Source organism: Acinetobacter gyllenbergii, from assembly GCF_001682515.1.
Taxonomy (GTDB): Bacteria; Pseudomonadota; Gammaproteobacteria; order Pseudomonadales; family Moraxellaceae; genus Acinetobacter; species Acinetobacter gyllenbergii.
In genome coordinates this window covers 690,321-805,663 of record NZ_KV575261.1, presented here as the reverse complement: position 1 = coordinate 805,663, position 115,343 = coordinate 690,321, and the positions used below count along the sequence as shown (strand labels likewise).

116 protein-coding genes, 2 tRNA genes and 1 pseudogene (2 of these 119 cut by a window edge) are annotated in these 115,343 nt (G+C 40.7%); 53 read left to right on the top strand and 66 right to left on the bottom strand.

The genetic code is table 11. The features are described 5' to 3' along the window. Positions 1-711, top strand: the 3' portion of a protein-coding gene (purL, locus tag NG55_RS04035; RefSeq protein WP_065342395.1) for a phosphoribosylformylglycinamidine synthase. It extends 3,120 nt beyond the left edge of the window; 711 of the gene's 3,831 nt are visible here — the last part of the coding sequence; its start codon lies beyond the left edge, outside the window; the stop codon is at positions 709-711. A gap of 75 nt (positions 712-786) precedes the next feature. Next, entirely contained in the window at positions 787-1,992 is a 1,206-nt protein-coding gene (locus NG55_RS04030; RefSeq protein WP_023270316.1) for a multidrug effflux MFS transporter, read from the top strand. 64 nt (positions 1,993-2,056) lie between these two features. Here the strand turns inward: NG55_RS04030 and NG55_RS04025 are convergent, their stop codons facing one another. Beyond that, the gene (locus tag NG55_RS04025; protein ID WP_016540888.1) at positions 2,057-2,605 is read right to left on the bottom strand and encodes a hypothetical protein; all 549 of its coding nucleotides are present in this window, start codon (positions 2,603-2,605) and stop codon (positions 2,057-2,059) included. Between the two features lie 377 nt (positions 2,606-2,982). Here NG55_RS04025 and NG55_RS21090 point away from each other — a divergent pair, with 377 nt between their 5' ends. Further along, a complete protein-coding gene (locus NG55_RS21090; RefSeq protein ID WP_065342394.1) occupies positions 2,983-3,543 on the top strand; it encodes an SMI1/KNR4 family protein in 561 nt (186 codons plus the stop codon). 52 nt (positions 3,544-3,595) lie between these two features. Next, positions 3,596-4,015 carry an NUDIX hydrolase gene (locus tag NG55_RS04015; protein ID WP_065342393.1) on the top strand — a complete coding sequence of 140 codons (420 nt, stop codon included), beginning with the start codon at positions 3,596-3,598 and terminating at the stop codon, positions 4,013-4,015. Here NG55_RS04015 and NG55_RS04010 read toward each other — a convergent pair. Next, on the bottom strand, positions 4,010-4,603 hold the full coding sequence (locus tag NG55_RS04010) for a DUF3885 domain-containing protein (protein WP_065342392.1): 594 nt from the start codon (positions 4,601-4,603) through the stop codon (positions 4,010-4,012). The two genes, NG55_RS04015 and NG55_RS04010, sit on opposite strands and share 6 nt — an antisense overlap. A gap of 160 nt (positions 4,604-4,763) precedes the next feature. Between NG55_RS04010 and NG55_RS21350 the strand changes: the two genes are divergently transcribed. Both NG55_RS21350 and NG55_RS04005 read left to right on the top strand, forming a co-directional pair. Further along, positions 4,764-4,895, top strand: coding sequence for a KGW motif small protein (locus tag NG55_RS21350; RefSeq protein WP_262757820.1), 132 nt, complete (start codon positions 4,764-4,766; stop codon positions 4,893-4,895). A gap of 62 nt (positions 4,896-4,957) precedes the next feature. Continuing rightward, entirely contained in the window at positions 4,958-5,272 is a 315-nt protein-coding gene (locus NG55_RS04005) for a YqfO family protein (protein ID WP_065342391.1), read from the top strand. 3 nt (positions 5,273-5,275) lie between these two features. Here the strand turns inward: NG55_RS04005 and NG55_RS04000 are convergent, their stop codons facing one another. Then, positions 5,276-6,421: a glycerate kinase gene (locus tag NG55_RS04000; protein WP_065342390.1), complete on the bottom strand. Its 1,146-nt coding sequence runs from the start codon at positions 6,419-6,421 to the stop codon at positions 5,276-5,278. Between the two features lie 134 nt (positions 6,422-6,555). After that, entirely contained in the window at positions 6,556-7,356 is an 801-nt protein-coding gene (locus NG55_RS03995) for an enoyl-CoA hydratase-related protein (protein WP_016540896.1), read from the bottom strand. 107 nt (positions 7,357-7,463) lie between these two features. Here NG55_RS03995 and NG55_RS03990 point away from each other — a divergent pair, with 107 nt between their 5' ends. Continuing rightward, positions 7,464-8,036, top strand: a complete 573-nt coding sequence (locus tag NG55_RS03990) for a nicotinate-nicotinamide nucleotide adenylyltransferase (protein WP_171257934.1) — start codon at positions 7,464-7,466, stop codon at positions 8,034-8,036. A 13-nt stretch (positions 8,037-8,049) separates the two neighbouring features. Here NG55_RS03990 and NG55_RS03985 read toward each other — a convergent pair whose 3' ends face one another. The 8 genes from NG55_RS03985 to dapD form a co-directional block, all read right to left on the bottom strand. Next, positions 8,050-8,412 carry a glyoxalase superfamily protein gene (locus tag NG55_RS03985; RefSeq protein WP_065342388.1) on the bottom strand — a complete coding sequence of 121 codons (363 nt, stop codon included), beginning with the start codon at positions 8,410-8,412 and terminating at the stop codon, positions 8,050-8,052. Positions 8,413-8,423: 11 nt separating this feature from the next. Continuing rightward, positions 8,424-8,993 carry a CAP domain-containing protein gene (locus tag NG55_RS03980; RefSeq protein WP_065342387.1) on the bottom strand — a complete coding sequence of 190 codons (570 nt, stop codon included), beginning with the start codon at positions 8,991-8,993 and terminating at the stop codon, positions 8,424-8,426. A 121-nt stretch (positions 8,994-9,114) separates the two neighbouring features. Then, complete coding sequence (locus tag NG55_RS03975) at positions 9,115-9,576, bottom strand: peroxiredoxin (RefSeq protein ID WP_016540900.1); 462 nt, start codon at positions 9,574-9,576, stop codon at positions 9,115-9,117. Positions 9,577-9,595: 19 nt separating this feature from the next. After that, positions 9,596-10,282 carry a Dph6-related ATP pyrophosphatase gene (locus tag NG55_RS03970; protein WP_065342386.1) on the bottom strand — a complete coding sequence of 229 codons (687 nt, stop codon included), beginning with the start codon at positions 10,280-10,282 and terminating at the stop codon, positions 9,596-9,598. A gap of 94 nt (positions 10,283-10,376) precedes the next feature. Next, positions 10,377-10,802, bottom strand: coding sequence for a hypothetical protein (locus NG55_RS03965; RefSeq protein ID WP_016540902.1), 426 nt, complete (start codon positions 10,800-10,802; stop codon positions 10,377-10,379). 31 nt (positions 10,803-10,833) lie between these two features. Beyond that, entirely contained in the window at positions 10,834-11,502 is a 669-nt protein-coding gene (queC, locus tag NG55_RS03960; protein ID WP_212749791.1) for a 7-cyano-7-deazaguanine synthase QueC, read from the bottom strand. A gap of 74 nt (positions 11,503-11,576) precedes the next feature. Next, a complete protein-coding gene (queE, locus tag NG55_RS03955; RefSeq protein WP_065342385.1) occupies positions 11,577-12,287 on the bottom strand; it encodes a 7-carboxy-7-deazaguanine synthase QueE in 711 nt (236 codons plus the stop codon). A 119-nt stretch (positions 12,288-12,406) separates the two neighbouring features. After that, positions 12,407-13,228, bottom strand: coding sequence for a 2,3,4,5-tetrahydropyridine-2,6-dicarboxylate N-succinyltransferase (gene dapD, locus NG55_RS03950; RefSeq protein WP_005195842.1), 822 nt, complete (start codon positions 13,226-13,228; stop codon positions 12,407-12,409). 413 nt (positions 13,229-13,641) lie between these two features. Here dapD and carO point away from each other — a divergent pair, with 413 nt between their 5' ends. Continuing rightward, on the top strand, positions 13,642-14,391 hold the full coding sequence (gene carO / locus NG55_RS03945) for an ornithine uptake porin CarO (protein WP_016540904.1): 750 nt from the start codon (positions 13,642-13,644) through the stop codon (positions 14,389-14,391). Positions 14,392-14,494: 103 nt separating this feature from the next. Here the strand turns inward: carO and NG55_RS03940 are convergent, their stop codons facing one another. From NG55_RS03940 to NG55_RS03915, 6 genes are all read right to left on the bottom strand, one after another. Beyond that, positions 14,495-15,418, bottom strand: coding sequence for a CysB family HTH-type transcriptional regulator (locus tag NG55_RS03940; RefSeq protein ID WP_016540905.1), 924 nt, complete (start codon positions 15,416-15,418; stop codon positions 14,495-14,497). Between the two features lie 53 nt (positions 15,419-15,471). Further along, positions 15,472-16,542, bottom strand: a complete 1,071-nt coding sequence (locus tag NG55_RS03935; RefSeq protein ID WP_005189934.1) for a sulfate/molybdate ABC transporter ATP-binding protein — start codon at positions 16,540-16,542, stop codon at positions 15,472-15,474. An 11-nt stretch (positions 16,543-16,553) separates the two neighbouring features. Beyond that, entirely contained in the window at positions 16,554-17,438 is an 885-nt protein-coding gene (gene cysW, locus NG55_RS03930; protein WP_016540907.1) for a sulfate ABC transporter permease subunit CysW, read from the bottom strand. After that, complete coding sequence (gene cysT, locus NG55_RS03925) at positions 17,435-18,268, bottom strand: sulfate ABC transporter permease subunit CysT (RefSeq protein ID WP_005274145.1); 834 nt, start codon at positions 18,266-18,268, stop codon at positions 17,435-17,437. The genes cysW and cysT overlap by 4 nt, the downstream gene beginning before the upstream one ends. Before the next feature lie 77 nt (positions 18,269-18,345). Further along, positions 18,346-18,948 carry an RBBP9/YdeN family alpha/beta hydrolase gene (locus NG55_RS03920; protein ID WP_065342384.1) on the bottom strand — a complete coding sequence of 201 codons (603 nt, stop codon included), beginning with the start codon at positions 18,946-18,948 and terminating at the stop codon, positions 18,346-18,348. Between the two features lie 31 nt (positions 18,949-18,979). Next, positions 18,980-19,987, bottom strand: a complete 1,008-nt coding sequence (locus NG55_RS03915) for a sulfate ABC transporter substrate-binding protein (protein WP_016540910.1) — start codon at positions 19,985-19,987, stop codon at positions 18,980-18,982. Positions 19,988-20,233: 246 nt separating this feature from the next. Between NG55_RS03915 and pabC the strand changes: the two genes are divergently transcribed. Genes pabC through NG55_RS03895 form a run of 4 tightly spaced genes read left to right on the top strand, consistent with a single transcriptional unit; the run spans position 20,234 to position 23,015 of the window. Then, positions 20,234-21,046, top strand: coding sequence for an aminodeoxychorismate lyase (pabC, locus tag NG55_RS03910; RefSeq protein WP_065342704.1), 813 nt, complete (start codon positions 20,234-20,236; stop codon positions 21,044-21,046). Position 21,047: 1 nt separating this feature from the next. Continuing rightward, positions 21,048-22,127 carry an endolytic transglycosylase MltG gene (gene mltG, locus NG55_RS03905; RefSeq protein ID WP_065342383.1) on the top strand — a complete coding sequence of 360 codons (1,080 nt, stop codon included), beginning with the start codon at positions 21,048-21,050 and terminating at the stop codon, positions 22,125-22,127. Continuing rightward, positions 22,127-22,726 (top strand): dTMP kinase, encoded by a 600-nt coding sequence (gene tmk, locus NG55_RS03900; protein ID WP_023270298.1) that lies wholly within the window; start codon positions 22,127-22,129, stop codon positions 22,724-22,726. Before mltG ends, tmk begins: the two co-directional genes overlap by 1 nt. A 10-nt stretch (positions 22,727-22,736) precedes the next feature. Next, on the top strand, positions 22,737-23,015 hold the full coding sequence (locus NG55_RS03895; RefSeq protein ID WP_004878522.1) for a DUF7660 family protein: 279 nt from the start codon (positions 22,737-22,739) through the stop codon (positions 23,013-23,015). Between the two features lie 48 nt (positions 23,016-23,063). Here the strand turns inward: NG55_RS03895 and nadB are convergent, their stop codons facing one another. Further along, positions 23,064-24,701, bottom strand: a complete 1,638-nt coding sequence (gene nadB, locus NG55_RS03890) for an L-aspartate oxidase (protein ID WP_171257933.1) — start codon at positions 24,699-24,701, stop codon at positions 23,064-23,066. A 372-nt stretch (positions 24,702-25,073) separates the two neighbouring features. Between nadB and NG55_RS03885 the strand changes: the two genes are divergently transcribed. The 4 genes from NG55_RS03885 to NG55_RS03865 all read left to right on the top strand — a co-directional run bounded on the left by NG55_RS03885 (position 25,074) and on the right by NG55_RS03865 (position 28,402). Further along, complete coding sequence (locus NG55_RS03885; RefSeq protein ID WP_016540915.1) at positions 25,074-26,450, top strand: Do family serine endopeptidase; 1,377 nt, start codon at positions 25,074-25,076, stop codon at positions 26,448-26,450. 130 nt (positions 26,451-26,580) lie between these two features. After that, complete coding sequence (locus NG55_RS03880) at positions 26,581-27,033, top strand: acyl-CoA thioesterase (protein WP_016540916.1); 453 nt, start codon at positions 26,581-26,583, stop codon at positions 27,031-27,033. A 37-nt stretch (positions 27,034-27,070) separates the two neighbouring features. Continuing rightward, positions 27,071-27,601, top strand: a complete 531-nt coding sequence (locus NG55_RS03875) for a GNAT family N-acetyltransferase (RefSeq protein ID WP_065342381.1) — start codon at positions 27,071-27,073, stop codon at positions 27,599-27,601. 360 nt (positions 27,602-27,961) lie between these two features. Then, positions 27,962-28,402 (top strand): hypothetical protein, encoded by a 441-nt coding sequence (locus NG55_RS03865; RefSeq protein ID WP_065342379.1) that lies wholly within the window; start codon positions 27,962-27,964, stop codon positions 28,400-28,402. A gap of 1 nt (position 28,403) precedes the next feature. Here NG55_RS03865 and NG55_RS21205 read toward each other — a convergent pair. Further along, positions 28,404-28,472: pseudogene (locus tag NG55_RS21205) on the bottom strand (SOS response-associated peptidase); the annotation flags it as partial. 164 nt (positions 28,473-28,636) lie between these two features. On the opposite strand from NG55_RS21205, the gene lepA reads away from it, so the two are divergent. The 9 genes from lepA (at position 28,637) to miaE (ending at position 35,871) form a co-directional block, all read left to right on the top strand. After that, positions 28,637-30,454 (top strand): translation elongation factor 4, encoded by a 1,818-nt coding sequence (gene lepA / locus NG55_RS03860; RefSeq protein ID WP_005189899.1) that lies wholly within the window; start codon positions 28,637-28,639, stop codon positions 30,452-30,454. Positions 30,455-30,527: 73 nt separating this feature from the next. After that, complete coding sequence (gene lepB, locus NG55_RS03855) at positions 30,528-31,391, top strand: signal peptidase I (protein ID WP_016540919.1); 864 nt, start codon at positions 30,528-30,530, stop codon at positions 31,389-31,391. A 24-nt stretch (positions 31,392-31,415) separates the two neighbouring features. Then, positions 31,416-31,793 carry a DUF4845 domain-containing protein gene (locus NG55_RS03850; protein ID WP_016540920.1) on the top strand — a complete coding sequence of 126 codons (378 nt, stop codon included), beginning with the start codon at positions 31,416-31,418 and terminating at the stop codon, positions 31,791-31,793. Next, positions 31,762-32,457, top strand: coding sequence for a ribonuclease III (rnc, locus tag NG55_RS03845; RefSeq protein ID WP_016540921.1), 696 nt, complete (start codon positions 31,762-31,764; stop codon positions 32,455-32,457). The genes NG55_RS03850 and rnc overlap by 32 nt, the downstream gene beginning before the upstream one ends. A 4-nt stretch (positions 32,458-32,461) precedes the next feature. Continuing rightward, the gene (gene era, locus NG55_RS03840; RefSeq protein WP_065342378.1) at positions 32,462-33,487 is read left to right on the top strand and encodes a GTPase Era; all 1,026 of its coding nucleotides are present in this window, start codon (positions 32,462-32,464) and stop codon (positions 33,485-33,487) included. 26 nt (positions 33,488-33,513) lie between these two features. Next, positions 33,514-33,711: an NF038104 family lipoprotein gene (locus NG55_RS03835; RefSeq protein WP_032812483.1), complete on the top strand. Its 198-nt coding sequence runs from the start codon at positions 33,514-33,516 to the stop codon at positions 33,709-33,711. A 9-nt stretch (positions 33,712-33,720) separates the two neighbouring features. Further along, positions 33,721-34,428 carry a DNA repair protein RecO gene (recO, locus tag NG55_RS03830; RefSeq protein WP_016540924.1) on the top strand — a complete coding sequence of 236 codons (708 nt, stop codon included), beginning with the start codon at positions 33,721-33,723 and terminating at the stop codon, positions 34,426-34,428. A gap of 53 nt (positions 34,429-34,481) precedes the next feature. Continuing rightward, positions 34,482-35,210, top strand: a complete 729-nt coding sequence (gene pdxJ, locus NG55_RS03825) for a pyridoxine 5'-phosphate synthase (RefSeq protein WP_016540925.1) — start codon at positions 34,482-34,484, stop codon at positions 35,208-35,210. Positions 35,211-35,214: 4 nt separating this feature from the next. Next, on the top strand, positions 35,215-35,871 hold the full coding sequence (gene miaE, locus NG55_RS03820) for a MiaE family protein (protein ID WP_065342377.1): 657 nt from the start codon (positions 35,215-35,217) through the stop codon (positions 35,869-35,871). Positions 35,872-35,987: 116 nt separating this feature from the next. Here miaE and NG55_RS03815 read toward each other — a convergent pair. The 10 genes from NG55_RS03815 to gloB form a co-directional block, all read right to left on the bottom strand. Continuing rightward, positions 35,988-36,063, bottom strand: a tRNA-Asn gene (locus NG55_RS03815). Positions 36,064-36,072: 9 nt separating this feature from the next. Further along, positions 36,073-36,148 (bottom strand) — tRNA-Asn (locus NG55_RS03810). A gap of 142 nt (positions 36,149-36,290) precedes the next feature. After that, complete coding sequence (locus NG55_RS03805; RefSeq protein ID WP_065342376.1) at positions 36,291-37,517, bottom strand: multifunctional CCA addition/repair protein; 1,227 nt, start codon at positions 37,515-37,517, stop codon at positions 36,291-36,293. Between the two features lie 96 nt (positions 37,518-37,613). Further along, positions 37,614-39,884, bottom strand: coding sequence for an NADP-dependent malic enzyme (locus NG55_RS03800; RefSeq protein ID WP_016540928.1), 2,271 nt, complete (start codon positions 39,882-39,884; stop codon positions 37,614-37,616). 191 nt (positions 39,885-40,075) lie between these two features. Next, positions 40,076-42,952 (bottom strand): bifunctional diguanylate cyclase/phosphodiesterase, encoded by a 2,877-nt coding sequence (locus NG55_RS03795; protein WP_065342375.1) that lies wholly within the window; start codon positions 42,950-42,952, stop codon positions 40,076-40,078. Between the two features lie 114 nt (positions 42,953-43,066). After that, positions 43,067-43,786: a 16S rRNA (uracil(1498)-N(3))-methyltransferase gene (locus NG55_RS03790; protein ID WP_065342374.1), complete on the bottom strand. Its 720-nt coding sequence runs from the start codon at positions 43,784-43,786 to the stop codon at positions 43,067-43,069. 22 nt (positions 43,787-43,808) lie between these two features. After that, positions 43,809-44,645, bottom strand: coding sequence for a methylenetetrahydrofolate reductase [NAD(P)H] (gene metF / locus NG55_RS03785; protein ID WP_016540931.1), 837 nt, complete (start codon positions 44,643-44,645; stop codon positions 43,809-43,811). A 73-nt stretch (positions 44,646-44,718) separates the two neighbouring features. Next, positions 44,719-46,101, bottom strand: coding sequence for an adenosylhomocysteinase (gene ahcY / locus NG55_RS03780; RefSeq protein ID WP_016540932.1), 1,383 nt, complete (start codon positions 46,099-46,101; stop codon positions 44,719-44,721). Between the two features lie 298 nt (positions 46,102-46,399). After that, on the bottom strand, positions 46,400-46,606 hold the full coding sequence (locus NG55_RS03775) for a hypothetical protein (protein ID WP_004654498.1): 207 nt from the start codon (positions 46,604-46,606) through the stop codon (positions 46,400-46,402). Positions 46,607-46,904: 298 nt separating this feature from the next. Continuing rightward, complete coding sequence (gene gloB, locus NG55_RS03770; RefSeq protein WP_065342373.1) at positions 46,905-47,636, bottom strand: hydroxyacylglutathione hydrolase; 732 nt, start codon at positions 47,634-47,636, stop codon at positions 46,905-46,907. A 369-nt stretch (positions 47,637-48,005) separates the two neighbouring features. Here gloB and NG55_RS03765 point away from each other — a divergent pair, with 369 nt between their 5' ends. Then, positions 48,006-48,992: a hypothetical protein gene (locus NG55_RS03765; protein ID WP_065342372.1), complete on the top strand. Its 987-nt coding sequence runs from the start codon at positions 48,006-48,008 to the stop codon at positions 48,990-48,992. Further along, positions 48,986-49,852 (top strand): arginase family protein, encoded by an 867-nt coding sequence (locus NG55_RS03760; RefSeq protein ID WP_023270289.1) that lies wholly within the window; start codon positions 48,986-48,988, stop codon positions 49,850-49,852. The genes NG55_RS03765 and NG55_RS03760 overlap by 7 nt, the downstream gene beginning before the upstream one ends. Positions 49,853-49,858: 6 nt before the next feature. On the opposite strand, the gene NG55_RS03755 is transcribed toward NG55_RS03760, so the two are convergent. From NG55_RS03755 to NG55_RS03710, 10 genes are all read right to left on the bottom strand, one after another. Next, on the bottom strand, positions 49,859-50,488 hold the full coding sequence (locus NG55_RS03755) for a LysE family translocator (protein WP_016540936.1): 630 nt from the start codon (positions 50,486-50,488) through the stop codon (positions 49,859-49,861). Positions 50,489-50,621: 133 nt separating this feature from the next. After that, on the bottom strand, positions 50,622-51,317 hold the full coding sequence (locus NG55_RS03750) for a methionine ABC transporter permease (protein ID WP_004654491.1): 696 nt from the start codon (positions 51,315-51,317) through the stop codon (positions 50,622-50,624). Beyond that, complete coding sequence (locus NG55_RS03745) at positions 51,314-52,342, bottom strand: methionine ABC transporter ATP-binding protein (RefSeq protein ID WP_016540937.1); 1,029 nt, start codon at positions 52,340-52,342, stop codon at positions 51,314-51,316. The genes NG55_RS03750 and NG55_RS03745 overlap by 4 nt, the downstream gene beginning before the upstream one ends. 72 nt (positions 52,343-52,414) lie before the next feature. Further along, the gene (locus NG55_RS03740; RefSeq protein ID WP_016540938.1) at positions 52,415-53,290 is read right to left on the bottom strand and encodes a MetQ/NlpA family ABC transporter substrate-binding protein; all 876 of its coding nucleotides are present in this window, start codon (positions 53,288-53,290) and stop codon (positions 52,415-52,417) included. A 611-nt stretch (positions 53,291-53,901) separates the two neighbouring features. Then, on the bottom strand, positions 53,902-55,188 hold the full coding sequence (purD, locus tag NG55_RS03735; protein ID WP_016540939.1) for a phosphoribosylamine--glycine ligase: 1,287 nt from the start codon (positions 55,186-55,188) through the stop codon (positions 53,902-53,904). Positions 55,189-55,367: 179 nt separating this feature from the next. Then, a complete protein-coding gene (gene purH / locus NG55_RS03730; RefSeq protein ID WP_016540940.1) occupies positions 55,368-56,942 on the bottom strand; it encodes a bifunctional phosphoribosylaminoimidazolecarboxamide formyltransferase/IMP cyclohydrolase in 1,575 nt (524 codons plus the stop codon). Positions 56,943-57,024: 82 nt separating this feature from the next. Further along, positions 57,025-57,294: a DNA-binding transcriptional regulator Fis gene (gene fis, locus NG55_RS03725; protein ID WP_001086304.1), complete on the bottom strand. Its 270-nt coding sequence runs from the start codon at positions 57,292-57,294 to the stop codon at positions 57,025-57,027. 374 nt (positions 57,295-57,668) lie between these two features. Then, positions 57,669-58,529 carry a DUF3426 domain-containing protein gene (locus NG55_RS03720; RefSeq protein WP_023270286.1) on the bottom strand — a complete coding sequence of 287 codons (861 nt, stop codon included), beginning with the start codon at positions 58,527-58,529 and terminating at the stop codon, positions 57,669-57,671. A gap of 14 nt (positions 58,530-58,543) precedes the next feature. Continuing rightward, positions 58,544-59,449 (bottom strand): 50S ribosomal protein L11 methyltransferase, encoded by a 906-nt coding sequence (prmA, locus tag NG55_RS03715; protein ID WP_016540942.1) that lies wholly within the window; start codon positions 59,447-59,449, stop codon positions 58,544-58,546. Positions 59,450-59,632: 183 nt separating this feature from the next. Continuing rightward, complete coding sequence (locus NG55_RS03710) at positions 59,633-60,025, bottom strand: hypothetical protein (RefSeq protein WP_016540943.1); 393 nt, start codon at positions 60,023-60,025, stop codon at positions 59,633-59,635. 252 nt (positions 60,026-60,277) lie between these two features. Between NG55_RS03710 and mnmG the strand changes: the two genes are divergently transcribed. The 3 genes from mnmG to NG55_RS03695 all read left to right on the top strand — a co-directional run bounded on the left by mnmG (position 60,278) and on the right by NG55_RS03695 (position 63,119). Continuing rightward, the gene (gene mnmG / locus NG55_RS03705; protein WP_016164204.1) at positions 60,278-62,158 is read left to right on the top strand and encodes a tRNA uridine-5-carboxymethylaminomethyl(34) synthesis enzyme MnmG; all 1,881 of its coding nucleotides are present in this window, start codon (positions 60,278-60,280) and stop codon (positions 62,156-62,158) included. Between the two features lie 110 nt (positions 62,159-62,268). After that, complete coding sequence (locus NG55_RS03700; protein WP_065342371.1) at positions 62,269-62,601, top strand: DMT family transporter; 333 nt, start codon at positions 62,269-62,271, stop codon at positions 62,599-62,601. A 176-nt stretch (positions 62,602-62,777) separates the two neighbouring features. Next, a complete protein-coding gene (locus tag NG55_RS03695) occupies positions 62,778-63,119 on the top strand; it encodes a DUF5713 family protein (protein WP_065342370.1) in 342 nt (113 codons plus the stop codon). Between the two features lie 74 nt (positions 63,120-63,193). On the opposite strand, the gene NG55_RS03690 is transcribed toward NG55_RS03695, so the two are convergent. From NG55_RS03690 to NG55_RS03680, 3 genes are all read right to left on the bottom strand, one after another. Beyond that, positions 63,194-63,817, bottom strand: a complete 624-nt coding sequence (locus NG55_RS03690) for a sterol desaturase family protein (protein WP_065342369.1) — start codon at positions 63,815-63,817, stop codon at positions 63,194-63,196. 96 nt (positions 63,818-63,913) lie between these two features. Next, a complete protein-coding gene (locus NG55_RS03685) occupies positions 63,914-64,915 on the bottom strand; it encodes an AraC family transcriptional regulator (RefSeq protein WP_065342368.1) in 1,002 nt (333 codons plus the stop codon). Between the two features lie 121 nt (positions 64,916-65,036). Next, entirely contained in the window at positions 65,037-65,924 is an 888-nt protein-coding gene (locus tag NG55_RS03680) for a DUF4198 domain-containing protein (protein WP_065342367.1), read from the bottom strand. A 315-nt stretch (positions 65,925-66,239) separates the two neighbouring features. Here NG55_RS03680 and NG55_RS03675 point away from each other — a divergent pair, with 315 nt between their 5' ends. The 3 genes from NG55_RS03675 to NG55_RS03665 are packed head-to-tail and all read left to right on the top strand — an operon-like array spanning position 66,240 to position 69,914. Further along, a complete protein-coding gene (locus tag NG55_RS03675) occupies positions 66,240-67,811 on the top strand; it encodes a DUF2271 domain-containing protein (protein WP_065342366.1) in 1,572 nt (523 codons plus the stop codon). A gap of 33 nt (positions 67,812-67,844) precedes the next feature. Further along, positions 67,845-68,435: a PepSY-associated TM helix domain-containing protein gene (locus tag NG55_RS03670; protein WP_065342365.1), complete on the top strand. Its 591-nt coding sequence runs from the start codon at positions 67,845-67,847 to the stop codon at positions 68,433-68,435. A gap of 9 nt (positions 68,436-68,444) precedes the next feature. Continuing rightward, positions 68,445-69,914, top strand: coding sequence for a sulfite reductase subunit alpha (locus tag NG55_RS03665; protein WP_065342364.1), 1,470 nt, complete (start codon positions 68,445-68,447; stop codon positions 69,912-69,914). Here NG55_RS03665 and NG55_RS03660 read toward each other — a convergent pair. Both NG55_RS03660 and NG55_RS03655 read right to left on the bottom strand, forming a co-directional pair. Continuing rightward, positions 69,911-70,132 carry a DUF6500 family protein gene (locus NG55_RS03660; RefSeq protein ID WP_065342363.1) on the bottom strand — a complete coding sequence of 74 codons (222 nt, stop codon included), beginning with the start codon at positions 70,130-70,132 and terminating at the stop codon, positions 69,911-69,913. The genes NG55_RS03665 and NG55_RS03660 overlap by 4 nt on opposite strands. A gap of 155 nt (positions 70,133-70,287) precedes the next feature. After that, positions 70,288-72,360, bottom strand: coding sequence for a TonB-dependent receptor plug domain-containing protein (locus tag NG55_RS03655; protein ID WP_065342362.1), 2,073 nt, complete (start codon positions 72,358-72,360; stop codon positions 70,288-70,290). Positions 72,361-72,645: 285 nt separating this feature from the next. Here NG55_RS03655 and NG55_RS03650 point away from each other — a divergent pair, with 285 nt between their 5' ends. The 4 genes from NG55_RS03650 to NG55_RS03635 all read left to right on the top strand — a co-directional run bounded on the left by NG55_RS03650 (position 72,646) and on the right by NG55_RS03635 (position 78,120). Continuing rightward, complete coding sequence (locus NG55_RS03650; protein ID WP_065342361.1) at positions 72,646-74,850, top strand: TonB-dependent receptor; 2,205 nt, start codon at positions 72,646-72,648, stop codon at positions 74,848-74,850. A 317-nt stretch (positions 74,851-75,167) separates the two neighbouring features. Further along, complete coding sequence (locus NG55_RS03645) at positions 75,168-75,353, top strand: hypothetical protein (RefSeq protein WP_016540951.1); 186 nt, start codon at positions 75,168-75,170, stop codon at positions 75,351-75,353. 326 nt (positions 75,354-75,679) lie between these two features. After that, positions 75,680-76,999 carry an NCS2 family permease gene (locus tag NG55_RS03640; RefSeq protein WP_016540952.1) on the top strand — a complete coding sequence of 440 codons (1,320 nt, stop codon included), beginning with the start codon at positions 75,680-75,682 and terminating at the stop codon, positions 76,997-76,999. Between the two features lie 122 nt (positions 77,000-77,121). Then, positions 77,122-78,120, top strand: a complete 999-nt coding sequence (locus tag NG55_RS03635) for an adenosine deaminase (RefSeq protein ID WP_065342360.1) — start codon at positions 77,122-77,124, stop codon at positions 78,118-78,120. Between the two features lie 41 nt (positions 78,121-78,161). Here the strand turns inward: NG55_RS03635 and NG55_RS03630 are convergent, their stop codons facing one another. After that, positions 78,162-78,716 (bottom strand): cytochrome b, encoded by a 555-nt coding sequence (locus tag NG55_RS03630; RefSeq protein ID WP_065342359.1) that lies wholly within the window; start codon positions 78,714-78,716, stop codon positions 78,162-78,164. A 224-nt stretch (positions 78,717-78,940) separates the two neighbouring features. On the opposite strand from NG55_RS03630, the gene NG55_RS03625 reads away from it, so the two are divergent. Next, positions 78,941-79,324, top strand: coding sequence for a hypothetical protein (locus NG55_RS03625; protein ID WP_016540955.1), 384 nt, complete (start codon positions 78,941-78,943; stop codon positions 79,322-79,324). 38 nt (positions 79,325-79,362) lie between these two features. Further along, positions 79,363-79,929: a ribonuclease HII gene (gene rnhB / locus NG55_RS03620; RefSeq protein WP_065342358.1), complete on the top strand. Its 567-nt coding sequence runs from the start codon at positions 79,363-79,365 to the stop codon at positions 79,927-79,929. 56 nt (positions 79,930-79,985) lie between these two features. Here the strand turns inward: rnhB and csrA are convergent, their stop codons facing one another. The 3 genes from csrA to alaS all read right to left on the bottom strand — a co-directional run bounded on the left by csrA (position 79,986) and on the right by alaS (position 84,524). Then, on the bottom strand, positions 79,986-80,249 hold the full coding sequence (csrA, locus tag NG55_RS03615) for a carbon storage regulator CsrA (RefSeq protein ID WP_004654447.1): 264 nt from the start codon (positions 80,247-80,249) through the stop codon (positions 79,986-79,988). Positions 80,250-80,486: 237 nt separating this feature from the next. Further along, positions 80,487-81,767, bottom strand: a complete 1,281-nt coding sequence (locus tag NG55_RS03610; protein WP_065342357.1) for an aspartate kinase — start codon at positions 81,765-81,767, stop codon at positions 80,487-80,489. 66 nt (positions 81,768-81,833) lie between these two features. Further along, positions 81,834-84,524 carry an alanine--tRNA ligase gene (gene alaS, locus NG55_RS03605; RefSeq protein ID WP_171257916.1) on the bottom strand — a complete coding sequence of 897 codons (2,691 nt, stop codon included), beginning with the start codon at positions 84,522-84,524 and terminating at the stop codon, positions 81,834-81,836. A 257-nt stretch (positions 84,525-84,781) separates the two neighbouring features. Between alaS and NG55_RS03600 the strand changes: the two genes are divergently transcribed. From NG55_RS03600 to NG55_RS03575, 6 genes are all read left to right on the top strand, one after another. Next, positions 84,782-85,807: a type I glyceraldehyde-3-phosphate dehydrogenase gene (locus tag NG55_RS03600; protein ID WP_065342355.1), complete on the top strand. Its 1,026-nt coding sequence runs from the start codon at positions 84,782-84,784 to the stop codon at positions 85,805-85,807. Positions 85,808-85,846: 39 nt separating this feature from the next. Beyond that, positions 85,847-86,161, top strand: coding sequence for a hypothetical protein (locus tag NG55_RS03595; protein WP_065342354.1), 315 nt, complete (start codon positions 85,847-85,849; stop codon positions 86,159-86,161). Between the two features lie 90 nt (positions 86,162-86,251). After that, positions 86,252-87,316 carry a hypothetical protein gene (locus NG55_RS03590; RefSeq protein ID WP_065342353.1) on the top strand — a complete coding sequence of 355 codons (1,065 nt, stop codon included), beginning with the start codon at positions 86,252-86,254 and terminating at the stop codon, positions 87,314-87,316. A 204-nt stretch (positions 87,317-87,520) separates the two neighbouring features. Beyond that, positions 87,521-88,687: an ATP phosphoribosyltransferase regulatory subunit gene (locus NG55_RS03585; RefSeq protein ID WP_065342352.1), complete on the top strand. Its 1,167-nt coding sequence runs from the start codon at positions 87,521-87,523 to the stop codon at positions 88,685-88,687. 59 nt (positions 88,688-88,746) lie between these two features. Then, positions 88,747-90,066 carry an adenylosuccinate synthase gene (locus NG55_RS03580; protein WP_016540963.1) on the top strand — a complete coding sequence of 440 codons (1,320 nt, stop codon included), beginning with the start codon at positions 88,747-88,749 and terminating at the stop codon, positions 90,064-90,066. Positions 90,067-90,139: 73 nt separating this feature from the next. Further along, positions 90,140-90,451, top strand: coding sequence for a putative quinol monooxygenase (locus NG55_RS03575; RefSeq protein ID WP_065342351.1), 312 nt, complete (start codon positions 90,140-90,142; stop codon positions 90,449-90,451). A gap of 325 nt (positions 90,452-90,776) precedes the next feature. On the opposite strand, the gene NG55_RS21085 is transcribed toward NG55_RS03575, so the two are convergent. Further along, positions 90,777-91,787, bottom strand: coding sequence for a helix-turn-helix transcriptional regulator (locus NG55_RS21085; RefSeq protein ID WP_016540965.1), 1,011 nt, complete (start codon positions 91,785-91,787; stop codon positions 90,777-90,779). Positions 91,788-91,998: 211 nt separating this feature from the next. Here NG55_RS21085 and NG55_RS03565 point away from each other — a divergent pair, with 211 nt between their 5' ends. From NG55_RS03565 to NG55_RS03550, 4 genes are all read left to right on the top strand, one after another. Continuing rightward, complete coding sequence (locus tag NG55_RS03565) at positions 91,999-93,549, top strand: circularly permuted type 2 ATP-grasp protein (protein ID WP_065342350.1); 1,551 nt, start codon at positions 91,999-92,001, stop codon at positions 93,547-93,549. A 67-nt stretch (positions 93,550-93,616) separates the two neighbouring features. Beyond that, positions 93,617-94,219: an alpha-E domain-containing protein gene (locus tag NG55_RS03560; RefSeq protein WP_065342349.1), complete on the top strand. Its 603-nt coding sequence runs from the start codon at positions 93,617-93,619 to the stop codon at positions 94,217-94,219. Continuing rightward, complete coding sequence (locus tag NG55_RS03555) at positions 94,216-94,995, top strand: transglutaminase family protein (protein WP_065342348.1); 780 nt, start codon at positions 94,216-94,218, stop codon at positions 94,993-94,995. The genes NG55_RS03560 and NG55_RS03555 overlap by 4 nt, the downstream gene beginning before the upstream one ends. 16 nt (positions 94,996-95,011) lie before the next feature. After that, on the top strand, positions 95,012-95,746 hold the full coding sequence (locus NG55_RS03550) for a proteasome-type protease (protein ID WP_005293001.1): 735 nt from the start codon (positions 95,012-95,014) through the stop codon (positions 95,744-95,746). 55 nt (positions 95,747-95,801) lie between these two features. Here the strand turns inward: NG55_RS03550 and NG55_RS03545 are convergent, their stop codons facing one another. The 4 genes from NG55_RS03545 to NG55_RS03530 all read right to left on the bottom strand — a co-directional run bounded on the left by NG55_RS03545 (position 95,802) and on the right by NG55_RS03530 (position 99,370). After that, a complete protein-coding gene (locus tag NG55_RS03545; RefSeq protein WP_065342347.1) occupies positions 95,802-96,272 on the bottom strand; it encodes a DoxX family protein in 471 nt (156 codons plus the stop codon). 62 nt (positions 96,273-96,334) lie between these two features. Next, entirely contained in the window at positions 96,335-97,408 is a 1,074-nt protein-coding gene (alr, locus tag NG55_RS03540) for an alanine racemase (RefSeq protein ID WP_065342346.1), read from the bottom strand. Between the two features lie 60 nt (positions 97,409-97,468). Next, the gene (gene dnaB / locus NG55_RS03535) at positions 97,469-98,914 is read right to left on the bottom strand and encodes a replicative DNA helicase (RefSeq protein WP_065342345.1); all 1,446 of its coding nucleotides are present in this window, start codon (positions 98,912-98,914) and stop codon (positions 97,469-97,471) included. Positions 98,915-99,034: 120 nt separating this feature from the next. Next, positions 99,035-99,370 carry a winged helix-turn-helix transcriptional regulator gene (locus NG55_RS03530; RefSeq protein ID WP_004654415.1) on the bottom strand — a complete coding sequence of 112 codons (336 nt, stop codon included), beginning with the start codon at positions 99,368-99,370 and terminating at the stop codon, positions 99,035-99,037. A gap of 124 nt (positions 99,371-99,494) precedes the next feature. Between NG55_RS03530 and NG55_RS03525 the strand changes: the two genes are divergently transcribed. Further along, positions 99,495-100,049, top strand: a complete 555-nt coding sequence (locus NG55_RS03525; protein WP_065342344.1) for an NAD(P)H-dependent oxidoreductase — start codon at positions 99,495-99,497, stop codon at positions 100,047-100,049. Between the two features lie 87 nt (positions 100,050-100,136). Here NG55_RS03525 and rplI read toward each other — a convergent pair whose 3' ends face one another. Genes rplI through rpsF form a run of 3 tightly spaced genes read right to left on the bottom strand, consistent with a single transcriptional unit; the run spans position 100,137 to position 101,218 of the window. Continuing rightward, a complete protein-coding gene (gene rplI / locus NG55_RS03520; RefSeq protein WP_004654410.1) occupies positions 100,137-100,583 on the bottom strand; it encodes a 50S ribosomal protein L9 in 447 nt (148 codons plus the stop codon). A gap of 12 nt (positions 100,584-100,595) precedes the next feature. Next, positions 100,596-100,823: a 30S ribosomal protein S18 gene (gene rpsR, locus NG55_RS03515; RefSeq protein ID WP_000090661.1), complete on the bottom strand. Its 228-nt coding sequence runs from the start codon at positions 100,821-100,823 to the stop codon at positions 100,596-100,598. A gap of 11 nt (positions 100,824-100,834) precedes the next feature. Continuing rightward, entirely contained in the window at positions 100,835-101,218 is a 384-nt protein-coding gene (gene rpsF, locus NG55_RS03510) for a 30S ribosomal protein S6 (protein ID WP_004654408.1), read from the bottom strand. Between the two features lie 174 nt (positions 101,219-101,392). On the opposite strand from rpsF, the gene NG55_RS03505 reads away from it, so the two are divergent. Further along, on the top strand, positions 101,393-101,887 hold the full coding sequence (locus tag NG55_RS03505) for a hypothetical protein (protein WP_065342343.1): 495 nt from the start codon (positions 101,393-101,395) through the stop codon (positions 101,885-101,887). A 154-nt stretch (positions 101,888-102,041) separates the two neighbouring features. Here NG55_RS03505 and cyoE read toward each other — a convergent pair whose 3' ends face one another. The 7 genes from cyoE to ppsA form a co-directional block, all read right to left on the bottom strand. After that, positions 102,042-102,920 (bottom strand): heme o synthase, encoded by an 879-nt coding sequence (cyoE, locus tag NG55_RS03500; RefSeq protein WP_016540972.1) that lies wholly within the window; start codon positions 102,918-102,920, stop codon positions 102,042-102,044. A gap of 10 nt (positions 102,921-102,930) precedes the next feature. Continuing rightward, a complete protein-coding gene (locus tag NG55_RS03495; RefSeq protein ID WP_005242336.1) occupies positions 102,931-103,260 on the bottom strand; it encodes a cytochrome o ubiquinol oxidase subunit IV in 330 nt (109 codons plus the stop codon). Continuing rightward, positions 103,260-103,880 carry a cytochrome o ubiquinol oxidase subunit III gene (gene cyoC, locus NG55_RS03490; protein WP_005274296.1) on the bottom strand — a complete coding sequence of 207 codons (621 nt, stop codon included), beginning with the start codon at positions 103,878-103,880 and terminating at the stop codon, positions 103,260-103,262. The genes NG55_RS03495 and cyoC overlap by 1 nt, the downstream gene beginning before the upstream one ends. Positions 103,881-103,884: 4 nt before the next feature. Next, positions 103,885-105,876 carry a cytochrome o ubiquinol oxidase subunit I gene (gene cyoB, locus NG55_RS03485; RefSeq protein WP_004806017.1) on the bottom strand — a complete coding sequence of 664 codons (1,992 nt, stop codon included), beginning with the start codon at positions 105,874-105,876 and terminating at the stop codon, positions 103,885-103,887. Between the two features lie 3 nt (positions 105,877-105,879). Next, positions 105,880-106,935: a ubiquinol oxidase subunit II gene (cyoA, locus tag NG55_RS03480; RefSeq protein ID WP_016540973.1), complete on the bottom strand. Its 1,056-nt coding sequence runs from the start codon at positions 106,933-106,935 to the stop codon at positions 105,880-105,882. Between the two features lie 299 nt (positions 106,936-107,234). Further along, positions 107,235-107,996, bottom strand: a complete 762-nt coding sequence (locus NG55_RS03475; RefSeq protein WP_016540974.1) for an RDD family protein — start codon at positions 107,994-107,996, stop codon at positions 107,235-107,237. Positions 107,997-108,346: 350 nt separating this feature from the next. Beyond that, positions 108,347-110,725: a phosphoenolpyruvate synthase gene (ppsA, locus tag NG55_RS03470; protein ID WP_016540975.1), complete on the bottom strand. Its 2,379-nt coding sequence runs from the start codon at positions 110,723-110,725 to the stop codon at positions 108,347-108,349. Positions 110,726-110,883: 158 nt separating this feature from the next. Between ppsA and ppsR the strand changes: the two genes are divergently transcribed. Beyond that, the gene (gene ppsR / locus NG55_RS03465) at positions 110,884-111,720 is read left to right on the top strand and encodes a posphoenolpyruvate synthetase regulatory kinase/phosphorylase PpsR (protein ID WP_004654391.1); all 837 of its coding nucleotides are present in this window, start codon (positions 110,884-110,886) and stop codon (positions 111,718-111,720) included. Between the two features lie 275 nt (positions 111,721-111,995). Further along, complete coding sequence (locus tag NG55_RS03460) at positions 111,996-114,095, top strand: sensor domain-containing protein (RefSeq protein ID WP_065342342.1); 2,100 nt, start codon at positions 111,996-111,998, stop codon at positions 114,093-114,095. A gap of 50 nt (positions 114,096-114,145) precedes the next feature. On the opposite strand, the gene NG55_RS03455 is transcribed toward NG55_RS03460, so the two are convergent. Both NG55_RS03455 and NG55_RS03450 read right to left on the bottom strand, forming a co-directional pair. Further along, positions 114,146-115,147, bottom strand: coding sequence for an LLM class flavin-dependent oxidoreductase (locus NG55_RS03455; protein WP_023270255.1), 1,002 nt, complete (start codon positions 115,145-115,147; stop codon positions 114,146-114,148). 137 nt (positions 115,148-115,284) lie between these two features. Continuing rightward, on the bottom strand, positions 115,285-115,343 hold the 3' portion of the coding sequence (locus tag NG55_RS03450) for a glycine zipper 2TM domain-containing protein (RefSeq protein ID WP_005204696.1). It continues 454 nt past the right edge of the window; the window shows 59 of its 513 coding nt (coding positions 455-513); its start codon lies beyond the right edge, outside the window; the stop codon is at positions 115,285-115,287.

Below are 115,343 nucleotides of genomic sequence, written 5' to 3'. Positions count from 1 at the left end.
GCTTTTGACAAAGTTGGCTTTAATACCATCGACGTACACATGAGTGACCTCCTTGCAGGTCGTGTCAGCTTAAGCGACTTCGAGGGTTTAGTGGCGTGTGGTGGTTTCTCATACGGTGACGTGATGGGTGCTGGTGGTGGCTGGGCGAAATCAGTCTTGTTCAATGCCAAATTACGTGACCAGTTTGAGCAGTTCTTCCATCGTCAAAATACATTTAGCTTAGGCGTATGTAATGGCTGTCAAATGATGTCGCAACTTGCACCACTGATTCCAGGTGCAGAGCATTGGGGTCGTTTCCACCGCAATACTTCAGAAGTATTTGAAGCACGTGCTGTGAACGTCCGTGTAGAAAAATCAGTTTCTGTCTTGCTTGAAGATATGCAAGGTTCGATTTTACCAATCGCTGTAGCGCATGGTGAAGGTCGTCTGGTTGCAACTGAACAGCAAATTGCTGCTTTAAATGCTGAGAACCAAGTGATTTTGCGTTATGTGGATAGCTTGGGTCATCCAACTCAGCATTATCCGTTGAACCCGAACGGTTCACCTGAAGCGATTACTGGTTTAACTTCTAAAGATGGTCGTGCAACCGTGATGATGCCACATCCAGAGCGTAACTTCCGTGCATTACAACATTCTTGGAAGCCAGAAGACTGGGCTGAAGATGGTGCTTGGTTACGTATGTTCCGTAACGCACGTAAATTTATTGGTTAATTAAACCCATGCAATAAGCCACCGTCAGGTGGCTTATTTAATTCCGTATAAAATAATCATCAATGGACAAGAAAAATGAAATCAAAAATCCATTTCCACGAATTTGCATTGCTGATGGCATTACTTATGTCCATCGTCTCTTTCTCGATTGATGCTGTTTTACCTGCACTCGGTGAAATTGGTCGTGTTTTTACTTTGCAAAATAGTAATCAGGCGCAATGGGTCATCATCAGTATTTTCTCTGGCATGACCATTGGACAGTTGATTGCAGGACCCTTATCCGATGCAATTGGACGGAAACGGATTTTATTCACTGGCATCGTGATCTACTTTATAGGCAGTTTATTGTGCTATTCCACCCAAAGCTTTGAATGGTTCTTGCTGGGTCGTTTTATTCAGGGTGTTGGTGTTTCAGGGCCTTATGTGGCTTCGATTTCCATCGTTCGGGATAAATACAGTGGTGCCCAAATGGCGCGGATCATGTCACTGATCATGATGGTGTTTATGGTCGCACCTGCGGTTGCACCGAGCTTGGGACAGTTGATCATCCATTTCTTTGGCTGGCGCGATATTTTTGTGTTGTATATGGTTTATGCGGTAGCTGTTGGAGCTTGGGTGGCTTTGCGCTTGGAAGAGACCTTAGTACCTGAGAATCGTCTGCCAATGCGAGTACAAGCCTTTAAGGATGGTTTTAAAGAAGTGGTGAGCAATAAAACCACCATGAGCTATTTGTTATGCGCAGGCTTTTGTTTTGGTGGATTTATTGGCTATCTCGGAACCTCACAACAAATTTTTATGCAGCAATTTGGCAAAACAGGGCAGGAGTTTAGCACTTATTTTGCTTTACAGGCAGGTATGGTGGGGATTGCATCCTTTGCTAATTCAAGAATTGTCATGAAGTTTGGTATGCGCCCTATCTGTATTTATGGCTTTCTTGGTTTAAGTCTAATCTCATTGCTGTTCCTCATCATTCAGCTATCTGGCGTATCCATCTCATTCTGGATGTTTATGTTGTATACCTGCATTTTGTACTTATTGTTTGGTAGCTTATTTGGCAATCTCAATGCGATTGCAATGGAACCCATGGGGCATGTGGCTGGTATGGCTTCTGCCATTATTGGCGCATCGTCTTCGGTGCTATCGCTGATTCTCGCCTCTATTATTGGTCAGTTATATAACGGAACTTTAATTCCAATGACCTGTGGTTTTGTGATTCTATGTGGTTTGGCATTTGCGCTGACCTTATATGAAAAAAGGCAGTTAACTAAATTAGAAAGTTAAATCTTATAGTTCTATTTTTGCACTGAAATCTGTTTAAAAGCCATCATCAGATGGCTTTTTATATTTAGCTTTTGATGCAACTCATTAAGGCATCACGCGCTCTGAATCCACCGCTAATGGAGGATGCGTAAATTGTTTTGCCCTGCAATAGAATTTCCATTGCGCCAACATCATCCAGCTGGGGAGCCGTCTGTACCATAGTTACAGGAACGAACAGCATACCTTTGTTTTGGCTGGGAAGTAGAGTCGCCTCAGTTGGCATAACGGAATGATCTGTTCGTATGACAATATCGAGTTGTTGATTGCTGGTGGTGATTGGTATATGAGGACCAGTAAAAAGTAACGCTCCTGTATTTTTTTCTGTCGGGCCAAAGAGAGTGAGCTGATTTAATCCTGAATTATAAGAGACAGCACATCCTCCTTTCCTGCCTCTGTATTTGGAGAGAAACCAGATTCCATGTTCACCTTGATAAATTTGTTTCATGTTTTTAGAGGGTGTTGATGAGTAGTGTGAATTTGCATCAGTTTGAATGGACTCATTTGCATAGAGAAAGGTTGATTCTGTTAAAGCAGTAAAAGTGAAAATTAGGGTCATTAGAGGTTTATGGGGCATATAAATACTCTTGCTTTGCATTCTAGTTTTAAAAATTCTATTTACTCGCTTTAAAATCTAATTGAGCGAATCATGGGATATTTGACTGTGCGTTATATATCCTGATTGGTCTTTTATATATTTTTTTAACATAGGTTAAAAGATCATAAGATGATCAATAGCTAAAATTGTCCTATGATGTTTATTATTAAAGAATAAGGTGTTTGATAATATGAGCACTCATTTTTTTTTAGGTAGATCGATGGGGTGTTGTGGCTGATGATGGCAAAGGTATTTTTGGTATTCGAATAAGAGTAGTACGTGAATAGCTGAGAACAATGCACTTGATGGTGTAAAAAAGGTAGAGATTGTAAAATTAAAGAATTAGAGATTTATATATGGTTGATTTTATTTCTGAGTTGATAAACTGTCGACATGAAGATACGCATTTACCTTTTTATCCAGAACATATTCAAGGCTATACAGAGCAAGAACTTGACCAGATTGCTGAAATTTATAATCTAGAGATACATGGGCAGTTCCGAGAGTTTTTATTGCAAATGGGAAGATGCTCAGGTGGTTTGTTGTGGGGTAGTGTATCTATGTTCAGATATTCATGGAATAAAGAGGCTTATACAGACTATCAAAAAGTTTTAGATGATGAAGATGAAATAAATAAACCTAAAGGGTGGATTAGTGCAGTTGAAAATAAACTCTTCCCATTAACAAATGAAAATGAAGGCAATCAGTTTGCATATCTGGCGACTGCTTTAAAGAATGATTATGTTTGGCTATGGGATGATGGACAACCAGAATCTGAATTTAGTTGTACTGGATCTACACTTTTAGAATATTTAAAATGGTTAGTGGCGGATGAGACTAAACAAGCGCGGTTTTGTGACAAATCGGTCAACTTTGAACAGGATAAACAATATATTACGGGAAAATTATTAGACTAAATCATTGGTTTGGAAATAAAAGTTTTATTTATATAACTTCGAGTGACTAAAAGTGCAGTGCTATGAAAAAGTTGTCCCTGTAGTTTTTAAACATAAAAATCACGGTATAGATATATTGGCTTTTCATCATCCACTTGCTGGGACTCAATTGGTTAAGGGTACAATTGAACAGGGTGAGCAATATGAACAGGCTGCAATTCGTGAGTTGTTTGAAGAGTCGGGATTGAGTGCTCAGCCTAATCCCAAGTTTCTGGGTAATCTCATACTTAAATTTAATCAGCAAAACTGGTATTTCTATGTATGCGAGGTGAAGGGTGAGCTGGCTGAAACGTGGCAACATCATTGTCAGGATGGCGGTGGGTTAGATTTCAAATTCTTTTGGTATCCTTTAGATCAACAACCAGATGATTCTTGGCATGAAATCTTTAGAGAAGCGTTAGGTTTTTTAAGAAACTCCTTATTGTTGTCATAATCCATCTGCTCTGGGTGAAAGCCAATCTTGATATTTATGTCTTAAATCATTTCTTTTCACTTCATCAAAGATAATAAAATCAATGCCACCATCATAAGGTGCAATAATTATATTTTTCTCGAAAGAAATCATAAAAGCTCTTAACTCATCATCAGCGATCTTTTTCAACAAGTCATTGTGTTGATTCATTTGCCAAGTTACTTCTACTGTACAAGGTCTAAAGAAATGATCTTCATCCTCACCATCATAATATTCAGGATTGGCTTGTGTTAAGTTGATTTCCTGCTCTAAATGGAATTGGTATTTAAGCCTAAAAGCAGGGTCATAAGCTTTTTTGTTCCTGCTTGCTGTGAAGTAATGGCCTGAAACAATAAAAATAGAAGTGCCGGTACCGAAGCAATCTGTAATGATTCTATTATGCCGATCTAGCAATAATTCATATTCAGCAGCCGTATCGGCATATCTTTTTGATTCCGGTAGGCTATGAATCCTAAACCAAAATTGAGGAAAATCTTGGATTAAATAGTGAGAAATCGGAAGTTTGTTGGGATAAAAACGATCCCATTGAGTTTGAAATGAATGAGTCATATTAATTTATAAATATTCTATAGAAATTTATTTTATATTAATTAGATAAAAAGATAAATTGGGCTCATTTGTTCTAATCATTTATATAAAAATTGCTTTGCGGAGTTGGATCAATTCTTGCTTCTTATATTTCAACAATGAACAAAATACGAGAAGTCTGATGATGAAAAATGCAAATTATTTAAGAACAGTGCATACCAAAGATCGAGGTTGGTTTTGGTTTGGTCTAACGGTGCTGATTCAAGTGCTATTTATTGTCGGGAGTTACCTAGCGATCAATATTTCACTTTGATTCTTCAGCTTTTATCGCGTTATGATGAGAGTCTCATCTATTTGATTTGAGCTGTTTAAGTGATGCTAAAACTAATTTATTACGTGCCAGAATCTCATTTGGAATCGACTAAACAAGCGATTTTTGCTGCTGGGGCGGGTGGTATTGGCAATTACGAACATTGTGCGTGGCAAGTCAAAGGAACTGGACAGTTTAAGCCCGTAAAAGGTGCGAATCCCTTTTTAGGGCAATTAGATGAATTAGAGCAGCTCGAAGAATGGCGCGTTGAAACCATTGTCTCTGAAGAAAAGGCCAGTGCTGTGGCAAAAGCTTTAAAGGCAAGCCATCCCTATGAAGAACCTGCTTTTGAGTTTATTCAGATTTTAGATATTCAATAAACTTTATTCTTTTCTAAGCATACTGCTTTGAATCAACCGAGCGATATCTGTTGTCCGTGCATGAATCAGCTCTGCCGCATTTTGACAGGCTTCTTCTAGACTGGTTGGGCCTGAGGTTAAAGAGAAGGCAGCAGTAACACCATGTGGGTAAAGTGCTTGGTAATTCTCTCCAAGTGTTCCTGCAATCACAATGACAGGGATATTGGCGGCTTGTGCTATTTTGGCGACACCGAATGGAGTTTTACCATTCAAGGTCTGCTCATCAAACTTGCCTTCACCTGTAATCACCCAATCTGCACTTTGGATTTTGGCAGTGAGCTGATTTAATTCCGCAATGACTTCGACTCCAGATCGAAACTCGGCTTTTAAGAATGTTCTAGCAGCAAAACCAAGTCCACCAGCAGCTCCTGCACCAGCTTCATTACGTTGATCGACGCCAAGCAATTGTGTGGTGACATCGGCAAAATGGGAGAGGGCTTGATCTAACTCTAACACTTGTTGAGGTGAAGCCCCTTTTTGTGGCCCAAAAATATGAGAAGCGCCATTGGTTCCACATAAAGGATTGGTCACATCGGCGGCTAATCGAAATTGGGTTTGTTGAATGCGTGGATCAAGCTGATCTAAATTGATTTTAGCTAAGTTTTGCAGTGCAATGCCGCCAGCGGCTAGGGGATTATGCTTTGCATCTAGAAATGTTGCCCCCAATGCCGTCAATAAGCCTGTACCTGCATCATTGGTTGCGCTGCCGCCGACAGTCAGTACAATTTCCTTTGCACCCGCATCCAAAGCAGCGAGGATCAGTTCACCTGTACCAAAAGTACTGCTGATACATGCATCTCGATCAGTAGGTTGCACCAACTGTATACCACTGGCTTGTGCCATTTCAATAATGGCAATTTTTTCTGTGGCTAACCAGCCCCATTTAGCCAGTACAGGTTCACCAAGAGGGCCTTGTACCATTTGCTCACGCCATTCCCCTGAACAAACTTCTAAGACAGCCTCGATAGAGCCTTCGCCACCATCCGCCATGGGGCATTGAATGATTTCTGCATCAGGAAAGACCTGTTGCCAACCTGAAGCAATTGCTTGAGCAATCTCCTGTGCAGATAGGCTGTCTTTAAAGGAATCTGGGGCAATCACAACTTTCATAATTGTTTGTAACTTTATCTTGTTCTGACCTGAGCTTAGTCTGTCTGGTGTGAAATAGCTAGATGAGTGCCAAAAAGAAAAAAGCCACTGAATTGTATCAACTCAGTGGCTTGGTTTAATCAACGATTATTGCATCAATTAAACTGAGAAAAATCAGGTTTACGTTTTTGCATAAAGGCTTGCACTGCTTCCATCATTTCAGGAGAACGTACACGTTGCATAAAGATTTCAGCTTCATCATCAACACATGCGATGATTTCAGCCAAGTCTTGTTTCATCAGAGCTTTAGTTTGTTTGATCGAAGCCAATGGCAACGCAGCTAAATGTTGCGCTGTTTGTTGCGCAGTGGCGTAGACATCTTCAACCACATCATTGACAAGATTGGCTTTAACCGCAGTTGCTGCATCAAATTTCTTCGCAGTGAAGAGCAATTCAGCGGCTTTTTGATAGCCTGCCTGCTTCACCAATAAACGACTTGCTGCGCCTTCTGGAGATAGGCCGAGGCTAACAAATGGAATCTGGAACAGGGCAGTATTGTCTGCAAATACCATGTCAGCATGTAATAAGATCGTCACGCCGATACCGATGGCGACGCCTTTGACTGCAATAATGAGTGGCTTAGAAAAACGCGCAGCAGCTTTTAACAATACAAAAGGAGGCTGATCACCCGCTTTGCCTTCATGTGGTTTTTGAATAAAACCCATAAAGTCTTTCATGTCATTACCCGCAGTAAAGTCTTGTTCTGCACCACGGAAAATGACCACACGAACGTCTTTGTTTGCATCGGCTTCATCTAGAGCTTTTGCGATCCAAAGGTAAAGTTCGCCATAGAGTGCATTTTTTGCTTCTGAACGGTTAATGGCTAAGGTGAGTACGCCATCTTCTAAATTTGCTTGCAAATGTTGATGAGGTTGTTGAATACAGCTAAGTGTCATCGTACTATCCTTGCTTTAATCCAGATTGATTTTTAAGTGCCCTCATTATGTCGCATATTTATCTGAATGACACAACTGATGAGTTCACAAAAAGTGAAATTAAGCCTATGTACACATTTGACTATCTTGTTTTTATTGGACGTTTTCAGCCTTTTCATTTGGCACATCTAGAAACTATTGAAATTGCATTACAGCAAAGTCAGAACGTGATCTTGGCTTTGGGCTCAGCTCAATCTGAACGAAACATCAAGAATCCTTTTCTGGCGACTGAACGCAAGCAGATGATTCTGTCAAATTTCTCTGAAGATGAACAAAAGCGGATTCATTTTGTACATGTGATTGATGTTTATAATGATGAAAAATGGGTTAAACAAGTCAAAGATTTGGTCAATGGCGTCATTCAGCCAAATGCAAAAGTTGGTTTAATCGGTCATTTCAAGGATGAATCTTCGTATTATTTACGCTTATTTCCTGAGTGGCAGATGGTGGAGTTGGACAGTTTGAAAGATTCAATTTCAGCAACGCCAATGCGTGAGGCTTATTATCGTGGAGAGATTCAAACTGAATTTTTTCCTGAGGGGACAATCCAGTTTTTGAGTGAATTTCAAAAATCAGCGATGTATCTGAAACTACAACAAAAATTTAAGGACAATGATCGCACCAATATTGATGAGTCTTGATACTGAGGGAAGGTTAAGCATCTTCCCAAAAGATAATTCGATTGGAAAATGGATCTGTGATACTGAGTTCTAAAGTTTCCCAATCGGTTTTCTCTACTTGAGGTTTGGCAAATTTATAGTCTTTTGTATCAATCTCAGCCTGTAGCAGTGTCAGATTTTCCCAGTAAATTCGAATGGCACTATGCGGACTGGCATCACCGAAATGCTCGGATAGATGGATAATACAATCGCCTTTGGAAATCTGTAGATAAACAGGGAAGTTATCCCCAAAAGTATGTTGCCAGTCCAATTGGAAGCCCAAATACTCAATATAAAATGCTTGAGCCAGTTCGACATCAAAAATACGAAAAATAGGGGTAATTGATCCAGATTGCATGCTTCTTCCTCTTAGCGAACACCAAACTGTTGAGTCCAATAACTCTTTTGTTTGGTTGAAGCATCGACTGTACATGCTAGCGCGTAGTCTGTAAATTTGGGATGCATTAAATTATGACAATGCACAGGACTGGCAAGCCATGTGGCCATCACATCATTTAAATTTTTTTGTCCACGCGCTACGTTTTCTCCACCGCCTCGACCTTTAAATTGTGTCTGTTTTAAGCGTGTTCTAAAATCTTGCCCAGCGCTACTAACATGTCCAAGCATCGTGTTCTGCGCCATATCCTCAGCATGAACCAAGGCACTTTGATATAACTGATTGTTCCATCTGAGTGGTGCAACTGCGGGAAAATGCTGTCCACCACATTGACGTGGATGTTGCCGAATTTCATTAATTGCATCAAGCAGCACTTGTTGATAAGCAGGGTTTTGTAGGTCTTGGCAGCGTATTTCGGTCGCTGATTTTTCAATTTGGGCGACTAAGGGAGCAGAATCCTGAGAAGTCGTAGGTGCATTGGAGTTACATGCTGCCAGAAAGAATAATAAGGATAGGGGTAAAAAAGCATTGAGATGAGCCATTTTAAATGTCTTCAATTTAATTCTTTTAATCTATTTATCATACGTCAATCGCAAAGCTGAGGGCAATTTGCTTGAATAAAAAAAGCGAGTCTTTAACCCGCTTTTTTGTTACTCAACATGATTATGCGGTTTGTAATGCTTTGAGGTCTTCAAGCACTTGTTCTGCATGTCCTGCCGCTTTGACTTTGCGATAGCTTTTGACCAATTGCTGGTTATGGAAAATAAAAGTTGAGCGTTCGATGCCCATCACTTGTTTACCATACATATTTTTTTCTTTGATCACATCGAAATGTTTGCATAGCACTTCTTCTTTATCGCTGATTAAATCAATCGTCAGTGCTTGTTTTTCAGTGAAGTTCTGATGCGCTTTGACTGAGTCGCGTGAGACGCCAATAATTTGGCAGTTTAGAGCATCAAATTGGTCTTTTAAGCAAGAAAAGCCAACTGCCTGAGTGGTACAGCCAGGGGTTGAATCCTTTGGATAAAAATAAAGTACCAACCATTCACTGTTGAGTTCAGCGAGATTGATTTCCCCTTGTGTGGTTGGGAAAACATGATTTGGTAATTGAATATTCTCAGACATTGTTCATCCTTCGATAAAATTAATGTTGTTCAAGCTCAAGTGGCAAAAAAGCATATTCCTCATGATAAACAATATCGCCTTGGCGTACAGGAATAGCTTTGTTAAAAATTGGCCCATCAATGACTGTGGTATGAAATTCACCACCTTCACCACATGGATCAACACCACGATTTTCTAATTCTTGGATGTAGTCTAGGGTAAGGATTCTACCTAAATCTTCAATTTTCATACCAAGTTTGAGATTGACAGTGACGATCACACTGCGAAAACCAAGATTGATAAACTCTTCTACCACTTCTTTATGTGGGCGCAACCACAGCGGCATGCCCAATTTTAATCCCACTTGTTGAGTCACCTGATCATGCCAACAGCCATGCTCAGGCATATCCAGATCACCTGTTACCAGTACTTCAGCACCGTGTTGTTTGGCTTGATTGAGTAGCGCGATAAACTTTGCTTCATAATCAGCCCAACTCGATGATGTCATATACACAGGTAAACCAATCGCATCTGCTTGGGCGCGGATAATATCCAGTGGCATCGCGTGTGACCGAGAACGTTGTCCTTGTTCTTCCAGCATCATAATCAAGCCGATCACAGTACCAGTTTGCATGGCATGGTATAAGGCGAGGGAACTGTCTTTGCCACCACTAAAAGAGACAACTGATTGCCTTTGATTAGCATTGGTTTTCCATTGGTCTTGCATGGTGTGATTCAACCGATTCTAGATAAAAGAGATTTTAGCAAAACCCAATAAAAAAGCCCGCATGAATGCAGGCTTTGTTTTGAGCAATTCAAGCTTATTTTTTTGGCGCTTGTTGCTGCTGTTGCTGAGCAGCTTTCATTGCTTCTTCAGTGAGTTTTTCTAACTTGCTCACAAGTGGTGCGCCAAGACAAGATTGTAGGTCTTTATTTTGCTGTTGTACAAAAGCTAAAGAACTTGGGCTTTTCTTCGCATTGATTGCGCTTTGGATTTCCCATTTCTGAGCTTCGGTTACTTTACCTTGTGCATCAATTTGACATCCACAGAATTTGCTCACTTCTGCTGCTGTTAATTTACCGCCTTTTGCAGTTTGGTCTTTACATACATTGACCAATGCTGCTTTTACATTGGTACTTTTATACGCAGTTTGTAATGGATTATCAGCTGCGTGAGTTGCCGTTGCAAATAATGCAGCAGCTGACATCATTGTAGAAAGAATAAGATTTGATTTAGAAAACTTCATATAATGTACCTAATTTTTACCCTAATATCGGTTATTCAGCGTAGCGCGTAGGATCCGCAATACCTGCTTCGATAAAACCTTGTTGACGTAAACGACAACTGTCGCATTTGCCACATGCACGTCCTTGAGCATCTGCCTGATAGCAGGATACCGTTTGACTATAGTCTACGCCATGTTCGATGCCTAAGCGTATAATATTCGCTTTGGATAAATGTAACAAAGGTGTTTCAATTTTAAGGGGTTTTCCTTCAACACCTGCTTTTGTTGCCAGACGAGCCAAATTGGCAAAAGCGTCAATAAATTCAGGGCGACAGTCTGGATACCCTGAATAATCAACAGCATTGATTCCAATCACGATGGCAGCGGCGTCAAAAACTTCGGCTGCTGCGAGGGCATAAGACAAGAAAATTGTGTTACGTGCTGGAACATAAGTTACAGGAATGCCTTCTTGTAATTGTTCTGGAACTTCAATGTTATGATCTGTAAGTGCAGAACCACCTAAGTTACCCAAATCAATATTAATGATACGGTGTTCTACGCCTGCACGTTGTGCAAGTGCCTTGGCCGCATCAAGTTCAGTTGTTGAACGTTGACCGTACATAAAACTTAAAGCAATACATTCATAGTTTGCTTGTGCCCAGGCAAGACACGTTGTTGAGTCTAAGCCACCAGACAATAATACGATGGCACGAGAACGCATATTATTTTCCATGATTCAACCTAAAATAAATTTGAAAAGCTATTTGGTGTTGCAGAACGGTCTTTGTGAGCTTTTTAACGACCAGATTCATCATTCCATAACAGTTTATGTAACTGTAGCTGGAAGCGAACAGGGAGGTGGTCATCCAAAATCCACTGCGCTAAATCGCGCGCTAATGCTGGCAAGCCAACAGCACCTTTTTCAACTGCAAAAGCAGGCGAGAACCATATGGTACTCACTTTATCTTGCAACTGAAATTGTTCGAGTTGTTGTCTTGACCACTCATAATCCTCACGATTACAGATCACAAATTTAATCTGATCATGTGGTGTTAAATAGTCAAGATTACTATATAGATTTCGGTGATCTTCTTTAGAAGTCGGTGTTTTTAAATCAAGTACTTTAGAAACACGTGGGTCGACTTTAGAAACATCCAAGGCACCACTCGTTTCCAAGGAAACTTCAAACCCGAGATCACACAGGCGCTGTAGTAATATCAGGCAGTTCGGCTGAGCAAGCGGCTCGCCACCAGTGACACAAATATAGGGGGTTTTATGTTGGCTTGCAGTTTCAATAATGTGTTCAAGCGATAAACGCTCACCGCCTTCAAAAGAGTAGGTGGTATCACAATAACTACAACGTAAAGGGCAACCTGTTAAACGAATAAAAACCGTTGGTAGACCAAAGGTATTCGCTTCGCCTTGCAAAGAGTAAAAAATCTCCGTGATGCGTAAACCAGCCGCAGGATCAGAGACAGGAATTGCAGAAGAACGTAAGGAAGCCATAAACAGTTACCACAAACAGGTGCTACACAAGCAGCATGCTACATAAAAAACAAAATCTCTACGACCATGACTGATCGTAGAGATGGGGAACGATCAAGTTCCACAATAAATATTACAAATTAGTCAGCGCGTAATAAATCATTCAAGCTGGTTTTAGCACGAGTTTTCGCATCAACTTTTTTCACGATGATTGCAGCATAAAGGCTGTAAGTACCGCATTTAGATGGGAGGCTACCCGCTACAACCACAGAACCTGCCGGTACGCGACCGTAGTGAACTTCACCAGTCTCACGATCAAAGATCTTGGTTGATTGACCAATGAATACGCCCATTGAAATGACAGAACCTTCTTCAACAATCACGCCTTCAACGATTTCAGAACGTGCACCGATAAAGCAGTTGTCTTCAATAATGGTTGGGTTGGCTTGTAATGGCTCTAAAACACCACCGATACCCACACCACCAGACAAGTGAACATTTTTACCGATTTGAGCACATGAACCGACAGTAGCCCATGTATCAACCATTGTGCCTTCATCGACATAAGCGCCGATATTGACATAAGAAGGCATCAACACCACATTTTTAGCTTGGAAACTACCACGGCGAGCAACAGCAGGCGGTACGACACGTACACCTGCAGCCTTGAACTGTTCTTCAGTCCAACCTGAGTATTTAGTTGCTACTTTGTCATAGAAACGAAGATCACACGCTTCAATTGGTGTGTTGTCATTAAGTTTAAATGAAAGTAAAACCGCTTTTTTTAACCACTGGTGAACAACCCACTCACCATCAATTTTTTCAGCAACACGGAGGGTACCGTTATCTAAACCTGTCAAGGCTTCTTCTACTGCTTGACGGATTTCTGTTGGGCAATCCGCTGCACTATAGTTGGCACGGTCTTCAAATGCTTGCTCAATGATCGTAGAAAGCTGAGACATGATCTTCCTTCTTCCAAAAAAATTTTGAAGATTTTACACTAATTTTGTAGGGTCTGTTGCCATTTTATAAATAGGTTGCGTTATAAGTCTAAATTTCACAAGCCATGCCTTGTATCGTCTAAAAAATCTCCATTATCGCAACCCTAGAGAAAGTGACAGCAGCCCCTCAGAATCTTTGAAAAATGAAGTTACAATATATTGTTTTAAAATTAAGCAATAAAAATGTCATAAAAACGGAGATTGTTGTTTTTTATCTATAATTTTAAAATACATAATTCCTTTGAATTTGTATCAAAAAATAACAAAAAGTAATCAGTTTCTGTATAAAAAGTTAGCGATCATTCTTTTATGCTTATTTCACAAGCAACAATTATATATTTATTTAAATAAAAGCGTTTTGTGAGGAGACTTCAATGAAAGCTTTGCGTGTTATGTTAGCTGCAGGTGCATTAACAGCGATTGCAGGTACTGCATTTGCAGCAGATGAGCAAGTGGTGAAGGAATCAGTTTATGCATTCCCTTCATACTTAGATCCAGTTTCAGTTCGTGCTGAAGTCGGTACGACAGGCTACGGTGGTGCAATTTCATATCGAGTCAATCCATACGTGAGCTTAAGCCTTGGTTATAATGGTGGTGACATTTCTTGGTCTGATGATCTTAAAGTAAATGGCTCTAAATATGACTTAGATATGGACAATAAAACAGCGTATTTAAATGCTGAGATTCGTCCTTGGGGTACAAATGCAAATAACTTTGTGAACTCAATCTATGTCGCAACAGGTGTAGGTTATTTAGATAATGACTACAAACTTGATCGCCGTGTAGGTCAAGGCCGTAACTTCAGTGTGAACAATACTGATTTTAATGCAACTTCTGATGTACATATCGCTGGTAAAATGAGTTATAAAGATGATATCGCACCATATGTTGGTGTTGGTATTGCACCGCAAGTCTATAAAAATATTGGCGTGTTTGGTGAGGTTGGTGCTTACTATACGGGTAATCCAACAGCATCTTTACAAAACGTAAATGGTGGTACAGCTAGTAATGGTAGTGGCGCTAACTTGAATGATGAAATTGCGAAAGAAGAACGCAATATTGAAAACAAAAGCAGATATGAGTGGATGCCAGTTGCAAAAGTGGGTGTGAGCTTCAAGTTCTAATCCATGCATTCAGCATAAAAAAACGAGCGCCATGCTCGTTTTTTTATGCCTGCGAATAGACAAAATAAAAGGCTCATTTAGAGCCTTTTATTTTTTTGGGTGTCTACTCTTCTGGATAAGCCACTTTTTTGAGTGCTTTAATATCTGTTTCTGGTGAGCAGAGCGAAATAAATTCATAACCATAACCTCGGAGTAGATGGCCTTTGCGGACCGCGATCCAAGTGGTATTTACGCCAAATATATCGGTTTTGATCTGTTGTAGACGATAATCACGTTCAGCATCATAAGCGACATCGTTGACAATTCCGACGCCCATGTTCAGTTCAACATAGGTTTTAATTACGTCGGCATCGAGTGCTGACATGACGATATCAGCATGTAATTGCGCGTCCTCAAAAGCCTTGTCAATTTTTGAACGTCCAGTGAAACCACCATGATAGGTAATCAGAGGATATTCTGCCAAGACATCTAGGCTGATTTTATCGAGCTTTGCCAATGGGTGATCTTTCGGCGTAATAATACTGTGATGCCATTCATAATAAGGCACGCTGGCCAAGTTTTCTTCTGTGGTTAAAGATTCCGTTGCAATCCCAATATCTGCTTCGCCTTGTAACAACATTTCTGCAATTTCTACAGGGCTGGCTTGTTGTAATACCAAATGTACTTTTGGAAATAGTTTTTTAAATTGATTCACAATCGGTGGCAGAACATAACGTGCCTGAGTATGCGTGGTTGCAATGGTCAATGTACCTTCATCCACTTTATTGAAATCATCGGCTAGACGTTTAATATTGTCTGCATCAACCAACATCCGTTCTACAATGCTAAGTAGAGATTGACCTGGTTCAGTCAAACCCAATAAGCGTTTTCCTTTGCGTACAAAGAGCTGTACACCTAATTCATCTTCTAAATCTTTAATATGCTTACTGACACCAGATTGGGAGGTATAAAGAGCCGCAGATGCTTCAGTTAAATTAAAGTTTTGGCGAACAGTTTCCCGAATAATTCTGAGTTGTTGGAAGTTCATAAAAGTTTTTCCTCATAAGAGGATGGGGCGTGTTTTACCCCATCAATATTATTTTAAGCAACTTGCGTTGTTTGATCTGCGAATAAATGAAGTTGAGCCGCACTGATCCAAACGGTTTGATTTGGTTTGAATTGATGTAAGTTCGCCTCTTCTACACTTAATAAAATTTCGATAGTACGTCCACTACGATCTTGTAACTCCGCCACAACTCGACCTGCAATCCATACTTCACGTAAGAAGGTTGCCTCAATGGTGTTAGCTTGAGGTTGGGTATGAATATGTAATTCATTTGGTCGTGCAAATGCAATCACTTTCCCTTGCGGGGCATCTAATAACGTTGGTAGCTGAATACGATCATCGCCGATACGGATAATACCGCCAGTATGCTCGCCTTCAAAACGATTTGCTTGACCAAGGAAATCAAAAACAAACGGTGTTGCAGGTTTTTCGTACACTTCTCGTGGTGAGCCGATTTGTTCAACATCACCTTTGTTCATCACGATAATCTGGTCAGCAACTTCTAGCGCTTCTTCTTGATCGTGGGTGACAAAGATCGAGGTGATATGTAACTCATCATGTAAGGTACGTAACCAGCGGCGTAATTCCTTACGAACTTTGGCATCAAGTGCACCAAATGGTTCATCTAAGAGTAAAACACGTGGTTCTACTGCGAGTGCACGGGCCAATGCGATACGTTGGCGCTGACCACCAGAGAGTTGGGCAGGATAACGGTCAGCCAAAAAGCCGAGTTGTACCAAATCGAGCAAGCGAGTCACACGCTTTTTGATTTCAGCTTCTGAAGGACGTGTTGCACGTGGGCGAACGCGTAAACCAAAGGCAATATTGTCAAAAACAGTCATATGGCGGAACAGTGCATAGTGTTGGAACACGAAACCAACCTGACGCTCACGAACATGGATGTCCGTTGCATCTTCGCCTTCCAGTAAAACTTGACCACCATCTGCAGATTCTAAGCCTGCAATAATACGTAATAAGGTTGTTTTTCCACAGCCTGAAGGACCGAGTAGGGCAACCAATTCACCTTCAGGAAAGTCTAAAGAGATATTTTTGAGCGCATGGAATGCACCAAAGTGTTTTTCAATATTTTTAACTTGAATACTCATCTGTTCATTCCTTAGTGATTCGGTTGATGTTCATTTGCTTGATCTTGGCGGATTTCCAGCCAAGTTTTCAAAATCAATGTAATGATCGCTAAAAATGCCAGTAATGAAGACACAGCAAATGCAGCACTAAAGGTATATTCGTTATAGAGAATCTCTACATGTAACGGTAAGGTATTGGTTTGGCCACGGATATGTCCCGACACCACTGAAACGGCACCAAACTCACCCATCGCACGGGCATTACACAGAATCACACCGTAAATCAGACCCCATTTGATATTGGGTAGTGTCACTTTCCAGAAGGTTTGCCAACCTGAGGCACCCAATACAATCGCTGCTTCTTCTTCCTCTGTGCCTTGGGCTTCCATTAACGGAATGAGTTCACGAGCAACGAATGGAACAGTAATGAAAATGGTGGCTAAAACAATTGCAGGGATGGCATATAAGATTTTGATGTCATGGTCCATTAACCAACTGCCCATCCAGCCTTGTGTACCAAAAATTAGCACCAACATTAAACCCGCAATGACAGGTGATACCGAGAAAGGCATATCAATAATGGTGGTTAAGATGGCTTTTCCACGGAACTGGAATTTTGCAACCGCCCATGCTGCAGCAACACCAAACACGACATTAATGGGTACAGCAATGGCTGCTGTGAGTAAGGTTAGTTTGACTGCTGATAAGGTATCTGAATCAGTTAAAGCGTTAATATAAACGGTCAGACCTTGTTTAAATGCTTCAACAAAAACCAAAATCAGTGGGAGAATTAAGCAACTCAGAAAAAAGATCAGTGCAATACCAATCAAGGTATAGCGTACCCAAGTTGGTTCACGGGTTGCATCTCTGGTTTGTAGTTTGAGTGCTAAAGCATTGCCATTGGTATTTAAACTCATTGTGCAACCCTCCCTGTGCGACGGCTCGCCCACGCTTGTACTAAGTTAATTAAAAATAAGATACCGAAAGAGAGGACGAGCATGACCACTGCGATGGTGGTTGCACCGGCATAATCATATTCTTCTAAACGCGAAATGATCATCAGTGGCGCGATTTCAGTTTTATAAGGCTGGTTGCCTGCAATAAAAATGACTGAACCATATTCACCAACACCTCGGGCAAAAGCCAAAGCAAACCCAGTCAGTAATGCAGGGAATAAAATTGGTAAAATAATTTTGGTAATGGTCTGCCAGCGATTGGCTCCCAAGGCAGAAGCAGCTTCTTCCAATTCGGTTTCAATATCACTGAGTACAGGCTGTACGGTACGAACCACGAAGGGTAGACCAATAAAGATTAAAGCAAGTGTGATCCCAATTGGGGTATAAGCAACTTCGATCCCAAGCGGGGAAAGGTATTGTCCAATCCAGCCTGTTGGGGCATATAACGACGTTAATGCAATACCTGCAACAGCCGTTGGTAGGGCAAATGGCAAGTCAACTAAAGCATCGACAATACGTTTGCCTGGGAAGTTATAACGGACAAGACACCAAGCCAGTAACAAACCAAAAATAACGTTCACTAAAGCCGCAATCAATGCTGCACTGAAGCTAAGCTGTAAGGACTTTAAAATACGTTCGGAGGTTAAGATTTCCCATAAGCCATCCCATCCAATCCCAAAAGATTTGATAAAGACAGCAGATAAAGGAATAAGCACAATCAAAGACACGTAAGCGAGGGTGAAGCCTAATGAGAGACCAAACCCAGGCAGCACTCGGGAACGCTGCGACATGATATTTCCTCAAAGAGAAATGTTTGCTAAAGCAAGCAAATAAATAATGCGAATACTAAGAATATGGGGAGCTGGGGTTAGGCAAATTTCAAATTAAAATTTGCCTGACTCATTCGGACGATAGGCTGCATCTTTTTTTCAGGGAGCAAATAGGTCAGGATCTCAGGGAAGGGACCAAATCCAGATGCGACATTGATATGGCCAACAGCACCTAAATTAATCGGTGTTAATTTCCATGCTTGAGCCAATTGCAAGGCATCGACATAACCTAACCAAGGGTCATTTTCACTAATTAATAATGTGGTCGGTACTTCGATTTTGAGCTGCTGAAAATACTGTTTATAGTCAGTTAGGCTATGGCGCGCAAAGCCTGCTTCACCAAAACGTGCAGGGTTGGCGGGTGCAACCAAAACCAGATTTTTAACTTTTGCTCTGAGTTCTGGGTGTTCAGCCAGTGCTGCTACACTGGTTAAGCAGCCAAAACTATGTGCCACGATTTGAACAGGTGCTGGAGCGGCTGCTACAGTTTTAACAAATTGAGCAACCCATTCACTGAGCACAGGACGATCCCAATGTTGCTGTTGAACGCGAGAGCTAGACACGAGTTGCTGTTGTAACCAAGATTGCCAATGCTGCGCTTCGCTACCACCTACACCTGGAACAATTACGGTATGAATCATGTCCGCTCTCCCTATTTACCCGTTGAGTAAATTATTTCGCTGAGTTGTTGAGCTTGACGATTTGGTCAAACACACCGCCATTATCAAAGTGAGTTTTTTGTACTTTGGTCCAGCCACCAAATTCTTGGTCAATTGTCACCAATTTCAGTGGTTTAAACACATTGCTGTATTTCTTTAATACTGCGGCATTACGCGGGCGGTAGAAGTTGCGTGCAGCAATCTCTTGTCCTGCTGGTGAATACAAGTAGTTCAAGTAACCACGAGCGATTTGTAAATTGCCTTTTTTCTCAGCATTCTTTTCTACGACAGCCACTGGTGGTTCTGCGAGAATTGATAGAGAAGGGGTGACGATTTCGAATTTGCCTGGTTGCTCGCGTACGGCAAGATAAGCTTCATTTTCCCAAGCCAGCAATACATCACCGATACCACGTTCAGCAAAGGTTGTAGTTGCACCACGTGCACCTGAATCCAGTACTTTGGTTTGTTTATAAATTTGACGCACAAACTCTTGAGCTTTGGTGTCGTTACCCCCTTTTTGATGTTTCGCCCATGCCCAAGCACCTAAGTAGTTCCAACGTGCACCACCCGATGTTTTTGGGTTTGGTGTAATGATTTCTACACCTGGCTTAACCAGATCACCCCAATCTTTAATTTGTTTTGGGTTGCCTTTACGAACAAGAAATACAATTGTTGAGGTATATGGCGTAGAGTTGTTCGGTAATTTCTTTTGCCAGTCCGCTGGCAGTAATTTGGCATTTTCAGCAATCTCATCAATATCTGCTGCAAGTGCAAGTGTAACGACATCTGCATTTAAGCCATCAATTACGGCACGAGCTTGTTTACCTGAGCCACCATGTGATTGTTTAAAGTCGATGTCCTGACCAGTACGTTGTTTCCAGAACGCACCAAATTGTTTATTGAAATCTGTATACAGTTCACGCGTTGGGTCATAAGAAACGTTTAAAAATTCTTGTGCCGCAAATGAAGAAACTGAGAGTAATGCGGCAATGACGCCGACTTTAACTTGAGAAAAACGCATGGAAAACCCCTTAAAAACTAAATCACTGTTTGGAATATGTAGGCAGCATAACGCCAGTTTTTTTGCAAAAAAAATAATTAAAATCGAATTTGTTATGAAAAAAATAGAAATAGATAAAATAGATAAGCTTTGCTGAATTGTTGATATACAAGTGATTTTTAATTTTGGACTGTAATTGCTATAATTGTTTTAAATCAATCGCTTATTGTTTTAGTGCTGATTTATAAAGTGGAAGGTATTTGAATGATGCAGTGTTATAAAAATGGACAATTAATTGATTCCATCCCTTTATTAGATCGAGCGTTCCATTATGGTGATGGTTGCTTTACCACAGCACGTATTTTTCACGGAATTTTTGAATTAAAAGAACTGCACTTTGCACGTTTAAAACTGGCTTGCCAGTCCTTGCAACTGGATGCTGATCTATCTTTTATTGAAAAGTCGCTTGTGCATTTACAGCAGCAATATTCCAGTCTTAATGGCACTTTAAAAGTGGTGATTAGCCGTGGTGAAGGAGATCGGGGCTATAGTCTGCCTTTACATGCGGCTGATGTGTACTTGTGGTATTACCCAAGAGTGACACAGGCTTTTCAGCCTGAATGGATTGAAAGTGGCATGTTAAATCATGCTTTGGGTTTGAATATGCCTCATTTAGTAGGCTTAAAAACCTTAAATAGATTAGAACAGGTCTTGTTGAAACAAGAAGCTGATCAGCGTGGTTGGCTAGAAGCACTCGTTAGTGATGTACAAGGCTATATTGTTGAAGGCGTGAGCAGTAATTGTTTTATTCGTATAAATGATCGGTGGATTACGCCTGAACTTCGCTATAATGGCGTCCACGGTGTGATGAGAGCCAAAATCTTGTCGAGAATGCAGCAATATCAGATTGAATGTGAGCAGCGATGTATCGATATGAATGAGATTGGCCATATCCAGAGTTTATTTTTTTGCAATGCGTTACATCCAATGAAAGCGGTTGTTCGATTTAATGATCAGGTCTTAGAGCAGCAACCCTATCTTGATTTATTTGAAACTTTAAAACTTAGCCAGATTGATTAATATGCCAAAGCCGCCTAGTTCCAGCAAAAGTAAGAAAAAGCCAAAAGCTAAACCGAAATCCAGATTTTCTTTTTTTAAAGCCTTTTTGATCGCCATTGTTATTTTTGTTTTGGTGTTCTTTGGCATTGTATGGTCGAGTTTATTTAAAAATTATCCGGTAGACAGTAAAAAACAGCTTTTAGTAATTTCTTCTGGCGATACCTATTCAAGATTTATTGACCGTTTAGCCAAAGAAAATAAAGTGAATTTTCCAATAGTTTTAAAGCTGTATCAGAAGTTTATGATTCATGACACCATGAAAGCGGGTGTCTATGAAATCACAGAAGGCATGAGTATTCGTCAGGTGATGGATATGTTGTCAGATGCAGATAATGCGCAGATGAACCGTATTCTGGTGATTGAAGGAACAACTTTTTCACAGTTGATTCAGAGTCTAAGAAAAGATCCGAATGTCACCAATACTTTGCTTGATCTTCCGCACAGTGAATTATTAAAGCAATTAAATATTTCATATACGCACCCAGAAGGTCTATTTGCGCCAGATACTTATTTCTTTGCCAAAGGCGAAACGGATAAAAAAATCTTAACGGATTTGTACCGCCGTCAAATGAAATCGTTGGATGATGCTTGGGCCAAGAAAGCACCGAATTTACCTTACAAAGATAAGTATGAAGCCTTGATCATGGCTTCGATTATTGAAAAAGAAACCAGTTTAGATAGTGAGTTAGAACAGGTTTCAGGTGTCTTCGTCCGTCGTTTGAAAATGGGGATGCGCTTACAAACGGATCCAACCGTGATTTATGGTATGGGGGAGAATTATAAAGGCAATATCACCCGTAATGATCTGCGCACGCCAACGGCGTATAACACCTATACCATCAATGGTTTACCGCCAACACCAATTGCTTTACCAAGTAAAAAAGCGATTGAGGCAGCGATGCATCCAGATGATGCTAAAAATATCTATTTTGTTGCCACGGGCAATGGTGGGCATAAATTTACAGCGTCTTTAGAAGACCATAATCGTGCAGTGCAAGAATATTTAACTGTGCTACGTTCAAAGAAAAAGCAGGGCGAATAATGTTTATTAGTTTTGAAGGTACGGAAGGTGTTGGTAAGACTACGCTGATTCGTAAAATTCATCAGTACTTTGAACAGCAGGGTAAAGAAGTCGTGTTGACCCGTGAACCGGGTGGAACACCATTGGCTGAACAGATTCGCTCACTGTTGTTGGCGGTGAATCATGAGGAGCAAATGAGTCATGATACCGAGCTGTTATTGATTTATGCAGCACGTGCACAGCATTTACAGCAAGTGATTTTACCCGCATTAGCGGCTGGGAAAATTGTACTGAGCGATCGTTTTACCGATGCCAGCTTTGCATATCAATGTTCTGGACGCGGTTTAAGTCAGGAAAAGTTGCAACTGTTAAATCAAACTTTTGTCGCGAAAATGCCGAATATTACTTTTTGGTTGGATGCACCAATTGAGTTGGGCATGACCCGTGCGCGAGAGCGTGGTGCCTTGGATCGTTTTGAGCAAGAGAAATTAAGTTTCTTTGCTAAAGTTCGTGCTGGTTATGAGACTTTATGGCAAGCAGAGCCTGAACGGATGAAGCGATTGGATGCGACACAGAATGCGGATGTTGTGTTTGAAGATGCTTTGCAATATTTAAAATAGGCCAGTCCTTATGAATAAAGATCATGATAGCTATCATTTAGATAAGGCAATTGATGCGATATCGAGTCATATTGAACTCGCGATTTTTATTCAAAAATTACGTCAGAATCTTATAGATGATCCCAATGGTTGGGAGAATATCAATCTGGCTGATTTTCTTGATGCTTTAGCTTCATGGACTGAAGATATGGACGGATATTATAAAAATACAGATCAGGTTGACCGTTTAGCTCAACCTGATTGGAAAACCTTTGCAGAAATGCTTATGGCTGCTCGAATTTATGAATAATTTTGGAGGCTAAAGATATAGAAGGAAGAATCTTTAGCCTTAATTTCATCACTCATTCACCAAAGGCTGTTCTACTTTAAAGTTTGGTGGAGTTAAAACCGTCTTGCGAATCTCATTTGAGAGTTCTGGATAATCCAGCGTGTAATGCAAACCACGTGATTCCTTACGTTCCATTGCGCAACGTACAATCATTTCCGAAACCAGAACTAGGTTACGTAATTCAATCAAGTTTTTGCTGACACGATAATCTTGATAATACTCAGTAATTTCACGTTTCAGCATTTCAATACGGTGTAAGGCACGTTGCAAACGTTTGGTGGTACGTACAATACCGACATAGTTCCACATGGTAGAACGTAGCTCATCCCAGTTTTGTAAGATGACGACATCTTCATCGGCATCGGTGACTTGTGTTTCATCCCATGTTGGAACATCTGGGAATTGAAACTCAGCATCAAATTTCTGTTCGATATCTTCTGCTGCACTCATGCCATAAACGAAACATTCAAGTAATGAATTACTCGCCATACGGTTAGCGCCGTGTAGGCCTGTATAAGAGGTCTCACCAATGGCATATAAACCATCTAAATCGGTTTGGCTATGTTCATCCACCACCACACCGCCACAGGTGTAATGCGCTGCAGGTACAACTGGGATCATATCTTTGGTGATATCAATGCCAAGCTCAAGCAAACGTGCATATAGGGTCGGGAAGTGTTCGGTAATAAATTCAGGTGACTTATGGGTGATGTCTAACCAGACATGACGAATTCCTAAACGTTTGATTTCATGGTCGATGGTACGTGCCACAATGTCACGTGGTGCAAGTTCAGCACGTTCATCAAAACGCAGCATAAAACGTTCGCCATCCGGTAAACGTAAATAAGCACCTTCACCACGCATTGCTTCAGTAATTAAGAAAGAACGCGCTTTTGGATGATATAAACAAGTTGGATGGAATTGGTTAAATTCCATATTGGCGACACGACAACCTGCCCGATAGGCCATGGCAATTCCATCACCTGTCGCAATATCAGGATTAGATGTGTAGAGATAAGCTTTCATTGCACCACCGCAGGCAAGTGCAGTGAAAGGTGCTAAAAAGGTATGAACCTGCTCGTTGGTTTCATCTAAAGCATAAAGACCAATTGATCGATTGGCTTGGTCTTGATGTCCAAGCTTGTGTAAGGTGATCAGATCTATCGCAATATAATTTTCAAAAATCGTAATGTTGTTTCGTTCTTTCGCACGTTCAACCAAGGTGGTTGAAATGGCTTTGCCTGTTGCATCGGCAGAGTGAATGATACGACGTTGTGAGTGACCACCTTCACGGGTCAGGTGTAGTTGCTCATCATCATCTAGCGTAAATTGCACGCCTTGCTTGAGTAGGAAGTCAACTGAAGGTTTGCCACCTTCGACAGTATGTTTAACAGCATCTAATTCACAAAGATGACCGCCTGCAATCATAGTGTCATTAATATGTTGTTGAATTGAATCTGTTTCGTCTAATACTGCAGCAACACCGCCTTGCGCATAGAAGGTACTGGCTTCTGTCAGCGCTGCCTTGGCTAAAATTGCAATGTTGTAATGACTTGGTAAAGAGAGTGCAAGACTTAAACCTGCACCGCCACTGCCCACAATAATCACATCAAAATGGTGAATTGTTTTTAAATCAGGCATGTCAATCTGCTTCAGTTTTAAACGTTCGCTAATGACACCGCTTTTTTATCAAAAAGGCAAGGGCTAATCTGCCTAGAATTGAGTGAATTTTTAGCGAATGCGAATTATTTGCCGATTATTTTTTGCCTAATCTGTATGAATGAGAAAATGATTACGTTTCAGTACATTGTTTTAATCTATCGTTAAGCTCTCCAAGATAAAACCATTTCTATCGGATGGATTATGCTGAATCTCTCCATAATTTATTCATATTTCATCATTCTAGATCGTTGTATGCATTGAAAATATAAACATATTTTTACGAAAAGAATGGTGAGGTTATGCTAAAAACATAGACCAGAATTTTATTTTAATCATCAGTATGTAGGTTCTTGCTTCATGAAAAGTCGCTATTTACAACAAGGAATGTATGCTGCGGTATTTACGATAGCAGCATCTCAAGTCAATGCTGCATCGCCAGTAGATTTTTCAAATCTGGTTGAGCAGGTCAGCCCTGCTGTTGTGAGTGTCAATGTTGTCAAGAAAATGACTCAGGAAGAGTTATTACAACAACAAGTCCCTGAAATTTTACGTCGTTTTTTTGGTAATCAGGTGATCATCCCTCAACAGCAGGGGCCACAGGAAAAAACTGGCTATGGTAGTGCCTTCTTTATCGGGAAAGATGGCTACTTGCTCACGAACCGTCATGTGGTTGAAAATGCTTCTCGTATCAGTATTATCCTGAATGATCGCCGAGAACTGGATGCCACGCTCGTTGGAAGTGATGAGCGTACCGATATTGCCTTGCTGAAAGTGAATGGCAATAATTTCCCAGAGTTAAAAGTGGGTAATGTCGATCAACTTCGAGTGGGTGAACCTGTCTTGGCGATTGGTTCACCATTTGGTTTTGACTATTCAGCGTCGGCAGGGATTGTCAGTGCGAAATCACGGAATATGAGTGGCGAGACGTCTGTTCCGTTTATTCAAACAGATGCGGCTTTAAACCCAGGTAACTCAGGTGGTCCATTGTTTAACCAGCGTGGTGAGGTGGTCGGGGTGAACTCACGTATCTTCAGTGGTACTGGGGGGTATATGGGCTTATCATTCTCGATCCCAATTGATGTGGCGATGGATGTCGTACAACAATTGAAGACCACGGGTAAAGTAACGCGTTCTTATCTTGGTATTATGATGCAAGATATTGATCGTAACTTGGCAGAAGCTTATAAGTTGCCGAAACCAGAAGGTTCGTTGATTACCCAAGTCGCACCGAAGTCTCCAGCTGAAAAAGCAGGCTTAAAATCAGGTGATGTGATTTTGAAGGCCAATGGTGCATCAATTTCACGTACCAGTGATTTGCTTTATTCACTCAACCGTATCGCGCCGAATCAAACCGTTCAGCTGGAAATTCTACGTGATGATAAAACACGTACAATTTCTGCAACATTGGGTACCGCACCAGATGACACCGCTGCTGATGCAGAGAAAAATAACCCAACCAGTGGTTTAGGGATGAGTATCCGTGATCTAACGGCACCTGAGCAAGCGCGTTTAGATGTGCGTGGTGGTATCTTGATTCAAGATGTGAAGCGTGGCGGTACTGCGTCTTTATCAAATCTGGTTGCGGGTGATGTGATTGTACAAGTGAATGGCACAGCGATTACCAATAGCCAACAATTTGCAAAAACAGTTTCTGCCTTGCCAAAAAATAGTGTTGCGCGTGTAACGATTATTCGTCAAGGTCAGCGTGCAATTCTTGGATTACGTTTACCTTAAGATTTAAATTTTTTAAATCCCGCTTAAATAAAAACCACTCTAGAATTAGGGTGGTTTTTATTTTGAAATCCAGTTGTGTTTAGACTAGGGTAGCGAGTGAAATGTTAGTCGTGATGAAATACGCAAAATTATGAGTACGATTTTTGATTTAAAAATACAGGTTGAGCCTAAGCATATCGATGTATTGGGTCATGTGAATAACGTCATGTACATCCAGTGGATGCAAGATGTTGCTTCAGCGCATATCGAGGCATTGGGCTTAGGTCTGGCTCAATATCTTGAGCTGAAACATGCCATGGTGGCTGTTGAACATCATGTGCAATACCGTAAGGCGGCACTAGAAGGTGAGGACGTCATTTTACGGACATGGTTGGATGATATTAATGCACTCTATTCATTCCGCCAGTATGCTTTTTATCGCCCTAAAGATCAGAGCATTTTATTTGTTGGCAATACCAAATGGGCGTGTATTGAAATTGAGACTGGTCGTCCAAAACGGATGTCACCAAGCTTTACTCAAGCTTATCAACCGATTGCTGTAGACTTAGATCCAATGGATTTCAATGTGACCTATTTTGAATAGATAAGATTAAGTTTAGGCGAGATGAAGAGTGGATGTGATGCAGCCCTTAAAGAGACTAGAAACCGAGCGTTTGATTTTAAATAGTCTAGATTTAGAAGATGCTGCATTCGTTCTCGAGATATTTTCAAATGCTCAGGTGCTCGAATTTTATGATTTAGATGCTTTTTCTGAGATTGAACAGGCGGAAGCACTGATTCATCGAATGCATCATCGTTATCATTCAGCCTCTGGTTTTCGTTATGCGATACGTTTAAAGACAGGTCAAATGATAGGTGGTTGCGGTGTTAATCGTATTCTTGAGGAGGAGGGTGATCATCGTGCGATTATCGGTTATGACCTGCATCCAGATTATTGGGGAAATGGTTATATGCTTGAGGCGATTACAGCGATGCTAAATTTGATTCGAACAGAGTTGTTGTTTGACCAGAAAATTCGCCATGTAGATGCACAAGTCATGCAGCAAAACCTTAAATCACAGCGACTTTTACAGAAATTAGAATTTCATCAAATTCAACCTGTAGTGGAAATGGGGCAGATCTTCTTACAGTTTAGATTGTCGTTATTTTGATATTGCGCTATTGGGGCCTAATGCTATGCAGTATAAACATCTATACGGTTGCCTATATCCGCTTCAGATGGTTCGTTATTTGATGACTTGAATGAGGCGGATGAGTTTCTTTTGATTGAGACTGCAGCTATTTGCATACCTCGGGGGAGATTAGCCTGGATTCATTTTTGGACTCGTCTGAAGATAAGACAAATTTGGAAAACCCTAAACAAGTCTATAACCGATCAAGAAATTGGCAAGAATCAATCAGACAAGCTTTATGAGGAATTATTACTCTAAATCAGATGGTTGTGCGGCTTGTACTGCCGCGCCACGTATATTAGATAAATATTGGACACCCAGAGAGGGCTACTCAGGGCTATGAAAAATTTAACATTAAAACATTACTTGGCGCTTGTTCTCGTTTTTTCAGGCATTTTTGCTATTTGTTTTGAATCGCTTACAAAAGGTTTTGTCACCTATGTGCCGTATGGTGGTGAATTTGTTTACTTGAGGGAGATGGAAGGTTCCAATGAGGATGAAAGTGTACTCTTGTGGTTCTTCGGCATCATAAGCATTATGCTTGGCGCAATAATGTACTTTGTGAAGAATGTTATATATGTTCTGAGAATTGGTTTTTTTACTTATGTATTTTTGTTTCTCTGTGCACTTATGACCGATAGCGACCCTTTAAACCAACTCATTGTGAATACAGTTAAGTTTGATCATAATATTTATCTCATCTTGTGGTGCCTTTCGTTTGCTATCTACACAGGTATATTCTTCAAACTATGTATTCAACAAGATGTGTTAAGCGATTAAGAAATGTCGGCTCATATAAATTTAATAGTTGAGCGCGGCTTCTGGCTATTGGTTTATAGTTAGCACACATGTTGTTCTCCCTAGCAATACACTAAAGACTACACATGCTATTAGCACTATATTTTTAATATTGTTGTGCTTATACTGTGCCGAACTTTTCGTACATTTTTTTCCACAGCAATAAGCAATTTTTTAATTGAGTACATTGTTGTGTACATATTATTAAGGTAACCCATGGCGCAAGCTAAAAAATCCGTAGATATCAAAAATATACGCAATTTCTCGATTATTGCTCATATTGACCATGGTAAGTCGACTTTGGCTGACCGTTTCATTCAAATGTGTGGCGGTTTACAAGATCGTGAGATGCAAGCTCAAGTATTAGACTCTATGGAGCTTGAGCGTGAGCGTGGGATTACCATTAAAGCTGCATCGGTAACGTTGTATTACACGCATCCAAATGGTCAAGAATATCAATTAAACTTCATTGACACCCCAGGACACGTGGACTTCTCTTATGAGGTTTCTCGTTCTTTGGCGGCGTGTGAAGGTGCATTGTTGGTTGTTGATGCTGCACAGGGTGTTGAAGCACAGTCCGTTGCAAACTGCTATACCGCCATTGAGCAAGGCTTAGAGGTTTTACCAATCTTAAACAAGATTGATTTACCGCAAGCAGAGCCTGAGCGCGTGATTCACGAAATTGAAGAAATTATCGGGATTGAAGCGACAGATGCACCGACCTGTTCAGCAAAAACCGGTTTAGGGGTTGAGGGCGTCTTAGAGCGTCTTGTTGATGTCATTCCTGCGCCTGAAGGTGACCGTGATGCGCCTTTACAAGCACTGATTATCGACTCATGGTTCGATAACTATCTTGGTGTTGTATCGCTTGTTCGTATTAAACAAGGTCGTATCCGCAAGGGCGACAAGATGCTGGTGAAATCAACAGGCCAAACCCATCCAGTGACTTCAGTGGGGGTGTTTAATCCGAAGCATACCGAAACTGACATCCTTGAAGCGGGTGAAGTTGGCTTTGTGATTGCCGGAATTAAAGATATTTTTGGTGCGCCAGTCGGTGATACCATTACACTGTCTAACACACCAGATGTTGCGACTTTACCAGGTTTTAAAAAGGTTAAACCACAGGTTTATGCGGGTCTGTTCCCGATTGATTCAAGTGACTTTGAACCCTTCCGTGAAGCATTACAAAAATTGCAGATCAATGACTCTGCTTTATTCTTTGAACCTGAAAGTTCGGATGCACTAGGTTTTGGTTTCCGTTGTGGCTTCTTGGGTATGCTACATATGGAAATCGTTCAAGAGCGTTTAGAACGTGAATACGATCTTGATCTGATCAGCTCTGCACCGACGGTAATTTATGAGGCGCTAACCAAGAAAGGCGACATCATTTATATCGACAGCCCGTCGAAAATGCCAGATGGTTCGACCGTTGAAGATCTACGCGAACCGATTGCAGAATGTCATATTCTTGTGCCACAAGAATACTTGGGTAATGTGATGACCTTGTGTATCGAGCGTCGCGGTATTCAAAAAGACATGAAGTTTTTAGGTAACCAAGTCTCAATTACTTTTGAAATTCCTATGGCTGAAGTGGTCATGGATTTCTTTGATAAATTAAAATCATGTTCACGTGGTTTTGCTTCGCTGGATTACAACTTCGTCCGTTTCGAGAGTTCAGCTCTGGTTAAGGTTGATGTTTTAATTAATAGCGAAAAGGTTGATGCCTTGGCAATGATCTGTCACCGTCAAGATGCTCGCCATCGTGGTATTGCATTGGTTGAAAAGATGAAAGATCTGATTCCACGTCAAATGTATGATGTTGCGATTCAGGCGGCGATTGGTGCGCAAATCATTGCCCGTTCTACTGTAAAAGCAATGCGTAAGAACGTATTGGCTAAATGTTATGGTGGTGACGTTTCGCGTAAGAAGAAACTTCTTTCGAAACAAAAAGAAGGTAAGAAACGTATGAAGCAAGTGGGAAGTGTCGAGATTCCGCAAGAAGCGTTCTTAGCTGTATTAAAAGTTGATCGATAAAGAAAGATGAGGCTGGGGAAACGTTTGTTTTACCCAGTCGAACGACGAGCAGTGAAACTGCAAGAGAGGGTTTGTGGATTTTGATTTTAACTTGATTCTGGTACCAGCGACACTGATTTTCTTTTTGGTGTGGTTACTGGATAAGTTGGTATTAAAACAGCGTGCAACACGTGGGCGTAATCAAGAGAACTTTGTCATTACATGGGCCTATGATTTCTGGCCAGTGTTAGCGGTTGTACTTGTACTGCGTTCTTTCTTGTATGAGCCATTTAATATTCCGTCAGATTCTATGGTCCCGACCTTAGAAACGGGTGATTTTATTCTGGTGAATAAGTTTGATTATGGTGTGCGTTTACCAATCGTAAATTCTAAAATCATTGATGTGGGTGAGCCAAAACGTGGTGAAGTGATTGTGTTTCGTTATCCACCACAACCTACGATTAGCTATATTAAACGTGTAGTGGGTATACCTGGCGACCACATTCAGTTTAAAGCGGGTCAATTGATTATCAATGGAAAGCAGATTGCAAAGGTAGCAACACAATTCTCACGTGAGAAAGACCAGCAAGATACGCCGACAGCACTTTATTTTAAAGAAACTTTGGGTGAACATCAGCATTTGATTCGTTACTTAGAAGGACGTAATCCTTTGGCTGAACAGTTCCAATTTGCGCAATTGCGGGGTGCTGAAGCATTAGTCCCATTTGTTGCCAAAGAGAATAACGTATTTATCCAAAGCAATGGTCAAGATTGGGAAGTGACTGTACCAAAAGGACAGTACTTCGCCATGGGTGATAACCGTGATCAAAGTGCAGACAGTCGTTTTTGGGGCTTTGTACCTGAAGCGAATTTAACTGGGCGAGCTTTTTATGTATGGATGCATAAAGAACCTGGTTTAAATCTTCCAAGTTTCAACCGAAATGGTAAGATTGACTAATAAAAATAGATAGGAAATAGACAGATGCGTAAATCTCAACAAGGGACTTCGTATATTGCAATTTTATTTGGGGTGGTTTTATTTGCAGTTGCTGTGAAAGCAGCAGTTGCGATTTGGCCAGCATACTGGGATGACAAACTGATTAATACTCAGATTGAGGGCTTGCTTAAAGATAGCCCTGAAAATATTACGCCGAGTAAGTTTAACACTCAGATGGATCAACGTTTTGATATGAACGGGATTCGTGATTTACATTTTAAAGATATCGCGCAAGTGACTTATAAAGATGACCTTGTCGTGATAAAGAAGTATGAAATACGTAAGCCTTTCATGCTGAATATCAGTTTAGTTATGACCTTTGAGAAGACTTTTGACCAAAAATCTGCAAAACAAGCTCAATGATACACGGCTGCAAGGGCGTATAGGTCACCAGTTTAAACAGTTTGACTTGTTAAAACTGGCTTTGACCCATCGCTCGGTCAGCCATAAACACAATTATGAACGCCTAGAATTTCTAGGCGATTCATTATTAGGGATGATCATCGCTAATTATTTATACAATGCTTATCCACTGGAAAATGAAGGCCGTTTAACGCGAATGCGTGCGACTTTAGTTCGACAGGAAGCGTTGGGAAAAATCGCAAACGATTTACAGCTGAGTCGGTCATTAATTTTAAGCACAGGCGAGTTAAAATCTGGTGGTCATCACCGAGAGTCTATTCTTGCAGATACCGTTGAAGCCATTATTGGTGCTATTTATTTAGACAGTAATGATCTCAACTTGCTGGAACGCATTGTGCTAAAATGGTATGAACCATATCTTGATCATATCGAACCGACAGATCAACTGAAAGACCCGAAATCACGTTTGCAAGAGTATTTACAAGCACGTAAAAAACCTCTCCCAGTTTACGAGGTTGTAGATATTCAAGGTGATGCCCCGAATCAACATTTCAAAGTGGAATGTGATGTGGCGGGATTGCCAAAAATTATAGGCGAGGGCTCAAGTCGTCGTTTTGCCGAACAAACGGCAGCGGCAGAGATTTTAAAATTATTGGAGCAATAACCTGATGTCTCATTCAGAAGAAAATAAGCCAGAAGCAACTGAACAGCAAGATGGCAATAAAGTAGTTGATCAATTTTTTAGTTCTCAAGGAAGTACAATTCCTTCAGATTTCAAAAGCGGTTTTGTTGCTATTGTTGGCCGTCCAAACGTGGGCAAGTCAACTTTGATGAACCATATCTTGGGTCAGAAACTATCCATTACCTCGCGTAAACCACAAACCACACGTCACAAGATCGTGGGGATTGATTCGCGTGAGAAATCACAGGCGGTATTCGTAGATACCCCTGGGATGCATAAAAAAGAAGTTCGCGCCATCAATAAGATGATGAACCGTGCTGCGCACTCAGCATTGCGTGATGTGAACTTGGTTTTATTTGTGGTTGATGCACAAAAGTGGACTCAAAACGATGAATTGGTTTTGGAAAAACTTAAAAATGCAGATATGCCTGTGATCCTCGTGATCAATAAGCTAGATACATTTGAAAATAAAAATGAAGCTTTACCGCTGATTCGAGAGCGTGCGAAGCTGATGAATTTTGCTGAAATTGTTCCAGTTTCGGCATTGCGTGGTGCAAATCTCGATCATTTACGCGATACCATTGAGAAGTATCTGCCATATCAACCACCTTTGTATTCATTAGATCAGATTACCGATCGTTCTGAACGTTTCCTTGCGAGTGAAATCATTCGTGAGAAAATTATGCGTCAGTTGGGTGAAGAGCTTCCATATGATTTGACCGTACAAATTGAATCGTTTAAAACTGAAGAAGCGACCGTAAATGAAAAAACAGGTCGTTTAAAGCCACCTTGTACGTATATTGATGCAACGATTTTCGTAGAGCGTCCAGGTCAAAAAGCCATTGTGATTGGTGATAAAGGTGCGAAGCTAAAAAGCATTGGCATGGATGCACGTGCAGACATGGAAAAAATGTTTGAACAGAAAATCATGCTGACACTTTGGGTGAAAGTCAAAGGTGGTTGGTCTGATGATGAGCGTGCGTTAAAAAGCTTGGGTTATAGCGATATTTAACAGGTTTTAAGGCAATGGAAACAGGTATGAAAATAACAATCCGTGTACTCGCAATCGTAACATGCATCTTCATGTTGCAAGGCTGTGTTCATAAGCTTGTGACCGTACCTGTTAAAGTTGCTTATAAGACCACCAAAGGTGTTGTTAAGGGGACGGCTGCTGTGGTTGGTGCAGTTATTCCTGATGGCGATGATGAAGAAAAGGATGAGAAAAAGAAGGACTAGTCTCGCTTTATGATGCGTAATGAAGTCCTGCATGGCTATTTGATTCATCATCGTAAATATCGTGAAAAAAGCCATATTGTGCATTTATATACACAAGAATATGGTCGGGTGGATGGGATTTTAAGACAAACCCCACCACCTCAATATCAGCCAATTCGTTTACAAGCCACAGGCAAATCAGAACTCAAAAATTTCACCAAACTGGAAATTTTAAATCAACCTGTGTTTTTTCACGGGGATGCATTTTTTGCGGGTTTTTATTTAAATGAAATTTTGCTGCGTTTATGTCCTTTAGAAGAGGCTATGCCGCAAACCTTTGAACAATATCAATTGATATTATTACAATTACAACAACTCGCTTCACATGAGCAAGCAGCATTATTTTTGCGACAGATTTTACGACAATTTGAACATGCTTTACTGCAAGAGCTTGGTTACGCAATTGACTTTTCAGTTGATGCAAATCAACAAGAGGTGCATGCTGCCCAGCATTATCTTTTTCAATTGAATGATGGTTTCTTACCAGTTGCACAAGCCTCACGTTCTACGCTCTCAGGCATGTTGATTGGCTCAATGCAATGTTATGAAGAGGGACAGGATTTTTCTCCCGAACAGTTGCAATTATTGGGTAAACTATATCGGCAAATGATTAGCTCTTTGTTGGGCGATCGACCGCTGAAAAGCCGTCAACTTTGGATTCAAAGTACACAAACTTGATCTTCTTGATGTATTGATGATGCAAAAAGAAGGATAAACGATAGGATATTTTTATGGCTGCAATCTTAGGTGTAAACATTGATCATGTTGCGACATTAAGACAAGCACGTGGTACAACTTACCCTGATCCAGTTCAGGCTGCTTTGGTTTGTGAAGAAGCGGGTGCTGAAGGGATTACTTTACATTTGCGTGAAGATCGCCGCCATATACAAGATGATGATGTGCGTCGTATGCGCCCATTGTTAAAAACACGTATGAATCTTGAGTTGGCTGTAACGGATGAAATGGTTGAGTTTGCCAAAGAGATTCAACCCCAACACGTGTGTTTTGTCCCTGAACGTCGTCAAGAAGTCACCACAGAAGGTGGCTTGGATGTGGTGGGTCACTTTGAAAAGGTCAAAGCTGCAACTGAAGCACTGAAAGCCATAGGCAGTGATGTATCTTTATTTATTGATGCTGATTTGGCACAAATTGATGCAGCGGTGGCATGTGGTGCACCAACCATTGAAATCCATACTGGTGCTTACGCAGATGCAGAAACGGATGAACAACAGCAAGCTGAGTTGGCCCGTATTATCAAAGGTGCCGAATATGCAGCAGCAAAAGGTTTGGTGGTGAATGCAGGGCATGGGTTGAATTTAGACAATGTCGCTGCAATTGCTGCGATTCCACACATTCATGAACTCAATATTGGTCATTCAATCATTGCAGATAGTGTATTTGTTGGTTTGGCTCAAGCAGTAAAAGAGATGAAAGCAGCGATTCAGGCTGCTGCGAGATAATTGAATGAGTAGTATAAAGTATGATGAGTTGATGCAACCCGTCATTGATTTTTTAGGTTGCAGCACTCCTCGAGCTTGGCTGGATGAAGCGCTGAATAATCTAGACACTTTAATGCAAGACCATGCCAATTGTGAAAAGAAAGCAGCTGGAACGGCCATGAATCTCATGTTCCGCTATAGCTTCTTTACTGACTTGCAAGTGAAATTGGCACAATTGGTACGTGAAGAAATGCTGCATTATGAGCAGGTTTTAGAATTCATGACCAAACGTGGACAAGAGTGGAAGGGTTTGAGTGCCGGACGTTATGCAGGTGAATTGCGTAAAGAAATTCGCACTTATGAGCCTGAGGCGTTAATTGATGTCATGATTATTGGTGCATTTGTAGAAGCACGCTCTTGTGAGCGTTTCTATGCGCTGGCACCGATTGTGGACGATGAGCTGGGGCGGTACTACCGCTATTTGCTTAAGTCGGAATCTCGCCATTTTGAGGACTATCTAGCCTTGGCATTGGATGTTGCAAAAACAGCGAAACTCAAAGATCCCGAAGAAGATATTCAACAGCGAATCGAGCGTATCCGTGAAGTGGAAAAGAATCTGATTTTAAGCCCAGATGATACCTTCCGTTTTCATAGTGGTGTACCTGCAAAAGTCGCTGCTTGATTTAGACTATATTTTCAATATAAAGACTTCTACTTTTTAGAGGTCTTTTTTATTAAATGCGGTTTTAGCAACAATAAAAAAGGCCCTGATCAATGATCAGGGCCTTTTTAGAATCTTGGCTCTCCCACCTGGGCTCGAACCAGGGACCTGCGGATTAACAGTCCGTCGCTCTACCGACTGAGCTATGGGAGAATAGTAGATTGGCTCTCCAACCTGGGCTCGAACCAGGGACCTGCGGATTAACAGTCCGTCGCTCTACCGACTGAGCTATTGGAGAATCTGATGCGCATTTTAGGCATGAAAAGCGGATGCGTCAACAACAATAGTAAATAAAATTAATCGTTTGCTTGATTAATAATCTTTTTAGTCCTCGAATAAGGAAATTTGTACAAAAAAGATTTAATTTACTTAAAAATTAATCAGTTATTGAATGTTTCCTTAAACTTTGCCAAGGCCTCAATTCGATACTGAATCAGCATTTCACCAATCTCAGGACCCGTAATATGTTCAGGTAAATCTTGTGCACGTATATTACGTACGATTTCCATTGCATCTAAAACATATTGCGCTTGTGGATAGGGGCGATGTTCCAAACCTAGGCGACCTTTGGCATCACATTCACAGGCTTGTACAAAGGCAATGACTTTCTCAGGACGACGTAGCACATCTAAACGTTGTAATAACCGCCATAGTGTCCCTGGTTTTAGGTTCATGATCTGATGGCATTTTAAATGCTCTTTGCAGACGATCAGCGCCAAATTTTTTAAATGTGTCGGTACTTTTAAACGATCACAAATGTCGGTTACAGGCTGTATGCCACGTTCTTCATGCATGATATGGCGGGGTAGTTCGTCTATAGGGGTGAGCGCTTTACCAAGATCATGAACCAATACCGCAAAACGGACGTCCAATGCATATCCTGCTAAACAGGCTTGTTTAAGTGCCATTAGCGTATGAATACCGCAATCGATTTCTGGGTGGTATTCTGGACGTTGAGGTACCCCAAAAAGTGCATCGATTTCTGGAAATAGAATCTTTAAGGCGTTGCAGTCTCTTAAGGTTTGGAAATAGACATCCGCGTGATCTTCTAGTAAAGCACGGGAGGTTTCTTTCCAGACCCGTTCTGGTGTTAATGCATTTAATTCACCTGATTGGGCAATATCCTGCATTAATTGCAGCGTTTCATCTGCAATTTTAAAGCCATAGGCGGCATAGCGGGCAGCAAAACGCGCCACACGAAGAACACGCAATGGATCTTCGGTAAATGCATCAGACACATGACGCAGGATTCTCTGCTCTAAATCTCGTTGACCGCCATAAGGATCATATACTGTGCCCGCTTCATTCATGGCCATGGCATTAATGGTAAGATCACGACGAATCAGATCTTCTTCTAATTTAACGGTTGTGTCTGTGAAAAACTGGAAACCATGATAGCCAACGCCTGATTTACGTTCTGTACGCGCAAGAGCATATTCTTCTTTTGTTATTGGATGCAGAAATACCGGGAAATCTTTTCCCACGGGTTGATAGCCTTCGGCGAGTAATTGCTCGGGCGTTGCTCCAACCACCACATAATCTTTTTCGTGATAGGGATGGCCGAGTAAATGATCTCGGACAGCACCGCCTACTAAATAAACTTGCATGAAAAAACCTCTATTCTTCACACAATCATGCTACAGAATAGAGGTTTTCTCAAGGGTTAAGCGAAGCTTTTCAAGAAAAGCGAGGCTTAAGTGAACTTAGTTTTGGCTTTGCTGAATTTCGGCAACCGTTAACGCTGTCATATTCACCAAACGACGAGTCGTTGCTGTAGGTGTAAGAATATGAACAGGTTTTGCAGCACCCAATAAAATAGGACCAATGGTCACATTATTACCAGAAGTTGCTTTTAACAAGTTGAATGAAATATTGGCTGAATCTAGGTTAGGCATAATCAACAAGTTTGCTGAACCTTTGAAACGTGAATTTGGGAATGCAAAATGACGAATATTTTCATCTAATGCTGCATCACCATGCATTTCACCTTCAACTTCTAACTCAGGTGCCTGCTCTGAAAGCAGACGATAGACTTCACGCATTTTTTGTGCGCTTGGGTCATTCTGGTCGCTACCAAAGCTTGAGTGAGAAAGTAGTGCGACACGCGGTGTAATACCGAAACGACGAACTTCTTCCGCAGCCAAAATGGTCATTTCTGCAAGTTGTGCAGCCGTTGGGTTGGTATTTACATAGGTGTCGGCAATAAATAAATTGCGATCTTCAAGCATTAAGGCATTCAAAGTAAAGAATGTGCTGCGACCTTCTTTAAGGCCAATCACATTTTTCACGAAATCTAAATGAATATCGTAGCTTGAATAAGTACCACACAACATACCATCGGCTTTACCAAATTTCACCAGCATCGCTGCGATTAAAGTAGAACGACGGCGTGCTTCGCGTTGCGCATATTCAACCGTTACACCCTTACGTTGCATGATTTGATGATATTCTTTAGAGAAATCTTCGTATTGAGGATTTTTTTCCTGATCGACGATTTCAATATTCACGCCATGCTGTAAACGTAAACCCAACTTTTTGATGTTGTCTTCAATAACCGAAGTGCGACCAACAAGAATTGGTTTTGCCAAACCTTCATCAACAACAATTTGAACGGCACGTAATACGCGTTGATCTTCACCTTCAGCATAAGCAATACGCTTTGGATCAGTTTTCGCTTGAGAGAAGATTGGCTTCATCAAGAATGCTGAGTTATAAACAAATTCAGAAAGACGTTGACGATATGCAGAGAAATCTTCAATTGGGCGTGTAGCAACACCAGAATCCATTGCTGCTTTCGCAACAGCAGGTGCAATTTCTAAAATCAAACGTTGATCAAGTGGGCGAGGGATTAAATAATCACGACCAAATGAAGCTGATTTTTCACCATAGGTGGCAGCATCTGCTTCAACATGTGCCATACGTGCAATTGCATGTACGCAAGCAATTTTCATTTCTTCATTAATGGTTGTTGCACCTACATCCAATGCACCACGGAAGATATAAGGGAAGCAAAGCGCGTTATTCACTTGGTTTGGATAGTCTGAACGACCTGTTGCCATAATCGCATCTGGACGTACTTCATGCGCATGTTCAGGCAAAATTTCTGGGTCAGGGTTCGCAAGGGCAAAAATAATTGGATTTTCAGCCATTTCTTTCACCATTTCTTTGGTGAGGATACCTGCTGCTGAAAGACCGAGGAACATGTCTGCGCCAGCCATAACTTCATGCAATTGTGTTGCTTGAATGTCTTGTACATAACGTTTTTTCGATTCATCTAGGCCTTCACGTGATGTCGTGAGAAGGCCGCGAGAGTCGGCAACAACGATGTTGGCTTTATTCACGCCTAATGCGCAAAGCAAGTCTAAGCACGAAAGTGCAGCTGCACCAGCGCCAGACGCTACAATTTTAATTTCATCAATTTTTTTATTGACCAGTTGCAAGGCATTGAGCAATGCTGAACCGACAATAATACTGGTTCCATGTTGGTCATCATGGAATACAGGAATTTTCATGCGTTCGCGAAGTTTCTTCTCGATGTAGAAACATTCTGGTGCCTTGATATCTTCTAAGTTGATACCACCAAACGTCGGCTCTAATGCAGCAACGATATCTACAATCTTGTCTGGATCATTTTCATCAATTTCGATATCAAAGACATCAACACCAGCGAACTTTTTGAACAGAACGCCTTTACCTTCCATTACAGGTTTAGACGCGAGCGGGCCAATATTTCCCAAACCAAGCACGGCTGTACCATTACTCACGACGGCAACCAGATTACCACGCGCCGTATATTTGGCAGCGGTAGAAGGGTCACGTTCGATTTCCAAACATGGCGCAGCAACACCAGGTGAGTAGGCAAGCGCTAAATCTCGTTGGTTAACGAGCTGCTTGCTAGGTGTCACACTGATTTTTCCTGGGGTTGGAAATTCATGGTAATACAAAGCGGCTTGTTTTAAAGATTGATCGTCCATCTGAGTCTCGTTTGTTCCGATAATAATCAGACATCTAGCTGTCTAATTACGATATTAAGATAAGTGCACAAGAATATAGCACTAGTTCATGCTTTCGCACAGTCAAAAAAGCTTATTTTCACTGAACTGCATACGTATTGACAGCTGCTATTCAGTGAAAAATACAGCGTAAAAAAGGTTAAAATTCATGTTTAAATGGAATATCTTGCGGTTGACTGCTGCTTTTGTTTTTGCAGATATTCTGTCGCATGAGCGGCAGTGAGAGGTTGTGAAAACAAGTAACCCTGTAATATGTCGCAATTTTGTCGTTTTAAATACTCATATTGCTGCTCGGTTTCAACACCTTCAGCCACAACTTTTAGGCCAATGGTCTTGCCCATGGCGATCATGGCATTAACGATCGCATCCTGTTTGGCATTGCCAATTTTTGAGATAAAGGCACGATCAATTTTCAAAATGTCAATTGGATATTCGGTGAGGTAGGCTAGTGATGAATAACCCGTACCGAAGTCATCCAATGCAATTGAAATCTGGCGTTCTTTAATGGCATGTAATACCGTTTTGACGCTGTCGGTGTTTTCAATAAAGGCAGATTCAGTAATTTCCAATTCAAGATTTTTACCCGAAATTGCAGAGCTATTTAATACCGCATCAATATCATGCAGCAACTGACCACGTAAAATTTGCTGTGCCACTATATTGACTGCAATATTGATATTGCTATAACCAAGTTGTTGCCATGTTTGTAGCTGTTTGGCGGCTTCATGTAAAACAAATTGTCCAATATCCGAAATCAGACTGGTGCTTTCTGCCAAAGGAATGAAAATGCTTGGCATGATCAGGCCCTTGGTTGGATGTTTCCAACGGATCAATGCTTCAAAGCCATTAATTTGATGGTTATGCGCATTGATCTTAGGCTGGTAATACACCACCAATTCGTTATTCTGAATAGCTTTTCTTAGGTCGAGTTCTAGATCTGTATATTTGGCTACAAAATTGGCTCTTTCATTGGAGTAGTAGCGAATGGTATTACCACCTAAACGTTTGGCTTCGGTCAATGCCTGTTCTGCATGGGTGTTTAAATTATCGACTTGACGGCCATGTTCTGGATAAATGGCAACTCCGATTGAAATACTGACAAAGTATTCTTGATCGGCAAGGTAAAAAGGTTTGCTAAAAGCTTCAACAATATTATTACAGAGCTGATGAAGTGGCGGATGTACGGGCGAAATTTCATAAATAATCGCAAAGTCATCTGCACTTAAATGGGCGACAAGTAATGCATCAATATTACTGATGCGTAAGCGTTGTGCGACCTGTTTGAGGAGTTCGTTGCCAGCTTTATTGCTAATGATCTCATTCAAGGCACGGAAGCGGTCGATATTTAAACGGATGACAGCCAAATGCTGAATCGAAGCTTCATTGACCAAATATTGATGTAATTGTTGTTGGTAATAAAAACGGTTCGGTAGATCGGTGAGCGTATCGTAATTGGTTAAATAGGATAAACGTTGCTCTTGGTGCTTACGTTCAGTTTGATCTGAAACAATCCCAATATAATTGATAACACGCTCTTGTTCATCTTTCACAGCATTGATATGAATCCACAAAAAACAAGATTTTTCAGAAATATAGGTTTCTTGAAATTCACCTTCATATTCCTGTTCTTCACGTAATGTATCAAGAATCGATAAATGAAAATTATGATGATGCTGCTTATTTTGCTTAGTAATTTCAAATAACTGCTTATCGATAATAGCCTGTTTATCCATTCCAGTTAGCTGTTCGTATTTAGGATTCACTTCAACATAGTTAAAGTTTTCATCTAAAATAAAAATACCTTCTGAAGCTTGCTCAAATACGCTGGCAGCAAGCTTTAAACGTTCCTGATCTTTCTTTTCTTGATTAATATCGCGGTGAATACCCACCATTCGCAAAGGGGTGTCGTCTTTGGGATTCCGTAAAATCACCTGACCAACATCATGAATCCAAGTCCATTCACCATTATGACGTTTAATTCGGAAGGTTTCTTCATAGCGCTTAGTTTGGCCACATAAATGATTATATAAGGTGTTTTTTACCCGCTCGATATCATCAGGATGAATGATTTTATGCAGTAGGGTGTAATGGTTTTCAGAATTGCGCGTGACTGCTTGACTATGTGCATTGGTGACTCCAACGGTATGGCTTTCAAGATTCCAGTCCCAAGGGCGAATGCCTGCGGTTTCATGGGCAAAGCTTAAGTTCTGACGATGTTCTTCTAAGCTTTCATTCATTTGCGTCAAGTCGAATGTACGCTCACGAACTTTTTGTTCCAGCAGGTGATTATTGAATTGCAGTTGCGCTTCAATATCTTTGGACTTATTCACTTCACGCTGTAATTGTTGGCACAGCTCTTCGGTCCATTGGTTATGCTGCTCGGCCACATCAATAAGTTGTTTATTTTTATCCAGCACCAAGGCCAAGCGTTTATGAATTTTATAGGTGACTTGAGCACAGAGTACCGTGGCAAAAAAGGAGGAATAATAGGCCAGATAGAACAGGGTGTGATCATGATCTCGATGCAAAAACTGTGAGATGATTAATGGCACAATACTTGGGATAAAAAATAAGAAGAAATAGCGAATATGTTGAGTTAAAAAAGTCAGTGCGATGATATGAGAGGCTGTGAGCAATAAAGCTGTTAAGGTTAAAACATGTGACCCAACCAAATGCGGGATATCGACCGCCAAGTAATGATTGATGACAATGGTGTTGACCCCAATCAGTAAGCCTGTAAAAAAACAGATCAGTTGAAAAATGAGATTGGTTTGATTGCTATAGCGAACCGAAGAATAGCGTTTGAGTAAGAAATGACAAATACAGCTAAAGCTAAACAAAAGAATGAGGGTGATGCTCATCCAGGTTGTGAAAATGTTGGATTCAAAAGAGTAAAAAATCCCAAATAGGGCATAATCTAACAGACAAATACAAGACACGCTTAAAACGAATAAACGTACGTGATTTGGATAATCAATTTGGTCCGTATAGATAAACTGTGGCAAATTTTTGTCCTGAACCCCTAACATACAAAGAATAATCCTTTTAATTTTTTATCTATATTCACAGTCTTTGTCTTTTTGTAAACATATGGAGCTTATTTTAAATTAGCGCTAAAGATCACAGAAAGCAATGCCAAGTACTTAGCTCAATGAGAAGTGATAATTTAAAATCGACAAGGCAACGATAGGAGCGGTTTCAGTTCTTAACACTCGATCACCAATGCACCAGTTTTTAAATTGATGTTGATTAGCCAAGTGAATCTCGGCTTCACTTAAACCACCTTCTGGACCAATCAATAAGGCGAGATCGGGGCTGCTGTTGAGCAATACATTGGTTTGGTCTTTATTGGGTGCAAGTACAAAACGTGATGCAGGCAAGTCACTGCTGAGCCAGTCAGCCAAAGCAATTGGGGCTAAAACTTGAGGAACTCGGTTCATGCCACATTGCTCACAAGCGGCAATTGCTACAGATTGCCAGTGGTCTATTTTTTTCTGATCACGATCGTACTTTAAACGCATTTCGCAACGTTCACTGGTGAGTAATTGAATACTGGTTACACCCAATTCAGTTGCTTTCTGAATCGCATAATCCATGCGATCACCTTTACTCATCACCTGACCCAATACCACACTGAATGGTGCGGTACGATCAGTTGGATCAAACTGATCAACCGAAACAAAGGCATTTTTTTTGTTGATTTCAGTCAGGGTGACAACGTATTCACCACCTTTTCCATTGAAAAAGATGGCTTGTTCTTGCTCTTTCGCACGCAGTACACGGACCCAATGGTGAAATACCGATTCGGTTAATTCAATGGTATTGCCAGTGTTTAATTCGGTTTCGATATAAAAACGATTCATGCTTGGGTCGTGCTCGTACAAATTAGTTTAAACCAAGATCGACAACCAGTTGTCGAGTCGGTTCTGTTTGGTTCATTGAGTAAAAATGTAGCGTTGGTGCGCCACCGGCAATCAAGCGTTCGCAAAGTTTTACAATCACTTCATGACCGAATGCTTTGATGCTTGCACTGTCATCACCATATGCAGCCAGTTGCTTACGAATCCAACGTGGAATTTCCGCACCAGTACCATCCGCAAAGCGGATCAGGTTGCTTGCATTGGTAATCGGCATAATACCTGGCGCAACTGGAATATTCACGCCAGCTTTGGCAATACGCTCGATAAAATAGAAATAAGCATCTGGATTGAAGAAAAACTGAGTAATACCAGCATTGGCACCCGCATTAACTTTTTCGACAAAACGTTGAATATCACCATCAAAGGTGTCAGCTTGAGGGTGCATTTCAGGATAGGCTGCCACTTCAATGTGGAAATGATCGCCTGAATGCTCGCGGATAAAGCGAACTAAGTCTTGGGCATAAGGGAGTTCACCCAAGCCGACCTGACCAGATGGTAAGTCACCACGTAAAGCGACAATACGATCAATCCCTTGAGATTTATATAAATCTAAAAGTTCGGCAATACGGACTTTGTCATCACCGATACAAGACAGGTGAGGCGCAACAGGCGTACCTTTGCCATTAAAGTCATGAATCGCAGCTAATGTACGTTCGCGGGTTGAACCACCTGCACCGTAGGTAATTGAGAAAAACTCTGGATTTAACAGCTGTAATTCTTGATGAACACCTTTTAATTTTTCTGCACCCGCATCTGTTTTAGGTGGAAAAAATTCAAAAGAAATAGGAACACGTTTCGTCATTTCAAATCCTTTTTAAAATCTCTTGGAAATTTTAGAAAAAAGGGCAGTCCGTAAAACGTCTGCCCTGAATTTCTTAGTATTTATAAGCGTCAGATTTGAACGGCCCTTCAACAGGAACGCCTAAGTAATCTGCTTGTACTTGAGTCAATTGTGTTAACACACCACCAAAGCCAAGCACCATTGCAGCAGCAACTTCTTCATCTAATTTCTTAGGAAGGACTTCTACGCGAATCGCAGCTTGTTTTTGCTCAGCAGGTAAGTCAGCAAATTTTTCAGCGAATAAATGCATTTGACCTAGGACTTGGTTAGCGAAAGAACCGTCCATCACGCGTGATGGGTGGCCTGTTGCATTACCAAGATTCACTAAACGACCTTCAGAAAGAAGGATCAAGTAGTTGTTCTCGTCTTCTGAACGATACACTTGGTGTACTTGTGGCTTCACTTCAACCCACTTGTAACCACGTAAGTATGCCGTATCGATCTCTGTATCGAAGTGACCAATGTTACATACTACAGCACCCGCTTTTAAGCTATCTAACATTGCAGAATCACATACATGGTAGTTACCAGTTGTGGTCACAACAAGGTCAGTATTGCCCAATAAGTCTTGGTTAATGTCTTCTTTTTTGCCAGTTTGTACGCCATTTTTATATGGAGAAACAACTTCGTATCCATCCATGCAGGCTTGCATTGCACAGATTGGATCAACTTCAGTTACACGTACGATCATGCCTTCTTGGCGTAAAGATTGCGCAGAACCTTTACCTACGTCACCGTAACCAATTACAAGTGCACGACGACCAGAAAGCAACATGTCAGTCGCACGTTTGATCGCATCATTTAATGAGTGGCGGCAACCATATTTGTTGTCATTTTTCGATTTAGTGATCGAGTCGTTAACGTTGATCGCTGGCACTTTAAGCGAACCGTCTTTCCACATTTCTAACAGACGTTGTACGCCTGTAGTGGTTTCTTCGGTAATGCCGTGGATACGCTCTAAAAGTGCAGGGTATTTGTCATGAACAAGTGCAGTTAAGTCACCACCATCGTCCAAGATCATGTTGGCATCCCAAGGTTGGCCATTCACATTGATCTGTTGTTCTAAACACCAAACATATTCTTCTTCAGTTTCGCCTTTCCAAGCGAAAACTGGAACACCACTTGCAGCAATGGCAGCAGCAGCATGGTCTTGAGTAGAGAAGATATTGCAAGAGGTCCAACGCACTTCTGCGCCAAGCTCAACCAATGTTTCAATAAGAACAGCTGTTTGGATTGTCATGTGGATACAACCCAAAATTTTTGCGCCAGCAAGTGGTTTAGCTGCTGCATAACGCTTACGTAAGCCGATCAAAGCTGGCATTTCTGCTTCAGCAAGTTTGATCTCTTTACGACCGTAGTCAGCAAGGGAAATATCAGCAACTTTATAATCTGTAAATGAAGCATTCACCGCGTTCATCAGGATCTCCTAGAAAAAATAGTATGGATCATTCTGTTCGCGGATGCCGTTGTTGGTTAAAACGAGTGTTTAACCGATCGTCGAGCCTGGCAAATTGATCTTTAGTACCGATCAATTGTCGCAGCATCCCTCGACTGGGCATAATGATACTTGGAAATTGCGTTGGTTCCAATAAAATTTTGTATGAAATGGTTAGAAAATGAGGGATTAAATAGAGGGAGAAATATTTAAATTTGTTGATTCTTAGAATCAGGATTCCAAATCCCTTTGAAACCCTGAACGATCAGAAAATTTGTCATTATGCTTTTAAATGATCTTCGAATTCTTCGCCAAGCTGCATTGCTAAAGCATTACCAGATAAGTCACAGGTGACTAGACCATATTCTTTTTTAAAGCTGAATGTAAAACCACGGTTATCTGTCAGATTTTTAACTGAATAGCCTAATTTTTCTAACCAAATACGGAAAGCCAATACATTTTTTGCTTTAACAACTCTGTTTTTCATGACAGATCTCCTTGTGAACATGTAAATATTAATAAGGGTCGGTTAAATTTTTTTAAAGGGGGATTGCATAGATTTATTTTTCCACGTGTAACTAATGTAAATTTAGCGTAATTTTTATAGAGAGAAACTTATCTGATATTTATTTATCATTTTGATTTTTATTGATTATTTAATTTTATTTTTTAATTAACTACACTCGATTTTTTTTTAAATTGAGCATGATAAATGTAAAAAATAATTTCATTTTCCACTTTTAACGAAAAATGGAAAATGAATCGTTTAAATTTAATGCATTTATTTAGAACTGATCTTTCAAACTACGTATACGTGCAAAATCATCAGCACTTTCGGTACGTAAAAAGGGATTGGTTTCAAGCTCTAATTCAATGGTGCTTGGGAGTGTGATTTTATCTGCTGCTCTTAGGGCTTTGACCTGTTCCATCCGCTGTTGTAATGCCACATTGTTAGGTTCAACGGTGAGAGCAAATTCTGCATTGGCTAGGGTGTATTCATGCGTACAGTAGACCTTAGTTTGAATGGGTAGGGCTGCCAGTCGATTTAATGAGTGATACATTTGTTCGGCAGTACCTTCAAATAGGCGGCCACAGCCCATTGCAAACAAGGTATCACCACTAAACAATGTCTCTATTTTTTCAATAAAATAGGTAATATGACCAAGGGTATGCCCGGGAGTCGCAATGATTTCAATTTTTAGGTCGTTAAAATGAAAATGATCGTCATTTTGTAAAGGGTTGGAGATCAGTGAAATTTTACTGAGTTCATCGCGTGGACCATAGACCATAATATTTTGATCGGCGAGTAAGCCTTCAACCCCACCGGTATGGTCTTTGTGCCAGTGCGTCAACCAAATTTGCTTCAGTTGAAGCTGATGTTGTTGGCAAAAATCAATCACTAAACCCGCTTCAGTTGGGTCGATCGCCACAACGTCCTGTGTATGTGTATCTTCCAATAACCAAATATAGTTTTTTAAGGCATTTTTTACGTCAATGGCATGAATCTTATAATGCATAGCCGAATCCTAAAGCTTTGTTTGATGTGGTTATGGCGAGCTAGGTACTCAGTTGAGTGCCTGTTTCTAGTGTAAATGTAAATGTGCTCCAGTGCAAAATCGATGTTGCTTAGATGGGGAGGTGAATGACTTTTTAGGGCATATTTTGACAGCTAAGTTCAGGCGATATTTTTATCGTTGACAAGTGCTGTATTTTCAATGAAGATGAGATAAAAGGTTTATAAGTTAATGATTTATATTCATCTTTAGTCGTATAAAAATACTTAATTAAAGCTAAATTAATAAATGCGAATGATTAGATTAAATAAGCAGTATAAGTGATTTGCGATAGATGGAAGTTGATAAATCAAAATAACAAGAGAGGGAATCATGTCTGAGATGGTCGACCATGAAGTGGTCGTTATTTTTAAAAAATATTTATCCCCGCTCTCTGCCAAACTTACAGAAATGTTGAATGAACATTTTAGCCATCAAACAGAGCGACGAGGTTGTGGTTATACCCAAGCGACACGTGTGATTGCTGAATTTGTTTCGCAAACACGCGATCCTATCGGCTTACAGGATTTTCGAATTTTTGAAGATTACGATACTAAAGCATTGAGGAATATTCTCAATCAAGCTTCCTCCTATGGACTGATGTTGGAGACATGGCGCAATCTGGATGTTAATACTGGGGTTCAACAGTGTTTGCAGCGCTTAAACCCAGAAGAGAGCTTTGCACAGAGCTTGCAACAAGAAGTCAATTTTCAAGCCAAACTCAGACATATTTATCAAAACGTCCAACTCGAAGAAAGCAAACTAATTTGCCAGTTGCTGAGTGATATTCTTTTACCACAGGATGCACAAGTGCTGGGCATGATTGATTGCCAGTCCTTAGAAGAAAAACCTAAAGTTGGTTCATGTCCGATGGCAGAGAAATTCTTCTTACGTATTGCGCATCATCGTTTATTACGGCAGGGGGAAATCAATATTTTTGTCGATGCACAGCAGCAACCGATCATGATGGAAAAACTGAATATGGGGGATAATCATTCCTGTATCAGTCTGGTGCCTTTAATGATGAATGGGGTGCGCTTACCTGCGGGTAGTTTGTTTTCAGCCAGTTATGACATCGAACAGCTGCCTAAGCATAAAAATAAGCAATATAAGGGCTATGTAATTCCAATTACAGCAATGAATGGTTTTTGGTTTTTACGCTTAACCACCTTGGCCGTGTCACCTGACAATCGTGCACGTGCCTTTGGCTATCATTTTAAACAACAGGTGGATAATGGGCTGTTTCGACCTGATAGCACCGAATTAAGTCAACTTGTGGAGATTGCCCAAGACCAAATTTTTGTAGGGCATCCATGCTAAAAGCCTGTTATTCGCCTCGCTATTATGCACAAACGCATACCAATAGTATGGAAAAACTCACTGCTGTCGCTGAGGTGTTACGGACTCAGCAGATGGTTGAACTGGTTGATCCTGGTAGCATTGATGTTGAACTGTTAAAGAAATTGCACAATCCACAGTATGTTGAAGCTTTTTTATCGGGACAGTCTGCGTTTGCGACCATACAAGGGTTTAAGCCTTGGAATGAACAGCTTCGCGATGCAATTCTGGCAGTACAGGCGGGGCAATTGGTGGGTGCGGAGATTGCATTTAAAGAGGGTATTGCTGCCAATATTGCCCAAGGCTTTCATCATGCCAGTTATGAATCTGGTGCGGCCTATTGCACGTTCAATGGCTTGGCCTTAGTGGCAAAGCAATATCCAGAAAAACGTATCTTTGTTTTGGATTGTGATCAGCATGGCGGTGATGGTACTGCGATTTTCACCAATCGCATGACTAACTTGCTGAACTTTGGGATTTTTGGGATTCGTTTTGGTTGCAAGGCCGGTGACCGTAGTTTGACGCGTTATATTCATCCAAAACAAGGCAATTTCGATTTATATCGTGAAGCGATTTTTGAGGCCTTTCAATATGCTTCAAGTTGGGAGGCGGATCTGATGATTTATCAGGCGGGGATGGACTGCCATCAACATGATAAATATGGCTCTAAATGGTTTACGACGGAGTTATTATTCGAACGTGATCGAATTGTCTTTGAGATGGCCAAGAAAATGAAAATTCCAATGCTGTTCGTTTTGGCGGGGGGGTATCAGGCACTGGATGATTTAGTGCCATTGCATGTAAATACCTTTAAGGCGGCGAATGAAGTTTACTTTGCATAAGTTGATTTAGTGTTGGCCCAAAACCAGAAATAGGCCCAAAGAAATAAAGATTAAACCACCCAATATAGACATAGTTTTTTGGATACTTTGGGATTTATTCATTTTTCTCATGACGAATTCAGCCAGAAAAACGCATACAAGATCTGCAGAAATAAAAATCGTATTAACGATTAAACCTAAAAGGATGAATTGTAGCCAGACTGGTGATTCTGAAGCGCTATTGATAAATTGAGGTAAAAATGCGAGATAAAAAATCGCAGTTTTAGGATTTAATACTTCGACCAAGATACTTTCTTTGAGTGTTTTTCCTGCGATTTCTTCTTGAGCAGTGTTTAGCGTGTTGGATGTTGGAGTGTCTTTGATGAGTTTAATACCTAACCAGATTAACCAACATGCACCAAGGACTTTAATGACAGTGTATAAAACTGGAAATAAGTGAAATAGCGTCGTGAGCCCAACTGCGGCGGCTATGATATGGGCACATCCTCCTATAAAAAGTCCTAAAGTTGCCATGAAACCAGATTTTTGCCCTTTTGCTAAAGCTTGTGCGGCGGTATATAGCATTGCTGGACCAGGAATATAAGCAAAGATAAATGTAGTAATTAAAAAGGTGGTGAGTATTTCAAGCGATGCCATATTGTGCTCTTGCTGGATTTTTTACTATTATTTTAATAGAGCATTATTTTATATCATTTGGTCAGTTTTTGAGAAAAATAAAAGGAATATATTGGGTTTTCAATATATTCCTTAATCAAGTATAGAATGAAAATTAGCGTAATTTAGCTAACCAATCACCAAGCATTTGGACCATTTGGACCAACAGTAATAACACGATGACGGTTAAAATCACCACACTGGTGTCGAAACGTTGGTAACCATAAGAAATCGCCAAGTCACCAATACCACCAGCACCAACAGCACCTGCCATCGCTGTTGCACCAATGAGCGAGATCGTACCTGTGGTTAAATTCAGAATCAAAGAGCTACGTGCTTCAGGAATAATAAACTTAAAGATAATTTGCCAAGGTGAAGCACCCATTGCCTGAGCGGATTCAACAATGCCTTCATTCACTTCAAGTAATGAAGTCTCAATTAAGCGACCTAGATATGGGCCGACATAAATGGTTAAAGGTACAATCGCTGCCCATGTCCCAATTGATGTTCCAACTAACATTTTGGTCAGTGGAATCACCGCAATCAGTAAGATAATGAAGGGTAGGGAACGCAGTGCATTGACAATTGGGTTGAGGAAATAATAAATCGCACGATTTTGTAAGATGCCACCAGTTCGGGTAACCACTAAGGTAATGCCTTGGATTAAGCCCCAAATACAGCCAAACAGCAAAGAGAAGAACACCATTTGAAAGGTTTCTTGCAGCGCTGTAACAAACTGGTCAATTGAAAGCGAGCTATGCCAAAACGGAGCAGTGACTTGAGTCAGCCATTGTACAATTAAATCTCTCATTGGCTAACCACTCCAGACTGTTCAACTTTCACACCTTGAAGCTCAAGGAACTTTACCGTTTCTTGGATCATAAGCGGGTCGCCCAGCAGTTGAATAAACATTTGTCCAATCACCGTACCGTTAATTTCGGTCATGTTGGCAAATAGGATATTTAAACTGATATCAAACTGCTTAATCGCGGCCTGAATCACGGTTTCTTGTGCCGATGTACCCAAAAACTGCAGGCTATAAATACTATTGTGGTGCTTGTGTTCAAGATTATTCAGAATATTGATCGGCAACTGCTGTTGCAATACGGTTTGAATAAATGTTTTGGTGGTAGGATGTTGTGGTTGACTAAAAATATCTAAAGTCGGACCCGTTTCAATCACATGACCAGCTTCCATCACTGCGACATAATCACATACGGATTCAATCACATCCATTTCATGCGTTACCATCACAATGGTGATATTTTGTTCTTTGTTAATCTTTTTTAATAAAGCCAAAACCGATTTGGTGGTTTGTGGATCAAGTGCTGAGGTGGCTTCATCGCAAAGTAAGATCTTGGGATGATTTGCCAACGCGCGTGCAATTCCGACGCGTTGTTTTTGCCCACCAGAAAGTTCATCAGGGTAGGCATCTTTTTTGTGTTTAAGATCAATAAAATCTAAGAGTTCAACCAGACGCTTTTCACGTTCAGCTTTGCTATGACCTAATAGCTTAAGTGGCATTTCAATATTTTCAGACACTGTTTTGGTTTGAAGTAAATTGAAGTGCTGAAAGATCATGCCGATATTTGCACGTTCTTGACGAAGTGTCCGTGCATCCATTGCGGTAAAGTCTTTTTGATGAATGATCACTTGTCCCTGAGTCGGACGCTCAAGCAAATTAATCAAACGGATAAGCGTACTTTTACCTGCACCACTATAGCCGATAATGCCAAAGATACTACCGTCTGGGATCTCTAGATTGATCTGATCCAACGCATTGATCGTTTGACCTTTCAACTGATAGTGTTTCGAAATGTTTTTAAATTGGATCATGTTCGTCAGTACTATGGCAGAAAAGAAAAAACAGGCAAAATCACTTTGCCTGTTTTATTTGAGGGTATTATATTACGAATTTGCTTCGGTGAGATAGCTTGTTGGTTTGTTTACGTCAACTTTAGTACCCGCAAAGTGTTCTTGAACATATTTCTTCACAGCTTCAGTATGGTAAAGCGCGCCAACTTTTTGCAACACAGGATCATCTTTACGAGATTCAGCAGTTGCCAATACGTTTACGTTTAATTTGGTGCTTTGATCAACTGGCTCATAGAAAATCGCATCTTTGAGCACGTTTAAACCGCCTTCCATCGCAAGCGTATTACCTAATAAAATCGCATCAACTTCGTCTTTAACACGAACTGCTGTTGCCATTTGAATCGGCTTGATTACGATTTTCTTGCTGTTTTCGATAATGTCAGCAGGTGTACCTTTCACTGGATCGAAGTCAGCTTTTAACTTGATCAAGCCAGCACTTTGTAAAAGTAATAATGCACGAGATTCGTTTGCGCCATCATTTGGAATGGCAATGGTTGCACCTTCAGCAAACTCTTCAACCTTTTTCACTTTACTTGAGTAGATCCCCATTGGCTCTAAATAAGTCGTTGAAACAGGCGCAATCTTGTCTTTGTTTGCAGCATTAAAGGCAACAAGGTAAGCATAAGATTGGAATGCATTTAAATCGACTTCTTTGTTTGCAGCAGCAGTATTCATTGCCACATAATCTGTGAAGTTTTTAATGTCGAGTTTAAGACCAGCAGCTTTAGTTTCAGGTAAAGTTGCGATATAACGCCAGATGTCAGCGTCTGAACCCGTAGAAGCGATTACAACAGTTTGTAATGCAGCAGCATCACCTTTTTGTTCGGTCGATGCGGTATCTGGTTGTTTACTGCATGCGGCAAGTAATAACACCGATACACTTAAAAAAAGACTAATCAGCTTTTTCATGTATAAATCCTAATCGGAATAATGTCGAGAAAATCAGCATTTCTCTAGCATTAATGATTGCAATAGGTTTGTATGTTGTAAATTGGCATCGGCCTCAAACAATCATGTCAATTATTCTTGAAGTTTGAACTAGAGTCCTTTCCACAACACTAGAAAAATGAATGAATATTCATGTGCCCATTCTGTATCTCAGAAATGAAAAAAATGAATAACACACCCTATTTTCTAATCAAATTTGGATTTAGCTGCAATTTGTTTTGTTAGGTTAAATATTCTAATCATTTGAAAATCATGAAAAAGAATATGGAGTTAACATAAAAACAACATCTAAAATTGGGGCAATCATATCAATAATTGAGTATGGGTTATAGAGGGGAGAATTGTACCATTGCGTATAAGAGACTGATTATTTGAAGAAAATTATGTGCTAAGTAAATATAAATGGATGATAGTTTTATAAATTTTCTAAAATACTTAAAAAGATGGATCAATTAAATAACAAATATATATTTTTCTGAAGTTTATATTTAAATAATGAATATAGAAGTTGATTTTATGCTGTTTCAGGAATAAAAAAGCCTTCCGAAGAAGGCTTTTTGGCTTGAAGTGGCTTATTCAGCTTTTTCACGTGCAATGGCACGGTAACCGATGTCACTACGGTATTGCATACCTGTAAAGGTGACTTGACCACATACTTCTAATGCATTGATTTGTGCTTCAAGTACGGTATCACCCAGTGCTGTTACACACAGTACACGACCACCAGCAGTAATCACATGACCATCTGCGCTCATTGCAGTACCTGCATGGAAAATCTTGGTGTCTTCTGGAGATTGACCAAGACCTGAAATCACATCGCCTTTGCGAACCGTTTCAGGATAACCGCCAGCGGCAAGTACGATACCAATTGATTTACGCTCATCCCATTCAGCTTCGCTTGGTAAATGACCTGCAATACCAGCTTCAACTAATTCAACCAAAGACGATTTTAAACGCATCATAATCGGTTGGGTTTCTGGGTCACCAAAACGACAGTTGAATTCGATCACACGCGGTTGACCTTGTTCATCAATCATTAAGCCAGCATATAAGAAGCCAGTATAAACATGACCATCTGCTGCCATACCATCAACGGTAGGGCGCATCACTTCATTCATGACCCGTTCAAAGACTTCTGCGGTTACGACTGGAGCAGGAGAGTAAGCCCCCATACCGCCAGTATTGGGACCTTCATCGCCTTCAAAAATACGTTTGTGATCTTGTGAGGTGGCCATCGGCAAGATGTTGTTGCCATCAATCATGCAAATAAAGCTGGCTTCTTCACCCGCAAGAAACTGCTCAATCACAACACGTGAGCCTGCTTCACCAAACTTATTACCTGCAAGCATATCGTCAATCGCAGCAAAAGCTTCTTCGTTGGTCATTGCCACGATCACGCCTTTACCAGCAGCTAGGCCATCAGCCTTAATTACGATCGGTGCACCATTTTGTTCAACGTAGGCTTTAGCCGCATCAACTTCAGTAAATACGTCATAAAAAGCGGTAGGAATGTTATGACGTTTTAAGAAGTGCTTGGCAAATGCCTTTGAGCCTTCAAGCTGTGCAGCGTACTGGGTTGGTCCCCAGATTTTTAAGCCAGCTTCACGTGCTGCATCCACCACACCATTCACTAATGGTGCTTCTGGACCAACAATCACCAAAGCAACATCATTTGCCTTCGCAAATTCAATAATCGCTGGATTGTTTAAAATATCGAGTTCAACATTGATACATTTGTCTTCAGTTGCAGTGCCGGCATTACCTGGTGCAACAAATACTTGAGTGACTTTTGCATCTTGTGCGATTTTCCATGCAAGTGCATGTTCACGGCCACCGCTACCCAAAACTAAAATATTCATTATTAAGTTATTTCCCTTTTTCAGTATCTAAGAATATACCTGTTCAGAATAAAAAAGTCCCTCTGAATCTCCCCCAAACCCCTCTTTGAGAAAGAGGGGAGCAAGCTTATTCGAGTGAAAAAGTAAGTCCCCCTTTTTTAAAGGGGGATTTAGGGGGATTGCGTTGAGACTCAGATCATTTAGTGACGGAAATGACGCATACCTGTGAACACCATGGCAATGCCAGCTTCATCCGCAGCTGCAATGGTTTCTTCGTCGCGCATTGAGCCGCCTGGTTGGATAATACATTTAATGCCAGCTTTAGCTGCATTATCAATACCATCACGGAACGGGAAGAATGCATCAGATGCCATGACAGCACCTTCAACCACGAGGCCTGCATGTTCCGCTTTAATCGCAGCAATACGTGCCGAGTTAACGCGACTCATTTGACCAGCGCCTACACCAATGGTTTGACGGTTTTTGGCATAAACAATCGCATTCGATTTCACATATTTTGCCACTTTCCAAGCAAAGATTAGGTCATCAATTTCTTGTTCAGTTGGTGCACGCTTGGTCACAACTTTAAGATCATCTTTGGTGATCATGCCCAAGTCTTGGTCTTGAACCAATAAACCGCCATTTACACGTTTATAGTCAAGTTGTGCTGTACGTGCATCAATCGCAGGAAGTTCTCCACACACCAGCACACGGACATTCTTTTTCGCGCCAGTAATTTCAAGTACGCCATCCGCAATGCTTGGAGCGATAATCACTTCAACAAATTGACGATCTACAATCGCTTGTGCAGTTGCAGCATCTAATTCGCGGTTAAATGCAATGATGCCACCGAATGCTGATTCAGGGTCGGTTGCATAAGCAAGATCATAGGCTGCCTTGATACCATCTAATGAAACCGCAACACCGCAAGGGTTTGCATGTTTAACGATCACACAAGCAGGTTTTGCAAATGATTTCACACATTCAAGTGCGGCATCAGTATCTGCAATATTGTTATAAGAAAGCTCTTTACCTTGTAATTGCTTCGCAGTTGAAACAGATGCTTCTTTGGCATTGGCTTCTACATAGAAAGCTGCGTTTTGATGCGGGTTTTCACCATAACGTAAATCTTGTGCTTTATTTAGCTGTGTATTGAAGGTACGCGGGAACACATCTGCTTCGCCTTCTGCTTTACCTACACGTGCACCTAGGTAAGAGGCGATCATGCCATCGTATTGTGCTGTATGCTCAAACGCTTTTACCGCCAAGTCAAAACGTGTTTCATAAGACAAGCCACCATTGGCTTTTAATTCAGCAATAACTGAATCATAGTCAGAAGCATTTACGATAATACCGACTGAAGCATGATTTTTTGCTGCGGCACGGACCATGGTCGGGCCACCGATGTCGATATTCTCAATTGCATCTGCAAGAGAACAGTTTGGTTTTGCGACAGTTGCTGCAAATGGATACAGGTTCACAATCACTAGATCAATCGGATCGATATTGTGTTCTTGCATCACCGCTTCGTCCAGACCACGACGCGCTAAGATGCCTCCATGAATTTTAGGATGCAGTGTTTTTACACGACCATCCATCATTTCAGGAAAACCTGTATGTTCAGAAACTTCTACTACGGCGATATTGTTGTCTTTAAGCAACTTATATGTACCGCCCGTAGATAAAATTTCTACCCCTAGAGCTGCAAGATTTTGAGCAAATTCAACGATTCCAGTTTTATCGGAAACAGAGATTAAAGCACGTTTGATAGTCATGATTTTAGTCAACAGTTTGAAGTCTACAGATTGAAAATAAAAGGCAAAAAAAATGCCCACGAGAACGTGAGCATTTTATCAATTATTCACTCATTAAACCGTGAGCTTTTAACTTTTTGCGTAAAGTTCCGCGGTTAAGGCCTAAAATCTCAGCGGCACGTGTTTGATTGCCGCGAGTATATTCTAAGACCACAGATAAAAGAGGTTTCTCCATTTCTGCTAAAACCATGTCATAAACTTGAGATGGTTGCTCACCTTGCAATTGTGCAAAATAATGACGAACTGCGCGATCTACATGGATGCGAAGAGCGACATCAGATTGAGCCGTAAAAATAGGAGATTTGCTATTCATGCGTTTTAATCCGAAAAATCAAAATATCACTTGGGTAAAGTAATATAAATGTGGTCTAAATTACTGAGCCCTGTTTTAGATCCTAAAACAGTGACTCTAAAACAAAAGGACTATTAGCTTGCCACAAATCCTCGAATTGTGTAAAAAATAAGCGTAACAATAGTTAAATATTTGTTACCGCCTACTTTTAAAAACAAAAAAACCAACAATGCGCTTATGGGATAGAAGCACAGTTCGTTTAACGATTTTATTGTCTGTAAATTACGAGGAGTAAGTAGGTCAAAGCATTCGTGGCGCGTATCATACCACTGTCAGCGAAAAAGTGAGCAAATTAACTGCACTTTTTTTTGTTTTTTTGTCACTTTTTTGATCTTTTAGGGCTGTACAAATTCTAAACTATAGTCATTGAAGCTATTTTTGCTTTTCGGAAGGCTAAATTCAAAGCGAAATGGACTGTTTGATGGAATGCGTTGAATCGTTTTTAAACTGTCAACCAAATAGTCTTGTGGTTTGAGTAGTACATTAAAAACAGCTTCATCATTTTGTTTGAGCACGACTTTAATAGAAGGGAGTACTACACTATTCTCGTGATGATTTAAAAGTACGCCCGAAAAAACAGTTGCGTCTTTTTCGCCACGCTTAATTTTTACTTTTTCAAAGCTGAGATATTTGTATTGCTCATTGCTGGTTTGGCACGAGAAAATACCACAGGCATAATTAAACATCTGGTTTAGTGCAGGGCTTTCGTGCATGAGTTTTGGGTTGAACCACAAAATCTGAAAAGCAAAAACTAAAATCAAAGCAATATTGCCAACACCCCATAAGGTGTAATACATCCACCCATGCTGCTTCTCATTATTCTCATGGTCAATCAGTAAAGTATCTTCTGAAAGATTTAAATTGGGGAGGGCGGTAACAGGCTCGGTATTGAAATAATTGAGGTTGTTGAGGTAGGTCAATAAATCAATATTTGAGTTTTCAATTTTCTGATCAAAGATGCTCAAAATCTGCATTTGCTTTTCTGCAAAGGAGCTGTCAGGTTGAATTGAAGAAAAAAGTGAGCGATTGACAGGTGTCGGAATCGCTTCACTGTCTATTTCTAATAAGTTGGTTAATGCATTAAAGTTAATGACGCATTTTGGACAACAAACCATACCCTGTGCAACACTGAGTTGTGAAAGGGTCACTTTGTACACAGTTGAACATTTAGGGCAGCGGGTTTGTTTTTCACTCATAAGTAACAATGTTCTCAAATTGTTGTTTTACGTTTTCCTGAAATGCGACACCAGTTCTCTTCACGCTTTTCGATCTCTAATATATCAAAAAACTGTGAGTAAACACTAGAAACATCAGCAACTTGCTCTTCGATTACACCAGCAAGTGCGAACTCGCCCTCATTTTTTATTAAAGTTGAGAATTCAGGCGCAAGTGCCATTAAAGGTGCCGCTAAAATATTGGCGACAAGGACATCTGCTTGTTGTGGTTTAAATTCTTGATCAAACTCTTCGGGTAATCCTACAGAAAGACGATCCAGTACACCATTTAATTCTGCATTTTGTTTAGTCGCAAGTACCGCTTGTGGGTCAATATCAGTCGCATAGACTTTTTTAGCACCCAATAGTAAAGCCGCAACACCTAAGATGCCTGAACCACAACCATAATCGATGACAACTTTGTCTTTTACATCGGTTTTACCTAACCACTGCAGGCACAAGAAAGTGCTGGCATGGTTGCCAGTACCGAAAGCCAGACCTGGATCTAGCTTGATATTGGTTGCATCCGCTTCAGGGGGTTCTAACCATTCTGGTACGATCCAGTATTTTTCACCAATTTGAATTGGTTCGTAATAATCCATCCACGCGCGTTCCCAAACTTGGTTTTCCAGATATTCATGGCGCATAGGTACATCAGGAAGTTGGCCTTTTAAGAAAGCTTCTAAAGTATCGACATCAATTGGGTCATCTTCTTCTTGTTGGTAAATCCCCGTGACGATAACTTTATTCCAAAGCGGGGTTTCTCCAGGTAATGGCTCAAGCAAAGCTTGGTCTTCAGCATCATCTAAAGTCACGCTCACCGCGCCTAATGACAGGAGTAATGTTTCGGTCAGTTCGACTTGGTTTTGATCAACAGTAATATGAATTTGTAGCCAGTTCACAGGAAAACCTAAATAAATGTATTTGTGCTTATTGTAATAGATTCATGCTTGTTAAAGGGATTATAAAGTAGACAGATTACAATTTTAAGATGAAATATTTTGTCCTAATGCAATCTATTATATTGTTTTTATATAAAAGAAGGCCAAATTTGGCCTTCTTTTATATCATTTGTTTATTCTGCATTAAGGTGCAGTTTGTTCGACATCAGGCGCTACTGGCGGTGTAGGAGCCATAGGAGGCGCTTCCATAGGCGCAGTACTATTGTCTACAGGTGCGCTACTGACTGGACGAGGTGCCGATTGTGTTTCAGAAAGGCGACTTTGGGTCTCGACGGTCGCATTAGATGCTGGTGTTGGTGGTTGGAATGCTAACTTACCCGCTTCATTTGGCTCACATGAACCATTGAAAACAACGCCTTTAAATGCAAATGAAACTGGATCACCTTGTTTTTTGCCTTTACAGACCTGTTGATATTTTTTGGCCTGTTGGTCTTGGCTAGCTTTGGTATCTGCATGCGCAGCTACGCTAAAACATAGGCTACAAATAAGAGATGAAAATAAAAGCTTTGAGTTCATATCATTGTCCTAAAGTATTTTTTATACACTTTTTAGAATAAGAAACTGGGCAGATAAAACAGTGGTGTTCAAGTTAATAGTGATGAATCGCTGTGTGCCGTCTAAGAGAAAAATGCAACATAAGGTTTCTTTTTGTATGTTCTGTAGCCAGAACAGGGAGTTGCAATCCTCAACTATCTTGACGGTTTTTGGCAATTTAATGCAAAACTCCTGTATAATGCTCTGTCATTTTTTGAATACACATTTACCACTATGCACTATCCTAAAGTTTACGACGTTATCGTAATTGGCGGCGGTCACGCTGGTACGGAAGCAGCGCTTGCTGCGGCACGTATGGGAAGACAAACATTATTGTTAACGCATAACATTGAAACTTTGGGGCAGATGAGCTGTAACCCAGCAATTGGTGGTATTGGTAAATCACATCTTGTTCGCGAGATCGATGCACTTGGTGGTGCAATGGCACTTGCTGCGGATAAAGGTGGTATTCAATTCCGTATTTTAAACTCTCGTAAAGGTGCGGCTGTCCGTGCAACACGTGCGCAAGCGGACCGTGTACGTTATAAAGCAGCGATTCGCGATACTTTAGAAAATCAGGCGAATCTGGATATTTTCCAGCAAGCTGCAGACGACTTAATTGTTGAAGGCGATACTGTTAAAGGTGTTGTGACCCAAATGGGTATCCGTTTTGATACCAAAACAGTGGTATTGACGACAGGGACTTTCTTGGGAGGCGTGATTCACGTTGGTCTACAGAACTCAAGTGGTGGCCGTGCGGGTGATCCTCCATCAATTGCTTTAGCGCATCGTTTGCGTGAGCTGAAATTACCTGTTGGGCGTTTAAAGACGGGAACTCCACCACGTATTGATGCCCGCACCGTCGATTTTTCTGTCATGACACCACAGCCGGGTGATTTCCCATCTCCAGTGATGTCATTTATGGGGGATGCTTCTATGCATCCTGAACAAGTGAATTGCTATATCACGCATACCAGCGAAAAAACCCATGAGATTATTCGTGGTGGTCTAGATCGTTCACCAATGTATACCGGTGTGATTGAGGGTGTTGGTCCACGTTATTGCCCATCAATTGAAGATAAAATTCATCGTTTTGCTGATAAAGATTCACATCAAGTGTTCTTGGAACCAGAAGGCTTAGATACCCATGAGCTTTATCCAAACGGAATTTCAACTTCTCTACCATTTGACGTGCAGTTCAATTTGGTTCGTTCAATCCGTGGTATGGAAAATGCACATATTCTACGTCCAGGTTATGCGATTGAATATGACTATTTCAATCCACAAGCATTAAAATTCACACTTGAAACCAAAGCGATTCAAAATCTGTACTTTGCTGGTCAAATCAACGGGACTACCGGTTATGAGGAAGCGGGTGCACAAGGGTTGCTTGCGGGTTTAAACGCGGCACGTCGTGCCTGGGAACAAGAAGAATGGACACCAAAACGTGATCAAGCTTATATGGGGGTATTGGTTGACGATTTGATTACATTGGGTACCAAAGAGCCGTACCGTATGTTCACTTCGCGTGCGGAATACCGTTTGATGTTGCGTGAAGACAATGCCGATCAACGTTTAACTTCTATTGGCCGTGAACTTGGTCTAGTTGATGATGAACGTTGGGCTGCATATAGCGAAAAAATGGAAGCGGTTGAGCGTGAAACGTCTCGTTTACAGCATTTATGGGCGGCGCCAAATAACCCAATGGGTAAAAAATTCGTCGAAATGACCGGTGCTGATCTGAGTAAAGAGTGTAGTGCCATCGATTTGCTGAAACGTCCAAATATCAATTTTAGCCAAATTGCTGAATTAACAGGTTCAGAAGTGTCTGAGCATGTGGGTGAGCAGATTGAAATCGCGGTGAAATACCAAGGTTATATTAATCGTCAACATGAAGATGTGGCTCAATTAAAACGTCTTGAAGAAACTAGAATCCCTGCTGATTTTGAATATGAGGGTATTTCAGGTTTATCACGTGAGATCACATTAAAGTTAAACACTGTTCGCCCTGAAACCTTAGCACAAGCAAGCCGTATCCCAGGTGTAACACCAGCTGCGGTACAGTTATTGATGATCACGATCCGTAAAAATAATATGGCGAAAAAGTCGGCATAATTGCCGCCTTCGTCTGTGGCCGTTAATGTTAAAAACACCCTTTATAAAAGGGTGTTTTTTTCTGCTATACAAATTCTGTTAGGTTGTGTTTGATTGAGGGAGATGAGTAAATGAACAACTGGATTATTTTATTCATTGCCATTGCTGCAGAAGTGATTGCGACATCAGCCTTAAAAAGTAGTGAGGGTTTTACTAAACCTGTAGCGTCTATCGTGGTTGTGGTGGGTTACGTAATTGCATTTTATTGCTTGTCTTTGACCTTGAAAACTATTCCTGTTGGAATTGCGTATGCGATTTGGTCTGGTGTTGGAATCGTGTTGATTACCACAGTCGCATGGTTTGTTTTTGATCAAAAACTGGATGTCTGGGGAATTGTTGGCATTGTTTTGATTATGAGTGGGGTGTTGATCCTAAACTTATTATCTAAAACAAGTTCGCATTAAACCCTAATTTATATGCAATTTTAATTTTCTTTACTCAATTTTCCTCAGCCAGAATCTTAAATCTTTTTTGAATAAGAGGAGGCTGAAGTTATTAAATTATCTTACCTTAATGGTTGAGTTATTATAAAAATATATGTTAATTTTATTAAATAATATTAAGAAGAGGATCAAAATAAATGCAGCTTAGTAATCAGAAAATGGCGAACTATTCTTTTTTGGTGGATATGTATGCCGATTCATATTTTCCAAATGACTTGGTCAAGAAAGGTGAGCAAATCCTAATTTCACTATGTCAGCAGATCGAACAAACTCAACCGAAGACATTAGCCGAGTTATATAAACTAACGCATGCTGCCACTGAGCAATTTAATGAATTACAAGAAGAGTTTTGGGAGCAGGAGAGTGAAATAGAAACGGCTGCCAGAGAAGCTATTGGCCAAGACTTTGATGTTATTGCTGCTGCTTATGGCTTTGAGAATGCTGATAAAGAGGAAATTATCGCAACTCGAGATTGGTAGTAATTTAATACAGTAAGAGAGAAACCGAGTGATTGAGATACTCGGTTTCTTGTCTGATCTGCACGCTAGGCTAGCTATAAGCTAATCTCAATCCCTTGTTTTAAATTTTGCTGATCAAATTGCGTATTGGCATCAATTTGAGCATACGCTTTTGGCAACAAGCGACGTGCTACATGATTTACTTTTTTTTCTAACCACTTTGGCATGTTGATTGCCAATGGATTGGTTTCAGTCTCAGATACATTGGTCATCACTCGCGTTCCCATGATGTAATCAAACCAAGGCTTGGTCACACACCAGTTCGCATTCTGATTGCTGGTCATATGGTGATCGTAGTGCCAAGGAATGCGTTTTTTAGCGAACTCTGGATCGAGGTGTGATTTGGCATGCACCTTCCAATAATTCCAAATGCCATAGTAAAGCCCTGCAGTAAAGAAGGGTGCAACTGGTAGAAAAATGGTGGATGCAGCCGCTAGGCTGATGAGTGCCGATTTTTCATTGTACATTTCAGAATTTTTAAACATCGACTCAGCATAACCTTCATCATGAAAGCCATTTAAGCGAGCGCGTTTATGGTGAGCAATATGGGTAAAGAATGGACTGTTTCTATTCTTGCTTGGAAATTCATGTAACCAGACTTTGTGAAAGTACCATTCCATACCATTAGCAACAAAAACACCTACTGGAAAACCGATCATGTTGGATTACCTCGTCTAACATAGATCGGATTTTAGAAAAGAATGGCTTAAAACTTTTGACTTATCTGGCAGCTTTTATCAGCCTATTAAATCAATTTAAACTTGTTTACGTTGACGATATGCCGTTGGTGTTTCCCCAGTCCATCGTTTAAATGCTCTTGAAAAAGCGGAGGGTTCAGAAAAACCGGTAAGATAAACAATCTGGTCAATACTTTCTTCAGTTTGGGAAAGCAGTCGCCGTGCCAGACGTTCACGATAATGAGCAATGATTTTTTCATAGCTGGTATTTAACAGTTGTAAATCAGCTCTTAAGCTACGCGCACTACGTCCTAAATGCTCAGCAATGATGTTCTGATCAAATTCGCCAGATTCTAATAAACCACTGGCCAAGATTTTTTCGATTTCGTTTATAAGCTGGTGTTTGTTCAGTAGCTCAAGCTGTGAGGCAGCATGATGTTCATGTACTTTTAACAGTTCAGGTTCGTGTGCAGCAGAGGGTATTGTTAATTGTGTCTCATCAAAGCAAATGTAGCCATTACTTTGACCGAGTCTAACTGGACATCCCCATATTTTTTGATATTTTTCTTGATGCGCGCCATTTAGATAAGGCAGACCAATTTCAGTTGGTCTAAAAGTTCCATCACTGATGTATTTAAAGAAATTGAGTAAAATCCCAATCGCACATTCCAGATAATGTCTTATTGGATGATTGAGACCTGAAATATAAACAGTATTGTCTTCATTAATTCTGAGTTTAAAAGACATAGCATCGGTGAGTAAGGCCTGATATCGAATGGTTCGTTTGAGACCTTCTCCAAATGTTGGGCTACTGAGAAAAAGATATTCAATCACTTGTCCGCGAAATGGTGGCACATTCGCACCAATATGTAAGCCAATATCAGCATCTTGGCTGATTTCTTCAGCAGCTTGCCAAAAGCGCTGCTGAGTTGCGTTATCACGCCGTACAAATTTATCAGGTGGTTGATCGGGCAGATGAACACTGGCAAAGATAGCGGCAGCATCGAGATCCATCTTTTGCATGGTTTGGTAAACCATCCATAGAAAGATGCCTGCATCAGAGGTTTTTCTTGAAGTCATAAAACAGGGCAAAGAGGTGTTTTAAAATAATATACGCTGTTCTTTTTAAGATAGGAATGGATTGAGTTAATTCTAAGGGGCGAAGGTACTTATGCTGTGATAAGTACCTTATTGAATCTGTTTATTCGGTGACTTCAACCGTTACGCTATAGGTATAAGATTGTGTAATAGGCTGTTTGCTGCTGTCGCTATTGGCTTCAGGATAACTCGTGGTGATCAGATAAATCCCTGCTTCACTGAATTTTACTTCAACCTCACCTTTGGCATTGGTTTTTACATGGGGCTGATCACGCTTCGCATTCGGTTGATAGCTGCTGGCACCTTTAAAGACATCAACTTCTAGATTTGGAACAGGCTTACCATCCATGAGCACTTGTGCTTTAAAAGATTCACCTGCAAACAACTCATTTGGATGAGTGAGGAACTTAAATTCAAAGCCTTTGTTGCTCACGCTAGGTACAGCGCTTGGTTTGCCTTTGGTGACAAAACTTTCAGCGATATAGGTGTTGATGGTTTGAGCAGTTTTTGCATTAGCAGGAATTTGGTCTTCAGCAATAAAACGGGGTGGTTGATTTGCTGGTGCTTGAGGTGCTTTTTGTTCTGCATTATTGCCTTGTGGCGGCATCGGGTTTGCATTGGCAGGGCGTTGTGGGCGAACACGTAACCAACGGCCATCAATCAATGCATATTTGGTTGGGTTGCCGGTCGCATTTAGCGTGCGAAGTCGATAAGTGCCATCTGTACTTAAATTAGCTTCAGCAATATTGAATTTCTTTAATTCGGCTGCTGCTTTGATGGTTTCCGTTTTACCTTCGGGAGTGGTGAGTTGATAATCTGTTTTAAAGTTACGACTTGCGACAAAAAATTTTTCAATGGTGATTCCGCTTTGGAAGCTCACGTTATCCGCTTTACTGTCGAATACTTCTGGCAATAAAAAAGGGCTTGCTGTATGGGCAAAGCTGAGGGTTGGTAGCGCAGAAAATAGAGCAATAGTAAGCAGATGACGCATGAAGAATTCCTTAAAAGAGAAATAAACAAAAATGCAAAAGAATTGCTACAATCTACTTGATAACGAGTATCAGTTGCAATATTATTTCGATAAATTTTTAATCGTTTTTATGCCATTAGACATATATAGATGAACACGTTATTTTTCTCCCTAATGTGTATCTCAAGTGAATAGAATGTTTTTGATTTTATTGAAAATAAAATGATTTCACTTTCATGTTATTTTGGTTGTAATTTATGCGTGAGACCAAGCCATTTGCTTTTCATAAAGCTTATGTATTGGCTTAGGTAAATCTTAGAAAATGGAAGCTTAACGATGTCATCAACGCAACAAATTTTTCGCCCAATTCACATCATTTTTCGTTTATCTCCGTTGATGGCAGCCATCGCTGTATTCATGTCTCCAGTGACTATAGTTCAGGCCAATGAAGCGACTGTAAAAGACCCTCAGATACTACAAGCACCTGTTCAAACGCCAAGTTATAGCTTTCATCAAGATCATATTCTAGGGACTTCTTTGGATGTGGTGGTGACCACGGCAGATCAAAAAGATGCAGAAAAGGCATTACAGGCTATTCAGCATGAAGTGGCACGTCTGGATCAGATTTTATCGGTATGGCGTGATGACAGTGAAATTAGTCAACTCAATCGTGAACAACAGATCGAAGCTTCCTCTGAACTGTATGAAGTAATTGCAGCATGTGAACAATGGCGTAGTGCGACCTGTGGTGGTTTTGATGCACGTTTAGGTCAATTGATTCAATTGTGGGAGCAAACTCATCAGGTACAAAACCTAGATGACCAAACCCAAGAAGCACTTTTAAGTCAATTAAAAACCCAAAGTATTGAGCTAAACCCAGAAACCAAACAGATTAAATTCGATTCAGCTGTCAAAATTGCACCAGATGCTTATGCCAAGGGTTATGTGATTGATCGTGCCTTGATTGCAGCAAAACAAGCGGTACCACATTTACAAGGAATATTGATTGATATTGGCGGTGATATGCGGGTGTGGGGCCAATCCCCCCAACAAGCAGGCTGGAAAATTGGCATTCAAAACCCAAATGAGCGTTTTGATAATGCCGCACCAGCACAGGTTTTGAATATTAAAGATCAAGCAGTGGCATTGAGTGGTCAGGGTTATCGTTCATTGGCAGGTCAATCGCATTTGCTCAACCCACAAACGGGGATGCCGATTCAAACCATTGAACAATGTGTGGTGGTTGGACAGTGTGCTGCGGATGCAGATGCTTTGGCAACCGCTTTAACGGCCATGTCACCTCAAGAAGGGATGCAACTGATTGAGCAATTAGTTGGATTTGAAGCACAATTGGTTGCGGCTGATGGTAGTCTTTACCAAAGTTCAGGCTGGTCTACACTATTAGATGCCAATCAAGCTGCAATCATGCGTCATGTCGCAGGCAATGGCGCAGCAACGGCTTGGCCTAAAGGCTATCAGGCACAAGTTGAAGTCAATATTCCTAAGCTTGCTGTTGATAATTATCGTGCGCCTTATGTTTCAGTGTGGGTCACGGATAGTGATAAAAAATTGGTGCGTACCCTTGCGGTTTGGGGTAAAGATGAGAAATGGATCAATTCAAATTATGTGTGGTGGCGTCGCTATGGTCGTCAAATGCCAAATCTAGATGCAGTGGCTAAGCCATCGCGTCAGCCTGGACAATATCGCTTGGCTTGGGATGGTAAAGATGAGACAGGTAAGATGGTTGATGCGGGGAAATATTTAATCCATATTGAAACCTCGCGTGAGCATGGTGATCATTCCTATCAAAGCTTTGAATTAGAAGTGGGTCCTAAAGCACAGAACAAAACACTTCCAGCGCAGGCTGAAATTGGTACACTGAAATTAAACTTTCAACGTGGTGCTTAATTAAAAGCTCACTCATTCCATGAGGCTTGTCTCTTGTATCAACGCCGTGATTTTTACCGCCATGCACGTTATGTGCATGGTTGGCTATCTGCCTTTGCTTTCATTGTGCTGATTTTTTTTGCAGCAACTGGATTATTGTTGAATAATCCCGATTGGTTTAAATCATCTAACGATGAACAAATTGTAAAACTCACTTTACCCGCTGCTTTTGTCAGTGCGATCCAAAAACAAGAAAATCCAACTCAGGCGATTCTAGATTTTGTTCGAGACAAGCAGCCGCTGATTGGGCGTTATAAAAGTAGTGAAGTGATGGATGGGGAAGTGATGATTCGTTTGGAGAGCCCTGCGGGTTCAACAGACCTATGGGTGTTGATGGATGAAGGTCAAGTGGAAATCACGCAGAAGCCCGCAAGCACGGTTTCACTGCTCAATGATCTACATCGCGGTAAAAATGTCGGTGCAACATGGCACTGGTTGATTGATATCAGTGCGATCATCATTATTTTACTGTCTTTGGCGGGCTATATCTTATTTTTGACCATTAAAACGCGTTTAATTCCCCATTTGCTTTTAACTGCGGCAAGTTTATTGACGATTATTTTACTCATTTGGTTTGCCATTTAAGGTGAAGTCATGACTCAAGCCGTACTGATCGTTATTGCAATTTTAGCAATATTATTGGGTCTACATCTTTTTGTGATTGCGTGGTTGTACGGTCAGCAAAGACAGTCAAAAACTTCTTTACAACAGCATCCAGCTTATTTGGTGGTCTATGCCAGTCAGTCGGGACATGCAGAAGTTTGGGCGAAACATACCGCGGAACAATTACGTTTGCTGGATGATCAAGTCTTAGTCAAAAATATTCAGGAACTGAGCCACGATGATCTAATTCAACAGCAACGAATTTTATGGGTGGTGAGTACCTATGGTGAGGGGGATGCACCCGATAGTGCACAATCCTTTATGAATAAGTGCTTTAGCGAAAACTTAGATTTATCCCATTTATCCTTTGCAGTGCTGGCTTTGGGAGATCGGCGCTATGCTAATTTCTGTCAATTTGGACAGCGATTGGAACAATGGTTGCTTCAACAGCAGGCACAGCCTTTATTTGATACAGTTTTAGTGGATCAAATGAAGAGCCGTGATTTAGAACACTGGTTAAATAGATTAGAACAGCTGACCTCAATACAGTTCAGTGATTTAACCCATTCAGAACGGGTGCTGCAATTCAAGTTTGCACATCGGCAGTGTTTAAATAAAGGCAGTATTGGTGAGCCGATTTATAAAGTTCAATTGATTGGGGATGAGGACTTGGTTTGGTCATCAGGTGATATTTTAGAGATCCAATGCGAAAACAATCTGGATGATATTGAGGCGTTTTTGCAATCACAGCATCAGCCAATAAATGCTAAGTTGATCGCTCAATTAAGCACCTTGAATTTAAGAAAATTACCAACCAAAGTAGAGCAGTCTTTTCAGCAATGGTTAACCCAATTTGAGCGCTTACCCAAGCGTGAGTATTCGATTGCCAGTTTGCCTGAAAATGGCTTTATTGAGCTGGTCGTTAGGCAACAATATACGGAAACAGGTCTGGGTCTAGGCTCTGGCTGGCTGACACAAGGCTTGCAGCGAGACCAAATTTTACAAGCTCATATTCGTCATAACCCAAGCTTTCATTTACCGCATGATGCTAGACCTTTGATTTTGATTGGTAATGGTACGGGGATTGCTGGTTTACTGGCACATTTACGCCAAAGAGAACATTGGGGTTATCAGCAAAACTGGCTGATTTTTGGTGAACGACAGCAGCAATTCGATCATCTTTATCAAGCTGAAATTCATTATTGGCAGCAACATGGTTTTCTTGATCAGGTGGATTATGCATTTTCCCGTGATCAAGTTGAAAAAATCTATGTACAAGACTGTTTAAAAGAGCAATCGGCGCGATTACAGACTTGGGTTGCGCAAGGCGCAGCAATTTATGTCTGTGGTAGCCTCAAGGGAATGGCTGGTGGCGTTGATCAGGTCTTAAAAGAGGTTTTAGGTCTTGATTTGCTGGAGCAACTTAAACAACAACAGCGCTATCAACGCGATGTCTATTAATCGGATTCAGCTAAAACCAGTGCTTTAATCTTGCTGGCTTTTTCAAAATGATCCAGTCGATGCGCCATGATCCACCAATGGGCAGCCTCCATGAGAAGTTCAGGATCATCATTTTTATTGGCAAAGAAAGCATAAAAAGAAAGCCCGACGTTTTCGCCTTTTTTGGCAATTTTTTCATTGCAGACATGAATAATTTTGGCTCTTAATTCGGCTCTCATTGTGTTCTAAATTCTGGAGGGTAAGTTTGATTGTATCATAGCATTAGAATTATAAATGATTGTAATCGTTTGGTTTAATCCTTATTTTTAAACAACTCAAGTCAGCTATGCCTGTACTGATTGAGTTGTTTCAATGATTTTAAAGCCAAGGAAAATTAGAACTTCTTCTCCAATGAAAATTGGAAGGAAGGGATGCTTTCATTGGTTCTTGCCTGATAGAGACTCCCATCGGCTTGGTTGGTTAAGCGTTCCTTATAATGGGTACTCAAGACGTTGTTGAGATTAAGACTCGCTGCCCAGCCATGGCTAAAGCGTTTGGTTGCACTGAGATCTAAGCTGAAACGTTCATTGGTGGTGCGATCATAGGGTTGACTATCTAAGGCACGGGTAAATTCAGGCGTGTAACTCACATTCACGCTGGTCGAGAGTTGCCATGGTTTATAGCTATACGATAAACCCGCACTGGTATTATAAGGTGCAACATCACTGGCTAAACGTTCACGGTGTTGTTCATCTTCAATTTTGGCGCGAATCGTTGAGACTTGTCCATTGAGCATAAATGAATGCCCAGCTTCAGTTTGTTTGAGTGCATAGCGTCCAGACAATTCAACACCATAGGTGGTCGCTTGATCTTGGTTTTGTGGGCGCTCCACATAACGTGTACCTTCAAGTGAGATGACTTTCTCGATGTAATCTTTAATTTCACGATGATAGGCCGTTAAACTCAGACCACCACTGGCAGAGTCATAGGCGAGGGTAGATTCAGCCGCACGAATTTTTTCTGGTTTTAGATTGGGATTGCCGCCACGATCGGGATTATTCAAGCTACCTGCATCAGTATCTGTAGAGACAGTCACATTCGGAATCAGTCGATCGGTATTCGGACTTTTAAACGCTTGGCTTAAATTGGTTTGAATCGACCATTGCTCGGTTAGGTCAAAACGATATGCCAAAACAGGACTTAAATGTTGATCTTGGTAATCAACCAAGCCCGAACGATTTAACCATTCTTGGCGTGCACCTACAGTGATGGTTTGGCGGTCGGTAAAACGCCAGCTACCCTCACCATAAACAGCATAGCGTTGTTCATCAAGGCTTTTGCTCACATTACTATCGAGTTCGTTGCTACGTGTATCAAAACCAAATTTAATTTGACGGTCTTTATCTAATTTACGAACCCCATCATAGGCAAGACCATACTCATTTACCGTTTCATCGGTATAAATTGTATTTTGTGGCGAGCGGGTGAGTTGGGTTTCCGTCTGACGTTCAACAGACAAACGGATTTTATCACTCAGGTCTTTATCTTTACGTTCATAACGGGTGTTTAAGCGAATACTATCATTTTTGTCATCTTGAGTTTGATTGGCTGAATAGCCGTCCATTTTGATATTGCGATAGAACAATTCAGCAATCAATTTTTGTTGATCATCCAGATCATATTGTAAGCGAGGGGAAAACATCTGCATGGTACGGTTAGTGGTACGAAGTTGTTCACGCGTTCCTGTTGCTGTTTCTGTTTTAGTCATTGAGGTATTGTCTATCCACATTTGATTGGCAGAGACACTATAGGACCACTGGTTTTCACGACCGTCTGCTTGAATGTTGATTTGTTTGCGCTCTGATTGTTGTTCACCATTATCACGTAAGCCGTAGCCTAATTTTACTGTTCCATTTAAGCGGGTATCTAATGGCTCTTTTAAAATAATATTTATGACAGCGGAGGATGCAACTGAGGCTTGGGCAACACTCGGTTGTTTGATCACTTCAATACGTTCAATCATTTCTGGCGTAATGGTATCAATGACGGACATCCCACCACGAGGACCACCTTGCACTGGTTCACCGTTGACTAAAAAGGTGGGTGCTCCGCCACCACGAAAACGCATGCCTGAAGCACCACTACCACCGCGTGGTCCTTGGCCAAAAGCAGGGATCTGAAATCCAGCAGCGCGTCTTAAAGCATCCATCACAGATTGGTCGCCGTATTGCAGCATTTCTTCACGGCTAATGATAGTTTTCGGTACCGCACTAATGTCATCATCTTTGGCTTTTTGGGGTTCTGCAGAAGCTTTGAATGAAAGAGTTGGTAAAAGCTGTGTGCTTGATTCTGTCGACGTTGAAGTGGGTGGCTTAATCTGGGGTTCGGTCGCGTAAATGGATGCACTTATACTGAGTAAGGCTGAGCTGAGTACACTCAACTTTCCATAAGAAATAGTATTCTTCATTATCAAACCCCAAAAAATGATCAAATTATTTTCCGTGTAGCCTAATGTAAAATTGTGTAGAAAAATGGAATTTACTCCTAAGAACTCAAAGATTTAAAAATTATTTTCAAGCTTGGGTTTGAAGATGAGAATAAAGCATAAATTTTAAATGCATAAGAAATGGCCTATTAAGTTAAAAATTAATGCAAAAAATGATGAAAATGAGAATGATTTTTATTAAAATTGTAGCGTTTTTTTATTTTTAATATTTTTTTAATTTTTGTCTGAGTTTTTTTGAGAAATTTTATGCGTTCTTTACCTTTAAATATGCATCACAAGCCTATTTTTAAATTTAGCTTGTTAAGCATGATGCTGTTGCAAGCACAGTATGCTTTTGCCAGTGAGGCAGCGGCGCCAACGGCAGTGATGCCGACCATTAAAATTGAAGCAATGAGTGAGCTTGATCCGATCAAAAGCTATATTGATTATGATCAGGCAAGCGTGACTCGTAATGGCCTCAAGAAAAAAGACATCCCGCAGACCATCGATACCATTGATGTGCAAAAATATAAAATTTATGGGGCTAATGATCTTAGTGTCATGCTACAAGGGACGCCAGGTGTAACTACCACATATGATACACGTGGCGATGGCATTATGATTCGTGGGTTCAGTGCCGATACCAGTGATATTTATCGTAATGGTGTGCGTGAAGGGGGGCAAGTACGTCGTAGTACTGCCAATGTAGAACGTATCGAGATTTTAAAAGGGCCTGCGTCTGTACTTTATGGTCGTGGTGCAGGCGGTGGTGTCGTGAACATGGTCACCAAGTTTGCTAATTTTGATTCAAAGAGTTCTGTTGGTGTTTATGGCGGATCTTATGAGAATATTGGTGGTACTTTAGATATTAATCAAGTGGTCAATGATAATTGGGCTGTACGTTTGGTTGGAGAGAAGTCTGATACCAATAGTTTTCGTTCAGGTATTGGTACAAAGCAATCTATGTTTTCACCAAGTGTGACTTATCGTAGTGATGATGAAAAACTACTTTGGACCACAGAATATACCTATGACAAATTAGATCGTGTTCCAGATCGAGGGCCTTCATTTTCGGTATTAAGTCGTTTCCCTGAAAATATCTTGAGAGAAACAGGTTTTGCAACCTCATCGGATTTCATTATCGATGAATTACAAACAGTACGTACTGACTTAAAATACGAATTTGCGCCAGATTGGAAGTTCCATTGGGCATTAAGTTATCGACAAGCGAATCAAGATTTCGATAACTTCTTTGGTGGAAGTTATTGTACTGATAGTACAAAAGGCTGCAAACCAGGTTACATCAAGCAATCATATGCTTGGCAAGAAACCATGAATAAAACAACAACGAATACCTTTGATATTACGGGTAAGTTTAATACAGGGAAATTAGAACACCAACTGATGGTCGGTGCAGATTGGTCACATGAAGACCGAGAGCCGAAGTTAGGCAACTATTCAAGTGGCGATAAAGCAGGATTGTATTATCAATTAATTAATCCTTACAATCCAAGAGATTATCAATCATCATTTGATCGAGTTAATGGTAGGCCAATCGAAACTTCTTATACGCACCAAAATAATGATAGTTTAGCATTTTTTGTACAAGACCTGATTTCATTAACACCAACATTAAAAATGATGCTTGGTGCTCGCTATGATCAATATGAAGTTTCTACGCGCGATACTTCTACTATATCTCAAACTTATGGAGCAACTGTTAAAATTGATGCGGAAACATTTAGTCCCAATATAGGATTTGTTTGGCAGCCAATTGACAGTCAAAGTTTATATACATCCTATAGTAAAAGTTTTGCACCATTTGGTGGAAGTGCTGGGCTTTCTCCTTTTACTAGTGGGACGGTTGACTTAGAAACATTCAATGCTGAACCGCAATATAATGAACAATATGAAATAGGTATAAAAAGCGATTGGCTCGATGATCGTTTAAGTACTCAATTTTCTGTCTTCGATATCCGTAAGAAAAATATTCGTTACCGTCCGAATCCAGATGATGAGCCATCATTATATGTGGTTGGAGGGGAACATCAATCTAAGGGGGCGGAGTTTAGTTTTATCGGTCGTATGATGGATAATCTATTTGTGCGTGGCGGCTATGGTTATACTGATGCTGACGTTAAACAAGATAAAGTAAGGCCAGAGAATGTAGGACATTATTTAGCTAATACAGCCAAAAATACTGGTAATTTATTTATCCGTTATTTGCCATTGGATAATATTTATACAGAGATTGGGGCGACCTACAATGGCTCTTTTTATACCAATATTTCTAATAATCCCGATACAAAAATTGATGGTTGGACTCGTTTCGATGCTGCCGTTGGTTATAAAGGAGAACATTGGGGTGCGACCTTAGCGGTAAGTAATTTAACAGATAAAGTGTATTGGAGATCAAATACAATGCCAGGTACGCCACGCAACTTCTTGGTGCGTTTGAACTACCAGTTCTAATCTAAATACGTTATTGTGACTTTAAGCACTTTTGTCTAGACAAAAGTGCTTTCCTATTTTTAGCTGCTGAAAATGAACAGTTTTTTCTATTACAAAGATATAGTTTATATCTATCTTATTGAATTATATAAAAAGTTATTGCAAAAAAAACTGGAATATTCTAATATTTGATTGAGTAAAAATTAAGCAAATAAATTATGAAAATAACTATATAATTGTGATGTAGTTATCATTTGTGATTTTAATATGTGTTTTTGTTCTCGTTTCTCTTCTTTTTTGTTAGCATTAAAGAAAACTTTATAATAGAGATAATAATAATGAAGATTAAAATTACGATCATCTTGACCTTTTTGGTGCTCATTTTGGGTTATGTCGCTTATGTGGATGCTCAAACAAAAAAACGCCAAGAACTACTTAAAATTGTTCAAGATGCTGAAAGCAGCTTGAACACAATACAACATAGTCCCCATACGCATTTATCCTCATATCAACGTACACATTAGTTTTTGTGGGGAATATAAGACCATTGTTAGCTCAATCATCCGAGATTGGGCATGAAATGCGCTTTTTTTGTGTTGTGATACTCAAGTTTTGAGTAGAATCTGTTAAAATATTTACCATTAAATAAAAAGCTGCATTTTGAGATGCGGCTTTTTACGTTTTGATATCGGAATCGAATCTATACATATCCTCTGCGTAGCAAGTGCAAAACTGGCATATAGATTGCTTTGAGCCTTGTATACCTTTTTGTGTACATTCAAAAAAGATTGCAAACACAAACGTATAGATTTCACATTCTACGATCTTAGATTTCAACAGGTGCTATGTTATGACAACGCCTAATGCTTCGGCTGGTTTGCTAGAACGCTTATTTAAATTAAGCGATAACAAAACCAACTTTAGAACAGAAGTTCTAGCAGGTGTAACTACATTCTTGACGATGTGTTACATCATCATTGTAAACCCACTCATTCTTTCAGAAACTGGCATGGATCACGGTGCTGTGTTTGTTGCGACCTGTTTGGCTGCAGCAATTGGGTGTTTGGTCATGGGGATTATTGCGAACTACCCAATCGCACTTGCACCTGGTATGGGCTTAAATGCTTATTTTACCTATTCAGTCTGTTTAGGCATGGGCGTGCCTTGGCAAACTGCTCTCGCTGCAGTTTTTGTCTCAGGTTTAGTTTTCCTTGCAATCAGCTTCTTTAAAATCCGTGAAGCGATTGTCAATGCAATTCCAATGTCTCTGAAATTTGCAATTGGTGGTGGTATTGGTTTATTCCTTGCCTTAATTGCACTGAAAAATGCAGGCATTATTGTTGATAATCCAGCGACTTTAGTGGGGCTTGGGGATATTAAGCAACCAACAGTCTTATTGGCATTATTTGGCTTCTTGATGATTGTGGTTTTACATCAGTTTAAAGTCCGTGGTGCCATCATCCTCAGTATTTTGGTGGTGACTGCAATTGCAACTGCAATGGGCTTGAATGAGTTTAAAGGTGTTGTTGGTCAAGTTCCTTCTTTAGCACCAACCTTTATGCAAATGGATTTTAAAGGTTTATTTACTGCCAGTATGGTTGGGGTGATTTTTGTGTTCTTTATTGTCGATTTATTTGACAGTACAGGAACCTTGGTGGGTGTATCACATCGTGCAGGCTTACTGCAAGATGGTAAATTGCCGCGCTTGAAGAAAGCCTTATTTGCTGACTCAACTGCAATTGTTGCCGGTGCTGCTTTAGGTACTTCTTCAACAACGCCTTATATTGAATCTGCTTCGGGTGTTGCAGCTGGTGGGCGCACGGGTTTAACCGCAGTCGTTGTTGCATTCCTATTCATTGGTTGTTTGTTCTTGGCACCATTGGCTCAATCTGTTCCAGGTTTTGCAACTGCACCTGCATTATTATTTATTGGTGTGTTGATGATCCAAGGGATTACACATATTGATTGGGATGATATTACTGAAGCAGTTCCTGCATTTTTAACCATCGTATTTATGCCATTTACCTATTCAATTGCGGATGGTATTGCGATGGGCTTTATCAGCTATGCTTTAGTTAAATTACTGACAGGAAAAGCAAAGACAGTTCCTTATATGGTCTGGATCATTGCGGCGCTGTGGGTGTTTAAATTTGTTGCATTTGGCGGCTAAGCAAAACATCGCTATTCTTTTATCATTCTCTTTTTGAGCTGTTGTTGTAATGGCTCATTTTCAAGAGAGCTTAAAGGGCGTTATTTCGATAACACCCTTTTTTCTTTAGACGTGGAGTTAATATGAATCAAATCGAGCTGATTCGTGCTTTACCCAAAGCCGAATTGCATGTGCATATTGAAGGGACATTTGAACCTGAACTGATGTTTGCTATTGCACAGCGTAATCAGATTCAGATTCCTTATCAATCGGTTGAAGAAGTGAAGCAAGCCTATAACTTCCATAATCTTCAATCATTCCTTGATATCTATTATGCAGGCGCGAACGTGCTGGTGCATGAACAAGATTTTTATGATCTGGCTTGGGCATATTTTGAAAAATGTGCTGAAGACCGTGTCGTACATACCGAAATGTTCTTTGACCCACAAACGCATACTGAGCGTGGGGTTGAGTTTGCAACCGTGTTGGCTGGTTTAAAACGTGCCTGTACAGATGCAAAACAAAAGTTAGGGATCAGTTCTCAGTTGATCATGTGTTTTTTGCGCCATTTAAGCGAAGAAAAAGCATTTGAAACGCTGGAACAGGCATTGCCATTTAAAGATGATATTATCGCGATTGGTTTAGACTCAAGTGAAGTTGGGCATCCTCCAGCGAAATTTGAACGTGTTTTTGCCAAAGCACGTGAAGCAGGTTTCTTGATTGTGGCGCATGCTGGTGAAGAAGGTCCGCCAGCATATATCTGGGAAGCGCTGGACTTGCTGAAAGTGAATCGTATTGACCATGGTGTGCGCTCAGAAGAAGACGAAGGTTTGATGACGCGTTTAATTGCTGAGAAAATGCCATTAACGGTTTGTCCTTTGAGTAATTTAAAACTCTGTGTCGTCAATGATATGGCTGATCACAATATCCGTCGTTTATTACAGAAGGGCGTGCATGTTACTGTGAACTCGGATGATCCTTCATATTTCGGTGGTTATATGAATGATAACTTTGTGGCGATTCAGCAGGCTTTGGATTTAAACAATGATGAGTTAAAACAGTTGGCAATTAATTCTTTCGAAGCTTCATTTATTTCAGATGAAGAAAAACAGAAGTGGATTGCTGAAGTAAAACAAATCTAAATAAAAAAACCGCGTAAAGCGGTTTTTTTATGCATGGAAATTTATTTGGGTTGGCGCAACATACTGAGTAGGACATTATCTTTATCAATCAAATGATGTTTGATTGCCGCTAAAGCATGTCCTGCAACCAATAAACCCGCAAACCATGAGAGATAAATGTGAATTGGTTTAACAATTGCAAGTAAGTCTGGATTGTCTTGTACTAGGCGTGGAATTTCGAATAAATATAAAACAGGTGCAGGGTGTCCAGCGCTCCAGCTAAATAAACAGCCTGTAATTGGCAGTGCGAGTAGCATTAAATACAGCAGGAAATGTCCAACATGTGCCAAAGTTTTCATCAGTGGAGACATGGTGTCTGGTAGTTGAGGGGCAGGGTGGGTATAACGCCAAAAGATGCGAATCACAACTAAGAAAATGATGGTGGTCGCGATATTCTTGTGTAGCGTAATCACATTGCCTTTAAAGCTTCCGTCAACGTCATAGCTGAGGAAGTTGCCACTGTAGAAGCCAATCAGCCAGGCGGCAATGAAAATAACAGCCATGAGCCAGTGAATAACTTGTGCCGTACGCGTGTAATATTGTGCTGAGGTTGACATTGCAACATCCTGGCTTTGTTATAGGTAATTATTTTTAATAATAGATAGCGCTTTTTCATTCTCCTACAGTGTAAATGTAACGGAGCGTTTTATGAGTAGAACGGTGTAAAGCTTATAAATGGCGTGTGATTGTTATATTATGTAAAGATCGCGCTGAGTCATATCATAAAACGTATCATTTAGGCACAATACGCCTGCCAAAATTTAGATACAGGTTAGAAATCATGAAAAAGTTGGTACTTATTGTTGCCCCTGTTGTTTTAGCTTTAACAGGATGTGTTACGCCAGATGGAAGTAATTCGGCTGGAGCAACTTCTCAGCAGTTAGGTATGGCGGCATTGAAAGTTGCAGTAAATGCAAAATGTATTAATGAAATCAATGCACTTCCAGCTTGGAAAACAGCGACCCGTTTGATGACAGCGGAACAGCGCGACAATATTCAAACTGAAGTGTGTGGCTGTGTCAGCGAAAAGGCACCAAACAGCGTGACTGCGGTTGAATTAGCGACGGCTGCTATTGACCCAACTGCGCGTGCGACCATTGTGACTCAAGTTGTTTCGCAAACTGTGAATGCTTGTGTAGCAGAAACTTTACAAAAAGCTAGTTAAGCAGAATAGGCTGAGTCATCAGCCTTTAGAGATTTTTTATGAGAGTTGCAGGTGTAGATGAGGCGGGGCGTGGGCCTTTAGTAGGTTCTGTTGTTGCTGCCGCAGTCATTTTAGATCCAAATAATCCGATTGAAGGCTTAAATGACTCTAAAAAGCTAACCGAAAAAAAACGGGAAAAGCTTTTTGTTGAGATTCAGGAAAAAGCTTTAGCTTGGTCAATTGCTGAAGCAAGTCACACTGAAATTGATGAGTTGAATATTTTACAGGCCACGTTTCTTGCTATGCGTCGTGCAGTAGAAGGTTTAGCAACTCAACCTGTCAAAGTGATCGTGGATGGAAATCAGATTCCAAAAGGAATAACGATTCCGTGTGAGGCGATTGTTGGTGGGGATGCCAGCCATGCTGAAATCAGTGCAGCGAGTATTCTGGCTAAAGTAACACGTGATCGTCAAATGCAGGAACTTGACCAACAATTTCCTGATTATGGTTTTGCCAAGCACAAAGGCTATCCAACTAAAGCACACTTTGAAGCCATTGCGGCCCATGGTGTAATTGATGAACATCGCCGCAGTTATGGGCCAGTCAAGAAAGTTTTGAGTCTATAAAACAATTAAAGCGACTAAGAATAGTCGCTTTAATCATTCGAGAAGCATTCTGCGCATTAACGATTGAAGTTGTTATGACGAGGGAACTCATTATTCTCTTCTTCATAAGAATGTTGATAATCTTGATCAAGATGTTGCAGATGCTCATGCATGGCACGCTCATGTTGGATACGTTGGTAAATTTCCTCACGATGCACAGAAACTTCTTTTGGAGCATTTACACCAATACGCACCTGATTGCCTTTTACGCCAAGCACAGTAACACTGACTTGATCCCCAATCATTAATGTTTCTCCGACACGACGGGTCAGAATCAGCATGTTTATCTCCTTGCTAAACGCTTAAACTTGCGACAGGGAATTCATTGTTTGAAAGCACAGCCTAATATACAGAAAATTCTAACAGAAATATGTAAAAAACATTTTTTTTAGTAAGTTCTGTGAGAAGCTTCTTAAAAACCTCAAGGCTAATATAACAGAGCCACTATTAAAAAAACTATAGTGGCTCTGTTTTTTTTCTTATTTACTTGCGAGTAAATATGTTTAAGCAGCTATTAATTAAGCACGAGCACTGCTTTCGCCGTGTTCACGGTCTAGACCAAAAGCTGTATGTAAACAACGAACTGCCAATTCCAAGTAGTTTTCTTCGATGATGACAGAAACTTTGATTTCTGATGTAGAAATCATGAGAATATTAATGCTTTCTTCTGCCAATGCAGTGAACATTTTGCTCGCTACACCCGCATGTGAACGCATACCCACACCTACGATTGACACTTTTACGATGTCATCACGTGTTACAACTTCACAACCTTCGATGCTGTTTGCAGTTTGTTCTAAAATTGCTTTTGCTTTTGCCAAGTCGTTACGATTCACGGTAAAAGTAAAATCAGTTGTGCCATCTTCTTCAACGTTTTGGATAATCATATCCACTTCGATGTTGGCATTGCTAATCGGTGACAAGATTTTAGAGGCAATACCTGGCTCATCAGGAACACCCAAAATCGTTAGTTTTGCTTCGTCACGGTTAAATGCAATACCTGCAATGATTGGTTGTTCCATATCGTCTTCTGCCTCAGTGGTAATTAGTGTGCCTACGTTTTGTTTGAAATCATCATCAAATTCGCCATCATTTTCGTTATCAAAGCTTGATAATACGCGTAATGGAACTTGATATTTGCCAGCGAATTCAACAGAGCGGATTTGTAACACTTTTGAACCTAAAGATGCCATTTCCAGCATTTCTTCAAAAGAGATACGGTCAACTTTTTTCGCTTTTGGTGCTACACGTGGGTCGGTTGTATAAACACCGTCCACATCGGTATAGATTTGGCATTCATCTGCTTTCAAGGCCGCAGCAAGTGCAACGCCTGAAGTGTCAGAACCACCACGACCCAAAGTGGTGATATTGCCATTGGCATCATAACCTTGGAAACCAGCAACGACGATGACACGACCAGCATCTAAATCTGCAGTCATCACATCGGTGTCAATCGATTCAATACGTGCTTTAGTAAATGCGCTGTCGGTTTTAATCCCAACTTGACGACCTGTATATGACTTCGCTTCTACACCAATTGAATTCAGTGCCATTGCTAACATGGAAATCGTTACTTGTTCACCCGTTGACACCATTTGATCTAATTCACGTGGGTCAGGGGTGCTGGTAATGGCCTTGGCAAGCGCAAGTAAGCGGTTAGTTTCACCACTCATTGCTGATACAACCACGACCACTTTGTGACCATGATCATGCCAACGCTTGACACGATGAGCAACATTTAAAATGCGCTCAGGAGTACCCATAGAGGTACCGCCATATTTTTGAACGATTAAAGCCATAGTTGTTCCATATAAGCCATGACCCTGAGAGGCATCAGGGTCAGTTACACAAAAGTGAAGTCTTTATTATTGCGCAAGCCATGCAGGTAAAGCTGCGATGACTTGATCAAACTTCTCGTTAAGTGGCGCGCCACCTTGTGCTAAGTCAGGTTTACCACCACCTTTACCACCCAGCTCTTGAGCCAAGTGTTTGATGATGTCACCTGCTTTTAGAGTTGCAGTGTATTGTTTAGCGACAGAGGCGATTAAACTCACTTTATCACCTTCAACACCAGCTAAAATAATGACTGCATCTTCTAATTTTGATTTTACGCTGTCATGAAGATTGCGTAATGATTTGGCATCTAAACCTTGTACCGTGGTAATCAAGGTTTGACGACCAGCAATATCTTTGACTTGATCCAAGAGTTCAGCTGCTTGGAAGCTGGCTAACTTTTGATTCAATTGTTCAATTTGCTTTTGTAGGCTAGAAGCAGTTTCAACAATCGCTTCAACTTTCTCTACGGTTTGCTCTTTTTGTGCTTTCAATAAAGCATTGATGGTTTGGATGTCAGTTTCAGCTTTTTGAACTACGTCAAGTGCTTTAGTACCCGTCACCGCTTCAATACGACGAACACCAGCAGCGACACCACCTTCAGAGGTGATTTTGAACAGGCCAATATCACCTGTGCGTTTTACGTGAATACCACCACACAGTTCGATCGAGAAGTTTTTCTCATCAATCACTGAACCCATAGACAGCACGCGAACTTCTTCACCATACTTTTCACCGAACAGCATCATCGCACCTTTGGCTTTTGCTGTTTCGATATCAAGCAGTTCAGTGCTTACCGCTGTATTGGCAATCACTTCGGCATTGACTAAACGTTCAATCTGCTGCAATTGTTCAAATGAAACGGGTTGGTCATTGGCAAAGTCGAAACGTAAAATATCGCTGGCAACCAAAGAACCCTTCTGTTGAACATGCTCACCAAGAATCTGACGTAAAGCTGCATGTAAAAGGTGAGTTGCAGAGTGATTGCGTGCTGTTGCTGCACGAATATCCGCTTTAACCGTTGCTTCAACAGGTTGAGTTGCTTTGAGGCTACCCATGGTCACGATACCTTGGTGTACAAAAGCGCCACCAGATTTTTTGGTATCTTGTACTTCGAAGATACCGGTATCGTTTTTGAAAATACCTGTATCGCCAATCTGACCACCGCTTTCTGCATAGAAAGGGGTTTGGTTCAATACGATCAGTGCTTCGTCACCTTCGTTGATTTCATCAACTTGAACGCCATCTTTATAGATCGCAACAATTTGACCTTGGCCTTGAGTCGCATCATAGCCATTAAATTGAGTTTCGCCTTCAACTTTGACAATGCTGTTGTAGTCAACTGCGAATTTACCCGCATCACGTGCGCGTTGGCGTTGTGCAGCCATCTCAACTTCGAAGCCAGCTTCGTCAATCGTCAGATCACGCTCACGTGCAATATCAGCCGTTAAGTCAGTCGGGAAGCCGTAGGTGTCATACAGTTTAAATACAGTTTCACCAGCAATCACATTGCCTTTCAGTTGAGCTAATTCACCTTCGAGCAATTTCAAACCTTGCTCAAGTGTTTTCGCGAATTGCTCTTCTTCTTTAAGAAGCTGTGCTTCGATACGTGCTTGCTGTGCAGCAAGTTCTGGATAAGCATCGCCCATCACTTCAATCAGCGGTTGCAACATCTTATAGAAGAATGAACCTGTTGCACCTAACTTGTTACCATGACGTACGGCACGACGAATAATACGACGCAATACATAACCACGACCTTCATTTGAAGGATTAACACCGTCAGCAATCAAGAATGAACATGAACGTGCATGGTCTGCAATCACTTTTAACGATGCTGGATATTCAACGGGTTTATTTTGTGCTTTCGCTTCAGCTTCAATGGCAGTGGTATCTAAACCAATGATGTCAGCAGCAGCTTTTAATAAGTGTTGGAACAGGTCAATTTCATAGTTTGAATTGACATGTTGCAGTACAGCCGAAATACGCTCCAAGCCCATACCTGTATCTACAGAAGGCGCTGGAAGAGGGTGCATGACACCATCCGCAGTACGGTTGAACTGCATGAAAACGTTGTTCCAGATTTCGATGAAACGATCACCATCTTCTTCTGGTGTGCCTGGTAAGCCACCCCAGATATGATCGCCATGGTCATAGAAAATTTCAGAACAAGGACCACAAGGACCTGTGTCACCCATTGCCCAGAAGTTATCTGATGCGTATTGGCCACCTTTGTTATCGCCAATACGGATAATACGTTCAGCATCGATCCCGATTTCTTTGTTCCAGATATCAAATGCTTCATCATCGGTATGATAAACCGTGACATATAAACGATCTTTCGGTAAGCCTAACCACTGTTCGCTAGTCAAAAATTCCCAAGCAAATTTCAGCGCATTTTGTTTGAAATAATCACCGAAAGAGAAGTTACCTAACATTTCAAAGAAAGTATGGTGACGTGCTGTATAACCGACGTTGTCAAGGTCATTGTGCTTACCGCCAGCACGTACACATTTTTGTGATGAAACAGCACGGACATAGTCGCGCTTTTCTAAACCTAAGAAGCAATCTTTAAACTGGTTCATACCAGCATTGGTAAACAGCAAAGTTGGGTCGTTGGCGGGAACGAGAGAACTCGAAGCGACACGTGTATGCCCTTGCGATTCGAAATAACGCAAAAATGCTTCACGGATTTCAGCTGATGTCATAAAGCGAGTACTCACAACCAAGACACTCCATAATTTTGAATTTGGCTATATGCAACAAGGTACGTTGTGTCTAATGTTCTACAATCGAACCCAGTGCGTGGCATAGATTTTAAAAGTGCTAAATTATAACGGAAAATACCTGCCTCACCAACGATTTTACAAGCAATATCATATAAAACTGTGTTTAAGCTAAAAATCTATATTCAACAATGCGCTTGATGTTTTACCATATAGCATAGAAAAGATGATGTTTTGATGAATAAGGACGCTACATGCAACGTATCGCTATCAATGGATTTGGTCGAATTGGTCGGAATGTATTACGTGCGTGGTTTGAGAGTCCTAAGCAATTTCAGTTTGATATTGTTGCCATTAATGATATTGCTGATGTGCAGACTTTGGTGCATTTGTTTAAATACGACACCACGCATGGTCGTTTTGCTGGTCAAGTTGAAATTCAAATTGAAAACCAACATATTTTTCTGAATATCCAGTCCAATCAACGCCAGTTAAAGTTACAGGTTTTTAAACAAGCCCAGCCCGAATTATTACCGTGGGCAGACTTAGATATTGATGTAGTACTTGAATGTACAGGTTTATTCCGCTCACGGGTTGATGCCACTCGTCATGTTGAGGCGGGTGCCAAGCGTGTGATTATTGGTGCTGCGCCTTTTGATTCTGTCGATGCGGCGATTGTCTATGGTGTCAACCACAATGACGTAAAAGCCTCAGATCAAATTATTTCTAGCGTCTCGTGTACAACTCAGGCTTTAGTACCGTTGGTCAAAATTATTGATGATGCCTTTGGTATTGATACGGCATTAATGACGGAAATCCATGCAGTTACGGCAGATCAATCGGTTTTGGATCATGCGCACCGAGATTTACGTCGTGCACGCGCATCAGGGCAAAATATTATTCCAACCACATCGAGTGCTTTAGGTGCGTTAAAACAAGTTATGCCAAAAATGGAAGATCGGATTAATGGTTATTCTATTCGCGTGCCGACCATTAATGTGGCTGCTATTGATCTGACTTTTGTTTCACATTCACCGATTACCGTGCACAAAGTCAATGAAGTTTTGAGCAAAGCGGCGCAATATGATTATGCACAGATTATGCAAGTGACGGATGAGGATTTGGTTTCAAGTGATTTTAATCATTCACCATATTCTTTGATTGTAGATTTAACTCAAACCATGGTGGTGGGGCATCAAGCAAAAGTTTTTGCGTGGTATGATAATGAATGGGGTTATGCAAATCGCTTGTTAGATTTGTGTGAAACTTTTTGTGATTAATATTTTAAATAAGATATAAAAAATAATCTGGGGTGTCGCATGACATTGATGTTGATTTGGGGATTTATTGCTGTTTTATTGGTGGCGGTGGCTTTTTTATTCTGGTTTCAGCTTAAAAGCGTAGACGTACCAAACTCAGATAGTCAGGTGCAACAACTTGAAGAAAAGGTTATACACCTAGAGTTGCATCTGAAAAAGAGTCTGGAAATCATGCAGGATCTTGCCAAGAAGATGCATGTCCAACAAGAAGTTTTAGACCGTACTGTGGCAAATATTACTGCATTGGAAAAACAGAATGTTGAGCTAGTGAATGTTTTGGAAATTATGGTTAAAAGTGGGAATAAAAGTATTTAAAAATTATTAATTTTTCTTTGTATTATATAATGCTAATTATATATCATAGGCTTGTTCATAATAAATAAGATTTAACTAAAAAGTGATGGTATGGAACTTAATTTAAAAAATAAAGGTATCGTGATTATCTCAACAAGCCTTATTCTAACGGCATGTGGAGGTGGGTCTGATCAAAGTAATGAATCTAGGGTTGAAGGGAAACCAACTCAAGACGATGTGCTTTATCAAGTTTATTATCAGGCACCAAGGATTTCTGACAATATTATTGAAGACTATTTTGAGATCACAAACTATTCTATTAAGAATAGTCAGATTAATTTCAATAAGTCACATAATGAGCCTTTAGACAAGAAGATATTGACTGCAACAAAAGTGATAGAAAAAGGTACGCCACAAACAAACATCGTTAAGCGAATATCTTCTACGCAATGGTTGTATGAGCGTACACCGGAACTTAAGCAGAATTTAAACTTTCAATTGGTAAAATTAGATGGTGAAAATATTTTTGATCGAGTAATGCCGGGTTATAGAGATCATGTTGATTTAACAGTAAACCCAGAACGACTTGACCAGAATTTAATTAAATTTTATTCGACCTATAAAAATGCTGTATTTCCTAAAAATAGTTATTGTTATCGTTTAAAAGAGACTCAGTGGAATCAAGCTTATCTTGAGTCTGATTTTTCATTTTCTGATTTTTCATCTTTTAGTGAGCAGAAGCGACAAATTGTCGATCTATATAATAATCTGGATGAAGATAAAAAATATTTTAGACTTTTAGATACAAAGTGGCATGGCTATAACCTCATTGCATTAGAAAATTTAGAGACGGCTGAAACATACAGTAGATTAGGCAATGGTGAAAATAAAAGTACCAATAGCCAATTCATTTCAGGCCAGTTATGGGATGCTGACAAGCATTTAGCCTATGAGAAAAGTCATCCTTATCAAGGTGGAGATACCCCAATTGATTTATGGATGAAGCAAAATCAACGTTTAAATAATGCCAAATTAGAGAACGGCTGTTTTGCATTCAATACTCAGGCTGCTGATGCAATCAAAAAATTAAATCTGATTAATTGGAAGCAGGGGGATCGTTCAGATGTTAGGCAGTTCTTTGGATTAAGAACGTGGACGTATACCAGCAAGGAGTAGTTTCAATCTATTGAATATACTCGTTAATTTTTTCAAGATGATTGATTGCTCTGTGAATTGAGGTATAAAGAATTATTCAAATTCAAAGGTGCATCACATAAATCTTCGTGCTACACTACGCTGAATCGGGCATTCACCCGATTTTTTTATGTGGTTGCTTTTTGTGTGGATGCTTCCACATTGAACAGATTTTAGGTTTGGAACATGGCCATTTCAGAGACATGGTTGCTCCCTGACGGGGTAGCAGATGTATTGCCAGAACAAGCGCAAGTGGTTGAAACCTTGCGTCGAGAAGCGTTAGATTTCCTCGCAGTTCGAGGTTATCAATTGGTGTATACGCCATTTATTGAATACATCGAATCGCTCTCACTACTTTCAGAATCTAATCAAGATTTAGATTTAGTCACTTTCAAAGTTATTGATCAGCTTTCCGGTCGTCTACTCGGTGTTCGTGCGGATATGACGCCGCAAGTTGCACGTATTGATGCCCATGTTCGACCAATTGAAGGTGTGGCGCGTTATTGTTATGCAGGTTCAGTACTGCATACCAAACCACAGAATTTTAATGCAACACGTGCACCCTTACAGTTAGGTGCAGAGTTGTATGGTCATGACAGCATTGAAGCCGATGTTGAAATGATCAATGTTATGCTCGCATTAATTGAGCATACCCATACTTTAGAAGGGGCTCACTTAGATCTAGGTCATGTGGGTTTATTCCGTAGCTTGGTTAAGCGTGCTGGTTTAAATAAAAATACAGAAAGTGAACTTTCTGATTTATATCAGCGTAAAGCATTGCCAGAATTGGAAGCGTTCACTCAAGATTTAAGTATGGGTGCGGATTTTTATGCATTAGGTCGTTATGCAAGTGATCTGGATGCATTACAAACGCATTTAAGCCAAGATATTTTAAATGATGTTGATTTTAAAACCGCATTAGATGCTTTGAAATCGACATTGGCACAAATCCAATCGCGTTGGTCTGACCTCAATGTTGGCATCGACGTGGTGGAGTTGCGTAGTTATCACTACCATACAGGTTTAATGTATGCCATTTATGCACCAAATCGTGCAGCACCACTGGCTCAAGGTGGTCGTTATGATGGTATCGGTGAACACTTTGGACGTGCACGTCCAGCAACCGGATTTAGTTGTGATTTATATGCCTTAGGCGCGACACAGTTTGTTGAAATTGAGACTGTGGTTGCACCAAAAGGCAATGATCAAGATTTATTAAATGCAATTGCAGAGGCGCGTGGCCAAGGTTCACGTGTGGTGCAGTTGTTGGGTAATGATGATTTAAGCTCAGTGCCATATGCGACCCATCAGTTGGTGGCTCAAAATGGACAATGGGTAATTGAAAAAATTTAATTGCCAAGTGATTTAAAACTTGGTTTCCAATTTTAACAGCATGATGTAATGAGGCTATTATGGGCAAAAATGTTGTGGTACTTGGTACCCAATGGGGCGACGAAGGAAAAGGTAAAATCGTCGACCTGCTCACAGATCAAGCGGCTGCGGTAGTACGCTATCAAGGCGGACACAACGCAGGTCATACGCTTGTCGTAGGTGGTAAGAAGACTGTATTACACCTCATTCCATCAGGTATTTTACGTGAAAACGTATTGTGCTTAATCGGGAATGGTGTCGTTCTTTCTCCTGAAGCCCTAATTAAAGAAATGGCGATTTTGGAACAAGAAGGCGTACCTGTTAAAGAACGTTTACGTATTTCTCCAAACTGTCCATTAATCTTGCCAAACCACATCGCGCTTGACCAAGCACGCGAGAAAAAACGTGGTAATGCCAAGATTGGTACGACAGGTCGCGGTATTGGTCCAGCTTACGAAGACAAAGTTGCACGTCGTGCTGTACGCGTTGCAGACTTGATTCGTGGTGGTGCTTTGCTTGAAGAAAAACTTCAGGAAATGCTTGAGCTGCATAACTTCCAACTTACTCAATTCTATGGCGTTGAGGAAGTTAAGTTTGAAGACGTACTTGCATTGTGCAACGAATGGCGTGAAGTGCTTGCACCATTAGTGATTGATGTAACGACTGTACTGCATAATTACCGCAAAGAAGGTAAGGCAATCATGTTTGAAGGTGCGCAAGGTTCATTGCTTGACATCGACCATGGTACTTATCCATTTGTAACCAGTTCAAACACCACTGCAGGTGGCGTAAGCTCTGGCTCAGGTATGGGCCCATTGCATTTAGATTATGTATTGGGTATTACCAAAGCATATACAACACGCGTAGGTGCAGGTCCATTCCCAACTGAGTTGCATTATGATGCAGCAACAGATACAGGTGATGCGATTGGTCGTCACTTAGGTACAGTTGGTCATGAGTTTGGTGCATCTACTGGTCGTCAACGTCGTTGTGGTTGGTTCGATGCTGAGATTTTACGCCGTTCGGTTGACGTGAACTCATTATCTGGTATTTGCTTAACGAAGCTTGATGTATTAGATGGTTTAGAAGAAGTAAAAATTTGTGTGGGCTATGAAGATGTAGATTCAGGCTGTGCAGGTTCTTCTGATGCGATTTCATTCGAAAGTTTGAAACCAATCTATGAAACCATGCCAGGTTGGAGCGAATCAACTGTAGGTCTGACTCAAATTGATCAACTTCCTGCAAATGCATTGGCATATGTACGTCGTATTGAAACTTTAATTGGTTGCCCAATTGATATCGTTTCAACTGGTCCTGACCGTGCAGAAACAATTGTATTGCGTCATCCGTTTTCAGCATAAGCTGAATAGATGATAAAAAAAGCTCTCATGAATTTGAGAGCTTTTTTTATGGGAAATATTTAGGGAGAGCGAGATGACGTTAAAACTGATTGCTGAAGACTATATCCAGCCAGATAAAATTGATGAGGTATTACTGCTTTATCAAGAATTGGTAGAGAAAACGAGAACTGAAGCAGGCTGTATTGCCTATGATCTGTATCATGATCATAAGCAAACAGGACATTTTGTTTTTATCGAAGAATGGATAGATCGTGAGGCATTGGATTTACATGTACAGTCGGAACATTTTCAGCGCTTAGTACCACAAATTGATCAATATCAGATACAGGCGGGACGTTTTACTCATTTGCATCATTTCGAAACTTTATTATCCGATAAAGAATAAGCTGATCTTGGCTCAAAGATCAGCAATAGCAAAAAAACAGCTTTTGATTCCAATCTTTGTTATTTCACAGCCCAAATAATCCTCGTTATAGTGATTCTACGTTCAAACAAAGAGGGTTTAAGCATGACCAAAAAGAGAATCCGCTACAATGGCTATGAATTAGCGTGCCGATGTTAATTTAAATCAAAGCGCTTAAAAAGGTACAAACCAATTTTGATCAAGGCGGGGAGAGAGGTTGGTTTGAACATTTAAACAATAAAAATAATACTGAGTGTTTGATAATAAAATTTATAAAAAATCGAAGAGAACCGTGAGGTTCTCTTTTTTATTGGGATTGATCTTCGATTTCTTTGACTGCATTGTAGACCGCTGCAGGCTCGATATTGAGGATTTTTTTACCAAAGCTTCTAAGCCACCAGACCAATTGTGAAGTAAATGGAACCGTTGCAGAAACTTCAACGATATTCTCTTCTAAGTGTTGGATGATTTGATCCTTACTTAGTTGGCTTTCATAGAAACTTTTGGCTGTACTTTCGGTCATCGTTAGCTTTAACTGAATTTGTTCAGTTGGCTTGTTATAGTCAACGCGGAATCCGAGTGCGCCAGATTCAATATAATTATCAATTTCAAAGTTCACAGGATGTAAAGCACGGCTTTCCAATACCGTTGCTGCCTTAAAGCGGTGCAATGCAAAAGTCTGTACGTCAGTTTTATCATTGCGGGTACAGATTAAATAAATCACTGCACCTTTTTGAACCAAGGCTAATGGATTGAGGATATAGCTCTTATCTTCACCTTGATGAGTTCGGGCACGATAAATACATTCGATCTGTTTGTCTTGTAATAAACCTTCGTAAATCGCCTGTTGCGCGTGTTTATCGACTACTGGTGGAATCAGTGGTTGAGTTGCCGGCACAATACGCACACGGTTGATCCATTGTCTGACATTGTTCTGGGTCGATAAACTACGTTTGGCGAGGTCAAACCAAGGTGTCATTTCTTCTAATAAACTCGGTGGAAGCAAGTGACGTAAATGTTCTTCGACCATCATAAACGTAACGGCTTGTGAGCTGGTCATATGTGGCAAGCTCTGAATCGGTGCATCCGAGCGCCAACGCCAACCTTGAGGCACGGTTTTATTGCTTTCAATCGGGAAGCGTTGGGCAATCTGGTTTAAATCACGCTGGATTGTACGCAAACTGATATCAATACCTTCTCGTTCTAATATTTCTTGTAATTCACGAGTACCCATCCATTTCCCAGTTGAAAGGCGGGATAAAATTTGCCATTGGCGATAAAGGCTATTGGATGTTTCTTTTTCTTGTACGGATGACATAAGCGTAATACGTAATTCAATGGTCTAAAGCAGACACAATAAAAAAACTATACTTAATTATCAAGTCCATCTGATCCAGATTACGTATTTACGACTGAAATGGGGGCATTTTTGCTTAAATATTCTAGTTCTGGTTGAAAATTGATCATTTATATAAGTGGCATTGAAATTGCTTTGTTTAAATATAAATAAATGATGAGACGAGGTTTCTATGTCAGAACAAGAGAACAGCCTACATATCAGTACAGATTATTTTACAGCAGAACCAAATACAGCAGTTCCCGTTGATACGTCTACATTTATTTCTCAGCTCAATGTCAGTACAAATCTATTTGAGCAACTGAAATCACAATTTTTTAATGAAATGTTAGATGATAAAAGTTTTAACGGTGAAGCATCGAAAAAAATTGAACAATGGTTGAGTATTCGTAGCCTGGAGGATTTAAAGAGTTTAGAAGCACAAGCGAAGCAGCATTTTCTCTATCAAGGGATTACCTTTAATGTCTATGGTGATCAGGAGGGCGCAGAACGAACCATTCCGTATGACCTTATTCCACGTGTGATTGAAAAGAAACAATGGGAAAAAATTGCAACAGGCTGTGCACAACGGGTAAAAGCCCTAAATTTATTTTTAGACGATATCTATCATGGTCAGCATATTTTAAAAGAAGGCTTAATTCCTGCGGAACAAGTGATTGCCCATGAAGCTTTTCAGCCACACATGCTGAAGCATCAATTGAAAGGTAAGATTTATTCGCAAATCAGTGGGATTGACATCATTCGTGATGGTCAAGGCGATTTCTTTGTATTGGAAGATAATTTACGTACACCATCAGGCGTATCTTATATGCTGGAAAGCCGCAAAATCAGCCAGAAACTAATGCCTGATTTATGTAGTAGCAATAATTTACAAGGGATTGAGCAATATCCAAGTCTGTTAAAAGCAATTTTGGAAGAAAATGCCTATGTTGATCGGCCTTTGATTGTCGTGCTTACGCCTGGACGTTTTAACAGCGCCTATTATGAGCATTCATTTCTAGCACGGGAAATGGATGTACCACTGGTGACCAGTCGGGATTTATTTGTTGAAGATGAGAAAGTTTATGTCAAAACTATTCGTGGTCGTCAGCAGGTAGATGTGATTTATCGCCGTGTTGATGATGATTTTCTTGATCCACTTAGCTTTAGGCCTGATAGCAGCTTAGGTGTGGCTGGCTTAATGTCAGCTTATCTACAACATAATGTTGTGATCGCTAATGCGCCCGGAACTGGGGTTGCAGATGACAAATCGATTTATCCTTATGTCGATCAAATGATTCAATTTTATTTAGGCGAAGCACCGATTTTAAATAATGTGCCCACTTATCAATGTCGAGAGGCTGAGCAACTTGATTATGTGTTGAGCAATTTAGAAAAACTGGTGGTTAAAGAAGCACAAGGTTCTGGTGGTTATGGCATGTTGATTGGTCCGCAAGCAGATCAACAACAAATTGATTGTTTTAGACAGAAATTGATTGAAACACCGCATTTATATATTGCACAACCGACTTTAGCCCTTTCAGTCGCGCCAACAATGACAGCAGAAGGCGTTGCTGAGCGACATATTGATTTACGACCTTTTGTACTCAGCTCACCTTATCGTACTGAAATTGTGCCAGGTGGCTTAACACGTGTTGCCATGCAAGCAGGCTCTCTAGTGGTGAACTCTTCTCAGGGTGGCGGAATTAAAGATACCTGGGTGGTTGAAAGTTTACGTTCCTAAGCGGTATTTCCGCAGCTTGGATATAAGCTGGGCTGTGGCATTGATATAAAGAAAAGGGAGGAAATTTATGCTTTTACTTAGTTCAAGTGCTCAACATGTTTACTGGTTAGGACGTTATTTATTCCGCATTGCCTATGTGGCAGAACAGCTACCTTTTGTAGATGATCAGCAGGCTTCCAAATTTGCACAAGCGCTTTGTTTGCATATTGAAGATGCAGAGAACTTGAACCAATTCATGTTAGACCGACAGCAGCCTTATTCCTTGTTGAGCCAACTTGAGATTGCACGTGACAATATTCAGGAATTAAGGGGCTTGTTGACGGCACAGGCCTATGCGGAACTGAATTATCTGATTAAAAGTACGGCTGCGGATGGATTCGAGATTCAAACTGTGGTGCAAAATTGTTGCGATATTCTAAAAGCAGAACAAGAAGATATTTTTCTATTCTTCCGTATTGGGCAATGTATTGAGCAAATCGATACCTATTTTAGATTTCAACATAATCTTCATACTGTATTTGATACGATTGATCCAACTATTGAGCGGTTATATCATTTGGGATGGCAAGACATACAACCGTGTTGGGAGACATTAAAAGAACAGCCATATTTAAATCAGTTTTATGCATTTACCTATAAATTGGAAAATCAATTTGAGGCATCCTCATGAAACTTATGGTGAATCACCAGACGCATTATCGCTATAGAGAAGTTGCACGGAATAGTGTCCAGTCGATCAAGATGATGCCGCAGAGCTCTCGGCACCAAAGTATTGAGAATTGGCATATTAGTGTTCCGGGACAATATTCGTGTCAGCGTGATGCGTTTAACAATCTGTGGATTACCGCAACACAACGCCATGATTATCGTTATCTGACGATCATGGCGCAAGGTGTGGTAGATCTGCATGCGACTGAGTTGGGTTATGTCGAGACCGATATTTCACCGATGATATTTTTACAGCGGACGGCGATGACTTGCTGTGACCTGACCATGTCAGATTTCGCACATTCGATTGTTACTGTCAAAGACCGACAGCATTTGATTGTTTTATCAGAAAAAATTTTAGAGCAAGTGCCGTATCAACCTGAAAGTACCTCTGTAACGACCTCTGCAATTGATGCATTTTATGCAGGTCAGGGCGTCTGCCAAGATCATACACATATATTAATTGCCATGTGTCGTGCGCTACAATTACCAGCACGTTATGTATCAGGCTATATCTACGATGAAAATCAACCGCACCTTGCCAGTCATGCATGGGCCGAGATTTTTGTGGATAATGAGTGGTATTGTTTCGATGTAAGTAACCAGATATTTACACCCCAAAATCATATTTATGTTGCGGTCGGGCGCGACTACTTAGATGTTGCACCAGTGCGTGGCATTCGTGAGCAAGGTGGGGTGGAAAGCATGATGTCTGTGGTACAGGTTTTGGCATGTTAAGTATAAAGAGAGAAAGATGACCTATTGTTGTGCATTAAGATTAGAGCAGGGTTTAGTATTGATTAGTGATACTCGAACTAATGCTGGGGTCGATCATATTTCTGTATTTCGCAAATTGCATACCTTTGGGGTGGAGGGTGAGCGTTTCATTGCGCTACAAACATCCGGTAATCTAGCAACGACTCAGGCTGTGATAGGACATTTGCAAAATGCTTTGGCGCTGCATCAAGAACCCAACTTATATAGTGCCAATACCATGTTTGAAGTGGCTGAGCTGGTGGGTAAAACCTTACGTAAAGTGCTTGAAGATATTACCAGCGATACGCAAGAACAGATGAATTATTCTTGTAGCATCTTGGTCGGCGGGCAGATTCAAGGCGAAGAAATGCAGCTGTATAATGTGTATCCGCAGGGCAACTTTATTTGTGCAACCATTGATACGCCTTATTTTCAGATTGGTGAAAGTAAGTATGGAAAACCGATTTTAGATCGTGCCTTGTATTATGATATGCCCTTAGATGATGCTCTACGTTGTTCACTCATATCTTTTGATTCAACTTTGCGATCTAACGTTTCAGTCGGCCTACCTTTAGATGCTTTGGTTTACCATAAAGACAGTTTTATAATTCCAGAAGGTAAGCGTATTGGTGAAGATGATCCTTACTTTACCCAAATCAGTAAACAATGGTCAGAGACTTTGCGCCGTGGTTTGCAAGAATTGCCAAAACCAACTGCTGACTACGGTTTATAACTTCCGTTAAGTCTCTCTCAAAAGAATGCATAGAGCCTTTTGAGAGGGAATTATCCTAAGAGGTTGGTCTGTTTTTGCTTAGGATGCGATCCAGCGACAAGATGCTTGGTCGAGATGTAATCAGTATCGCAAGAATAAACATATACAACAGGTCATGGATGTAGAAGAACCAACTAAGCCAACTTATCGTGTCTAATCCATTGGGGATGGTATGGATCCCAACCGTGTATAAAGCGGTTAGACAGATTATAAATAACAAGATACTACTGATTTGAGTTAACAAACCGATAATCAAGAATAAACCTGCGAACATCTCCGTGGCAGACACAAAGCTGCTCATGATTTCTGGAAATGGAATGCCTGCTTCGGTCATCGTTTCCAGCATAATCAGTTTGTTTTTTTCAACGAAAAGCTTGTTGAAACCTGTAGTAAAGAAAAAAATGCCGATCGAAATTCGGATCAGAAACAGAACCAATTGCTGGATCGGCATTTTATAAAGCGGATTATCGTAAATTAGTTTGAACATGCTGAATCGGATGGGTTAAAACCCTTATTAGAGGTAAAACCCAAAAATTGATCAAGTCATGTTTAGTTATCTAATTGACGTCTTGGGCGTTGGGTGAGGCGGCAAAGTAGCTCGTAGCCGATGGTTCCGTTGGCTGCTGCCACATCATCAACCAAGCGAGATTGGCCCCAAAGCTCAACTTTTGTGCCAATTTCTGCTTTAACAGTGCTGATATCAATCGCGATCATGTCCATACTGACACGACCAACAACAGGGACCAGTTGTTGGTCGATGGCAACAAAGTTTTGTTTGATATACGCACGTGGATAGCCGTCACCATAGCCAATCGAAACAATCGCGATCTCTGTCGGACATGTGGCTGAATAGGTCGAACCATAACCGACAAATTCACCTTGTTGAATCTGATTCAGTGCAATGATTTCGGCACTAAAGGTCATGACAGGCTTTAGATCGAGTTCATGTACGTTTTTATCGGCAAAAGGTGATGCGCCGTAAAGCATGATACCGGGACGAACAAAATCAAAATGCAGTTCAGGATATTTATAAATTGCAGCAGAATTACAGCAAGACACCAAGATTGGTTCACAGGCTTGTTTGACCTGTAAGAACTGCTGCTTCTGCTGTTCATTTAAAGGATGCTCTACATCAGCATTGGCAAAATGCATGGCAAGTACACAGGTAAAACCTTCAGTTTTTAAACGTTGAATGACTTTAATGATTTCATCGACTTTGAAACCTAAGCGGTTCATGCCGCTATTTAGTTTGACCCAAACTTTTAAGCCTAATGTGTTGTAAGCGGTTTTATGTTGAATCAACCATTCAACTTGTTGTGCGTGATGGACAATACATTCAAGTTTCTGTTCAATAACTTGTGTCATTTCATCTTCAGCAAATACACCTTCAATCAGGGTAATGGGTTGAGTATATCCCAGTTGCCTGATCTCCAAAGCTTCTTCTAAACAGGCGACACCAAAAGCGTCCGTGGCCTCTAAGGCGGCTAAACAGTTCTTAACTCCATGTCCATAGGCATTGGCTTTGACCATACTGACGATTTTTGAATGTGGAGCAAGTTGTTTAACACGGTTTAAATTATATTGCAGTGCTGCACTGTCAATATAAACTGTTGCTTGGCGCACCCTGATTTCTCCTTTGGGTCGGCTAGGAAATGAGATAATGCAATTTGAATCGCGAAGGGCTTATTCCTCATCCTCATATTGAGCATAGAACTCAGGCGAGAGGTTACTAAAACGGGTATATTGGCCTTCGAAGGCAAGACGAACGCTACCAATTGGACCGTTACGCTGTTTACCGATGATAATCTCGGCAGTGCCTGCTTCTTTAGATTCTTTGTTATAGACTTCATCACGGTAAATGAACATGATCAAGTCGGCATCCTGCTCGATCGCACCCGATTCACGCAAGTCTGACATGACTGGGCGTTTGTTTGGTCGGTTCTCCAAACTACGGTTCAGCTGCGATAGTGCAATCACAGGACATTGCATTTCTTTGGCTAAGGCTTTTAAGCTTCGTGAAATTTCCGAGATCTCGCCGACACGGTTATCGCCCATACCAGGGACTTTCATCAGCTGTAAGTAGTCGACCATGATACAGCCGATTTTCCCATCATGCATTTTGGCCACACGACGAGCACGGGCACGAAGTTCGGTGGGTGGTAGGGCAGACGAGTCATCGATATAGAGATGCATTTCTTGTAGCTGAAGAATGGTGCCTGTCACTTTGGTCCATTCGTCTGCATCGAGATTACCTGAACGTAAATGCCCTTGATGGACTTTACCCATGGCTGAAATCAAACGCATGGCAATCGAGTCTGCTGGCATCTCCATCGAGAATACCAGAGCAGGTAGGCGGTTGTATTGCAGTACACTTTCAACCAAGTTCATGGCGAATGTGGTTTTACCCATTGATGGACGTGCCGCAACAATAATTAAATCCCCAGCCTGCATTCCCGAGGTTTTGTTATCGAGTTCCAAGAAGCCCGTGGTTAAACCGGTAATGTTGCCATCAAGTTTAGACAATTCATCTAATTTAGTAATGACATCTGCAGTGACAGAGCTGATGGATTTAGGCCCAGAATCTTTTTTATTGTTATTGTGCTGTTCGGCCAAAGAGAAAATACTGGTTTCTGCTAAATCAAGAATCTCACTGACAGGGCGACCTTTGGTGTCATAGGCATTTTGTAAAATATCACTGCTGATCTTGATCATGTTACGCAGAGTTGAAAATTCCTTGATTTTATTTGCATAAATTTCAAGGTTATAGAAACTTGATGGAGAGTCTGCCATCAATTGCATCAAGTATTCTTCACCACCGATGGCATCTAACAAGTTTTGTTTGAGCAACCAATCATTGACCAAAACAGCATCATAAGGCGAGTTTTCTTGTGCCAGTTTCTCAATGGCACGATAGATATATTTGTGACGTGTTGCATAAAAATCATTTTCTTTAAGTAAGTCACTAACTTGCTCAAAAGATTCTGCAACCGTCATTAAGGCTGCTAAGACCGCTTGCTCGATGGCTAGGTTATGCGGTGGGGTACGGAATTCTTTTAGCTGACCTGAGTCACTCACTTTACTCTCTGTGCTTGGAGAATTTTTTGTAAAATTGGCATTCGCCTGTGACATAACAAGACCTAATAAAAAGATGAAACAATACCGAGTGACTATCTTAATCCAAATGGAGCGTATCGGCACAATTTAATTCAGTGAAAATTGTGTAAGTGGCGAAAAAGTGTGGTTCAGCAGTTAGAGCCGATTGGATGCACCCCATTGGCACATCATGTCTAATAATGGAATCAAGGACAGCCCGCGTTCAGATAAGCTGTATTCGACTTTGGGTGGAATTTGTGGATATTCCTTACGAATAATCAATTGGTCTCTTTCCATTTCTTTCAAGGTCAGACTCAAAGTTTTAAAAGAAATATTCCCGATGGAGCGTTTTAGCTCATTGAATCGCATGATGGATTTATGCTGATAAAGCCAATACATAATGATCATTTTGTATTTGCCATTGATCAAGGAAAGTGTATATCCAAAATCTGTTTGCTCTAAGTCAATTTGGGGTGGGGCGCAAGTTTCCATTATTCTCTGCTGACACTAACTTTTAGTCTAGTATATAACCATCATGACCGTACTTAAATTATCTCTAGCATGCTTTCATAATCGACTCATCACTATAACTGTACGATCAATGGAGTCTATTGAAATGAAAAAAACGCTTGTGATTGTTGCTCATCCTGACATCAATAATTCCATTATAAATAAATGTTGGATTGAAAAATTACATCAATATCCTGAGCAGTTCACTGTACATGAGCTTTACCAAAGTTATCCAAATGCTCAGATTGATGTGTTAAAAGAACAAGCTTTGGTTGAAGCACACCAAAATCTAGTATTTCAGTTCCCTGTGTATTGGTTTAACTGCCCACCATTATTAAAGCAATGGTTGGATGATGTCCTGACTTATGGTTGGGCTTATGGTTCAGTAGGAAATCAGTTAAAAAATAAGAAAATAACCCTTGCAGTATCGACTGGAAGTAAAGCACATGATTATTCAGTGGATGGGCGACATCAAGTGAGTTTAGAAACTTTGTGTGCTCCTTTTGAATTGACTGCACGTTATGTCAAAGCCGATTATCAGCCTGTTTATGCTTTTTATGGAATGGAAACCCAGCCAGAGGAGGGTGAGGTTTTACCTACAATCAATGATGTTGAGCAAAGTGCAGAGGATTATGTGAAATATTTATTAGCGATGCATTAATGATGTTTTATACCAGATTTATTCCTAAAACAGGATCATTAGACATAAAAAAAGAGCATGTAAAACATGCTCTTTTCTTTGCAGAAATTACTCAGATACGATAGTAACGAGAACTTCAGCAACAACATCATGATGCAATTGGATTGCGATGTTGAATTCACCAGTGTGACGAAGCGCACCGTTTGGTAAACGAACTTCTGCACGGTCAACAACAAGACCAGCATTCGTTAAAGCATCCGCGATGTCACGAGTACCGATAGAACCGAACAATTTACCTTCGTCACCAGCTTTCGCAGTGATCACGATGTTAACTTCGTTCAATTGTTCAGCACGTGCATTTGCAGCAGCTAATACTTCAGCTTCTTGCTTCTCAAGTTCAGCACGACGAGCTTCAAAAGCAGCAGTGTTTGCTTCAGTTGCAGCTACAGCTTTACCTTGAGGGATCAAGAAGTTACGACCGTAACCAGCTTTAACTGATACTTTGTCGCCTAATTTACCAAGGTTCTTAATGCGTTGTAATAAGATAACGTCCACAGCTCACCTCACTTACTTATGGTTGTCAGTGTACGGAATCAAAGACAAATAGCGAGCTTGTTTAATAGCTAACGCTAATTGACGTTGATAACGAGCTTTAGTACCTGTAATACGGCTAGGAACAATCTTGCCGTTTTCAGTGATGTACTGTTTTAAAGTGTCGATATCTTTGTAGTCGATGTACGCAACATTCTCAGCTGTAAAGCGGCAGAACTTGCGACGACGGTAAAAACGTGCCATTGAGGTTCTCCTTATTCAGCTTCTTGAATTGCTTGTTGTGCTTCTTCACGTTGAGCTTTACGCGCACGTTTTTCTTCAGCACTCTTAGCAAGTAAAGATTCTTCAGTAATTGCGTGTTCACGACGGATGATGATGTTACGAATGATTGCGTCGTTATAACGGAATAATTCTTCTAATTCATCAAGAGTCGTTTGACCACATTCAACATTCATAAGAATGTAGTGTGCTTTGTGAATTTTGTTAATCGGGTAAGCCAATTGGCGGCGGCCCCAATCTTCTAAACGGTGAATTTGACCTTCAGCTTCTTTGATCTGAGAGATATAGCGTTCAACCATACCTACAACTTGATCGCTTTGGTCTGGATGTACCAATAGTACGATTTCGTAGTGACGCATTGTCAGCTCCTTACGGTTTAAGCAGCCCCTAAATATAAAAATTTAGAAGCAAGGAGTCATAACTTAAAAGTTATGTCGCAAATTGCGAAGCGGGGATTATATTCAAATTGACGCTATAAAGCAAATTTGCCATAGTCTTTACATGATATTTTTTAAATAAAATAGGCAATAAGCATGGAACAACGCTTTTTAAAAACAGTTGCATTGATCGAGTCAATTTTACAGTCAGGCACTGCGGAGGCATACTTTGAAGTGTTTGAGCAATATGAAGGGAGTATTTATCAAGTTTTAATGATTGTTGATTGGAGAGAAGAAGATGAAGTAATTGTTGAATATTGCGAAAAAATATTGCAAACAGGGAATTTAAGCGTAGAGACAGAAAGTGCTGATAATACCCAAGGTTTTATCATTCGTCTTCATTACAAAGATCAAGCACTGATCATTCCTTATCAGGGCGAGGGTGCTGATCGAGATACCACCTTAAAAGCATTAAATCAAATTTTACAGCCAGATTATGAAATCCGTTTTTGTGAGCCTTCCGATGGTTCCGATACCTTGGAGTTCATCCCATTACCAAAAGCATTATGGCAAAAATTAGATCAAAAATATTCACATCAGATTGATCAATTGTTTAGACGATTTGAGCCAGAGAGTGTGTTCTTTGGCTAAATGATGTAGCAGCGTAATTTTTACGATTGTAAAAATAGGTGCAGAGTATAAACAATACATAGTTTTCATTTAGGCAATAAAGAACTCAATGTTTTTATTGCACGAAATGATAAAAATTGGGAGAGCATAAAAAGATAGAGTGTTCTCTATCTTTTTAAAAAATAGGGAAGAGTGGTGCAGGGCTTTTAAAAGTAAAGCTAAAGCTTAAACTGATGACAGTAACGAGAATTACTGAGAAAAGGAAAAAGCGTTTTGCCCAAAGCTGATCATCTTCGGCTTTGAATCCTAAAATAGCAAGGTAGAGCCAGTAAATGCAAAGTACATTACAGATAACCAAGAAAACCATATTGGTATATCCATAAACATAGAGTGCATTCATCGCTAGAGTAAATAAAACCACATAAATCAGTGATTCGATTTTTGTTCTAAGGATGGAACGGGCTACAGGTAAAATAGGAACTCCTGCGTTTTTGTAGTCGTCAAAACGATAAATTGCGATTGCCCATGAATGTGGCATTTGCCATAAAGCATATGCAACAAAGATCAGTAGCGCCGCCATATCGAACTGATGACTTACAGCCGTATAACCAATAACAGGGGGACTCGCTCCGGAAATACTACCGATGACGGTTTGATGGATAGTGGTACGTTTTGTCCACAAACTATAAAAACCGACATAGACTACAAAACCAATCACAGCGAATAAAAATGCATAAGCATTGACATAGAACCAGAGCATGCTAAAGCCAATTACACCTAGAACCAATGCATAACACAGGGCAACAGTAGGGGAAATGGTTTTTGTCACAAGTGCGCGATTCATGGTGCGCTGCATTTTTTGATCGATGTCTTGATCAATAACATTATTGACCACACAACCAGACGCAACCACAAAAGTTGTTCCGAGCAGGGTAAGCAATAATAAGAGGTAGTCTATAGAGCCTTGGGCGGCTAAGAAGAAGCCGCCCAAGGTGGTAATAAAATTACCGAAGAGAATTCCTGGTTTAGTCAGGAATAAGTACTTTTTCCACATGACAATCAGTTTAGATCATCATGTTGTAGTGTAGGTAATTCATAATCCACACAGAGCCGACTAAAAGTACAGCGATACATAAGATTGTGTAGATAAATGCAATAAGGTTCCAACGTTGTTCAGACGATGTATTCATGTGTAGGAAGTACACAAGTTGTACAAGTACCTGAGCAACCGCAGTAATTGCAATTACTGTAACTAAAACGCCACGGCTGAAACCACCTGACATCACCATCCCGAATGGGATGATGGTAAGGATAACAGAAAGGATAAATCCAACAGTGTATTGTTTAAAGTTACCGTGTGACGCACCTGCAGCATTATGGTCATGACTACTCATTAGAGAACTCCCAGTAAGTAAACGACGCTGAATACACAGATCCAAACGATGTCAAGGAAGTGCCAGAACAAGCTTAAGCAAGCAAGACGACGTGTATTCGGTAAGGTCAAACCATTCTTTTTGATTTGATACATTAACACTAACATCCACACCAAACCAGAAGTTACGTGGATACCGTGTGTACCAACCAAGGTAAAGAATGCAGATAAGAATGCACTGTGAGTTGGGCCATGACCTTCGTGTACGAGGTGATGGAACTCATAGATTTCCATACCAATGAACGATGCACCGAAAAGGAATGTAATGAATAACCAAGTGATCACTTGATTTACATTCTTTTTATAAGATGCAAGTACAGCAAAACCAAATGTTACCGATGAGATCAATAAGGCAAATGTTTCAGTTAACACGAAGCCTAATGAATCATGGAACAGGTCATATGCACTTGGAGTTCCTGGTGGAATATGACTGCTTAATACAGCGAACGCAATGAAGAGTGATCCGAAAAGAATCAAGTCACTCATCAAGTATGTCCAGAAACCAAAGACCGTTAAGTCTGTATCATCATGTTCATGATGACCATCGTGGCCGTGGTTGTCGTGATGAAGTACTTCAGCCATTTCCTTAGTCCTTCTTCAAGTGTTTTTCAAGTAAAGCATAGCGTTCGTTTTCAATACGCTCAACTTCAGCAGCAGGAACGTAGTAGTCAACATTCTTAGTGAATGAGCTTACGATCAAGCTAACAATTGCTGAAACGAAAGAAACGACAGCGAGCCACCAAATATGCCAGATGAGTGCAAAGCCAAGAATCGTAATGAACATTGCAATGACAAAACCAGCAGCACGATCAGTCGGCATGTGGATGTCTTCATATTTAGTGTTACGTGCGTATGCTACACCATTTTCTTTGTCAGTCCAGAAACGGTCAACGCCGCTTGCATCTGGTTCATGCGCAAAGTTATAGAACGGAGCAGGAGATGACGTTGCCCATTCAAGGGTACGGCTATCCCATGGATCGCCTGTGTGGTCCATGTTGTCCTTACGTTGTAAGAAACCAACGATGATTTGCATTAAGAAACATGCAATACCGATCGCGATAAGAACAGCACCAAACAATGCAATCGCCAAGTACGGATCCCATTCAGGGTTGTCATATGTATTCAAACGACGTGTCATACCCATGAAACCAAGGATATAAAGTGGCATGAATGCAAAATAGAAACCGATGAACCAGAACCAGAACGCAGCTTTACCCCATGCTTCGTTGAGCTTCCAACCAAACATTTTTGGCCAGTAGAAGATGATGCCGGCAAACATACCAAACACCACACCACCGATAATTACGTTATGGAAGTGAGCGATCAAGAATAATGAGTTGTGTACAAGGAAGTCCGCAGGTGGAACAGCCATCAATACACCAGTTAAACCACCGATACCGAATGTTACAAGGAAGCCAAGCGTCCATAACATAGGTGTTGTATAGGTGATGCGACCTTTATACATGGTGAATAACCAAGAGAAGATTTTCACACCTGTAGGAATCGCAATAACCATGGTCATGATACCGAAGAACGCATTCACGTTCGCACCAGCACCCATGGTAAAGAAGTGGTGAAGCCATACAACGAACGCAAGTACAGTAATTGCAATCGTCGCATACACCATAGACTTATAACCGAACAACGCTTTACGAGAGAAGGTTGCAACGATTTCTGAGTATAGACCAAATGCTGGCAATACCAAGATATATACTTCAGGGTGACCCCATGTCCAGATCAAGTTCACGTAAAGCATTGGGCTACCGCCAAGCTCATTGGTGAAGAAATGGAAGCCGAAGTAACGGTCAAGCGTCAGCATTGCAAGCGTACCTGTTAATACAGGGAATGATGCAATGATGAGTACAGCCGTACAAAGTGAAGTCCACGTGAAAATCGGCATGTCCATCAATTTCATGCCAGGTGCACGCATCTTGATGATGGTAACAAAGAAGTTAACACCAGATAAAAGCGTACCTAGACCAGAAACCTGAAGTGCCCAGATATAGTAGTCAACACCCACACCAGGAGAATATTGAATGCCAGATAGAGGAGGGTAAGCCATCCAACCAGTCGCAGCAAATTCACCCAATACAAGTGAAAGCATCATCAAACCAGCAGCGCCTGCGAATAACCAGAAGCTTAAAGAGTTTAATAATGGGAAAGCAACGTCACGAGCACCAATCTGTAAAGGTACAGAGATGTTCATCATACCTACAACGAGACCCATTGCTACGAAGAAGATCATGATCACACCGTGTGCTGTGAAGATCTGGTCATAGTGGTCAGGATGTAAGTAACCTTCGCCGCCGCCTTTCGCGAGGAAAAGTTGTAGACGCATCATGATCGCATCGGCGAAACCACGCAACAGCATGACAACAGATACGATGATATACATGATACCAATCTTTTTATGGTCTACAGTGATAAACCACTCATTCCACAAATATCCCCATTTCTTGAAATAGGTGATACCGCCCAAAACAGCAATTGCACCAAGTGCCATAAAGACCATGGTGACAAGTACAAGGGGTTCAGTCGGGATAGAATCCCACCCTAATTTACCAAAAATCATATCCATGTCTTATTCCCCTTGAGCAGCGTGTTCTGCTGCAGCATGAGTTTCTGCTGTTGCATCATGTCCAGCAGAATGGTCAGCACCGTGATAGTTACTCATGTAGTGGTTGATGATTGTTTCAAACAATTTTGGTTCAACTGATGAGTAATAAGTCACTGGGTGTGGCTTAGTCGGGAACGGTTTCATCGCTTCAGCTTTAGCAAGTGCTTCTTCATCACCAGCAGCTTTAGCACGATTCACTAAATGCTCGATCTGATGCTTAGAACGATCGCCATCTTTAAGCGTTGCTAACTCAGCTTGGTCAAGTGTACCTTTTTGAATTGCTTCAGGGTTAATACTTGTACCATTACCAGCTTTAACTGCTTCTACCCATTGTGCAAATTCTGGCTCAGTCACGCTATGTGCTTTAAAGCGCATTTGTGAGAAACCGTAACCTGAATAGTTTGCTGAGAAACCACGGAAGATACCTGGTTCATCGGCTAATAGGTGAAGGTGAGTTTGCATACCAGCCATTGCGTAAATCTGACCGCCTAACTGTGGGATGAAGAACGAGTTCATCGTAAAGTTAGAAGTGATTTTAAAGCTTACTGGTGTTTGTTCTGGGAAGCGTACTTCGTTTACCGTTGCAATGTTTTGCTCAGGATAGATAAAAATCCATTTGAACTGTTCAGCGACAGCTTGAATAGTCAATGGTGCTTTATCTGATTCTAACGGACGGTAAGGGTCGTACTTGTGGGAACCCCACCAAGTTAACCAAGCTAAAATACCAATAATAATGACAGGTACACCCCATACAACGATCTCAATTGTCGTAGAGTGTGCCCAAGTAGGTTTATAGTCTGCATCTTTATTCGACGCGCGATATTTCCAACCAAACCACAATGCCATAACGATTGATGGGATTACCACCAACAGCATTAAATAGATCGCAGTCATCATCAAGTTACTTTGACCTTGACCAACTGGACCTTTATTGTTTAGAAGTACCATATCACCGCCACACCCAGTTAAGAGCGCGGCCATCGTTGATAAAGACAATACAGCTAAAATCGTTTGTCTCATTTTACAACCTCGGTGAAGAGTCCCATTCCCTAATTAAAATTATGGGATAGCGATTAAAGTGTCGCGTGATTGATAAGAATTGTTTAAAAAGTGCTTAGCAATCACGCGACACCGCAACGTTGTTGGGCATTATGCCTCATATTGAAAAACTAAGCTACTGATAAAGTGGCCTGAACTGCTTGTTTTAAAACCCGATTTATTTTGTAGGGATTAAGGTTGAGTTAAGTTCTTTTTGTATAGATATCAATTTAATATATAAAAAAAGAGGAATAAATCCTCTTTTGTTTATTGATTTGTGATCACTGTTTAATGACTTTGGTTTTTGCCAATTTATCGTGCAAAGTTTGACGCTTTTGAGTAAAAGCGAATAAAGCATAATCAATCACAGTGATGATTGGAACGAGAAGAAGATTCAAAATAATGAATAATACGCTTCTCAACCAAAAGGCACGAATTGTACTCACTTGAGTGGAGGTCTCGGCGTCTACAATTTTAATCTTGGCGATTTTTTTACCAATACTTTGACCAGATTTTGCAATAAAGAATGCTTGAATCATGAGCATGATAATCAGATAAGCAAAGATCATCATCCATGCTTCATTCGGAATTAATTGCATCAATTGATGTTGTAATTCCACTGCTTTATCAGATGCCATTTGGGTGGCTTGCATCTGTTTTTGGATTTCAAATAATTCTTGGTATTGGCTTTCATTAAAAAAGAAAGATGGGATAGAGGCCATCGGTAGCCAAAGGATGAGATCAAAAACTTTGGCAAGAGCGCGCGAATGAAAAGGTGCGAGTTCTGGCGCTTTTTGTTCGACCTTGATTTTGTAAGTTGGCTCGTTCGTTTCAGTTTTAATTTGAGCACTAAAAGGAGAGTAACCTACAGGTTCGTAGACAAGTTTACCTTGTGTGAGTTCACCAAGTGTTTTCCATTCAGTCATACCTTCATGCCAAGCCAAATCTGTTAGTAAAACTTGTTGACTGGCAAGCATTTGGTTCACTTGTTCTAAACTGTAAGGTCCTGCTTGTTGATTGTTACGAGCCAAGTAAATTTGCATAATTTTAAAATCTCAATTACAAGGGTGTGTTGACATTTCAGACATGTCTGGCGTTATAGGCTAAAACAACCCAAACAAGGCATGAAACGTAGACAATGGCAGTTCCCTTGTCAAGCTTCATAACGAAGTTTGGGGAGGTTTTAGCCATAACCCTACGGGACAAGGACATTTTTGCCACTACTGCGTTATCTTGCGCAGCTATAATCACTGCTCATTATTTAGAATGGCTAAATTGCGTAAGCCATGCCTTGTATTGTCTAAAAATGTCCGTTGTCGCAAGTATCTCTGAAATCTCAACAGACCCTACGATGAAAAAGACCCTACGAAAGAGGGCCTTTTTCTAAAAAAGACTAGGCTTTCTTGATTTGTTCTTCAGCAAGGAAGAACCAAGTATCAAGTACTGAGTCAGGGTTAAGTGACACAGATTCAATACCTTGTTCCATAAGCCATTTAGCAAGGTCAGGGTGATCCGAAGGACCTTGACCACAAATACCAACGTATTTTCCTGCTTTGCGGCAAGCATGAATTGCCATAGAAAGGAGTGCCTTAACTGCTGGATCACGCTCATCAAATAAGTGAGATACGATACCAGAGTCACGGTCAAGACCGAGTGTTAATTGTGTTAAGTCGTTTGAACCGATAGAGAAACCATCGAAGTGCTCAAGGAATTGCTCAGCCAATAATGCATTGGTAGGTAATTCGCACATCATAATGATTTTTAAACCATTCTCACCACGTTTCAAACCATTTTGAGCAAGGAGTTCAATTACACGTTTTGCTTCAGAAACAGTACGAACGAATGGAATCATGATTTGGATATTGGTTAAACCCATTTCATCACGTGCTTTTTTCAAGGCACGGCATTCAAGCTCAAAACAGTCACGGAAGTTATCAGATACATAACGACTTGCACCACGGAAACCCAACATTGGGTTTTCTTCTTCAGGCTCGTAGAGCTTACCGCCGATCAAGTTTGCATATTCATTCGATTTAAAATCAGACATACGTACGATGACTGGTTTTTCTGCAAATGCAGCAGCAAGTGTCGAGATCCCTTCAACCAATTTCTCGACATAGAATTCGATTGGAGAAGAATAGCCCGCAGTACGTGCCATGACAGCAGCACGAGTCTCACGTGGGAGGCTTTCAATATTTAACAATGCTTTTGGATGCACACCGATCATACGGTTAATGATGAATTCAAGACGTGCAAGGCCGATCCCTTCATTCGGGATTTGAGCAAAGTCAAATGCACGGTCTGGGTTGCCAACGTTCATCATGATTTTGAACGGCAGTGATGGCATTGAGTGAATCGAGTTACGTTGAACTTCGAAATCTAATGCACCTTCATAGATGAAGCCAGTGTCGCCTTCGGCACAAGATACGGTCACTTCTTGACCATCAGAAAGGACTTCAGTGGCATTACCACAACCAACAATTGCTGGAACACCTAGCTCACGTGCAATAATAGCGGCGTGACAAGTACGACCACCACGGTTGGTAACGATCGCAGCAGCACGCTTCATTACTGGTTCCCAGTCTGGGTCAGTCATGTCAGAGACAAGTACGTCACCGTCCTGAACCTTATCCATCTCTTTAATTGAAGTAACAACGCGAACTTTACCTGAACCGATACGTTGACCGATTGAGCGACCTTCACAAATCACAGTACCGCGTTGTTTTAACAGGTAGCGTTCCATTGTGCCGACGTTTTGACGACTTTTTACCGTTTCTGGACGTGCTTGAACGATATAGATCTGACCGTCATCACCATCTTTCGCCCATTCGATGTCCATTGGCGAACCGTAGTGCTGTTCAATGATCAGCGCTTGTTTAGCCAACTCATGTAACTCATGGTCATTTAAGGCAAACTGTTGACGTTCTTGTTTTTCAACATCAACCACCACCACTGATTTACCCGCTGCACCTTCTTCACCATAAATCATTTTTTGGTGTTTAGAGCCAAGGTTACGGCGTAACACTGAGTGTTTACCCGCATTTAGAAGTGGTTTAGATAAATAGAATTCATCAGGGTTCACCGCGCCTTGTACGACCATTTCACCCAAACCGTATGATGCAGTAATAAAGACCACATCACGGAAACCAGATTCTGTATCTAGGGTGAACATAACACCTGCAGCACCTGTCTCTGAACGAACCATACGTTGTACGCCAGCAGAAAGGGCAACAACACTATGTTCAAAACCTTGGTGTACACGGTAAGCAATCGCGCGGTCATTATAAAGAGAAGCAAAAACTTCTTTGATCGCGATTAAGATATTATCAATCCCGCGAATGTTGAGGAAGGTTTCTTGTTGGCCTGCGAAAGACGCATCAGGTAAGTCTTCAGCAGTAGCAGAAGAACGTACAGCAACAGCAATGTCTGGGTTGCCGTTTGAAAGTGCAGCAAAAGCTTCACGAATTTCTTGTTCTAATGTCGCAGTAAGCGGAGTTTCAACAATCCAGTTACGGATTTTTGCACCAGTTTCAGCAAGTGCATTTACATCTTCTACATTTAGCTGAGCAAGTTCAGCCTGAATACGAGCGTTTAAGCCGCTTTGATCCAAGAACTCACGATAGGCAGCTGCAGTTGTTGCAAAACCACCAGGTACCGATACACCAGCATTGGATAAATGGCTGATCATTTCACCCAAAGATGAGTTTTTCCCACCTACGAGTTCGACATCGTGTTTTCCTAATTTTTCCAGACCGATTACGCGCGCTTCCAAAGTATTTACTCCACTTTTTTTGCAGTATGAATGACCATCATTGGTATGAAATTATACAAAAGTGCTTAGATTTAGTGTTTTACTAAGCGACAGTCATGTTAGATGAGTTTACTATAAAGATTATAGAGCACTAAGACAAATGTTTAAGGAGAATTTTGATGCCCGTAAGTAAAGAAATTAAACGGAGCGTTTTTTTTATTTCAGATGGTACCGCAATTACCGCAGAAACCCTTGGACATTCACTACTTGCGCAATTTCCAAACGTCGATTTTGACATTCATATTATGCCGTATATTGCCACTGAAGAAGCAGCAATGGTGGCCGTGGCCGAGATCAATGCCTGCCAATCTCGAGATGGTTCTTTACCGTTGGTTTTTGACACTTTGGTCGATCCACATGTCCGTGAAATTATCAATACTGCCAAGGCGGTCAATCTCGACGTTTTTGAAGGTCTGATTAGCAAATTAGAACAAGAGTTGGGTACACCGCCGACGACCTTGGTTGGACAAACCCATGCTGTCACCGATTCAGAATATTATAAGGCACGTATTGATGCGGTACATTTCGCACTAGATAATGATGATGGGGCCAGAACACGTCATTATGATAAAGCCGATATTATCTTAATTGGCGTATCTCGTTCTGGTAAAACGCCGACCTCAATTTATTTGTCATTACAATTTGGTATTCGTGTTGCAAACTATCCTTTAACTGAGGAAGACCTCGATGACAATCGTTTGCCAAAAGTGCTACGCGAACATAAAAACAAGTTGTTTGGTTTGATGATTGATGCGGAACGTTTGGTTGCAATTCGCAGTGAACGTAAAGCCAATAGCCGCTATTCAAGTTTTAGTCAGTGTCAAATGGAACTGCGTGCCATTGAGGGAATTTATATCTCGGAAGGGATTAAATATCTGAATGTGACAGAGATGTCGATTGAAGAAATCTCAACACGTGTTTTACAAATGACGGGATTGAAACGTCGTATTGGTTAGTGAGATTGGGCTACCTAAGCCTTCTGGATGAGGTAGTCCGTAATTTTTTGATCGATTTTATAAGAAAAAGTTTGATAAATATCATTAATTTTAAATAAATAATTGATATTGAATAACAAAGTAAACTTAACTTATCAGTGCAGTAATTGCTGATAATTTTATTGCATTTCTGCTACAATATTGTGACTCAAATCTCACTTTTGTTGTTGGTGGTCTATGGCTTTTATTGCAACTGAATATCTTGATTCTAAGAGTTCCGTTTGGAACAGAAGTCTGTGAACTTGGCTATCTCTTTTCATGCTAATCGTCAAATGAGTGAAGCTCAGAAAAACGTTTTTAATCGTATTCCAAGTTTAGTTTGGCTACTCTCAGAGCAGGGTGACACTTATTTTTTTAATAGTGTAAGCCAAGAGTATATTGGTTTCAATGACTTAGATCATTTTGTGAAAGATTGGACTGACTTAATCCATGGTGAAGAAAAGCCACTCTTTCAAAGTGAGTGGCAGCAAGCGTTTGCCAATAAAACGCCATTTCAAATGGAATGCCGGTTAAAGCATCAATCAGGTGCGTATCGCTGGTTTTTATTGTCGGCTAGATTTATAGAAGCGAATTCAGAAGAAAAGGCACATTGGTTTATCAACAGTGTCGACATTCATGAAACCAAGCAGTATCAGCAAAACTTAGTCCAATGTATCAACGCTCAAACCAACATGCTGGATAATAGTATTGATTGCATCAAATTACTGGAAGCGGATGGTTCTTTACTGCATGTAAATAAAACAGGATGCATTGCGCTTAACATTTCTCAAAGTCAGCAAAGTTTTGGAATGAAGTGGGCTGAACTGTTACCTGCGGAAATACGTTCCAAGGCGGCTTATGCCTTGAAAACAGCTCTCAAAGGCAAAACTGCACGTTTTCGGGGGATGAGTGGTGAAGGTACAGCAAGACAATATTGGGATAATTTGCTCACTCCGATATTAAATGATCACGGGCAGACCATTCAGGTTCTGTGTCTGTCTCGAGATGTGACGACACAAAGACAGACTGAAATACAATTACAACTTTCGAGTGAACTGGACGATTTAACGGGATTGTACAATCGTCGTTTCTTTAAATTACAACTTAAACGCTCATTACATCGACATAAAAAAAGTGAAAAGCTACTTGGTTTGATGTTATTGGATTTAGATTATTTTAAACATGTGAATGATACGCTTGGTCATGCAGCTGGAGATCATTTACTCCGTGTTTTGTCTAAGCGAATTGAACAGATTTTACCTGAAAATACTTTTGTTGCTCGTTTAGGTGGTGACGAGTTTGCGATTGTCGTGAACGGAATTGAGACACAAGCTGCGCTTGAGAAAATTGCAATCGATGTGAGTCGACAGTTAGAAGCTCCGATTACTTATGCTGGGAATTTGATTAACGGCAGTATGAGTATTGGCTGCACGATTTATCCACGAGATGCCAAAGATTCAGCCAATTTAATGAAGTGTGCTGATACGGCACTGAATGATTTGAAAGCGACAGGGCGAGGTGGATTTCGAATGTTTAACCCACAGATGCAGATTGCCGCTCAAAACATTGCAATTCAATTAAATGACGCACGGCATATTATCCGTGATGACCTAATCGTTCCATTTTATCAACCCAAGGTACGTTTGACGGATGCCAAGGTTGTAGGCTTCGAGGCATTGTTACGTTGGCAAACGGACGATCAGCATATTCATTCACCTCGTAAGATTGAACAAGCATTTCACGACTATATTCTAGCGACTAAAATTAGTGATGCGATGCAAAATAAAGTTTTTAAAAATATCGCAGCTTGGATCGCACAAGGGTTAGAGGTTGTTCCTGTCTCAATCAATGCAGCGCCTGTCGAGTTTCTGAAGGATAATTATGCTGAACGTTTATTACATCGTTTAAATCTGTATAAAATTCCTCATCATTTAGTGGAAATTGAAATTACTGAACAGATATTGGATGATCGTGGTTCTGATTATGTAGTTCGAGCATTAAATTTATTAAAACAACAAGGCGTTAAAATTTCACTGGATGATTTTGGAACAGGACACTCGTCTTTAACCCGCTTGCGTGATTATCCTGTTGATTGTTTGAAAATTGATTGTGAATTTATCCGCCAAATGAATGAGGATGATGCGATTTTAGCCATCGTTCAAGCCATTATTGCCTTAGGACCAAAGCTTTCCTTGGACATTGTTGCTGAGGGGATTGAGAACATTGCACAACTCGAATTGCTCAAATCATCTGGATGTTCTATTGGTCAGGGGTATTTATTTAGCCCTGCGGTCAATGTACAACAAGCCACAAAAATGCTTCAAGCTGGAATTCAGATGGACGAATACAGATGCTAAGTCGACAGGGTTGATTGAGAGAATAAACCTTGTCGACTCTAGCTAAAATCTTAATTGTTCTTTATGTCCATCAATCGGCTAAAGTTTTGCAAGCGTTTTTCGGTATCGTAAATATCACAGGTAAAGATAAATTCATCGACATCATATTGCGCCGCGATTTTATTTAAACCCGATTTAACAGTTTCTTGAGAACCGATTTGTGCCATGGCATAAAAATTCTGAATTGCCAGTTGTTCAGCACTTGTTGCAAGACCTTGGGTCGAGTCAATCGGTGGTTTGAGTTTTAAGCTGTGACCACGGATCAGATTTAAAATACGTTGATAAGAACTGGTCGCTAAATATTGAGCTTCCTCATCCGTTGCAGCAACTACGGTTGGTACCCCCATAGAAACATAAGGTTTGTCCAGATATTCAGAAGCTTGAAAATTATCACGATAAAGTTCGATGGCTTGACCTAACATTCTTGGGGCAAAGTGTGAGGCAAAAGAATAAGGAAGTCCGAGCTTGGCTGCCAGTTGGGCGCTGAATAAACTTGAACCGAGTAACCAGACTGGTACATGGGTATTTTGGCCTGGTGTAGCGATAATTCTTTGATTCGGCTCAGGTGCTTTAAAATATTGTAAAATTTCCATCACATCTTGAGGAAATTGGTCTTCAGTTTCCTGACGGCCACGACGCAGGGCACGCATTGTCATTTGATCCGTACCAGGAGCACGACCTAGACCGAGTTCAAAACGATTTGGATATAATGTCGCTAGCGTCCCAAATTGTTCCGCAACCACCAATGGTGCATGGTTTGGCAGCATAATACCGCCTGAGCCCAGACGAATATGTTGGGTATTTGCAGCAATAAAGCCTAATAAGACTGCTGTCGCTGAGCTGGCAATTCCATCCATATTATGATGTTCAGCTAGCCAAAAACGTTCATAACCTAGTTTTTCTGCGTGCTGTGCTAACTCAAGTGCATGACGCAGTGAAAACTCGATACTTTTATCATCCCGAACAGGTGCAAGTTCCAGAATAGAGAACTTTATATCTTGTAGTGATTTCATCATTAATTCTCAAAACCATATATCGAAATAATACGATATAAGTTGGGCTTTGTATATCGTTTTTGATCGATATATTTTATTGTCTGAAATAAAAAAAGCGCCCGAGGGCGCTAAAAGGGTTAAACGTTTTGATCTGATTAACGGTGTTTGTACCAACCACGATGGCGACCATTGTCATGGCGGTAGCTTTCACGCG

Excerpts from the sequence above, each read along its gene's own strand:
- NG55_RS04030 (WP_023270316.1), top strand. The coding sequence starts at position 787 with ATGAAATCAAAAATCCATTTCCACGAATTTGCATTGCTGATGGCATTA.
- NG55_RS04025 (WP_016540888.1), bottom strand. The coding sequence starts at position 2,605 with ATGCCCCATAAACCTCTAATGACCCTAATTTTCACTTTTACTGCTTTA.
- NG55_RS21090 (WP_065342394.1), top strand. The coding sequence starts at position 2,983 with ATGGTTGATTTTATTTCTGAGTTGATAAACTGTCGACATGAAGATACG.
- NG55_RS04010 (WP_065342392.1), bottom strand. The coding sequence starts at position 4,603 with ATGACTCATTCATTTCAAACTCAATGGGATCGTTTTTATCCCAACAAA.
- NG55_RS21350 (WP_262757820.1), top strand. The coding sequence starts at position 4,764 with ATGATGAAAAATGCAAATTATTTAAGAACAGTGCATACCAAAGATCGA.
- NG55_RS04005 (WP_065342391.1), top strand. The coding sequence starts at position 4,958 with ATGCTAAAACTAATTTATTACGTGCCAGAATCTCATTTGGAATCGACT.
- NG55_RS04000 (WP_065342390.1), bottom strand. The coding sequence starts at position 6,421 with ATGAAAGTTGTGATTGCCCCAGATTCCTTTAAAGACAGCCTATCTGCA.
- NG55_RS03995 (WP_016540896.1), bottom strand. The coding sequence starts at position 7,356 with ATGACACTTAGCTGTATTCAACAACCTCATCAACATTTGCAAGCAAAT.
- NG55_RS03990 (WP_171257934.1), top strand. The coding sequence starts at position 7,464 with ATGTACACATTTGACTATCTTGTTTTTATTGGACGTTTTCAGCCTTTT.
- NG55_RS03985 (WP_065342388.1), bottom strand. The coding sequence starts at position 8,412 with ATGCAATCTGGATCAATTACCCCTATTTTTCGTATTTTTGATGTCGAA.
- NG55_RS03980 (WP_065342387.1), bottom strand. The coding sequence starts at position 8,993 with ATGGCTCATCTCAATGCTTTTTTACCCCTATCCTTATTATTCTTTCTG.
- NG55_RS03975 (WP_016540900.1), bottom strand. The coding sequence starts at position 9,576 with ATGTCTGAGAATATTCAATTACCAAATCATGTTTTCCCAACCACACAA.
- NG55_RS03970 (WP_065342386.1), bottom strand. The coding sequence starts at position 10,282 with ATGCAAGACCAATGGAAAACCAATGCTAATCAAAGGCAATCAGTTGTC.
- NG55_RS03965 (WP_016540902.1), bottom strand. The coding sequence starts at position 10,802 with ATGAAGTTTTCTAAATCAAATCTTATTCTTTCTACAATGATGTCAGCT.
- queC (WP_212749791.1), bottom strand. The coding sequence starts at position 11,502 with ATGCGTTCTCGTGCCATCGTATTATTGTCTGGTGGCTTAGACTCAACA.
- queE (WP_065342385.1), bottom strand. The coding sequence starts at position 12,287 with ATGGCTTCCTTACGTTCTTCTGCAATTCCTGTCTCTGATCCTGCGGCT.
- dapD (WP_005195842.1), bottom strand. The coding sequence starts at position 13,228 with ATGTCTCAGCTTTCTACGATCATTGAGCAAGCATTTGAAGACCGTGCC.
- carO (WP_016540904.1), top strand. The coding sequence starts at position 13,642 with ATGAAAGCTTTGCGTGTTATGTTAGCTGCAGGTGCATTAACAGCGATT.
- NG55_RS03940 (WP_016540905.1), bottom strand. The coding sequence starts at position 15,418 with ATGAACTTCCAACAACTCAGAATTATTCGGGAAACTGTTCGCCAAAAC.
- NG55_RS03935 (WP_005189934.1), bottom strand. The coding sequence starts at position 16,542 with ATGAGTATTCAAGTTAAAAATATTGAAAAACACTTTGGTGCATTCCAT.
- cysW (WP_016540907.1), bottom strand. The coding sequence starts at position 17,438 with ATGAGTTTAAATACCAATGGCAATGCTTTAGCACTCAAACTACAAACC.
- cysT (WP_005274145.1), bottom strand. The coding sequence starts at position 18,268 with ATGTCGCAGCGTTCCCGAGTGCTGCCTGGGTTTGGTCTCTCATTAGGC.
- NG55_RS03920 (WP_065342384.1), bottom strand. The coding sequence starts at position 18,948 with ATGATTCATACCGTAATTGTTCCAGGTGTAGGTGGTAGCGAAGCGCAG.
- NG55_RS03915 (WP_016540910.1), bottom strand. The coding sequence starts at position 19,987 with ATGCGTTTTTCTCAAGTTAAAGTCGGCGTCATTGCCGCATTACTCTCA.
- pabC (WP_065342704.1), top strand. The coding sequence starts at position 20,234 with ATGCAGTGTTATAAAAATGGACAATTAATTGATTCCATCCCTTTATTA.
- mltG (WP_065342383.1), top strand. The coding sequence starts at position 21,048 with ATGCCAAAGCCGCCTAGTTCCAGCAAAAGTAAGAAAAAGCCAAAAGCT.
- tmk (WP_023270298.1), top strand. The coding sequence starts at position 22,127 with ATGTTTATTAGTTTTGAAGGTACGGAAGGTGTTGGTAAGACTACGCTG.
- NG55_RS03895 (WP_004878522.1), top strand. The coding sequence starts at position 22,737 with ATGAATAAAGATCATGATAGCTATCATTTAGATAAGGCAATTGATGCG.
- NG55_RS03885 (WP_016540915.1), top strand. The coding sequence starts at position 25,074 with ATGAAAAGTCGCTATTTACAACAAGGAATGTATGCTGCGGTATTTACG.
- NG55_RS03880 (WP_016540916.1), top strand. The coding sequence starts at position 26,581 with ATGAGTACGATTTTTGATTTAAAAATACAGGTTGAGCCTAAGCATATC.
- NG55_RS03875 (WP_065342381.1), top strand. The coding sequence starts at position 27,071 with ATGCAGCCCTTAAAGAGACTAGAAACCGAGCGTTTGATTTTAAATAGT.
- NG55_RS03865 (WP_065342379.1), top strand. The coding sequence starts at position 27,962 with ATGAAAAATTTAACATTAAAACATTACTTGGCGCTTGTTCTCGTTTTT.
- lepA (WP_005189899.1), top strand. The coding sequence starts at position 28,637 with ATGGCGCAAGCTAAAAAATCCGTAGATATCAAAAATATACGCAATTTC.
- NG55_RS03850 (WP_016540920.1), top strand. The coding sequence starts at position 31,416 with ATGCGTAAATCTCAACAAGGGACTTCGTATATTGCAATTTTATTTGGG.
- era (WP_065342378.1), top strand. The coding sequence starts at position 32,462 with ATGTCTCATTCAGAAGAAAATAAGCCAGAAGCAACTGAACAGCAAGAT.
- NG55_RS03835 (WP_032812483.1), top strand. The coding sequence starts at position 33,514 with ATGAAAATAACAATCCGTGTACTCGCAATCGTAACATGCATCTTCATG.
- recO (WP_016540924.1), top strand. The coding sequence starts at position 33,721 with ATGATGCGTAATGAAGTCCTGCATGGCTATTTGATTCATCATCGTAAA.
- pdxJ (WP_016540925.1), top strand. The coding sequence starts at position 34,482 with ATGGCTGCAATCTTAGGTGTAAACATTGATCATGTTGCGACATTAAGA.
- miaE (WP_065342377.1), top strand. The coding sequence starts at position 35,215 with ATGAGTAGTATAAAGTATGATGAGTTGATGCAACCCGTCATTGATTTT.
- NG55_RS03805 (WP_065342376.1), bottom strand. The coding sequence starts at position 37,517 with ATGCAAGTTTATTTAGTAGGCGGTGCTGTCCGAGATCATTTACTCGGC.
- NG55_RS03800 (WP_016540928.1), bottom strand. The coding sequence starts at position 39,884 with ATGGACGATCAATCTTTAAAACAAGCCGCTTTGTATTACCATGAATTT.
- NG55_RS03795 (WP_065342375.1), bottom strand. The coding sequence starts at position 42,952 with ATGTTAGGGGTTCAGGACAAAAATTTGCCACAGTTTATCTATACGGAC.
- NG55_RS03790 (WP_065342374.1), bottom strand. The coding sequence starts at position 43,786 with ATGAATCGTTTTTATATCGAAACCGAATTAAACACTGGCAATACCATT.
- metF (WP_016540931.1), bottom strand. The coding sequence starts at position 44,645 with ATGACGAAACGTGTTCCTATTTCTTTTGAATTTTTTCCACCTAAAACA.
- ahcY (WP_016540932.1), bottom strand. The coding sequence starts at position 46,101 with ATGAACGCGGTGAATGCTTCATTTACAGATTATAAAGTTGCTGATATT.
- NG55_RS03775 (WP_004654498.1), bottom strand. The coding sequence starts at position 46,606 with ATGAAAAACAGAGTTGTTAAAGCAAAAAATGTATTGGCTTTCCGTATT.
- gloB (WP_065342373.1), bottom strand. The coding sequence starts at position 47,636 with ATGCATTATAAGATTCATGCCATTGACGTAAAAAATGCCTTAAAAAAC.
- NG55_RS03765 (WP_065342372.1), top strand. The coding sequence starts at position 48,006 with ATGTCTGAGATGGTCGACCATGAAGTGGTCGTTATTTTTAAAAAATAT.
- NG55_RS03760 (WP_023270289.1), top strand. The coding sequence starts at position 48,986 with ATGCTAAAAGCCTGTTATTCGCCTCGCTATTATGCACAAACGCATACC.
- NG55_RS03755 (WP_016540936.1), bottom strand. The coding sequence starts at position 50,488 with ATGGCATCGCTTGAAATACTCACCACCTTTTTAATTACTACATTTATC.
- NG55_RS03750 (WP_004654491.1), bottom strand. The coding sequence starts at position 51,317 with ATGAGAGATTTAATTGTACAATGGCTGACTCAAGTCACTGCTCCGTTT.
- NG55_RS03745 (WP_016540937.1), bottom strand. The coding sequence starts at position 52,342 with ATGATCCAATTTAAAAACATTTCGAAACACTATCAGTTGAAAGGTCAA.
- NG55_RS03740 (WP_016540938.1), bottom strand. The coding sequence starts at position 53,290 with ATGAAAAAGCTGATTAGTCTTTTTTTAAGTGTATCGGTGTTATTACTT.
- purD (WP_016540939.1), bottom strand. The coding sequence starts at position 55,188 with ATGAATATTTTAGTTTTGGGTAGCGGTGGCCGTGAACATGCACTTGCA.
- purH (WP_016540940.1), bottom strand. The coding sequence starts at position 56,942 with ATGACTATCAAACGTGCTTTAATCTCTGTTTCCGATAAAACTGGAATC.
- fis (WP_001086304.1), bottom strand. The coding sequence starts at position 57,294 with ATGAATAGCAAATCTCCTATTTTTACGGCTCAATCTGATGTCGCTCTT.
- NG55_RS03720 (WP_023270286.1), bottom strand. The coding sequence starts at position 58,529 with ATGAGTGAAAAACAAACCCGCTGCCCTAAATGTTCAACTGTGTACAAA.
- NG55_RS03710 (WP_016540943.1), bottom strand. The coding sequence starts at position 60,025 with ATGAACTCAAAGCTTTTATTTTCATCTCTTATTTGTAGCCTATGTTTT.
- mnmG (WP_016164204.1), top strand. The coding sequence starts at position 60,278 with ATGCACTATCCTAAAGTTTACGACGTTATCGTAATTGGCGGCGGTCAC.
- NG55_RS03700 (WP_065342371.1), top strand. The coding sequence starts at position 62,269 with ATGAACAACTGGATTATTTTATTCATTGCCATTGCTGCAGAAGTGATT.
- NG55_RS03695 (WP_065342370.1), top strand. The coding sequence starts at position 62,778 with ATGCAGCTTAGTAATCAGAAAATGGCGAACTATTCTTTTTTGGTGGAT.
- NG55_RS03690 (WP_065342369.1), bottom strand. The coding sequence starts at position 63,817 with ATGATCGGTTTTCCAGTAGGTGTTTTTGTTGCTAATGGTATGGAATGG.
- NG55_RS03685 (WP_065342368.1), bottom strand. The coding sequence starts at position 64,915 with ATGACTTCAAGAAAAACCTCTGATGCAGGCATCTTTCTATGGATGGTT.
- NG55_RS03680 (WP_065342367.1), bottom strand. The coding sequence starts at position 65,924 with ATGCGTCATCTGCTTACTATTGCTCTATTTTCTGCGCTACCAACCCTC.
- NG55_RS03675 (WP_065342366.1), top strand. The coding sequence starts at position 66,240 with ATGTCATCAACGCAACAAATTTTTCGCCCAATTCACATCATTTTTCGT.
- NG55_RS03665 (WP_065342364.1), top strand. The coding sequence starts at position 68,445 with ATGACTCAAGCCGTACTGATCGTTATTGCAATTTTAGCAATATTATTG.
- NG55_RS03660 (WP_065342363.1), bottom strand. The coding sequence starts at position 70,132 with ATGAGAGCCGAATTAAGAGCCAAAATTATTCATGTCTGCAATGAAAAA.
- NG55_RS03655 (WP_065342362.1), bottom strand. The coding sequence starts at position 72,360 with ATGAAGAATACTATTTCTTATGGAAAGTTGAGTGTACTCAGCTCAGCC.
- NG55_RS03650 (WP_065342361.1), top strand. The coding sequence starts at position 72,646 with ATGCGTTCTTTACCTTTAAATATGCATCACAAGCCTATTTTTAAATTT.
- NG55_RS03645 (WP_016540951.1), top strand. The coding sequence starts at position 75,168 with ATGAAGATTAAAATTACGATCATCTTGACCTTTTTGGTGCTCATTTTG.
- NG55_RS03640 (WP_016540952.1), top strand. The coding sequence starts at position 75,680 with ATGACAACGCCTAATGCTTCGGCTGGTTTGCTAGAACGCTTATTTAAA.
- NG55_RS03635 (WP_065342360.1), top strand. The coding sequence starts at position 77,122 with ATGAATCAAATCGAGCTGATTCGTGCTTTACCCAAAGCCGAATTGCAT.
- NG55_RS03630 (WP_065342359.1), bottom strand. The coding sequence starts at position 78,716 with ATGTCAACCTCAGCACAATATTACACGCGTACGGCACAAGTTATTCAC.
- NG55_RS03625 (WP_016540955.1), top strand. The coding sequence starts at position 78,941 with ATGAAAAAGTTGGTACTTATTGTTGCCCCTGTTGTTTTAGCTTTAACA.
- rnhB (WP_065342358.1), top strand. The coding sequence starts at position 79,363 with ATGAGAGTTGCAGGTGTAGATGAGGCGGGGCGTGGGCCTTTAGTAGGT.
- csrA (WP_004654447.1), bottom strand. The coding sequence starts at position 80,249 with ATGCTGATTCTGACCCGTCGTGTCGGAGAAACATTAATGATTGGGGAT.
- NG55_RS03610 (WP_065342357.1), bottom strand. The coding sequence starts at position 81,767 with ATGGCTTTAATCGTTCAAAAATATGGCGGTACCTCTATGGGTACTCCT.
- NG55_RS03600 (WP_065342355.1), top strand. The coding sequence starts at position 84,782 with ATGCAACGTATCGCTATCAATGGATTTGGTCGAATTGGTCGGAATGTA.
- NG55_RS03595 (WP_065342354.1), top strand. The coding sequence starts at position 85,847 with ATGACATTGATGTTGATTTGGGGATTTATTGCTGTTTTATTGGTGGCG.
- NG55_RS03590 (WP_065342353.1), top strand. The coding sequence starts at position 86,252 with ATGGAACTTAATTTAAAAAATAAAGGTATCGTGATTATCTCAACAAGC.
- NG55_RS03585 (WP_065342352.1), top strand. The coding sequence starts at position 87,521 with ATGGCCATTTCAGAGACATGGTTGCTCCCTGACGGGGTAGCAGATGTA.
- NG55_RS03580 (WP_016540963.1), top strand. The coding sequence starts at position 88,747 with ATGGGCAAAAATGTTGTGGTACTTGGTACCCAATGGGGCGACGAAGGA.
- NG55_RS03575 (WP_065342351.1), top strand. The coding sequence starts at position 90,140 with ATGACGTTAAAACTGATTGCTGAAGACTATATCCAGCCAGATAAAATT.
- NG55_RS21085 (WP_016540965.1), bottom strand. The coding sequence starts at position 91,787 with ATGTCATCCGTACAAGAAAAAGAAACATCCAATAGCCTTTATCGCCAA.
- NG55_RS03565 (WP_065342350.1), top strand. The coding sequence starts at position 91,999 with ATGTCAGAACAAGAGAACAGCCTACATATCAGTACAGATTATTTTACA.
- NG55_RS03560 (WP_065342349.1), top strand. The coding sequence starts at position 93,617 with ATGCTTTTACTTAGTTCAAGTGCTCAACATGTTTACTGGTTAGGACGT.
- NG55_RS03555 (WP_065342348.1), top strand. The coding sequence starts at position 94,216 with ATGAAACTTATGGTGAATCACCAGACGCATTATCGCTATAGAGAAGTT.
- NG55_RS03550 (WP_005293001.1), top strand. The coding sequence starts at position 95,012 with ATGACCTATTGTTGTGCATTAAGATTAGAGCAGGGTTTAGTATTGATT.
- NG55_RS03545 (WP_065342347.1), bottom strand. The coding sequence starts at position 96,272 with ATGTTCAAACTAATTTACGATAATCCGCTTTATAAAATGCCGATCCAG.
- dnaB (WP_065342345.1), bottom strand. The coding sequence starts at position 98,914 with ATGTCACAGGCGAATGCCAATTTTACAAAAAATTCTCCAAGCACAGAG.
- NG55_RS03530 (WP_004654415.1), bottom strand. The coding sequence starts at position 99,370 with ATGGAAACTTGCGCCCCACCCCAAATTGACTTAGAGCAAACAGATTTT.
- NG55_RS03525 (WP_065342344.1), top strand. The coding sequence starts at position 99,495 with ATGAAAAAAACGCTTGTGATTGTTGCTCATCCTGACATCAATAATTCC.
- rpsR (WP_000090661.1), bottom strand. The coding sequence starts at position 100,823 with ATGGCACGTTTTTACCGTCGTCGCAAGTTCTGCCGCTTTACAGCTGAG.
- rpsF (WP_004654408.1), bottom strand. The coding sequence starts at position 101,218 with ATGCGTCACTACGAAATCGTACTATTGGTACATCCAGACCAAAGCGAT.
- NG55_RS03505 (WP_065342343.1), top strand. The coding sequence starts at position 101,393 with ATGGAACAACGCTTTTTAAAAACAGTTGCATTGATCGAGTCAATTTTA.
- cyoE (WP_016540972.1), bottom strand. The coding sequence starts at position 102,920 with ATGTGGAAAAAGTACTTATTCCTGACTAAACCAGGAATTCTCTTCGGT.
- NG55_RS03495 (WP_005242336.1), bottom strand. The coding sequence starts at position 103,260 with ATGAGTAGTCATGACCATAATGCTGCAGGTGCGTCACACGGTAACTTT.
- cyoC (WP_005274296.1), bottom strand. The coding sequence starts at position 103,880 with ATGGCTGAAGTACTTCATCACGACAACCACGGCCACGATGGTCATCAT.
- cyoB (WP_004806017.1), bottom strand. The coding sequence starts at position 105,876 with ATGGATATGATTTTTGGTAAATTAGGGTGGGATTCTATCCCGACTGAA.
- cyoA (WP_016540973.1), bottom strand. The coding sequence starts at position 106,935 with ATGAGACAAACGATTTTAGCTGTATTGTCTTTATCAACGATGGCCGCG.
- NG55_RS03475 (WP_016540974.1), bottom strand. The coding sequence starts at position 107,996 with ATGCAAATTTACTTGGCTCGTAACAATCAACAAGCAGGACCTTACAGT.
- ppsR (WP_004654391.1), top strand. The coding sequence starts at position 110,884 with ATGCCCGTAAGTAAAGAAATTAAACGGAGCGTTTTTTTTATTTCAGAT.
- NG55_RS03455 (WP_023270255.1), bottom strand. The coding sequence starts at position 115,147 with ATGAAATCACTACAAGATATAAAGTTCTCTATTCTGGAACTTGCACCT.